General features: G+C 65.5%; 108 protein-coding genes and 3 pseudogenes (2 of these 111 running past the window's edge). 65 read left to right on the forward strand and 46 right to left on the reverse strand.

Translation table 11 applies throughout. The features are described 5' to 3' along the window. The 6 genes from MF609_RS11535 to MF609_RS11560 form a co-directional block, all read right to left on the reverse strand. Window positions 1-427 carry the start of a DNA polymerase Y family protein gene (locus tag MF609_RS11535; RefSeq protein ID WP_242416459.1) on the reverse strand. It extends 1,364 nt beyond the left edge of the window, so only the first 427 of its 1,791 coding nucleotides appear in the window; it begins with the start codon at window positions 425-427; its stop codon lies off the left edge, out of view. Beyond that, window positions 342-1,022, reverse strand: a complete 681-nt coding sequence (locus tag MF609_RS11540; protein ID WP_242416598.1) for an ImuA family protein — start codon at window positions 1,020-1,022, stop codon at window positions 342-344. Before MF609_RS11540 ends, MF609_RS11535 begins: the two co-directional genes overlap by 86 nt. A 543-nt stretch (window positions 1,023-1,565) precedes the next feature. Further along, window positions 1,566-1,796 carry a hypothetical protein gene (locus MF609_RS11545; RefSeq protein WP_242416460.1) on the reverse strand — a complete coding sequence of 77 codons (231 nt, stop codon included), beginning with the start codon at window positions 1,794-1,796 and terminating at the stop codon, window positions 1,566-1,568. Next, on the reverse strand, window positions 1,793-3,553 hold the full coding sequence (locus MF609_RS11550) for an exodeoxyribonuclease VII large subunit (RefSeq protein ID WP_242416461.1): 1,761 nt from the start codon (window positions 3,551-3,553) through the stop codon (window positions 1,793-1,795). The genes MF609_RS11545 and MF609_RS11550 overlap by 4 nt, the downstream gene beginning before the upstream one ends. A 254-nt stretch (window positions 3,554-3,807) precedes the next feature. After that, window positions 3,808-4,419, reverse strand: a complete 612-nt coding sequence (locus tag MF609_RS11555; RefSeq protein WP_242416462.1) for a hypothetical protein — start codon at window positions 4,417-4,419, stop codon at window positions 3,808-3,810. Window positions 4,420-4,465: 46 nt separating this feature from the next. Continuing rightward, window positions 4,466-4,696: a hypothetical protein gene (locus MF609_RS11560; RefSeq protein WP_242416463.1), complete on the reverse strand. Its 231-nt coding sequence runs from the start codon at window positions 4,694-4,696 to the stop codon at window positions 4,466-4,468. Between the two features lie 1,038 nt (window positions 4,697-5,734). Between MF609_RS11560 and MF609_RS11565 the strand changes: the two genes are divergently transcribed. The 3 genes from MF609_RS11565 (at window position 5,735) to MF609_RS11575 (ending at window position 9,605) form a co-directional block, all read left to right on the forward strand. Continuing rightward, entirely contained in the window at window positions 5,735-7,444 is a 1,710-nt protein-coding gene (locus tag MF609_RS11565) for a histidine kinase famiy protein (protein WP_242416464.1), read from the forward strand. Between the two features lie 247 nt (window positions 7,445-7,691). After that, entirely contained in the window at window positions 7,692-9,152 is a 1,461-nt protein-coding gene (locus MF609_RS11570; RefSeq protein WP_242416465.1) for an HWE histidine kinase domain-containing protein, read from the forward strand. 105 nt (window positions 9,153-9,257) lie between these two features. Then, entirely contained in the window at window positions 9,258-9,605 is a 348-nt protein-coding gene (locus MF609_RS11575) for a response regulator (RefSeq protein WP_242416466.1), read from the forward strand. Window positions 9,606-10,217: 612 nt separating this feature from the next. On the opposite strand, the gene MF609_RS11580 is transcribed toward MF609_RS11575, so the two are convergent. Then, a complete protein-coding gene (locus MF609_RS11580; RefSeq protein ID WP_242416467.1) occupies window positions 10,218-10,679 on the reverse strand; it encodes a hypothetical protein in 462 nt (153 codons plus the stop codon). Between the two features lie 433 nt (window positions 10,680-11,112). On the opposite strand from MF609_RS11580, the gene MF609_RS11585 reads away from it, so the two are divergent. Then, window positions 11,113-12,189, forward strand: coding sequence for a phospholipase D family protein (locus MF609_RS11585; protein ID WP_242416468.1), 1,077 nt, complete (start codon window positions 11,113-11,115; stop codon window positions 12,187-12,189). A gap of 565 nt (window positions 12,190-12,754) precedes the next feature. Beyond that, window positions 12,755-13,321 (forward strand): thermonuclease family protein, encoded by a 567-nt coding sequence (locus MF609_RS11590; RefSeq protein ID WP_242416469.1) that lies wholly within the window; start codon window positions 12,755-12,757, stop codon window positions 13,319-13,321. A 281-nt stretch (window positions 13,322-13,602) separates the two neighbouring features. On the opposite strand, the gene MF609_RS11595 is transcribed toward MF609_RS11590, so the two are convergent. From MF609_RS11595 to MF609_RS11625, 7 genes are all read right to left on the reverse strand, one after another. After that, window positions 13,603-16,362 (reverse strand): DEAD/DEAH box helicase, encoded by a 2,760-nt coding sequence (locus tag MF609_RS11595; protein WP_242416470.1) that lies wholly within the window; start codon window positions 16,360-16,362, stop codon window positions 13,603-13,605. 71 nt (window positions 16,363-16,433) lie between these two features. Next, complete coding sequence (locus tag MF609_RS11600; protein ID WP_242416471.1) at window positions 16,434-17,603, reverse strand: hypothetical protein; 1,170 nt, start codon at window positions 17,601-17,603, stop codon at window positions 16,434-16,436. Window positions 17,604-18,152: 549 nt separating this feature from the next. Continuing rightward, the gene (locus MF609_RS11605) at window positions 18,153-18,629 is read right to left on the reverse strand and encodes a hypothetical protein (RefSeq protein ID WP_242416472.1); all 477 of its coding nucleotides are present in this window, start codon (window positions 18,627-18,629) and stop codon (window positions 18,153-18,155) included. A 2-nt stretch (window positions 18,630-18,631) separates the two neighbouring features. Then, complete coding sequence (locus MF609_RS11610) at window positions 18,632-19,309, reverse strand: hypothetical protein (protein WP_242416473.1); 678 nt, start codon at window positions 19,307-19,309, stop codon at window positions 18,632-18,634. Window positions 19,310-19,391: 82 nt separating this feature from the next. Continuing rightward, window positions 19,392-20,057 carry a hypothetical protein gene (locus tag MF609_RS11615; RefSeq protein WP_242416474.1) on the reverse strand — a complete coding sequence of 222 codons (666 nt, stop codon included), beginning with the start codon at window positions 20,055-20,057 and terminating at the stop codon, window positions 19,392-19,394. Window positions 20,058-20,077: 20 nt separating this feature from the next. Further along, window positions 20,078-20,290, reverse strand: a complete 213-nt coding sequence (locus MF609_RS11620; RefSeq protein WP_242416475.1) for a hypothetical protein — start codon at window positions 20,288-20,290, stop codon at window positions 20,078-20,080. 1,444 nt (window positions 20,291-21,734) lie between these two features. Then, complete coding sequence (locus MF609_RS11625) at window positions 21,735-22,601, reverse strand: LysR family transcriptional regulator (RefSeq protein ID WP_242416476.1); 867 nt, start codon at window positions 22,599-22,601, stop codon at window positions 21,735-21,737. Window positions 22,602-22,661: 60 nt separating this feature from the next. On the opposite strand from MF609_RS11625, the gene MF609_RS11630 reads away from it, so the two are divergent. The 5 genes from MF609_RS11630 (at window position 22,662) to MF609_RS11650 (ending at window position 26,141) form a co-directional block, all read left to right on the forward strand. Further along, window positions 22,662-23,933, forward strand: coding sequence for an amidohydrolase family protein (locus MF609_RS11630; protein ID WP_242416477.1), 1,272 nt, complete (start codon window positions 22,662-22,664; stop codon window positions 23,931-23,933). Further along, window positions 23,930-24,322 (forward strand): hydroxyisourate hydrolase, encoded by a 393-nt coding sequence (uraH, locus tag MF609_RS11635; RefSeq protein ID WP_242416478.1) that lies wholly within the window; start codon window positions 23,930-23,932, stop codon window positions 24,320-24,322. Before MF609_RS11630 ends, uraH begins: the two co-directional genes overlap by 4 nt. Then, window positions 24,322-24,726: an MAPEG family protein gene (locus MF609_RS11640; RefSeq protein ID WP_242416479.1), complete on the forward strand. Its 405-nt coding sequence runs from the start codon at window positions 24,322-24,324 to the stop codon at window positions 24,724-24,726. Before uraH ends, MF609_RS11640 begins: the two co-directional genes overlap by 1 nt. A 114-nt stretch (window positions 24,727-24,840) precedes the next feature. After that, window positions 24,841-25,254 (forward strand): GlcG/HbpS family heme-binding protein, encoded by a 414-nt coding sequence (locus tag MF609_RS11645; protein WP_242416480.1) that lies wholly within the window; start codon window positions 24,841-24,843, stop codon window positions 25,252-25,254. Further along, window positions 25,251-26,141 carry a polysaccharide deacetylase family protein gene (locus tag MF609_RS11650; protein WP_242416481.1) on the forward strand — a complete coding sequence of 297 codons (891 nt, stop codon included), beginning with the start codon at window positions 25,251-25,253 and terminating at the stop codon, window positions 26,139-26,141. Before MF609_RS11645 ends, MF609_RS11650 begins: the two co-directional genes overlap by 4 nt. 346 nt (window positions 26,142-26,487) lie before the next feature. Here MF609_RS11650 and MF609_RS11655 read toward each other — a convergent pair whose 3' ends face one another. The 3 genes from MF609_RS11655 to MF609_RS11665 form a co-directional block, all read right to left on the reverse strand. Further along, a complete protein-coding gene (locus tag MF609_RS11655; protein ID WP_242416482.1) occupies window positions 26,488-27,333 on the reverse strand; it encodes a uroporphyrinogen-III synthase in 846 nt (281 codons plus the stop codon). A 2-nt stretch (window positions 27,334-27,335) separates the two neighbouring features. Beyond that, window positions 27,336-27,632 (reverse strand): hypothetical protein, encoded by a 297-nt coding sequence (locus tag MF609_RS11660; protein WP_242416483.1) that lies wholly within the window; start codon window positions 27,630-27,632, stop codon window positions 27,336-27,338. Between the two features lie 567 nt (window positions 27,633-28,199). Further along, entirely contained in the window at window positions 28,200-28,682 is a 483-nt protein-coding gene (locus MF609_RS11665; protein WP_242416484.1) for an Lrp/AsnC family transcriptional regulator, read from the reverse strand. A gap of 122 nt (window positions 28,683-28,804) precedes the next feature. Between MF609_RS11665 and MF609_RS11670 the strand changes: the two genes are divergently transcribed. Together MF609_RS11670 and MF609_RS11675 are read left to right on the forward strand one after the other, a co-directional pair. Next, the gene (locus MF609_RS11670) at window positions 28,805-29,722 is read left to right on the forward strand and encodes a DMT family transporter (RefSeq protein WP_242416485.1); all 918 of its coding nucleotides are present in this window, start codon (window positions 28,805-28,807) and stop codon (window positions 29,720-29,722) included. Window positions 29,723-29,967: 245 nt separating this feature from the next. Continuing rightward, complete coding sequence (locus MF609_RS11675; protein WP_242416486.1) at window positions 29,968-30,225, forward strand: PepSY domain-containing protein; 258 nt, start codon at window positions 29,968-29,970, stop codon at window positions 30,223-30,225. A gap of 140 nt (window positions 30,226-30,365) precedes the next feature. Here the strand turns inward: MF609_RS11675 and MF609_RS11680 are convergent, their stop codons facing one another. Then, on the reverse strand, window positions 30,366-30,668 hold the full coding sequence (locus MF609_RS11680; protein ID WP_242416487.1) for a hypothetical protein: 303 nt from the start codon (window positions 30,666-30,668) through the stop codon (window positions 30,366-30,368). Window positions 30,669-31,239: 571 nt separating this feature from the next. On the opposite strand from MF609_RS11680, the gene MF609_RS11685 reads away from it, so the two are divergent. The 5 genes from MF609_RS11685 (at window position 31,240) to MF609_RS11705 (ending at window position 38,140) form a co-directional block, all read left to right on the forward strand. Further along, complete coding sequence (locus tag MF609_RS11685; protein WP_242416488.1) at window positions 31,240-31,380, forward strand: hypothetical protein; 141 nt, start codon at window positions 31,240-31,242, stop codon at window positions 31,378-31,380. A 560-nt stretch (window positions 31,381-31,940) separates the two neighbouring features. Beyond that, window positions 31,941-32,087 carry a hypothetical protein gene (locus tag MF609_RS11690; protein ID WP_242416489.1) on the forward strand — a complete coding sequence of 49 codons (147 nt, stop codon included), beginning with the start codon at window positions 31,941-31,943 and terminating at the stop codon, window positions 32,085-32,087. Between the two features lies 1 nt (window position 32,088). After that, window positions 32,089-34,476: a helicase-related protein gene (locus tag MF609_RS11695; protein WP_242416490.1), complete on the forward strand. Its 2,388-nt coding sequence runs from the start codon at window positions 32,089-32,091 to the stop codon at window positions 34,474-34,476. Between the two features lie 70 nt (window positions 34,477-34,546). Continuing rightward, complete coding sequence (locus MF609_RS11700) at window positions 34,547-36,409, forward strand: AAA family ATPase (RefSeq protein WP_277991196.1); 1,863 nt, start codon at window positions 34,547-34,549, stop codon at window positions 36,407-36,409. A 99-nt stretch (window positions 36,410-36,508) separates the two neighbouring features. Further along, window positions 36,509-38,140: a DNA-directed RNA polymerase subunit alpha C-terminal domain-containing protein gene (locus MF609_RS11705; protein ID WP_242416492.1), complete on the forward strand. Its 1,632-nt coding sequence runs from the start codon at window positions 36,509-36,511 to the stop codon at window positions 38,138-38,140. A 109-nt stretch (window positions 38,141-38,249) separates the two neighbouring features. Here MF609_RS11705 and MF609_RS11710 read toward each other — a convergent pair whose 3' ends face one another. From MF609_RS11710 to MF609_RS11730, 5 genes are all read right to left on the reverse strand, one after another. Then, window positions 38,250-38,996, reverse strand: a complete 747-nt coding sequence (locus MF609_RS11710; protein ID WP_242416493.1) for a hypothetical protein — start codon at window positions 38,994-38,996, stop codon at window positions 38,250-38,252. Window positions 38,997-39,082: 86 nt separating this feature from the next. After that, window positions 39,083-39,415, reverse strand: a complete 333-nt coding sequence (locus tag MF609_RS11715; protein WP_242416494.1) for a hypothetical protein — start codon at window positions 39,413-39,415, stop codon at window positions 39,083-39,085. Between the two features lie 248 nt (window positions 39,416-39,663). Continuing rightward, window positions 39,664-40,341 carry a hypothetical protein gene (locus tag MF609_RS11720; protein WP_242416495.1) on the reverse strand — a complete coding sequence of 226 codons (678 nt, stop codon included), beginning with the start codon at window positions 40,339-40,341 and terminating at the stop codon, window positions 39,664-39,666. Between the two features lie 81 nt (window positions 40,342-40,422). After that, complete coding sequence (locus MF609_RS11725; RefSeq protein ID WP_242416496.1) at window positions 40,423-41,088, reverse strand: hypothetical protein; 666 nt, start codon at window positions 41,086-41,088, stop codon at window positions 40,423-40,425. A gap of 19 nt (window positions 41,089-41,107) precedes the next feature. Then, entirely contained in the window at window positions 41,108-43,549 is a 2,442-nt protein-coding gene (locus tag MF609_RS11730; protein WP_277991197.1) for a S8 family serine peptidase, read from the reverse strand. A 165-nt stretch (window positions 43,550-43,714) separates the two neighbouring features. Between MF609_RS11730 and MF609_RS11735 the strand changes: the two genes are divergently transcribed. The 4 genes and pseudogenes from MF609_RS11735 to MF609_RS11750 all read left to right on the forward strand — a co-directional run. Further along, window positions 43,715-44,005: a hypothetical protein gene (locus MF609_RS11735; RefSeq protein WP_242416497.1), complete on the forward strand. Its 291-nt coding sequence runs from the start codon at window positions 43,715-43,717 to the stop codon at window positions 44,003-44,005. Window positions 44,006-44,317: 312 nt separating this feature from the next. Beyond that, window positions 44,318-44,560, forward strand: a complete 243-nt coding sequence (locus MF609_RS11740) for a hypothetical protein (RefSeq protein ID WP_242416498.1) — start codon at window positions 44,318-44,320, stop codon at window positions 44,558-44,560. Window positions 44,561-45,202: 642 nt separating this feature from the next. Further along, window positions 45,203-49,315 carry an RHS repeat domain-containing protein gene (locus tag MF609_RS19985; protein WP_242416499.1) on the forward strand — a complete coding sequence of 1,371 codons (4,113 nt, stop codon included), beginning with the start codon at window positions 45,203-45,205 and terminating at the stop codon, window positions 49,313-49,315. A 1,171-nt stretch (window positions 49,316-50,486) separates the two neighbouring features. Continuing rightward, window positions 50,487-51,230 (forward strand): annotated as a pseudogene (locus MF609_RS11750) (RHS repeat-associated core domain-containing protein); the annotation flags it as partial. Window positions 51,231-51,618: 388 nt separating this feature from the next. Here the strand turns inward: MF609_RS11750 and MF609_RS20060 are convergent. Then, window positions 51,619-51,789 carry an integrase core domain-containing protein gene (locus tag MF609_RS20060; RefSeq protein WP_419723099.1) on the reverse strand — a complete coding sequence of 57 codons (171 nt, stop codon included), beginning with the start codon at window positions 51,787-51,789 and terminating at the stop codon, window positions 51,619-51,621. A gap of 124 nt (window positions 51,790-51,913) precedes the next feature. On the opposite strand from MF609_RS20060, the gene MF609_RS11755 reads away from it, so the two are divergent. Genes MF609_RS11755 through virB11 form a run of 8 tightly spaced genes read left to right on the forward strand, consistent with a single transcriptional unit; the run spans window position 51,914 to window position 59,573 of the window. Next, window positions 51,914-52,231, forward strand: a complete 318-nt coding sequence (locus MF609_RS11755) for a TrbC/VirB2 family protein (protein ID WP_242416501.1) — start codon at window positions 51,914-51,916, stop codon at window positions 52,229-52,231. Window positions 52,232-52,235: 4 nt separating this feature from the next. Continuing rightward, window positions 52,236-52,520, forward strand: coding sequence for a VirB3 family type IV secretion system protein (locus MF609_RS11760; protein ID WP_242416502.1), 285 nt, complete (start codon window positions 52,236-52,238; stop codon window positions 52,518-52,520). Next, window positions 52,499-54,865, forward strand: coding sequence for a VirB4 family type IV secretion/conjugal transfer ATPase (locus MF609_RS11765; RefSeq protein WP_242416503.1), 2,367 nt, complete (start codon window positions 52,499-52,501; stop codon window positions 54,863-54,865). The genes MF609_RS11760 and MF609_RS11765 overlap by 22 nt, the downstream gene beginning before the upstream one ends. Continuing rightward, window positions 54,865-56,073, forward strand: coding sequence for a TrbL/VirB6 family protein (locus MF609_RS11770; RefSeq protein WP_242416504.1), 1,209 nt, complete (start codon window positions 54,865-54,867; stop codon window positions 56,071-56,073). The genes MF609_RS11765 and MF609_RS11770 overlap by 1 nt, the downstream gene beginning before the upstream one ends. Continuing rightward, a complete protein-coding gene (locus tag MF609_RS11775) occupies window positions 56,070-56,813 on the forward strand; it encodes a VirB8 family type IV secretion system protein (RefSeq protein WP_242416505.1) in 744 nt (247 codons plus the stop codon). Before MF609_RS11770 ends, MF609_RS11775 begins: the two co-directional genes overlap by 4 nt. Next, complete coding sequence (locus MF609_RS11780; RefSeq protein WP_242416506.1) at window positions 56,810-57,505, forward strand: TrbG/VirB9 family P-type conjugative transfer protein; 696 nt, start codon at window positions 56,810-56,812, stop codon at window positions 57,503-57,505. Before MF609_RS11775 ends, MF609_RS11780 begins: the two co-directional genes overlap by 4 nt. After that, window positions 57,502-58,599 (forward strand): TrbI/VirB10 family protein, encoded by a 1,098-nt coding sequence (locus MF609_RS11785; protein WP_242416507.1) that lies wholly within the window; start codon window positions 57,502-57,504, stop codon window positions 58,597-58,599. The genes MF609_RS11780 and MF609_RS11785 overlap by 4 nt, the downstream gene beginning before the upstream one ends. After that, window positions 58,596-59,573, forward strand: a complete 978-nt coding sequence (virB11, locus tag MF609_RS11790) for a P-type DNA transfer ATPase VirB11 (protein ID WP_242416508.1) — start codon at window positions 58,596-58,598, stop codon at window positions 59,571-59,573. Before MF609_RS11785 ends, virB11 begins: the two co-directional genes overlap by 4 nt. Here the strand turns inward: virB11 and MF609_RS20160 are convergent. Further along, the gene (locus MF609_RS20160) at window positions 59,551-59,697 is read right to left on the reverse strand and encodes a hypothetical protein (RefSeq protein WP_242416509.1); all 147 of its coding nucleotides are present in this window, start codon (window positions 59,695-59,697) and stop codon (window positions 59,551-59,553) included. The genes virB11 and MF609_RS20160 overlap by 23 nt on opposite strands. On the opposite strand from MF609_RS20160, the gene MF609_RS20065 reads away from it, so the two are divergent. Further along, window positions 59,639-59,935, forward strand: a complete 297-nt coding sequence (locus MF609_RS20065; RefSeq protein WP_473829129.1) for a TrbC/VirB2 family protein — start codon at window positions 59,639-59,641, stop codon at window positions 59,933-59,935. The genes MF609_RS20160 and MF609_RS20065 overlap by 59 nt on opposite strands. A 311-nt stretch (window positions 59,936-60,246) precedes the next feature. Here the strand turns inward: MF609_RS20065 and MF609_RS11800 are convergent. After that, window positions 60,247-61,020, reverse strand: a pseudogene (locus MF609_RS11800) (IS3 family transposase); the annotation flags it as partial. Between the two features lie 31 nt (window positions 61,021-61,051). After that, the gene (locus MF609_RS11805; protein ID WP_242416510.1) at window positions 61,052-61,411 is read right to left on the reverse strand and encodes a hypothetical protein; all 360 of its coding nucleotides are present in this window, start codon (window positions 61,409-61,411) and stop codon (window positions 61,052-61,054) included. 44 nt (window positions 61,412-61,455) lie between these two features. Between MF609_RS11805 and MF609_RS11810 the strand changes: the two genes are divergently transcribed. Beyond that, window positions 61,456-62,442, forward strand: coding sequence for a DNA cytosine methyltransferase (locus MF609_RS11810; protein ID WP_242416511.1), 987 nt, complete (start codon window positions 61,456-61,458; stop codon window positions 62,440-62,442). 15 nt (window positions 62,443-62,457) lie between these two features. On the opposite strand, the gene MF609_RS11815 is transcribed toward MF609_RS11810, so the two are convergent. Further along, entirely contained in the window at window positions 62,458-64,842 is a 2,385-nt protein-coding gene (locus tag MF609_RS11815) for an ATP-binding protein (protein ID WP_242416512.1), read from the reverse strand. A 93-nt stretch (window positions 64,843-64,935) separates the two neighbouring features. On the opposite strand from MF609_RS11815, the gene MF609_RS11820 reads away from it, so the two are divergent. Continuing rightward, complete coding sequence (locus MF609_RS11820) at window positions 64,936-65,073, forward strand: hypothetical protein (protein ID WP_242416513.1); 138 nt, start codon at window positions 64,936-64,938, stop codon at window positions 65,071-65,073. Between the two features lie 313 nt (window positions 65,074-65,386). On the opposite strand, the gene MF609_RS11825 is transcribed toward MF609_RS11820, so the two are convergent. Continuing rightward, the gene (locus MF609_RS11825) at window positions 65,387-65,815 is read right to left on the reverse strand and encodes an META domain-containing protein (RefSeq protein WP_242416514.1); all 429 of its coding nucleotides are present in this window, start codon (window positions 65,813-65,815) and stop codon (window positions 65,387-65,389) included. Window positions 65,816-66,551: 736 nt separating this feature from the next. On the opposite strand from MF609_RS11825, the gene MF609_RS11830 reads away from it, so the two are divergent. Next, window positions 66,552-68,150: an FMN-binding glutamate synthase family protein gene (locus MF609_RS11830; RefSeq protein ID WP_242416515.1), complete on the forward strand. Its 1,599-nt coding sequence runs from the start codon at window positions 66,552-66,554 to the stop codon at window positions 68,148-68,150. A 91-nt stretch (window positions 68,151-68,241) separates the two neighbouring features. Here the strand turns inward: MF609_RS11830 and MF609_RS11835 are convergent, their stop codons facing one another. Further along, the gene (locus MF609_RS11835; protein ID WP_242416516.1) at window positions 68,242-68,595 is read right to left on the reverse strand and encodes a hypothetical protein; all 354 of its coding nucleotides are present in this window, start codon (window positions 68,593-68,595) and stop codon (window positions 68,242-68,244) included. Window positions 68,596-68,639: 44 nt separating this feature from the next. Between MF609_RS11835 and MF609_RS11840 the strand changes: the two genes are divergently transcribed. The 5 genes from MF609_RS11840 to MF609_RS11860 all read left to right on the forward strand — a co-directional run bounded on the left by MF609_RS11840 (window position 68,640) and on the right by MF609_RS11860 (window position 72,376). Further along, window positions 68,640-68,969 carry a hypothetical protein gene (locus tag MF609_RS11840; protein WP_242416517.1) on the forward strand — a complete coding sequence of 110 codons (330 nt, stop codon included), beginning with the start codon at window positions 68,640-68,642 and terminating at the stop codon, window positions 68,967-68,969. After that, window positions 68,966-69,919 (forward strand): cation diffusion facilitator family transporter, encoded by a 954-nt coding sequence (locus tag MF609_RS11845; protein WP_242416518.1) that lies wholly within the window; start codon window positions 68,966-68,968, stop codon window positions 69,917-69,919. The genes MF609_RS11840 and MF609_RS11845 overlap by 4 nt, the downstream gene beginning before the upstream one ends. Before the next feature lie 706 nt (window positions 69,920-70,625). Further along, window positions 70,626-70,799, forward strand: a complete 174-nt coding sequence (locus tag MF609_RS11850; protein ID WP_242416519.1) for a hypothetical protein — start codon at window positions 70,626-70,628, stop codon at window positions 70,797-70,799. Between the two features lie 62 nt (window positions 70,800-70,861). Beyond that, a complete protein-coding gene (locus tag MF609_RS11855; RefSeq protein ID WP_242416520.1) occupies window positions 70,862-71,305 on the forward strand; it encodes a hypothetical protein in 444 nt (147 codons plus the stop codon). A gap of 93 nt (window positions 71,306-71,398) precedes the next feature. Further along, window positions 71,399-72,376: a TerC family protein gene (locus MF609_RS11860; RefSeq protein WP_242416521.1), complete on the forward strand. Its 978-nt coding sequence runs from the start codon at window positions 71,399-71,401 to the stop codon at window positions 72,374-72,376. A gap of 74 nt (window positions 72,377-72,450) precedes the next feature. On the opposite strand, the gene MF609_RS11865 is transcribed toward MF609_RS11860, so the two are convergent. From MF609_RS11865 to MF609_RS11890, 6 genes are all read right to left on the reverse strand, one after another. Then, a complete protein-coding gene (locus MF609_RS11865; protein WP_242416522.1) occupies window positions 72,451-72,936 on the reverse strand; it encodes a hypothetical protein in 486 nt (161 codons plus the stop codon). A gap of 292 nt (window positions 72,937-73,228) precedes the next feature. Beyond that, window positions 73,229-73,639 (reverse strand): nucleoside diphosphate kinase regulator, encoded by a 411-nt coding sequence (gene rnk / locus MF609_RS11870; protein ID WP_277991199.1) that lies wholly within the window; start codon window positions 73,637-73,639, stop codon window positions 73,229-73,231. Window positions 73,640-73,911: 272 nt separating this feature from the next. After that, window positions 73,912-74,625, reverse strand: a complete 714-nt coding sequence (locus tag MF609_RS11875) for a hypothetical protein (RefSeq protein WP_242416524.1) — start codon at window positions 74,623-74,625, stop codon at window positions 73,912-73,914. 33 nt (window positions 74,626-74,658) lie between these two features. After that, on the reverse strand, window positions 74,659-75,552 hold the full coding sequence (locus MF609_RS11880) for a DNA polymerase III subunit epsilon (protein ID WP_242416525.1): 894 nt from the start codon (window positions 75,550-75,552) through the stop codon (window positions 74,659-74,661). After that, window positions 75,549-76,304, reverse strand: coding sequence for a hypothetical protein (locus tag MF609_RS11885; RefSeq protein ID WP_242416526.1), 756 nt, complete (start codon window positions 76,302-76,304; stop codon window positions 75,549-75,551). Before MF609_RS11885 ends, MF609_RS11880 begins: the two co-directional genes overlap by 4 nt. Window positions 76,305-76,511: 207 nt before the next feature. Continuing rightward, a complete protein-coding gene (locus MF609_RS11890; RefSeq protein ID WP_242416527.1) occupies window positions 76,512-76,781 on the reverse strand; it encodes a hypothetical protein in 270 nt (89 codons plus the stop codon). 629 nt (window positions 76,782-77,410) lie between these two features. Between MF609_RS11890 and MF609_RS11895 the strand changes: the two genes are divergently transcribed. The 3 genes from MF609_RS11895 (at window position 77,411) to MF609_RS11905 (ending at window position 80,040) form a co-directional block, all read left to right on the forward strand. Beyond that, the gene (locus MF609_RS11895) at window positions 77,411-77,722 is read left to right on the forward strand and encodes an ArsR/SmtB family transcription factor (RefSeq protein WP_242416528.1); all 312 of its coding nucleotides are present in this window, start codon (window positions 77,411-77,413) and stop codon (window positions 77,720-77,722) included. Between the two features lie 196 nt (window positions 77,723-77,918). Continuing rightward, window positions 77,919-79,715: an SLC13 family permease gene (locus MF609_RS11900; protein ID WP_242416529.1), complete on the forward strand. Its 1,797-nt coding sequence runs from the start codon at window positions 77,919-77,921 to the stop codon at window positions 79,713-79,715. 139 nt (window positions 79,716-79,854) lie between these two features. Then, the gene (locus MF609_RS11905; RefSeq protein ID WP_242416530.1) at window positions 79,855-80,040 is read left to right on the forward strand and encodes a ComEA family DNA-binding protein; all 186 of its coding nucleotides are present in this window, start codon (window positions 79,855-79,857) and stop codon (window positions 80,038-80,040) included. A 308-nt stretch (window positions 80,041-80,348) separates the two neighbouring features. Here MF609_RS11905 and MF609_RS20165 read toward each other — a convergent pair. Together MF609_RS20165 and MF609_RS11915 are read right to left on the reverse strand one after the other, a co-directional pair. After that, a pseudogene (locus MF609_RS20165) lies at window positions 80,349-80,822 on the reverse strand (membrane-bound PQQ-dependent dehydrogenase, glucose/quinate/shikimate family); the annotation flags it as partial. A 326-nt stretch (window positions 80,823-81,148) separates the two neighbouring features. Then, complete coding sequence (locus MF609_RS11915; protein WP_242416600.1) at window positions 81,149-82,090, reverse strand: LysR family transcriptional regulator; 942 nt, start codon at window positions 82,088-82,090, stop codon at window positions 81,149-81,151. A gap of 109 nt (window positions 82,091-82,199) precedes the next feature. Between MF609_RS11915 and MF609_RS11920 the strand changes: the two genes are divergently transcribed. From MF609_RS11920 to MF609_RS11945, 6 genes are all read left to right on the forward strand, one after another. Then, window positions 82,200-83,291: a YeiH family protein gene (locus tag MF609_RS11920; protein WP_242416532.1), complete on the forward strand. Its 1,092-nt coding sequence runs from the start codon at window positions 82,200-82,202 to the stop codon at window positions 83,289-83,291. A gap of 366 nt (window positions 83,292-83,657) precedes the next feature. After that, window positions 83,658-84,434: a hypothetical protein gene (locus MF609_RS11925; protein WP_242416533.1), complete on the forward strand. Its 777-nt coding sequence runs from the start codon at window positions 83,658-83,660 to the stop codon at window positions 84,432-84,434. Beyond that, complete coding sequence (locus tag MF609_RS11930) at window positions 84,431-85,300, forward strand: AAA family ATPase (protein ID WP_242416534.1); 870 nt, start codon at window positions 84,431-84,433, stop codon at window positions 85,298-85,300. Before MF609_RS11925 ends, MF609_RS11930 begins: the two co-directional genes overlap by 4 nt. 88 nt (window positions 85,301-85,388) lie before the next feature. Beyond that, a complete protein-coding gene (locus MF609_RS11935) occupies window positions 85,389-85,706 on the forward strand; it encodes a multiubiquitin domain-containing protein (protein WP_242416535.1) in 318 nt (105 codons plus the stop codon). Further along, on the forward strand, window positions 85,681-86,904 hold the full coding sequence (locus MF609_RS11940) for a ThiF family adenylyltransferase (RefSeq protein ID WP_242416536.1): 1,224 nt from the start codon (window positions 85,681-85,683) through the stop codon (window positions 86,902-86,904). Before MF609_RS11935 ends, MF609_RS11940 begins: the two co-directional genes overlap by 26 nt. Before the next feature lie 173 nt (window positions 86,905-87,077). Beyond that, window positions 87,078-87,890, forward strand: coding sequence for a hypothetical protein (locus MF609_RS11945; protein WP_242416537.1), 813 nt, complete (start codon window positions 87,078-87,080; stop codon window positions 87,888-87,890). A 33-nt stretch (window positions 87,891-87,923) separates the two neighbouring features. Here the strand turns inward: MF609_RS11945 and MF609_RS11950 are convergent, their stop codons facing one another. Continuing rightward, window positions 87,924-89,186 carry a hypothetical protein gene (locus MF609_RS11950; protein ID WP_242416538.1) on the reverse strand — a complete coding sequence of 421 codons (1,263 nt, stop codon included), beginning with the start codon at window positions 89,184-89,186 and terminating at the stop codon, window positions 87,924-87,926. A 151-nt stretch (window positions 89,187-89,337) separates the two neighbouring features. Here MF609_RS11950 and MF609_RS11955 point away from each other — a divergent pair, with 151 nt between their 5' ends. The 11 genes from MF609_RS11955 (at window position 89,338) to MF609_RS12000 (ending at window position 99,071) form a co-directional block, all read left to right on the forward strand. Next, on the forward strand, window positions 89,338-89,529 hold the full coding sequence (locus MF609_RS11955; protein ID WP_242416539.1) for a hypothetical protein: 192 nt from the start codon (window positions 89,338-89,340) through the stop codon (window positions 89,527-89,529). Window positions 89,530-89,636: 107 nt separating this feature from the next. Continuing rightward, the gene (locus tag MF609_RS11960; RefSeq protein WP_242416540.1) at window positions 89,637-89,888 is read left to right on the forward strand and encodes a hypothetical protein; all 252 of its coding nucleotides are present in this window, start codon (window positions 89,637-89,639) and stop codon (window positions 89,886-89,888) included. Further along, the gene (locus MF609_RS11965) at window positions 89,885-90,307 is read left to right on the forward strand and encodes a hypothetical protein (protein ID WP_242416541.1); all 423 of its coding nucleotides are present in this window, start codon (window positions 89,885-89,887) and stop codon (window positions 90,305-90,307) included. Before MF609_RS11960 ends, MF609_RS11965 begins: the two co-directional genes overlap by 4 nt. A gap of 136 nt (window positions 90,308-90,443) precedes the next feature. Continuing rightward, complete coding sequence (locus MF609_RS11970; protein ID WP_242416542.1) at window positions 90,444-90,599, forward strand: hypothetical protein; 156 nt, start codon at window positions 90,444-90,446, stop codon at window positions 90,597-90,599. A 26-nt stretch (window positions 90,600-90,625) separates the two neighbouring features. Continuing rightward, entirely contained in the window at window positions 90,626-90,757 is a 132-nt protein-coding gene (locus MF609_RS19905; RefSeq protein WP_277991200.1) for a hypothetical protein, read from the forward strand. Between the two features lie 231 nt (window positions 90,758-90,988). Next, window positions 90,989-91,948: a hypothetical protein gene (locus MF609_RS11975; protein WP_242416543.1), complete on the forward strand. Its 960-nt coding sequence runs from the start codon at window positions 90,989-90,991 to the stop codon at window positions 91,946-91,948. A 3-nt stretch (window positions 91,949-91,951) separates the two neighbouring features. Continuing rightward, window positions 91,952-94,303 carry a hypothetical protein gene (locus MF609_RS11980; protein ID WP_242416544.1) on the forward strand — a complete coding sequence of 784 codons (2,352 nt, stop codon included), beginning with the start codon at window positions 91,952-91,954 and terminating at the stop codon, window positions 94,301-94,303. Continuing rightward, window positions 94,300-95,340, forward strand: a complete 1,041-nt coding sequence (locus MF609_RS11985; RefSeq protein ID WP_242416545.1) for a TniB family NTP-binding protein — start codon at window positions 94,300-94,302, stop codon at window positions 95,338-95,340. Before MF609_RS11980 ends, MF609_RS11985 begins: the two co-directional genes overlap by 4 nt. After that, complete coding sequence (locus MF609_RS11990) at window positions 95,337-97,136, forward strand: hypothetical protein (RefSeq protein ID WP_242416546.1); 1,800 nt, start codon at window positions 95,337-95,339, stop codon at window positions 97,134-97,136. Before MF609_RS11985 ends, MF609_RS11990 begins: the two co-directional genes overlap by 4 nt. 487 nt (window positions 97,137-97,623) lie before the next feature. Next, a complete protein-coding gene (locus MF609_RS11995) occupies window positions 97,624-98,133 on the forward strand; it encodes a hypothetical protein (protein WP_242416547.1) in 510 nt (169 codons plus the stop codon). Between the two features lie 20 nt (window positions 98,134-98,153). Further along, on the forward strand, window positions 98,154-99,071 hold the full coding sequence (locus tag MF609_RS12000) for a hypothetical protein (protein WP_242416548.1): 918 nt from the start codon (window positions 98,154-98,156) through the stop codon (window positions 99,069-99,071). Between the two features lie 147 nt (window positions 99,072-99,218). On the opposite strand, the gene MF609_RS12005 is transcribed toward MF609_RS12000, so the two are convergent. The 5 genes from MF609_RS12005 to MF609_RS12025 form a co-directional block, all read right to left on the reverse strand. Further along, window positions 99,219-99,932, reverse strand: coding sequence for a DUF7146 domain-containing protein (locus MF609_RS12005; RefSeq protein WP_242416549.1), 714 nt, complete (start codon window positions 99,930-99,932; stop codon window positions 99,219-99,221). Between the two features lie 702 nt (window positions 99,933-100,634). Then, a complete protein-coding gene (locus MF609_RS12010) occupies window positions 100,635-102,230 on the reverse strand; it encodes an isocitrate lyase (protein WP_242416550.1) in 1,596 nt (531 codons plus the stop codon). A 185-nt stretch (window positions 102,231-102,415) separates the two neighbouring features. Further along, the gene (locus MF609_RS12015; protein ID WP_242416551.1) at window positions 102,416-102,571 is read right to left on the reverse strand and encodes a hypothetical protein; all 156 of its coding nucleotides are present in this window, start codon (window positions 102,569-102,571) and stop codon (window positions 102,416-102,418) included. 157 nt (window positions 102,572-102,728) lie between these two features. Beyond that, on the reverse strand, window positions 102,729-103,919 hold the full coding sequence (locus tag MF609_RS12020; RefSeq protein WP_242416552.1) for a zinc-dependent alcohol dehydrogenase: 1,191 nt from the start codon (window positions 103,917-103,919) through the stop codon (window positions 102,729-102,731). 14 nt (window positions 103,920-103,933) lie between these two features. Beyond that, window positions 103,934-104,512, reverse strand: a complete 579-nt coding sequence (locus MF609_RS12025; protein WP_242416553.1) for an SRPBCC family protein — start codon at window positions 104,510-104,512, stop codon at window positions 103,934-103,936. Window positions 104,513-104,696: 184 nt separating this feature from the next. On the opposite strand from MF609_RS12025, the gene cysS reads away from it, so the two are divergent. From cysS to MF609_RS12040, 3 genes are all read left to right on the forward strand, one after another. Beyond that, the gene (gene cysS / locus MF609_RS12030; protein ID WP_242416554.1) at window positions 104,697-106,136 is read left to right on the forward strand and encodes a cysteine--tRNA ligase; all 1,440 of its coding nucleotides are present in this window, start codon (window positions 104,697-104,699) and stop codon (window positions 106,134-106,136) included. 129 nt (window positions 106,137-106,265) lie between these two features. Further along, window positions 106,266-106,706 (forward strand): TM2 domain-containing protein, encoded by a 441-nt coding sequence (locus MF609_RS12035; protein ID WP_242416555.1) that lies wholly within the window; start codon window positions 106,266-106,268, stop codon window positions 106,704-106,706. A 98-nt stretch (window positions 106,707-106,804) separates the two neighbouring features. Further along, window positions 106,805-108,178: a class II 3-deoxy-7-phosphoheptulonate synthase gene (locus tag MF609_RS12040; RefSeq protein WP_242416556.1), complete on the forward strand. Its 1,374-nt coding sequence runs from the start codon at window positions 106,805-106,807 to the stop codon at window positions 108,176-108,178. A 114-nt stretch (window positions 108,179-108,292) separates the two neighbouring features. Here the strand turns inward: MF609_RS12040 and MF609_RS12045 are convergent, their stop codons facing one another. Together MF609_RS12045 and mutL are read right to left on the reverse strand one after the other, a co-directional pair. After that, on the reverse strand, window positions 108,293-110,470 hold the full coding sequence (locus MF609_RS12045) for a xanthine dehydrogenase family protein molybdopterin-binding subunit (protein WP_242416557.1): 2,178 nt from the start codon (window positions 110,468-110,470) through the stop codon (window positions 108,293-108,295). A gap of 12 nt (window positions 110,471-110,482) precedes the next feature. Then, a complete protein-coding gene (mutL, locus tag MF609_RS12050) occupies window positions 110,483-112,258 on the reverse strand; it encodes a DNA mismatch repair endonuclease MutL (protein WP_242416558.1) in 1,776 nt (591 codons plus the stop codon). 140 nt (window positions 112,259-112,398) lie between these two features. Between mutL and MF609_RS12055 the strand changes: the two genes are divergently transcribed. The 4 genes in view from MF609_RS12055 to mrdA are tightly spaced (at most 26 nt apart) and all read left to right on the forward strand, a layout consistent with a single transcriptional unit that may run on beyond the window. Continuing rightward, a complete protein-coding gene (locus MF609_RS12055) occupies window positions 112,399-113,439 on the forward strand; it encodes a rod shape-determining protein (RefSeq protein ID WP_055756338.1) in 1,041 nt (346 codons plus the stop codon). Window positions 113,440-113,465: 26 nt separating this feature from the next. Beyond that, a complete protein-coding gene (locus MF609_RS12060; RefSeq protein WP_242416559.1) occupies window positions 113,466-114,365 on the forward strand; it encodes a rod shape-determining protein MreC in 900 nt (299 codons plus the stop codon). Next, window positions 114,362-114,862, forward strand: a complete 501-nt coding sequence (gene mreD, locus MF609_RS12065; protein ID WP_242416560.1) for a rod shape-determining protein MreD — start codon at window positions 114,362-114,364, stop codon at window positions 114,860-114,862. Before MF609_RS12060 ends, mreD begins: the two co-directional genes overlap by 4 nt. After that, on the forward strand, window positions 114,859-115,343 hold the start of the coding sequence (mrdA, locus tag MF609_RS12070) for a penicillin-binding protein 2 (RefSeq protein ID WP_242416561.1). The gene runs 1,552 nt beyond the window's last position; the window shows 485 of its 2,037 coding nt (coding positions 1-485); its start codon is at window positions 114,859-114,861; its stop codon lies beyond the right edge, outside the window. The genes mreD and mrdA overlap by 4 nt, the downstream gene beginning before the upstream one ends.

Consider the following 115,343-nt stretch of genomic DNA (forward strand, 5'->3'; position numbering starts at 1 on the left):
ACCGGGCGGCGCGGCAGGCCGCGATCACCTCCTCGCGGTGCCCGACGCGTCCGAACAGCGCGAGGGGCGTCTCTCCCGGCGACGCGTCGCGCTGTCCGCTCGTCGGCATCGTCGATGGCGTCGTCCTGTACGGATGCGGCGCCGCTTCGGAACGCCGCCCGAGTTCCCGCATCGGTGGTCTGGCGTGCGTCGGAAGTCTCGCGACGTCGGCGTCCACGTCGGCGCGGGAGCGCGACGGCGCTTCCCGGCGGGCCCACCTGGCGCCGGGGCGCCAGCCACCGCCACGAGGAACCGAGCACGGGCCCGGGTCCTCGTCGACCGGCAGCACGAGGACCGCCGGTTCAGGCGGCCGCGGAGCGGACCGTTCCAGCCGTCTCAGCCGCTCGACGGCCAGATCCGGCAGGAACAGCGAGACGACCCGTCGCATCGCTACCCTCCACGATGAGCGAGAACGGATCCCCGCCGCGCTGCCTCGCGCATTCGATCGACCAGCGCGGTCGACCTACACCCGGAACGTCCAGCGGTAGGGACGGCACCGCGCCTATCCGCCAGCGCGTCCATGCCGCCGACGGTTCGGCGAGCGGGTCCTGATCCAGACCACGCGGTCTTCGCAGCAGCAGCACCGGGACGTCAGCGTCGGCCGCCGCGAGCTGCAGGCGGCGCGTGGCCACCATCGACGCGCGACCGGCCTCCGCGACCACCAGGGAGGGCGTGCCGTCGCGAATCGCGTCCTCGACGACCGCCAGGAGAAGCGCCTCGTCGCGCGGCTGCGCATGGATCACGTCGGCCGATCGCAGACCCGCCTGCGCCAGTGCCGGAGCGTACAGGTCAATTCGACAGCTGACCCACAGCACGATGCCGCCGCGTCGTCCGACCTCCGCTGCGGCGATGCCGGCCAGGAAGAGCGTCGTGGCGGCATCGTCCGCCAGCGACGGGCGGAGCGCGCTGGCCTCGTGGAGCGCCCCCGCCCGAAGTCCCTTCGCCCCGAGCCGGCCGTCGATGGACTCGACACCGAACGGCATCACCCGGAAGTCGGTCGAGGGGACCAGCGCCTTCCGAAGGCGCTCGACGTCTGACGGGGTTGGTTCGGGAACGGCAATCATGAAGACGGGACTCGGCTGTTCCCCTTCTGTTCCCCAATCGCACGGCGCTGGTCAAGTCCCGTTCCGGCCGTCTCGCAGTTTCGCGCCCGCGTCCGGGCCGGCCCCTCGCATCGCAGGCTCTCCACCCGGTCGCTCGGACGTCCGGAACGTCCTCGACGGCAGAGGAGGACGTCCCGCATCGAAGGTTCGGTCCACCCGGTCGCTCCGCCTTCGTCGATCGCCATTCGGGCTTCCGGGCGCATGCTCCCTAGACGTCGTCCGAGCATGTCTGATCCGTTGTTCTGTTAAGGGTGACGCACGCGTCACCCCGGGACGACACGTACGTCACCCTTGCGCGCACCACGGAGGGATCAGACTCGCGGATGAGGCGACGGCCTTCAGCAAAGCCCTTCCACCGCGATGCGGCACCTGCCGCGAGGTCGTACTCGGTCCGACACGTGGCGAGCGACGTTCCGCCCGACCTCAGCCCTCCTGCTGTTCGCCGATGAGCCTGCGCACCGCATCGATGCGTTCCTGACAGTGCGCGGCGAGCACGTTCGCCCGCCGCACGAGCGGCTCGATCGCGTCGACGTCGGGAATGCGGCCGGGCTCCGGCTTGAGCTTCGCGGCGATGGCCTGCAGTTCCGCGTACGAGTCCGCGAACCTGGTGGGCACCGGCTCGTCCGGCCCCTTGATCGTGACGACGTCGTTCATTCGATTCTGTCTCCTTCGTGATCCTCGTCGCTCCGCAGGCGCGTCGTGCCGTCGCGCATCTCGGCCATGACGATCCGCCGTCCACCGACGACCGAGGCGGACGTCAGCGGCCCGCCGTTCTCGTCGCGCAGTATCGCGTAGCCGGCGGCCAGCACGTTCCCGGGATGCAGCGCATCGGCGCGCACCCGGATTCCACCGATAGCCGAAGCGCATTCGTCCAGGGCGCGTCCGGCATCCTCCACCATCCGACGACGGCATGCCGTCACGTCCTGGTCCAGCAGACGGACGCTCGTTCCCACGTCGTTCCCCAACCGACGCAGCAGCTCTTCGACGGCGTCGGACGCCGCCTGCGGCACCGATTCCGAACGCGCCCGGATCTCGCTCGTCGCCCGACCGATCCCGACGTCGAACGAACGGACGCAGCCCTCCACGGCGGACGCCACGGATCGTCGGACGTTGCGAACCCCCTGCGCCGCCAGTTCAGTGCTGCGCCTCGGCCCCGCCCGCGTCTCGTCCGCCGACGCGACGATCGCGTCCCTCACCTCGTCGAGGCGCGCCCTCGCATCGGGTTCGAGTGCGGTGGCGGTCGTCCGGACGGTCGATTCCGCCGTCCTGACGACCTGCCATGCGTTCCGTTCGACCGCCAGCAGCGCGGCCGCGACGGTCGAGCGCGAAGCGTCGAGCATGGTGCGCGACCGGGGTTCGATCTCTCCGGCCGTCCGACGCGCGGCCGCCTCCGCGAGCCGGACGCCTTCGGTCGCGTCGCGGCCGGCCGCCGCGTTCAGCACGCCAACGTCCGCCTCCCGACGCTCGACGGTCCGCAGCGCGTCCGAACGGATCGTCTCTATCGCCCTTCCCGCTTCCGACGCCGCCCGCACGACGACGGACCGGACGAGCTCGACGACCTTGGACGGCGTGTCGCACGCGATGCACGCCACCTCGTCCAGCAGGTTCCTATCCTGCTCGTGTCCGATCCCGGTGATCACCGGCACGTTCATTCGACAGACCGCCTCCACCAGCTTGTCGTCCACCAGCCACGCGAGGTCGGCGGAGGCGCCGCCGCCTCTGATGATCGCGACCGCGGATGGGCGCGTACCTTCGTCGGCGGAGGATCGGTACACGAGACGAAGCGCCTCCACTATCCGGGCCGGAGCCTCGCGGGTCTGGAAGGGCACCTCGTGATAGACGAACTCGACGAGGCCGGCCGCGTCGAGGCGGTCGGCGGTCGAACGGAAGTCGCCGAGGCCGGCCGCCCCCGCGGGAGCGATGACTGCGACGCGGACGAAGTCGTCCGGCCGCGGAAGCGATCGGTTCCGATCCCAGATGCCGGCCTCCGTCAGCCTCGTGCGGATCGCCTGCATCCGGGCGTTCAGATCGCCGAGCGCGAACGTCAGGTCGACGTCCTCGACGACGACCTGGAAGCCGAACGTCGGATTGAGGCGGGCCTGCAGCTTCACCAGCACCTGGGACCCGGCCTCCAGCGCGAGCCCGGCGCCGTGGAACTCGTGCTCGATCCACCGCCACGTCGCGGGCCAGCAGCCTCCTTGGACCTTGGCGACCTGCCTGCCCTCGGAATCGAGCTCGATGAACTCCATCCGCGTGAACCTTCCACCGACTCTCAATGCGTGAAGCTCGCACCGCACCCATACCGGGGGCATCCGACTGACCACGGCGCCGATGTCGTCGAGATAGGCCTTGAGACCGACCGTGGCGTTGCGAACGGTCGCATCGGTCGTCGGCGGCGCGGCTTCTGGCATGGAGGTCCGGACGTTCGAGGGGCCGGCCGGTATGGGCGGGTCGCGCCGTGCCTGCAATCCCGCGTACCGACCCTTGGTGCGGCAGGCGTCCGTGCCCGCCCCGCCACGCGGTCCGGCCCCGGAAGGGAGGCGGACGCTCGGCGCCGTCGCGGCCCGAGCCGTCCGCGTGCCGTCATCCGTTACCGGGTCTTCGTCGTCGCGTGGTCCATCGTGGTCGCATACGCCATGATCGTTCGAACGCTCCCGCCGCGGCGTCATGCCTCGCCCTCCGCACGCGGAGGACGCCAATCGCGCAGAGGCCGTTCGGGATCACTGACCGGACCGGCCTCGATGAACGATCGCTCCTGTTCGATCATCGAATCCAGAATGATCCGGACGAGCGCCAAGGCTCCCCGGTCCCGTTCGAGGTCGACCCAGCCGCGGTAGGCATCCTCCTGCCAGCGGACCCAGTCCCAGATCCTCCGGACGCCCGACTCCGTCCTCGCACCGAGCAACAGGAAGGTCCGTCCCTCGAACGTACCGATCACCCTGGGAACCTCTCCGTCCAGCGCCAGACGCACGATGGGACCGCCGTACGCACCGCGCGAAGTGTCCACAGCGCCCGACGACACGCTCGAAGGCGGCGACGCCATGGCGTCCGCCAGGACGGGCGATCCGAGTTCGGTGTCGATGACGCCATCGAGGAAGCGCGGCCCTAGCAGTTCGGCCATCCGCCCCCACGCCTCGAAACGCGTCGTCCTTGCGCGCAGCAGCTCGAACAACGCCTGCCCGGCCTCCCGGTTCGCGAACCCGTGCGACCAGACGTCCCGGTATCCGTCCGGTCCGTCGGCGGTACGCAGCACCTTCACGATCGCGACTTCCGCCATGCCGTCGCCCTCCCTGAACTCGAGCAGGAACGCGGGGCCTCTGCGCTCAGATGGCCGCATCGCGTTTCCTCCCGTCGTCGTCTCGACGGTTCGCGTCCCGCAGGCCGCGGCGATCGTCCGCCAGCGACAGCTCTTCGCGTCCGCTCGAACGCAGGAGCGGTGGTTCGATCCTCAGCGTCGCGTTGGAGGCGTCCGACGCTACGCAACCGAACGCCATCGGCCATCGCGCTTCGAGCGCGAGGCCCACCGCTTCGATCAGGACCGCCGATCGTCCCACAGCTGAGAGCTTCCCGAGCGCGCCTTCGTGCTCAGGAACTTCGGCGGCATCTCGTTCTCGCGACGAACGACTCCCCGCCGCAGCCTTCGCACCCCGATGTTCGCACCGAACTCGAACCAGTTTCGAACCGGCCGTCCGACGGTTCTGAACGATCAGAACCTCCCGACGAAGCTCCGGAAGTGTGCAAAGCCCGGTCGCATTGGCAGCGAGAGCTGTCGATACGGTAGCCTCGGTTCCCACTGTCGACCTCCTGACCCGACGTCCACGCCATGCGATCGACGGCCTCTTCGGACCATGCCAATGTGGGAACGGCCATACAAAATACAATATTTATTGGATCATTTATTTGTGAACCGAACGAGTGGAGGGCCGCTCTTGATCGTATCGCACATCTCTATGCCGATCCTCGGACGTTCGTCGTCCGGAGCACGGTAACACCGAGTACGCACGCCTCCGCCGACGACGGCGGGCTGAAACCGCACCGAGTGGGGAATGGGCTGCCGCGGCCCGACCCCTCCAACCTCCACGAGCGCATCACCGTCCTTCCACTCGATATCGATTCACGTCATAGGACGAGGTAACCGATGGGTGACGTCGATCTGCCGACACGGTCCTGGAACATGTGCGAGCAACCTTCGCAAGCAGAACGACCAGCGCCATCGAGGATGCGAAGCGCGACCGCACTCCGATCCTTGGTCCGGCAGTTCCACGCCAGCTGCCGTTCCGAATAAGGATCCGCAACGACCATTAGGTCGCCGACCGCGACGACCGGGGTTCGCGGGGATACGACCCGTGGCCGCTGCACAGCGGAGCGGAGGCGATCAGCATGCGTTCCGAGCCGATCGGCGGAACGCCGGACGGTCCGACGCGGTAGGCTGGACGATCCGAACGCCCCATCGATTCCACGAGCGCGAGAATCGCCGTGGTCGTCCGCGACGATCTCCGGGCCCCTGTTCCGGGCGCGTCGGGACCTCCCTACGGTCCATTCCACCGCCAACGGCACGAAGCCTCCCCCCGCCACCCTCAGCGCAACCAACGGTGATCGAGAACGTTGATGACGCCATGGCCGGCGCTTCGGGGCAAGCCCCCCTCCAATGCCGGGCGAAGATGGCTGACGAAACCCCCGAGAAGCTGCCCAGCGCCCCACCGCCGCATCTTGCCGGCGGTGCGAACCACGACATGACCGATGATAGCAACAGCATCTTCTTCGCCGCGGTGAAGACGACGCGAATGCCCATGATCGTTACCGATCCCAACCAGCACGACAACCCGATCGTCTTCGCCAACCCGGCTTTCCAAAACATGACGGGGTATGCTTGGAATGAGTTGGTCGGCATCAACTGCCGGATCCTGCAGGGGCCAGATACCGATCGCGACACGGTGGCCGAGATCCGCAGGGCGATCGCGCAACGGCGGGAGATTTCCGTCGAGTTGCTGAATTACAAGAAGAACGGCGCTGCGTTCTGGAATGCGCTGTTCGTCTCCCCGGTTTTCGATGCCGATGGCAGGCTGATCTACTTCTTCGCTTCCCAACTCGACGTGACCCGCCGTCGCGACGCGGAAGAAGGCCTGCGACAGGCACAGAAGATGGAGGCGGTCGGGCAGCTCACCGGTGGTGTCGCGCATGACTTCAACAACCTACTGACCGTCATCCAGGGTTTCGGCGACGTACTGCGCAATCAAATCGAGACTGGCGGCGAGTTCGATCGCAAAAAGGCCGCACGCTCGATCAATGCCGTCATGCAGGCGGCCGAGCGTGGAGCGACGCTGACCCAGCAGCTTCTCGCCTTCTCGCGTCGACAGAAGCTGCAAGGCCGAGTGGTCAACCTCGTCGACCTCATCGATCAGCTGGAGCCGCTGATCGAACGCACGGCAGGTGGGATCATCGACGTCGAGATCGTTCACCAGGAGACTACCTGCAACGCACGCATCGATCCGACGCAGGCCGAGCTGGCGATCATCAACATCCTGCTCAATGCGCGGGATGCGATGCCGAACGGCGGCAAGATCGTGATCGAGGTGAGAAACCGTTCGATCGAGGCGGGCGACAAGGGCTTCGGCGAGCTGGAAGCGGGCAACTATGTTGCCGTCACGATCTGCGATGAGGGCACCGGCATGTCGCCCGAGGTTCTGACCCGCGTCACCGAACCATTCTTCACCACCAAGGACCAAGGCAAGGGCACCGGGCTCGGACTGTCGATGGTCTACGGCTTCATGAAGCAGTCGGGTGGATCGCTGCGCATCCAATCGGAGGAAGGCCGCGGCACGACGATCAGCATGTTGTTCCCGTGCGAGAACGCCAAGGCCGATCCGGTTGGCGCCACATCGTCACGGTCCCTCTCCGACAAGCGCGGCAACGAGACCGTGCTGGTGGTCGAAGATCAGGTCGACGTCGGCGACTATGCCGAGACCGTGCTTGCAGAGTTTGGCTATACCGTGCTGCGTGCGGAAAATGCCAACGAGGCACTGAACCTGCTCGATGGCGCCGGTCACATAGATCTGCTGTTCAGCGATCTCATCATGCCGGGCGGTATGAACGGTGTCATGCTGGCGCGCGAGATCAAACGGCGTCGACCGCGCATGCGGGTGCTGCTCACGACCGGCTACGCGGAGTCTTCGATCGAACGGGTCGATGCACGGGGTGCCGAATTCGAGCTGATACAGAAGCCGTACAAAAGAAGCGAACTCGCAACCAAGGTTCGTCAGGTGATCGAAGGGCCGACGGGCATCGGTACGCATGGAGGGTGATGGTGGAAAGCTACTATCGGGATCAGGCATCGCTATGCGCTGAACAGGCTGCAGCTACGACATTGCCGAACGTCGTCGCGCGATTTCTTCGTTCGGAGGCGGCTTGGCTGGCTATGGCCGACCGTGCTGCTCGACGCACTCAGACAACGCGGGCGGTAGGGACATGACCGGACCGAGGGTTGTAGTCGCAACGATGCTCCGCTAGGCCGTTCCCGTTTTGGACCGAATGCCGATCTCACCTTTTCCCATGCGTTCATTCAAGCCGTCACCCGAGGTGCAAGCGGCGATCGATAGTTATGCGAAAGGGTTGAACGTCTGCGATCCCATGCAGGTCGGCTTCAACATGACGCCGATCGCCATGGTCGTCAGCGATCCCACGCTCCCTGACTGCCCGCTGATCTACGTGAACAAGGCGTTCGAGAAGCTGACCGGCTTTCCGGCAGCGGAAATCCTCGGACGCAACTGCCGGTTCATGCAACGGCCGCTGACCGACCCGGCCGATGTCGCTCGCCTCAAGGAGGCGATCGCCAAGCGCGAGCCGATCGAGCTCGATCTTCTGAACCACCGCCGGGACGGAACACCGTTCTGGAACCGGCTGATGGTGGCCCCGGTCTTCTGCGACGACGGATCGTTGCGCTATTTCGTCGCTTCGCAGATCGACGTCACCGTCGAGCGGCATCGTGTGATACAGTTGGAACAGGATCGAGAGGCGCTGACCGCTGAAGTGGCGCAACGGGATGCCGACCTGGCCGCGCATAACGCGCGCCTTCGCCTCGCTCTGAAGGCGGGGGCCTTGGGTACATGGACGCTGGATCTGCCAGAACATGAACTAACGGCGTCATCGGGGTGTAAGCGGATATTCGGACGTCCGCTTGGCGAGCCCTTCACCTACGATGAGCTACTCGCCGCAATCCATCCCGAAGATCTGCCTGTCATGCAGGCTGCGGTTCGCCGGACGATCGAACATGGTGATCCGTACCATGTCGAGTATCGCATCCTCACCCCTGCGCGCGAGCAGCGTTGGGTTTCCATACAGAGCGACCTCCAACATCGTGCCGATGGTTCGCCGTTGGCGATGACCGGCTTTTCCACCGACATCTCGCAGCGCAAGTTCGCCGAGGAGCATCGGGCGGTGCTTGCCCGTGAACTGACGCACAGGGTCAAGAACACGCTGGCCACCGTCAACGCGGTCGTCAGTCAGACGCTGCGCGACGCACCGTCCTTGAATGAGGCTGCCACAGCAGTGTCGGGGCGCATCGCCAGTCTGGGCTCAGCGCACGAGCTCCTGATCCAGGACGAGGTAGAAGGGGCCGCGATCGGCGACATCGTCGATCGTGCGCTGCTGCCCTTCACGGATCGAGACGGGACTCGCTTCTCGACCAACGGACCCATCATCCGCGTGTCGCCCGAGATAACGTTGGCGCTCGCCATGGCACTTCACGAACTTGCGACCAATGCGATAAAATACGGAGCGCTCTCGGTACCGGATGGGCGTGTGGTGGTCGAATGGTCGATTAAGCGGGAAGACGGCGAGCGTCGCCTGTTCTTCTGCTGGGCCGAGCATGATGGTCCGCCGGTGACACAACCCACGCGTACCGGGTTCGGCACGCGCATGATCGAACGGGTGCTGCGTCGACACGTGCGTGGCGAGGCCGCGATCCGCTACCCGGAGAGCGGCGTGAGGTTCGAGATCGAGGCCATCGTTTGACAGAAGCACGAGCGGTATGCGCTTTATCTGTCACAATCTGCTGCAAAGCGACGAGATTGGCGAACCCTTGGCGATGTGAAGCATTGAGGTGCGACCATGTGCCATGTGCTAATCATCGAGGACGACTGGCTGATCGCCGATCATATCGCCCAGTTGGTCGAAGCCGCTGGGGCGTCATCGATCGACATGGCGGATAGCGAGGATGACGCCATCGCCAGAGCATCGCGACATGCGCCGGCCGTCATCATTTCCGATGTCAGTCTCGGTGCAGGAGGGCATGGCCCCACCGCGGTACAGAAGATCATCACGATGATAGGAGAACGACCGGTCCTCTTCGTCACCGGCGAACCCCGCGACTTCCAGCCTCCTTCGTCTTCGATGCGCGTATTGCACAAGCCGGTCGAGGATCGCGTACTGGTCGCGAACTTCCAGGACATCGCACCCCTACCGTAGCGAAAGATGTTGGCGGAACGGGAACGGCCCGCGCCCTCGGGTAGAGGGCTTGGTAGCCACCCTGAAGCGGATTGAGCAAGATGGCGGCGTCATCGCCGTCCGCCCCGCCGTCCAATGAATCTGCCAGTCCTCTTGCCTGAAGGCGGACGAGAACCCGAGCGGCTGATCGTAGCCCGGCAGGCCACGCCCGAGGCTCAGTCATGGTCGGGACGTCTGATCGTTCCGGTCGGCACATGACACCCTTCGTCCGGCTCGACCTTGCTCGACGCAGGCCGGGCACGTCATCGTCGCGGGACACGATCAGGACGCCTGGACTTGGATACCTTCGACGCAGCGCAGCCGCAGGCCGTACTCGCCGACGTCGATCGGTCAGCAAGGTATCGACGTGGTCGTGTCCGACCCTACCGAGCACCCCCGCCGATGATGCCGTCGGCTGCGCGAGCACGGCGTCAACCCGTGACGACCGACGCCGTTCTGGTCGAACCCGACCGGAAGATTCCATCTTCGGCTCCTGGAGCTCGGAAGACGGACTGACCCCGAAGCACCGGCAGTTGCAGAGGATGACACCAGCCGAGTTCCGCGACGGCTGCTCGTGGTCGGATGGTACCCGGATCAGCGCAGCGCGACCGCCCCGATGCCACAGACGAACAGGGCTCCCGATACCCAGCCCAGGAACGGAGCGAGCCAGGCACGGCGATACCGACGCCTCCTGGAGGCCTTGAACCGGGCTTCCGCCCATCGGAGCCGACGCCCGGTCACCATCACGCGGCTCCAGTAGAGATCCTGCCGCCGAAGCAGGTCGGCGAGGTTCCCGTACGTCTCCTGGACGATCATCGCACCGAACATCGCGAACACCACGCCGGCACCGAAGAGACTAAGGGGAACCAGACGCGAACCGCCCGCGGCATTCGCGTTCATGAAGGCGGCCGCTCCCCCGCCGTTTAGAGCGAAGAGCGATGCCGTGAGCCACCGCGATATCGTGCCGTATTCCGTCGAGACGAACGCCGCCTGCTTGTCGATCCGTTCCACGGCGCGCTTGGCCGAAAGCCGGGCGTTCTCGTCGGAAGTCGTCAATGTGGCGATGATCCTGTCTAGAGGTCGGCTGCGAAGGCGAACTACGGCGGCCCTCCGCGTCGCCGACCCTTGCATGGGACATAGCGCTGGTTCGTCGATCCATCCAGCGTCCTCGACTCGTGATCGTCGTTGGACGAGATCGGGGGCAACATCGTCCCGTGCCCACCGAACTTCCTCATCGTGTCCTCGCAACCTTCCGTTCAGGCGACGGACCTCCGGCGATCGGGCGGTCGTCTCCGAGCGAGGGTTCGCTGCGAGCATTTGGGCGACGTCGTCCCTGGAGGCACATCGTAAAGACCTCTGTCGAGTAGATTGCGGAAAGAGACGCATTCCCGCTCGGCCGAGAAACCGCACGCCACCGGCGCCGTGGCGGCATCAATGGCGTGGGTCGTGGAGTCTTGCCCCTCCGTCGTGCTAACCAGGTAATGCACCCATGAAGGACGATGAGATGGCGCGGTTCCTGGAAGGCGAACACCTTGGCGCGGCGATACGGGAGGTGCTGGCAGGCGACGACGTCCGCTGCGCGGTGGCCTTCTGGGGGCGCGGCGCCTGCGACGAACTGTTCGGCACGCCCGAGCGGGCACGCGCGGCCCGCATCCTCTGCGACATCGGCATGGGTGGAACGAATCCGGACGAACTCGTCAGACTGGGCGCGCCCGCGAACGACGGCCTGCGTCACGTTCCCGGACTGCACGCAAAGGCCTACATGTCGGACCGGGGCCTCGTCGTGACGTCCGCGAACGCCTCGGACAACGGGATCGGCTTCGGGCGGAAGCCGACCCTCGTCGAATGCGGCACCCGCCACCCGGCGACATCGTCGACCTACCGCGACGCGGCGTCCTGGTTCGAAGACCTTTGGTCGGAGAAGGCCGAGGTGATCGACACCGAAGCACTGGAGGCGGCGACCGAGGCCTGGAAAGCGGGGCGCAGGAACCACCGCGACCTCCCGTCGATGGCCGATCGACCTTCCACGCTGCTCCGGCGCATCGCCGCCGACCCCTTGACGTTCCGTGGCGTCGGGATCGTGTTCACGACCGGAGAATCGGACGCTGACGACGTGGCGATCGCCAGCCTGAGCGCGGTCGAGGCCGACGACGCCCTCCCCACCCCCGCGCTGTCCGACCGCGATCGAGCGCTTCTCGCACGGTGGAAGCCCGGCGATCTCTTCACGAACTGGTCGGACGCGGAAGCAAATGCCTGGCCTCGCCTCTTCCTCTGCGCGCATCGCGGGCACCGAGGCGCCGTCAGCTACTGGTGGTACGAGAACTTCGCGTCGGCAAGGATCGGACCCGACGACTGGTCCGTGTTCGCCAAGCCCTCGAATGCCGTCCGGACGCTGCTCGGCCTCGGCGTCCGTCATCGCGAGGCCGCCAGACCCGAGGATAACCTTCTCGCCTCGATATTCCGCGTTCTCGAACTCGACGCCGCCCACGATGACGCGACGCCACACATGCTGTGTGAAAGTCCCATTCATCTCGGTCGCCTGCTCAAACGGATCGACGACGACTGAGGAAACGTGTTTCCGGTCAGAAAAGTCGACTACTGACCTGGAACCCAACCACTTCCCTAGCCGTCAATGCATCATAAGCGAGTGAAAGCGATGACCGGCGCCTCGTCAACGTACCCCCCCGAATAGCGCAACTCTCTCAGGTGTAGTATCTGGATTCTGACGTAACCCCGTCTTTCATCCGACTGCAACCAGAGACCGACCGGTGTTGTCGCGCATGAGCGCAGATGAAGCAACCGCCGCCTTCACCTCGTCCGTACGGCACATCCCAACGACGAGCCCCGATCCGCTCGGGCCATTCGTCGCCTGAAGCCAGTTCTGCACCATGCACCCGTTCGCTCCGGTCAGGCGCGCGATGTGTTCACGAGCGCCGGGGCGTCTCCGAAGTCCGTACGCACCGCATCGGCGATCAGCGCGCCGAAAGCGGCTTCGACATCCGCTCCCGGATCCATCGGAAAGCCAACCATCTTCCGGACCGACCGGCGCAACCGTGTCCAGCGATCGCCCCCTGGTCCCAGGAGTAGTCCACGCTAACCGATTCTTCACGGATGCCAGCGAACATCCGCACATGTCGTTCATCGTACTCGCCTGCGTCCTCGTCGCCATCGACGGAGACACCCTCCGCTGTGGCGAGGAAACCATCCGTCTTCTCGGGATCGACGCACCTGAACTGCCCGGACACTGCCGCGAAGGCCGGGACTGCGCACCAGGCGACCCCTTCGCAGCCAGGACCGCCCTCAAGATCGCGGCGAGGGGAGAAGCGACGGTCGAGCGGATCGGGAAGGACGTCTACTCGCGCACGCTCGCGCGTGTCCGCGTCAACGGGATTGACCTGTCCTGCTCGCAGATGGCTGGAGGGCATGCGGTCTACAAACCCGATTGGGACCAGTTCCAGCTCGTGGCGACGGGATGCAACACCGCTTCCGGCGTCAAACCCAAAAGGCATTCATCGCCAAACGGCCACAGCAGAACCACCGACCGTCGTTCAGCGTCCGCCTCGACCGGATGGAGCTATCGCAACTGCGCCGAAGCGAGACGGGCTGGAGCCGCACCACTGCGTCGCGGCGCTCCCGGCTACGGACCTCACATGGATGGAGACGGCGACGGCATCGCTTGCGAACCCGTCCGTCGCTAGCCGAAGGTTCCGGGACGGGTCAGCCCGAAGACGGCACCCGCCCTGAACTCGCCTCGTGGACGTCGATTCCGGCGTTCCGCTCTTGGGGGACCGGGCTCTCCGAACCTTGCACTTCGCCGGCATGACCGAAGCCGCGAATGGATGTCGCACGAACTTCTCTCCTGCGTCCCTACGCAGGCCTTCGCATTTGGCGGGACGACCACGGTCCGGCTTGAGGGGAAACCGCACCCACCGATCGAAGATCACCCTTCGAATGGACGGCGAAGGCGAAACTTCGACGATCATGTCACGTCGGCGGCCGCCAACAGGACCAGGTCGTTGAGCATCCGCTGGCGGGTCACCTGCAGTGCAGCCACCCTCTCGACCTGCGCCCGCATACCGTCCAGCGCCTGCCTGCGCGCTGCCGCGTCGTTCGCACGCGATGGCTCGACGCTGGCGACCGGTCCGGCGAGAAGCGCCGCCACCACGCCCTCGTCCGTCGAGGGCGGACCATCTGGCGGACAGTGGACGAGATGAAGCTCCTCCCCCAGGGTCTCGCCCTGTTCGGACTGCCACCGCCCCAGGAACGCCGCCACCCGACCCGCCCGTCCGGCGAGCGCGAGCGAGGCGTACCCGCCGCCGAACTCGGGCGAGCCGGAGACGGCGATGAGCTCGCGGAGGAACGAGGATCCGAAGTCCAGCAGCGTCAGCGAACGGCTCGCGGCCGCCGCCGCGCGGTTCGTCGTCGCCTCGATCACGGTCCGGGCCCCGAATTCGGAGTGCCGTCCGCGCAGTCGATCGTTCAGCCGCAGCGTCAACCGCTCCCGGCGTTCGTCGACGCCGGAGACCTCGTATCCGTAGTACGGCGCCATCCGCAGCACGAACCGCATGACGTCCCCGGTACCGAACCGGCCCCGACGAGCCAGCGCGGCGGGATCGAACCCGTTCGCCCGGCTGAGAATCTCGTCCTGCAGATCGCGCGCGCGTCTGGCACGGGCCACCGCCTCGGCGATCCGCTCATCGGTCCGCTGGACGACGCCGGCCGCCGCGTCCGCGAGAAGGGTCGAGAGATCCAGCTGATCGAGGAGCTCGCCGAGGATCTCGGACGCGTAGCGGCCGTCGAACTCCCCGCTCACCGACGCCATCTCGCGCGACAGGGCGTCCACTCGGTTGAGCGCGGTGGACAGGATGTCGGCGTCTATGGTGTCGCGCGACAGGAAGTTCAGGACCACGACGTGCCGCTTCTGCCCGTAGCGGTAGACGCGGCCGATCCGCTGGACGATCCTGGCCGGGTTCCACGGAAGATCGTAGTTCACCACGACGTGGCAGTTGCGCTGGAGGTTGAGGCCCTCCCCGCCCGCCTCGGTCGACACGAGGACCTGGACGTCGCCATCGAAGGCGTCGATCGCCGCGAGCTTGTCGGCGAGCTTCTGTCCACCGTTGATCTGCACCCCGTCGCGACCGGACAGCCGCCGGACCTCCTCGAGCAAACGGTCCTGCGTGGCCCGATATTCCGAGAACACGAGCATCTTCCGTCCGCCCTTGACGACCACCTCGTCGTAGACCCGCCGGAACTCCGCGATCTTGGCGTCCGCCGCAGCGGCAGACGCGCAGCGGGCCAGCACGCCCCGGATCATCGCCGCCTCGTCGGTGAAGAACTCGCCCGCCGGTCCACCGAGGTCGCGGTCGGCGGCATCGTCCGGCGCATCCTCGTCGTCCCAGCCCGCCAGATCGTCCGCCATGGGATCCATCGCGCCGGGCGCGAGACGATCGAGCCGCCGGCGGAGCGCACGCTCGATCGCCGCGACGCTCGACGAGGCGAGCTTGCGGTACGTCGTCATCACGAAGCCGATCGCGCGCCCGCCCGATCCCCCGAGACGCTCGCCGGCCCGGTACCCGGAACGGAGGTACGCCTGGAGGCTCCGATCCAGTTCGCGCATCTCGGGCGAAGGGTCGACCCGGACCTGCGTCACCGTATGACCCTGGAAGATGAACGCCCCCTCGGCGTCCGTCACGTCGATCTTTCGATTCCGCAGGACGACGTCGCCGACGACCTCGGGGTTCAGCTCCAGATCGTCGATGGCGTCGGCGAGATCGGGACGCACGAGCTTCAGCAGCGAACGGAACTTGCCGGTGTCCCCCTGATGCGGCGTTCCGGTGAGCAGGACCAGCGAAGGCGTGCGTGCGCGAAGCGCTCGGCCAAGGACGAAGCGGAGCGTCTGGCTGCCGTCGTCCGTGCGGCTGAGCCTGTGCCCCTCGTCGAAGATGACGAGGTCCCAGTCGCCCGCCATCATCAGCCGCCCGAAATGGGTGCTCGGATCGGTACCGTCGTCCTCGCGATCGCGGGGCTTCACCAGATCGAGCGAGGCGACGACCGCATCTTGCAGACGCCACTTCCAGTCCTGATCGATCTGGAAGTCCGATCCGTAGATCATGAACTCCCGGTCGAACTTGACGCGCATCTCGTCCTGCCACTGTCGGGTCAGACCGGCCGGACAGACGACGAGGATGCGACGGAGCGCCCGCGAGCGCTGCAGGGCCGCGAGCAGCAGACCGACCTCGATGGTCTTTCCGAGGCCGACGTCGTCGGCGATGATCCAGTTCGTGTTGCCCGACGTAACGATGCGGTGGACCAGCTGGATCTGGTGGGGCAGAGGATCCACGTCCAGGCGGTCGAGGGCACCCGTCGCCTCGTTCCAGGACCGGAGCGCATGACCGACGACGCACAGGGCGAACCGCTCGCCCGCGTCCTCGTGCGCCGGCCTGGAGCGGACGAAGGCCAGCTCCGCATCCATCAGTCTGCGCAGCCCGAGGCTCGCCACCCATATCGAGCGGCCGTCGGACTGCCACTGCACCAGCGCCTGATCGACCCCGGCCAGACGTCGCACGGTGCGGATGCGCCCAACGCCGAGACCACGCCGACCCACGGAGGCCGGCACGTCCTGCACCGCGAACCCCGGCTGCATGCCGCTCTCCACCGCCGAGAGAGGTTCTCGCGACTCTCCATCGGCCCATTCGATCGTAAGCGCCACGCCCCGTTCGTCGTCGCTGACGGCGAGCACCCGCCCGATCCTCGTTTCACCACGAAGGCGGACCCACGTCCCTACCACCGGTCTCAGCATCGTCCTGGTGTTCACTCGACCTCCCGCATACGCATCTCCTCCGGCGTGGGCGCCCGCCGCTCCGTCCGGGCCGTACCCGCACGCGCACCCGCGGCCGGTCGGAGATGATCGTTCCTGAAGGGGAACGTAGCGACGTTCCCGTCCACCACCGGCGCCGTATCGCGCCCGCTAGACGCACCCGTCCTGCCCAGGCCCAGCCGTTCGCACAGATCCTGGAGATGGAGCGCGCGGCGACCGCGACCGGTCGCCGCGAGCAGGCCCAGCGAATGGATCTCCGCCTCGTCGCCACGACACATCACCTCGAGCCATTCGGCGAGGCTCCAGAAGCCCGGGCACGGCTCCCTCAATTCCTCCCAGTCGGCGACCAGATCGTCGTCGAGGATGCGCCACGCGGGTTCGTGCGTCCTCGCCTCCGCCATCGCTAGGGCGCGCCGCCATCCGAACTGGTTCCGGGCACCCTCGTGCTGTCGTGTCGGGCGCCCAGGCGCATCCCTGAACCGCCAAAGGTGGGGGCTGTCGTCCCAGTGCTCCTTGAGCTCCACCGCCAGCGCGATCGTATGCGGACACTCGAGCGTCGGAGCCAGACGGAGCCAGCTACGGAAGAATTCGGGCCAGCGTCCCTCGTTCAGCGCGGTCTCGAATACCCGCGCCGCCCGTTCACGACCCCGTCGATCGGGGATCGCGGTCGCCAGCGCGAGGATGCCCGCCTTCGTACCGACGCGCCAGACGTGCCGTCCCGCGAATACGTCGGCGACGACCGGAGCGGCGCTCGCACCCGGATCGAAGAACGGCAGATCCGGATCGACATGGTCGTGCCGGTCGGCGGCACTCTCCATCCATTCGACCGGGTCGAGGAAGTCGTCGAAGGCGGGATCGTCGCCGAACGACCATTCGCGCGCTCGATGATCGGTCGGAACATCCGCGGCCGCTACGAGGACGACGCCGTCGGACTCGCCCCAAGCGTCCGGCTTGTCGGCGACCGCGGACTCCGCCACCTCTTCAAGCCGGGGAACGTCGACGTTCGGGAACTCGGCGCCGCCATCCGATCGCGACACGTCCGCGATCGCGGCCCCGCCCTCGTGCCTACGGGTCGTGGAAGCAGGATCCGACCAGTGGTCCTGGACGTCGGCGACCGTCTCGTTCGGTCCCAGATAGTCCTCGGAACTCCAGAGGGCACTCATCGCAGATGCGCCCGGGTTCGCAGGCGGAGGGACGACGTCAAGCCTGGCGTCGTTCCCGTCGCAAGGTCGGCGGCGTCTGCCGAATCCCCTCATCCGCTCCAATATGCCCATCATCCCCCCGAGCGCGATGGTTCCGCAACGCCGAGCGGGCGTCAAGCCGCGGAATTCGCGAACGTTCCCGAGACTTCGATGTACGCCCGATCATTCGTGTTCGCAGCGACGGATGGGGCCGATCTGGCTGGGATCCGGACGCGCAGCGCTCGTGGACGGCGCTTCCGCATCGGCGAGGGAACGAGCGATCGCGCTGGGGTTCGTTCGCGACGGAGCGCTGATGGCCGGTCGGCATCGACTTAGAACGGAGGGATCCTGCATCGGTCCCGTCGCGATCACGAGACGACCTTCCATAGGTCGGCTTCACCCGCTTACCCCTTCTCGGTGGCGCATTCCCTTCGCCCAACCGATGCCAAGCCGCGATGGTGCAAGCAAAGCAAACGCGGGTGCGTGCCGGCGCCGACGTCCGGACGCGGGGAAAGGTGCGGGGTGCCGACCTCAGGATCCGCAGTTCAGGCGTCCCCGCCAGCTTCGCTTCCTTCCGGCCTGCACGAGTTCCAGCCGTGCCTCGGTCTCCACGAATTCCGCTCCACGCTCGCGCACCTTCGACGTGTCGTGGATCACGATTCTCATGCCGGGCCCGGTCCAGTCGAGGAAGACGGACGGAAACGTCTCGAGCGCGCCCGCCGCCGGGGCGAGCCGGACGATCCGTCCGTTGGACCTGACCAGGGCTCGATCGTTCGCCATGAACACGCGCCGCCGACCGTGCTCGTCGAGCCAGACGCAACCCGTTCCGGCCGCGCCGACCCGTTCGGCCTCATCGAAGGTCACCGCCTCCAACGGGATCGGCGATGCCCTTCGTACGACCGGCGCGGCATGGGCGCCGGTCATCGACGCGACCGCGAGTCCGATCGAAACGGCGGAACCGAGTACGGGGCGGTCGGAACCACGATGGCGCGCGCTCGCGATGATCATCGTCAGAACGCCCCGCGCTTCGCGGCCGGAGCCGCCTTCGCGGCAGCCTCCGTCACCGCCGCCCCGTCCGCCAACCTGGCCTCCCGCCCACGGCTGCCCATGATCTTGAACGACGAGGCATCCGACCGGACGGTGATCCTGGGCTTGGGCTCCATGGTGAGATCGAAGCCGCACCGCGTCACGCACCACGACCCGTTCGCCGCGGTGCCCTCCGTCGGCCTCCCGTACTTCCGCTCCACCTGGCGCACCAGTTCTGTCGGATCGACCCGGTCCGTCCGGATGAACAGATCGATGCGATCGACGACCGTGCCGCCGGCGGTCTGGGCCATGAACAGGCGCATGTATTCGCCGGACGGCCCCGTGCAGGCCAGTTCGTCGATCGCCGCGCCCTCCGGACCGAAGAACCGCCTCCCGCCGCGCCGCCGTTCGATCTCGCCATCGACGAGCTGCCGGAAGGATGCGGTCCGGGAGGGCCGCTCGCAGCGATACGTCCCGGCCAGGGCCGCCTGCGCGTCGGCAACCGGCATGCCGAGCCGGACGCCCGCCACGTCCATCGACGATGGGCCCGCGCGCGCCGGAGCCGACCGCTGGGCTCCGGTGGCCCCCTGCCCCACCGCGGGACCGGTTGGAGCAATCGTCGCGACCAAGGCGACTCCTACGGCGTTCAGTGACGTCTTCATGTCGGAATTCCTCGTTGGAGCGGCGGCCGACGCCGAGGGCGGGTCGGCTTGCCGTCGTGAAACCTTGCCTCTTGAGCGAAGGTCAGCGGTTGATCGGACGCCACGTGCCGCCGTCGAAGCCGAAGGCGGTGGTGCCCTCCCTGGTGCGCGCGACCTCCTCGCGTTCCGACGCCGGGAGGAACGGCGCCGGATCCGCGCCACGGTACCTGTAGGTCACGCGCGACACGGTGGATCCGGGCACGTCGACCGGGTCGGTCCAGCGGACGACTTCGACGACCTCGCCCTTGGCCAGGCAGAACGATGGAACCTGGACCTTCTCCCTCGTCGCCTGGTGTTCGATCGTGCGGAGGTACGCGGCCCCCTTCTCCGTCGGGGCGTACGAGAGCAGCGGCTGGCGTACGAACGGAGCGCCTTCCGCCCCCTTCCACCGGGCGGGCCTCTCGGACTCGGTGCGGGTCGCGAGACCGGCCTGCGCCAACGCGTCGAGCATCGCGACCGATCGACCGTCCGACCCGGGTCCCGCCATGCCCCGCTTCGGCGACGTGACGACCGGGAAGGACGCGTCGCCTCCCTCTCCCTCGATCTCGTAGGGCATCACGTCGACCGCCGCGCAGTAGTGGTCGCGGATCAGCGTCTCCAGGGCTGGACGGAACGCGTCCGCGCTCGGCTCCTTCGGATCAGTGCAGCCGACGAGCGTTCCCGACGTCGCGAGCAGTACGAGGGCGACTGCGGATCGGTGGAATGACATGGTGTTCTCCCCTTGCGGATTCAGCGGATGACGAGGTCTGGGAAGGCGGCTTCCCGTGCGCAGCTGGCGTGGCAAGCATCGCGAAAGCGATCCGCGTCGGGCGCATGCGAGGTGCCGAGCGGCACTTTCGAGAGGGCAGTGAACGCGATCGCACGGTCGAACTCGACGACCGGTTCCCCTTCCCGGCACGCGAGATCGAACGTGCGGCGATCTTCCGAAACTTGGTTGGTCATCCGAACATGCCAAGCGGACAGGGGGTCCAGCGCACCGCAGGGACGGGAGACAGCTTCCGCGGTCGATGGTCGCGACGGTCGTTCTCGTGCACTTCGGTCCGCGATCGTGGGCGCGGGCAGCGTCGGCGGCGCAGGCCGCGTCGACGGCCCCGGCGGTCGCGCGGGCCGCGGTGGCCACGGTGCAAGCGATGCGGGCGGGCGATGGAGAAGGCGCGGACGTGGCCGGCGGTGTCGGTCCGGGGCCATCGATCGGCGGCGCCGCGTTCCCGCCGGAGCTCACATGCCCGCCCCCGCTCGTTGTCAGCAGCTTCGCGCACGAAGCCGCCAGCGAATCCCAGAAGGTCCGCGACCGCCTGTCGCGGTCCTCGTCCGATGCACCCACGCGCGACTCCCCGTTCGCGGCGATGCCGGCGTGCTGCTCACAGCCGACGGCACCGCCCCTTTCGACGGGGCGGTGCCGGCCCGAGAGCCGGAAGTTGAGAACCCGCGATTAGACGAGCGCGGATGCCTTTGGGCCGAAGCCTTGGACATGCGCATCCGCCTCCCGGCCGAAACTGGTTCGGGCCGGGCGTTCGGCTGTTAATCGCGGGGTTCTCACGCCCCGGTCCGCCTGCGGACGGACAACCGGTCAATAGCTCCAAAGCGCCGGCGCGATCAATCGTCGAAACGACGGCGGCGGACGTTTCGCCGCTGCAGCCACATCGAAGGGTAGCCAGCGTTCCATGCACCATTTCGCGGTAGGGACGGCTCGAACAAACGCGGGATGGTTCACGAGAAGGAACGCCGCGCGGCGAACGGTCGCTCAAGCCATCGATCATCGACGACGATTGGAACGCGTCGGCGTCCTCGGCGATCGATGCGAAGCGTCATTCTTGGTCGGACGACGACGTCTGCCACATCGTCTGTTCCGTTGGTCTGTTATGGATGACACGGGCGTCATCCCGGGACGACGCAGGCGACACCCTCCGACGGGAAGGTGAAGACGGGCATGAACCGCGCCGCCAATCCCCCGGGACTTCCCATCTGATCGGCGTCGCGAGCTACCGGCACGCAAGTCGGTTCTGTCCGATCGCCCGTCGACGGATGGGCAGCGACGATCCATCGCGCCGCGAAGGCATCGTCGGGGTCGCGGACCACGACCGATCTGGACGGTCAATGACTACGAAGTACGAGCCGTACAACCAATCGGCCTGCGTGCTCGCGGCTGCGGATGGCTAGACGATGGACCGCGCGAAGTTCGATCATGACGATTCCATCGGACGGGCCGGCCCCATTCGATGGACAGGGTTCGGAAAACCATCGCCTTCGGTAGCAGCTCCGGTGTCGTCCTACCGTCAAGGCGGCTAGCGACCCTTCCTTCCGGCGATCCGCGGCGAACCCCGTTTCGAGGCCCAGTGGTCCTACGACGAGCGGATCGCTTTCCCGTGGACGAAGCGCTTCAAGCTCACCTGTTCCGGACGACGGTCCCGCTCGTGACCGCCCGCTCTGCCGCGACGGTCGTCATCTCCTGCAGGAGGATCCCGGTCGGACCGCCCGTCTCCCATGCGTACACGGAGAGCGACAGCACGTCCTCGGACGAGAAGATCGTGCTGGCGCGGACGGCATGCGCCTTCGTCGTACTGATCGGCAGCACCGACACGCCCAGACCCGCCTCGACCGCCGACAGCACGCTCCCCAGACTGTTGCCGGTGAAGGCGATGTACCATCGCCGGCGTTCCCGCTCGATCCGATCGATCATGACGTCCCGGTACAGTCCGCCCGGCGGGAAGGTGACGAGCGGAATGGGGTCCCGCCAGACCTCGCCGCGTTCCGCCTCGAACCAGGCCAGCGGTTCCGGAAAACCGGCGCGGGCGTCCCCGTCGGTCACCGCCTCCTTGACCATGACGATGTCGAACTCGCCCTCCCGGAACCGCTTCTTCAGATCCCGGCTGAGCCCGGTCGTCACGTCCAGCCGGATCTCGCGGTGCCGCTCGGCGAACCGGGCGAAGCACGAACTCATCGCCGCCGTCACCATGTCGTCCGGGACACCGATGCGGATCGTGCGAGTCCCGGCCGAATCCGCGAGCAGTACCTGCGCCTCGTTCTCCAGCGCCAGTAGCCGTCGCGCGTAGCCGAGCAGGCGCTCGCCGGCGGGCGACGGGCCGATCGGCCGCGACGAGCGGTCGATCAGCGGCTGTCCGACCGCCGCCTCGAGCCGCCCGAGCTGCTGGCTCACGGTGGACTGCGTCGAATGCAGCCGGTCGGCGGCCTCGGTGAAGCTCGCCGCATCTGCGATGGCGACGAATGTGCGAAGCAGTCTGAGATCTAACATCGCGACATTCTATTCCCGAATGACAATCATTCAAACATTTCATTCGCAAATGCGGAAGGGATGACCATTTTCTTCGTTCTGATGATGACGACGACGAGGTGCCCGGTGTCCGAAGCTTCTCCCCCCCGTCTGTTCCACAACGTCCTGTGCAGGGACGGCGCGACGCGTGATCTGGCGGTCCGCGCCGGACGGTTCGTCGATGCGAACGAAGTCGGCGCGGACGCGGAGGTCGTCGACCTGAACGGGCTGCTGGCGCTCCCCCCGTTCGTCGAAGGCCACATCCACCTCGACAAGAGCTTCGTCGGCGACGACTGGCGTCCGCACCGCCCCGCGGACGATCTGCGGGAACGACTGGCCATCGAGAAGCGTCTGCTGGCGGGAGCCCGGCCGGTCCGGGAAAGAGCCGACGCGCTGCTGGCGCAGGCACATCGCTTCGGAACCGTCGCGATGCGCAGCCACGTCGACATCGACGCCGCGCTCGGCCTCGACCATCTCCACTCCGTCATGGCGGCCTGCGAACCTTGGCGCGGCAGAGTGGACGTCGAACTCGTTGCGTTCCCGCAAGCGGGCATCCTCGCCTCCCCGGGTACGGCCGATCTCCTCGACGCGGCGATCCGGGAGGGCGCCGGCGTCGTGGGCGGCCTCGATCCATCGGCGTTCGATGGCGACGCCGATGCCCACCTCGACGTGGTGTTCGGCGTCGCCGAACGTCACGGCGTCAAGATCGACATCCATCTCCACGAACCGGGCCCGCAAGGGATCGAGCAGCTTCGTCGCATCGCCTCCCGCACGAAGGCGGCCGCCATGCGGGGGGCGGTCGCGGTCAGCCACGCCTATGCGCTCGGCGACGTGGATCGCGACAATGCCGCTCGCACGGCCGATCTGCTCGCCGATGCCGGCGTGGCGATCATGACCAACGCTCCCGGCAACCGGGCCTTTCCGCCGATCAAGCTGCTTCGAGACGCCGGGGTCCGCGTGTTCGCCGGCAACGACAACATACGCGACGCCTGGTGGCCGTACGGCGATGCCGACATGCTCGGCCGTGCGGCGATGATCGGCTACCGGTCGGGCTTCTTCACCGATGCCGATCTCGCAGTGGCCCTCGACATGGCGACCACGGAAGCCGCAGCCGTCCTCGGCCGCGAACGCTACGGCATGGGACCGGGAGACGAGGCGACGTTCGTCCTCGTCGATGCCGACAACGCGTCGGCCGCCGTCGCCGCTCCGCCTCGCGATCGTCGCCTCGTCCAACGCGGCGAAATCGTCTCGACGCCGCCATCCAGGTTGCAGACCACCCTCGCCCCCTTCGACAGATCAGGAGACCGTTCATGAAGACCATCGCACTCGCACTGCTGCTCGGCTCCATAGCGACGCCCGCAGCCGCCGCCGAAATCTCCACCCACGTCCTCGATCTCGCACGCGGGGTCGGCGGCAGGTCCGTGCCCGTCGTCCTGTCCAAGCGCGGCGCAGACGGCGGTTGGCAGAGGGTCGGAACCGCGACGACGGACGCCAACGGGCGCGTTCGCAGCTTCGGGGAGGGAAGGTCCTTCGATGCCGGCATCTACCGCCTCCAGTTCGACATGTCGCGGTACCCCGACGCATCGGCCTCGCCCTTCTTTCCCGAGATCACGCTGACGTTCCGCGTCACGGACAAGTCCGGTCACTACCACGTGCCGGTCGTCGTCAGCCCCTACGGCTACTCGACCTACCGCGGGAACTGATGGCGATGGTCGCGATGCTACCCGTCACGCTGGGCTCCGCCGCGGCCCTCGGCGCGATCAACCTCTGGCTGGCGCTGCGGATCGTCCGCATGCGCCTGAAGGGCGACGTCCTGATCGGCGATGGCGGCGACGACCTGCTGGCCGGTCGCATGCGCGCACACGCCAACCTGGTCGAATACGCGCCGTTCGTGCTGGTGCTGCTCGCGCTGATCGAACTCGCGCGCGGAAGCGGTACGACGTTGGCCGTGGTCGCCTCGGTCTTCGTGCTCGCGCGGATCGCCCATCCGATGGGAATGGACCTCCGGCGTTCCAATCCGGCGCGGGCTGGCGGTGCCGTGTGCACATGGCTGGTCCTCGCCTTCCTCGTCGGCTGGGCCGCCCTGATCGCCGTCGGCGTCGCGTGAGGCGTCGCCCCGAAGACCGCATCTGAAGGATATCGCATCATGATGAGCATTCTCGCCCTCCTTCCAGCGGCGATGGCGGCTTCCGCTCCGGCGGTTCCGCTCGAACGGAAAACAGTGTCGCTCGAACTCGCCAATCGACTGGTGAGCACTGCGATCGCTTCCTGCCGTGCGATCGGCAAGGAGTCCGTCGTCGCCGTGGTCGACCGCGGCGGCAATCTCGTCGCGATCCAGCGTGGCGACGACATCGGTCCGCACAACACGATCGCCGCGCAGCGCAAGGCGTTCACCGCCCTTTCGACCAAGTCGAGCACATCGGTCCTCGCACGGCGCGCCGCGGACGATCCGACCTCCAGCAACCTGACGACGGTGCCCGAACTTCTTCTGCTCGGCGGGGGCATGCCCCTCTCGGTCGATGGCGACGTGATCGGCGGCATCGGCGTCGCCGGCTCGGGCGGGGCGGCGAACGACGAGCGCTGCGCGACGCAGGCCATTCAGCAGGTCCTCGATCAGGGAGGCGCACGGCGATGAGCGAACTGCCGCATCATGGACGCTACGACTACCGGCCGATCGTCGGGCGTCCCGACTACTCCTGGCCCGAGGACCGGCGACTGGCGATCTATCTCGGCGTCAATCACGAGGTGTTCGCCTTCGGCGACGGCATGGGCGCCGAGCTGGCGCCCGCCAAGACCGAACCGGACGTCATGAACTTCGCCTGGCGAGACTACGGCAACCGCGTCGGCGCCTGGCGCTTCATGGAGCTGTTCGACCGGCTCGAACTCCAGACGACCGCACTGGTCAACAGCGCCATCATGACGCGATGCCCCGGCCTTGCCGAGGCGTGCCGTGACCGAGGCGACGAGATCGCCGCGCACGGACGCACCAATGCGCAGGCCGAGGGGGAGCAGAGCGAGGACGATGAACGCGCGATGATCGCACGCACGCTCGACGAGTTCGCCGCCATCGGCGTCCGGCCACGCGGCTGGCTGGGACCGTGGATCTCCGAGAGCCATCGCACCCCGGATCTGCTCCAGGAGGCGGGATTCGACTACGTCCTCGATTGGGCCCACGACGATCAGCCGACGAGGCTGCGGACGCGCAACGGTCAGGGCATCCTCGCGATCCCGTATTCGCAGGAGGTCAACGACATCCCCTCGGTGATCGCCCGCAACCAGGAGGCGGCGACCTTCGCGAGCCTGATCGAGGACACCGTCGAACAGCTGCTCGGCGAATGCGATCGTCGTCCATCCGTCCTCGGCATCGCGCTACATCCCTACATCATGGGGCAGCCGCACCGGGCCCTTCACCTCGACCGGGTCCTGACGCGCCTCCGCGAAGCCGACGACCCGCGCATCTGGTGGACCACCGCCGGCGCGATCGCTGACCACGTCGCCGCGATCGGGGGGGCGGAGGCATGAGAGCCGTCCGGAGAGCATGCCGCGCGGAAGCGTCCCTGGTAGCGTAAGCCGCCCGGACCGGCGCCGCTCCGCCGAGGGCTTCGCCGGTCTCGGACGGCATCGTCCGATACGCCGTCGTGATCGTCGTCGACCGGAACCGGCCGGGTTCGGACGATGGCTTCGGCGATTTCGGATGGAACGGGTGCGGCGAGATGCTTCGTTCGATGCGGCAAGCGGTCGTGGACCGTTTTGACTCGCGTAGATCCCTAGGTCGCGACGACGCATCCGGCCGAAGGATCGACCGGACTTCCGCCATGGCATCGGCACGCTCGTCTCGAACTGTCCGGTCCCGGACGGCCGTCAGCGATCATGCGGCTGTCGGATCCGGATCGTCCTCCGGGCATGCCGGCGAAGCCGCGTTGTCGTTGCTACCGACGGACCGGTCCGATGCGGGTCGCGCGGGTGCCGACATCCTCCACGTCTCCAGATCCACCGCGGAAGTTCGCGAATGCGAGGACAGTCCGGTCGGGGCCGCATCGGCGATCATCGTCATGAGCGATCGTTCGGTCGGTCGCGCGGCTCGGCACACGGTCGCTCCTGGCAGATCGTCGCACGCGCTCGCCGTTCGTCTGGAGATGCACCATAGCGCGCCACGCCAATGAGCACGGGCTAGCAGCGGAAGAATGCGCTGAGCGCAGACGTGCGAATGCAGGACGATCCCGGCGATACGATCCAGGGAAGCCATCGCGACGGCCAGCGATCCGTCGTCGACCGGAGCGATCTCGTAGACGACCTGCCGCCAGACCCGGAGTCCGAAACCCTCCAGCCTGTCCTGCAACGACGTGGAGGTCCGATCCGCGCAGACGATCAGGACCCTGGCGCCCGCCGGCAGGGAATGTCCCATGAGCCGCGCCAGCATGTCGTCGTCGTCGGCCGTGCTGGTGACCGATGCGTAGCCGAGCGAAGCCGCGGCGTTAGCGACCACGCCGGACGCCGCGAATACGGGCAGCGCGAGCGTGCCGTCCCGACCGGCGAAGTGGTGGAGCGCGTGAAGGCTGGTGAATACTATCGCATCGGGCAGGACCGCCAACGACGCCTGATGGCGTCGGACGGTGGCCAGGACCGGTACGATCAGCGGCTTCCGACCCAGCGAACGCAAGCCGCGCGCGGTGCGCAGATTGTCGGGAGCGGATCGCGTGACCCAGACCGCCACGGCTATCCGTCCTCCATGGGGTATCCGAAGCCGCCGCGCCGCGTCGCGATCGTCACGGCGGGAGCGCAGGTGCATCGCTTCCGATCGTGCGCGAGCAGTTCGCCCGTCGCTACGACCTCGAACGTGTCGGGATCTATGTAGCGCACAGGCTCGCCGTCCAGCAGCGTCGCCCACGCGGCACCCCGATGCTCCCGGGTCCTGTCGCCCTGTTGCGACGTGAAGACGTGACGATGCTCCACCACCAGCACCGGCGTGCCGTCATCCCCGAAGCATCGGTGGCGGGCCATCTCCTCGATCACGTTCGGTGGACCTCGACGAGGGCGGCGCACGAATCGCGCAACGCGCTGACGGGTCCGGGACGGCTCCGCCCCTCCTTCTGCGCCGACGAGGACCGGTGACGCAAATGCACGAGCGTCGTAGGCCGCCCTGATCCGGTACGGGCTTCCGAAAGGCGCGAAAGGTCCGCCCGATGGTGATGGATCGAAGGATGATGTCGTTTCGTCAATTCAGCGTTCCGCTGTCCGAGGTCGGAGGCGCACGCTCGCGTCTCCCGGGTTTCCGCATCGAATGAGGCCCGAACTCCGGTGGCGACGCCGTCCGATGTCCGGGCTACCGGCGCGCGGCGAGTTGGCCGGCGTGGTGGCGGAAACGCTCGAATGTCGCGGGAGCTGACATCGGACGAACGTGACCACGAACTCCGGTCGCGTCAACCCTCCGACGCACCGTGGGGGGATCGACACACGAAGCCGAGCGCCACCGAACGAACGATCCGAGCATCGATCGACTGCAAAATCCGGCAGATCGTTCCCCACGGATACCGAACGTGCAAACGTCCGATACCTGCCCAGGAAACCAACGGGCGCAGGTCACAAGGGAACGCCTCCCCAGGCCTTGAGCACGCGCATGACCGCCGTCGTCTTGACGGTGATAACCCGCAGGTCGCCATCCGCCAGTTCGTCCGCCAGACGGGTCCACGTGTCCATGTCCGGCACCTGGAACCTGACGAGGAAGTCGTAGCTTCCGCTGACCTGGTAGGCCTCCACCGCTTCCGGCATCTCCTTCAGCGCGGCCTCCAAGCGCCTCGTGGTCGCGACGTCGTGCGCTCCGACGGTCAGCTCGGCGAACACGACGAGGCACGCCCCCAGCCGGGTCGCGTCGACCTGCGCCCTGTATCCGGTGATCACGCCGTCACGCTCCATCCTCCGCACGCGGGCGAGGCAGGCGCTGGGCGACAAGCCGACGCTCTGCGCGAGCGCCTGGTTGGTGATGCGCCCGTCCCGCTGGAGCATCTCGAGGATGCGACGATCGATGCGGTCGGAGCGCGGATTGTTCGACATGTGGATCGCCATGCCGCAGATCCTGCGGCATCGCCAGCGATCTTCCGCCACCCCCACGGCGCTTCTTCGCGTATTCCCCCCTTCTCGCCGCCGCACATCCTGCGGTGGGAACCAAACATCGTCGGGAGTCCTCCTTGTCCGCTCCAACGCCATCCCGTGCGTTCGTCGCGCAACTCGCCCTCGTGCTCGCCGCCGCGCTGTGGGGGGCGTCCTTCCTTGCGACGAAGGTCGGCATGGGCGACGCCGGGCCCTTAGGCTTCGTGGCGATGCGGTTCGCTGCCGCCACCCTGGTGCTTCTGCTGGTCGCGCCCGGAGCGATCCGGGCGCTGACACTGCGGGAACTCGCGATCGGCGCCCTCGTCGCCGTCCTCGCGATGGGTGGGTACGCTACGCAGGCGATCGCGCTCCAGACGGTTCCCAGCGCGCGCGTCGCCTTCCTCTCCGCACTATACGTCCCTCTGGTGCCGATCCTCCAGTACGCGCTGTTCCGCGAACGGGCGGCTCCGACGATCTGGCTCGGCATGACATGCGGAATGGTGGGCGTCGCCGTGATGTCCGGTCTCTCACCGTACTCCTTCGTCCTCGATGGCGCCGACGTGCTGATACTGACCAGCGCCCTCGCGATCGGACTCGAGGTGGTCGTGCTCGGGCGCCTGGTCGGGCGTGGCGATCCGATGCGGATCGCGCTCGTGACGGTCGCGACGACCGCATTGATCGCAACGTCCCTTGCCATGCTGTCGGGCGAACGCACGCCGATGCCATCGCCGCGCCTCGTGACGATCGTGATCGGCTTCGGCGCCGCGACCGCCTACATCCAGTTCGCGATGAGCTGGGGCCAGCGTCTGGTATCGTCATCGCGGGCAGCGATGATCTACTCCCTTGAACCCGTCTTCGGCGGACTGATCGGACACGCCGCCGGAGAGACGCTGCGCGTTCCCGATGTCGTCGGCGGCGCCCTGATAGTCGCCGGCGTGCTCATCGCGTCGCTCCCCCGACGCATGCTGGTCGAAGCGTTCGTCAGGCGGCGGCGGTGCACGGCGGAAGCGGTCTGATACCCGGCTCGGCGGACCGGCGCCGCAACCGCCCATCCGGAGCCGGAACGGGGCGAACGGGGCGATCTGCCGCTAGGCGCTGAAACGCGACGTCTCGGGGAACCTGCGGAACGGATCCGCCAGTCGTTCCTGAAAGACCCGGAGGGGCCGGGTCATGTCTACCGACGTCGAACGCCGGATGACCAGCGTCCCGCCCGGAACCGACCGCATGGCGGATCGCTTGTCGTCAATCGGAGGAAGAGATCATGTTCAGGAACGCACTCATAGCCGCCGTCGCGGTCACCGGACTCGCCGTACCCGCTCTCGCCGACGTGCCCGGCAAGGACTGGATCAGCGGCGCCAAGGTCAAGTCGATCCTCGCGAAGCGAGGGTATCAGGTCACCAAGCTCGAAGCCGACGACGGCCATTGGGAAGGCGATGCCACGAAGGCGGGCGTCAGGTACGAGTTCCACGTCGATCCCCGCTCGGGTGCGGTCACGAAGATGGAACGTGACCGCGACTGAACACGGATCGATCCTCAGGGCCGCTTCGGTCAAAGCGGAAGGCTCCGGAGCAAGTCGACCCGGAGGACGCGACCGGAAGGCGGACTACCTGATCGAGGCGGACGGCGGTTCGATTGCAGGTAATCGGACCGCCTCTCCCATCATTCTCGACGGCCGCGCCTAAAGATCGTGCGCAGAAACGCATCGGCTGCCGCAACGACGAGAAGCCAGAAGCTGAGCGTGCCGAGAAACGGGCCAGGACGAAAGAGATCCTCCGGACCGATCTCATGGGGCACCGACACGTCGACATCGTCGGCGAGGAACGGTGCTGGCCAGCCGGCGACCTTGCGCGGCAGCCAGTTCCCGTACGTCGGTCCCTCCGTCCCATACATCGCGCGCTCGTCCGTCGAGGGCTCGATCCAGATCGTGGCCAGCGAAATCGCCAGCGCCAGAAAGGTCGTCATCATCGATCTGAGAAACACACCGTTCTCCCCGCAATCGGACGCCGCCCTACCCGCCGCGTCGGTGCTCCCGTCGCAGCCCGCAGAACGCGTCATCCGTCAGCCTCATGTATAGAAGGCGTCCTGATCAACGTGGATTATCTTGCGGATGGGTAGAGGCTTATCCTGCTGGCTGCTCAATGGCTTAGCTCTCTGACGACTCTGACCACGACTGACCCAAAACGCTCCGGTTTCCTCCGTGGAGATTACCCGGCGATTGCCCCGAAGGCCAGCGAAGACTGAGAACAGGGAGCGAACACGCTATCGGTGCCATCATGCGATCGCTCCGACCACCAGCCGGACAGGTGGGTGCTGTTCCGGCGGCTGCAAGCCCGCCCCAGGTGCGTGGCAGTACCGGCTCACGGCGCTGGATGCCATGACGCCCGCCACATCCCAGCCGGTAAATGCTCATTCAGGAAGCAGAAGAAAGACTGGTTGCTGACCATACGTACAGCAACGAAAGGATGAAATCAAAATGGGACCAATCGGACCAGCCGCCATCGCAGCGGCCATCGTCGGCCTGAGCGGCCTAGTCATGACCCTCGCCGGTTGCCTCGGCTACCCTCGCCAGGGCAACATCGGAGGGAAGTCATGGACGAGGGAGGACATGGCGATCACCGGATTGGGAATGCAGCTCATCACCGGCCTGCTCGTCGCCTACGCCCTTATGCCCTGACGGAACAGGACCTTCGATTCCGACCCTACCGGAATCGAAGCTGCTCGGCATTGGTTGATCGAGGTACGTCGTAGATCCGTGGGTGTTTCCACCTACATCAGACCGATCATCCACCGCCTTGTCTGGTCGCCTTCCAGAGATGAAGATCGCAATCGCGATGAGGGCGCCTACTGGAGCAGAAATGATCGCTGCGACCGTGTTCAGAATTGCGACGTAGTCGGGTTCTAAGCGAAATAGCCATAAAAAGAACAGCATCCCTAGGGTGTAAAGACCAAAAATCCCTGTCAGCCACCATACCGCTGTCGGTACCGGCAAATTTTCTGTTCTTTTTCTACTCATCACATGATCCTAGAACACCTGCGAGGTGAACTATCGGAGCGACGTTACCCAATCGCTAACCGATTGATAGAACTTCATCTCCCCAAGTGCCCTCGGCAAATTGTTCCGGCACTGAAACGCGCCATTTTCAAACGATAGACTGATAGCGTGGGCCCCCATGGGGCGTGCCAGGTCTAGGCCGATGCGATCCTGTCTTCCGACCAATGGAAGGAGCATCGACCTTGCCGCGAGAACGCCGCACCCTCACCAAGGACACCATCAAGTCGATCCCACCGTCCGCGCCCGGCCGGAAGGATTTCGTCTGGGACGACCGCCTGCTGGGCTTCGGCGCGTACCGTCTGCAGAACGGCATCGTCGTGTTCGTCTAACGTGGCGCCCTTCCTGCATGGAAAGGCCGGCGTAATCACCAGCCCGGACGGGGCAATATCGTTCATGGGATCGATAAACGAAACCCGTGCGGCATGGGCACACAACTACGAACTGGTATGGGAGGATACCTCTCCAGAAGGCGTCGCATGGGTCCAGGCGGAATTCGACGAACTCTGGGCTCAGGGTAAGCCGCTTCCGGATGCCGTCGTGAAGGAAATAGGACGTCTCGCGAACAGGCGCGAGGTCGAGATCGTCGCCTTCCACGACGATCCCGTTGGCATAGCGCCTGCAGCCCTTGCGGAAACGCCGATCTACCGCGACGGCGAAGCGCTCCAGCCCTGGCAACGAGCATTCGTCGTCCAGTTCATGCGCCACCGCGAGACGTACGGCCGCGCCCGCATGCTGCTTGCCGACGAAGTCGGCGTCGGGAAGACCCTTTCGCTGGCCGCATCCGCTCTCGTCTCCGTGCTGTTGGGTGACGGACCGGTCCTCATACTCGTGCCGTCCACACTGCTCGAGCAGTGGCAGATCGAGCTCCTGGACCGTCTCGGCATGCCGGTCGCTCGTTGGCACAGCACGCGCAAGTGCTGGATCGATCCTTCCGGAAGAATGATCAAGAGCGGCGGGGTCCAGGACATCGCTCGCTGTCCGTACGCCGTCGGACTGGTATCCACCGGGCTAATCGTCCACGGCATCGACCGTCACGGGCAACCGAAGCATGGCACCGAGACCGAACATCTTCTTCGTCGTCGCTTCGGGATGGTGATCCTCGACGAGGCACACAAGGCGCGCGGATCCGAACCTATGGGATCGAACGAACGCACGCCGAACAATCTTCTCAAGTTCCTTCTCCGCATCGCGCCTCAGACCCGGCATCTGCTCTTGTCGATGGCGACACCGATCCAGACCAGCGAGAGCGATCTCTGGGATCTTCTACACGGGCTCAACCAAGACGCCGAGTTCGTCCTGGGCAACGCGTTCTCGCAATGGCAACGACCAGACCGCGTGCTGCCCTTCCTGAAGGGTGAACGAAAGGTCGCCGACCTGCGGGAAGGCTGGCAGCTTCTGACGAACCCCCTACCGCCCACGGGATCCGACGATCTGCTCGCCGATATCAGAGCGATGCTCGATATGGGTGAACGAGAATGGATCACCAATCGGTACCCGTCGGACATGGACAACCGCGTCGTGACGCTGAAGGCCGAGATGGAGCTCACCGCGGAGCGAGGCGGCCTTGGGTACTTTCAGCGGGACAACCCGCTTCTGCGACATGTCGTACTTCGGAAACGTCGTGACCTCGAGCGGTTGGGCCTGTTGCCGAGCCTGCCCGTGGACATACATCCCACCAATGACCTTCCCGGGCCGTCCCACCTGTTCGACGGTCTAAGCCTGTACACCTCATCCGGGTTCGATGCCGCGCTGGAAGCAGTCGACGCATTCACGAAGGCCTACGCGCGGCGCGACAAGCCGGCGGGCTTCATGAAGAACCTTCTTCTGCAAAGACTTTGCTCCAGTCAGGCTGCCGCCATCGCAACGGCGAAGGCCCTGATCGGCGATGAAGAACTCGACGACGACATCCAGGAGGCGTTGGAGGAGAGGACCTTCGATGCTCGTGCCGAGGAACGGCGTCACCTTCGAGCGGTCGTTGCGGCCCTCACCGACCGTCCAGACCCTAAGTTGCGGGCGGTCCAGTACTTCCTCGATGAGCATCGGAGCGGTCCACGCAGCTGGCGGAAGATGGGCTGCATCGTCTTCAGCCAGTACTACGAGACCGCTTCCTGGATCGCCCAGGCACTGAGTGCGGCAGCGTCCGATAAGGCCGTCGCACTATATGCAGGCGCTGGCCGATCCCGCCTCATCGTTGGCGGGGTGGCGACTAGCATCGAGCGCAACCAGATAAAGAAGCTGGTTGCCGAACGCGATATTCGCCTGGTCGTGGCGACCGATGCGGCTTGCGAGGGGCTCAATCTGCAGACGCTCGGCACGCTTATCAACGTTGATCTACCTTGGAACCCCGCCCGCCTGGAACAGCGCATAGGTCGAATCAAGCGCTTCGGACAGACGCGCGATCGGGTCGACATGGCGAACCTGACATATGCGGGTACCGTGGACGAGAAGGTGTATCGTGTGCTGAGCGAACGCCTGAGGAAGTCGAGTGACGTCTTCGGCACTCTGCCCGAGACCATAGACGCCGACTGGATCGACGACATCGAGACGCTCGAGGAACGGCTGCGCGCCTTCACCGTGCCACGGAGGCGTTTCGACGCCTTCGAGCTCAAGTACAGCACCGATCTCATCTCTCAGGACGACTGGGCAACCGCAAGCGAAGTCATCGCCCGCAGCGACATCGAGACGCTTCTTGGTACCGCTTGGACGACGCGACCCTGACCATCAAAACCCTTGCACAACATTCGTCCATTGGCGCTAAGGCAGTCGTCGAGGAGACGGCGATGTGAGGATGAGGCTCGACAGAATTGAGGTGACCGACTTCAAGCGCATCGCGACGCTCGGCATCGATCTCAAGCCGATCACCTCCTTGGTGGGCGGCAACACCAGCGGTAAGAGCAGCGCCCTTCAGGCAGCACAGCTCGGCGTATCGATCCTTCAGGCCGCGTTGCGCCGGATCCGCAAGAACGGATCGCCCGAGTTCGTCGTCACGGTCGCCAACGATGCCGTCCTGTACCGCCCGACGGAGCATCTGCTCGATCTCAAACGCGGCGAGACAGCGACGCAGAAGTCCGGCTTCGTCGTGACGTACATCGGCGAGGACATGGACAACGGCACGACGAAGACCGTCTCGATAGGAATCAAACGCGGGAAGAACGCCAACATCCTGATCACCCGGAGTGGGGACGATGATTTCGCCGCCGTCCTCGGAAATCGCGATCGACCATTCTCCATTCTGACGCCGGGTCTTTCGGGCATACCCATCCGAGAGGAATGGCGGACCAAGGGCGCCATGGACGCGGCGGTGATGCATGGCGACGCGAACCTGTACCTGCGATCGGTCCTGGATCACCTCTTCAACGGAGTAGAGGCCGAAGCCGACCGGATAGCTTGGCGGACGTTTCGCGAGATCAGCGCTCTTCCCGAAGGAAGCGGATGGCGCCTCTTCAGCGAACTCCTGGATCGGTGCTACGAAGGCGTCCGCATCGTCGTCGATCATAACCACCGCCGAGACCGGTTCGTCAAGGTCGAGGTCCACCGGGACCAGACGCGCGTTACCCTGGACATGGCCTCTACCGGAATGCTTCAGGTCATACAGATCCTGGCCTACGCCTGCTTCTATGCACCTCCGCTCCTCCTGCTCGACGAGCCGGACGCGCATCTCCATGCCGACAGTCAGGCCCGGCTCTACGAAGCGCTGAAGGGGATCGCTTCGGAGACCAGCACCCGAATCCTCTTCGCGAGCCACTCCCCGCAGTTGATCAAGCGGCTTCTGGGAGACACCGACGCCGGTCTGGTCTGGATGAACGAAGGCGCGCAGGTCGCGGTCGACGAGACACGCCGCCCGGCAATCCCGATGCTAATGACGCTGGGTGCGCTCTCGGCCGGAGCCGAGGCGTTCGATCCGGCCCGAAAGATCATACTCTTCACCGAGGACAAGAAGACCGGGCCCGCCACCACGCTTGCCAAGGCGAACGGCGCTCCCGACGATCTCGCCGTCCTTTCTTATAACGGATGCGGCAACCTTTCCGCCGCTCGCCTGCTCGCCGGCATCGTTTCGGAACTGCGACCGGACGCGAGGATCGTCATCCATCGCGATCGCGACTACCGGACCGATGCGGAGATGGCATACGAGATCATCGTCGCCGCCAAGGAACGGGCGCATCTTGGTGTAGAACGTGTCACCGAAGTCTTCACTCCGGCAAACGACGTAGAGCACAGCTTCGCCCAGCCAGATCACCTCAAGGCAGTATTCGGGGAGGCCATTTCCGCGGAAATCGTCGACGCCACGGTCCGCGATGCTGTGCAGCTGAAGCGGGACGCCATGGTGCTCGCCCTGCAGAAGGCCCGAAACACGATCGACGGCAACCTCTACGCGAGCGAACGGAAGAAGGGTAAGCAGGAATGGGCGGAGGCTGGCTTGCCGCAGAACGCGCCCAAGACGGAAGACTTCCTGCCAGCGGACGGCAACGCCGTCTTTCCGCTGAGCATCTGCCACGGAAAGAACCTGATGCCCTCCCTCAAGGACGCGCTGCACCGGCATATGCGCGGGTCGACCCAAGTAGTCGAAGCCAAGATCTTCTCTACGAGCGTGGAACTGATCAATCCCGCATGGCAGGCCGCGTTCGCAGAGCCTGACGACCCGGTGGCATGAGTTCGACAAGGAAGCCACGCCATCGACGTAGGACAGAACCCGTAAGACAATCGATCGCCTGTCTTTTGCGGCTCGGCTCACCGCGCTACCAGTAGCTGCATGAGCCGGACGCAGCAGATCATCGCCACGCACGACACGTTTCTCCCCGACGCATCACCGATGGAGGTCCTGAGGAGAGCAGTCAGCAAGGTGTCCGAAGGACTGCCGCCGATCTTCGTCTCCATAGATGCCCTACACCCGTACCCTATCCGGGATCTGAGTCCTCCGGATTGGCTGCTCGTGTCGGCGGACGGAGAGCGTTCGACATTCATGCATACGGACTGGCGAAAGGTCATCGAGGCGGCCCCGCAGGAGACGCTCGTCGTGCTGCTGTCCAAAGGACAACCATCCAACGTTCCCAGCGAAGTCGTGCGGCATGTAGACCTGACCGGGTGGCACGGAGATGCATCGGACCGTCGCATCGAGATGGTGGCCCTCCTCATCGCAAATGGGGCGTCGGCATGGCGGCACGACCATGACGGGGAGCACGAAGCGGTCCGAAGGGGCGCGCTCCTCCATGTCGGCGACGGCACCACCACGCTCAACCCCAAGCTACTATGGAAGACCGTCGACCTCAACGTGTCGAACGGAACGCTCCGTCTCCTCCAACAGCAGAACATGATCCACATCGGCGACCTCGTCCAGAAAACGGAGGCGGAAGTCCTCAGGATACCGTCGCTGGGCCGGAAACGATTGGACGAGATCAAGATTGCTTTAGGCGTGTTCGGCCTGATGCTTGGCACCACCATACCCGGGTGGCCGCCGGAGACCATGGAAGCAGCGCTCGCCGATGCGCATCCGACTGCTACGCTTTCGCGAACACCACAGGCTCCCGCGGGGGAAATGTTCACGAGCGCGGGGGACAGGCTCGCCATCGATCCCGCCATCGGTATCCTTTCCGACCGTGAAGCTGGTGCATCGCCCATGTCGGTACAGCTTCAGGCATCGATAAGGCGGAAGTTGCAAACCCTTTCGCCAATCGCTTCGCGGCTGGGAAATCAGCAGGGTTGGCAGGATCTTGCGCCTCTATGCGACAGACTGACGCAACTCCTCGAAAGACCTGGACTCGAAATCCCGGACGTGCTCGGCTCTCTCTACGGCGCTGCCCTTGAGCTCGGCTCATACGTCGAGATGGACGCCGCCGCACGAAACGATCCGCAGTCCGCAGTCGATGCGCTCGATCCTTCCGCCGCGCGTCCCCTCCAGGACGTCTTGACCGGAATGGCCCCATGGCTGCGACGCTTCCCGACGATTCGAGAACTCGACGACGAGGCCGGCAGGTTCCTCGTCGCGCAGTCATCGGCCAAGGCATCGCGCGAAGCGTTCGCTGCCGCTGCCGAAACCAACCTAATAAGGGAAGCCGATGCGGACTTGCTACGCAGGCTCTTGGACGCAGGCGATCGCGGCGACTTCGTAGGCTCGAAGGCGAGCCGACGAGGCGTCATCTCCGCGAAGAACCTGATCCTCACCGCCGCACTGTTCGTGGGCGGCGGGGTGTGGGACGGCGCGGTAAGCGAATATGCCGCGCATTCCGTCGTCGCGCGTCGCGCAGGCGCTATGCTGGTCAAGGCCGAAAACGCCATCCTCGAAATAGTCGCGGAGATGCCTGCGGATGTACGATCCGCCATTCGGCACGTCATGACTCGCACACGCGCGGCTGACGGTCCAACCACCAAGAATATGCCGACGTAGGACGATTCCCCTAACATACCGGTCATCCTCGCAAGAACTGACGCCTCCGGGGCATCAACGCTTCATGACCGCAGACCCGCAAGAACCAGCCTTCCACCAAGCCGACTATTCAGGCGTAGCTAGCTTCGATCCTAATCTCGTACTGCGAGAGCCATGCCGCATCGATCCCCGCCTGCTTCGCCGCCTTTGCGGAAATGCCGAAGTCGAACGATCGCAGCTGAGATGCTTCGAAGGAGCCGTTACGTGCTGCTCGGGCTGCAGCGACCACATCGGGATACTGATCGACGAACACGCTTCTTGCAGAGCCTTCCGGCACCGATGGCGTTTCGGTCGACCATGCCAATGCGGTTTCTCGACTACTCCCTGCAAATCCTGCAATCTCGCTTTCGCCACGCAACATGCCACCGACGAACACCTTTCCGCCGTTCGCCTGACGGACGTAGGCTTTGAACGAGGTCAGGTGGAGTTCCCCGCGCAGATAGGTCAGAAGTTCCGCCAGTTCACGACGGACCATGACGCTCTGCAGACGGTCCGCCTCGACCACCAGGTCGAGCGCCCGTACGACGGCATACGGAACGTTCAACTTCAGTTTCTGCCCCGCCATCTCCTCCAGATCAGCTCGACCTTCGGGCGGCAGGACATCGACCTCGTCGACACCATCCCACCAGGACTTCGCGTATCCACCCAACGCGGTCGCTGCCGTCACGAGTCCCGCGACACCGACGATAGCGGGACCGGCCAGCATCACCGGCGCGGCCAGAAGGCTTTTGCCGGGATTGTCCATGACCCAGCGAAACGGAGCCGAGGCCCAGTGCTTCTCTTCCGGCTTTTCGAACCGGATCAGTTCAACCTGCATTCATGCCCCCTTCCGAAGCGGGGCGCTCCCCGTCCATTGCAGGATTGCCCATCGATCAACGCGGGGCAAGCGCAACGACGCGACAGTCATGAACCACAGTTCAGCCACCCCTCGAACGAGCGCTTCCGCCCGTTCTCCTCGAAGTCGATCCACGCGATGGTTTCCGAGAACTCGTGTCCGCGTCGCACGACCCTGCCGGTATCACGGATGACGATGCGCAACGTTCCGACCGTCCAGCGATCGTACGTGAGGAAGAGCGGCTTCGCACCCGCCGCCGGCTTCATCCTGAGGATCACGCCATTCCGCCGTACCGCCGCCCTGTCGTCCGCCATCGCCAGCCGCCGGGATCCGTCACGTCCCCCGAGCCAGGTACAGCCGGTCCCGACGGCTCCAGCCCGCTCCGCCTCGCTGAACGTCATCGGTTCAAGGGGCAGGGTTCGCGCGCTCGCCGACGCACGTGGCTCACCAGCCGCAACCGGTACGCTGCATCCGACGGCTAGAAGCAGCAGCATCCCCCATGGTCGAACGTCACCGGCTCGACGGTCGTTCGCGCCACCAGTCCGCATGTGGCTCCGGTCGGTATCGACGGCGGCATGTCGTCGCACGGGACGGCCCGCAGGCAGAGGGGCGGATCCGACCCCGCAGCCGGAACATTCACCCACCATGCTCAGAACGCCCCCCTCTTCGCGGCCGGGGCATCGCGTGCGGCAGCGGCGGCGACCGCAGCCTCGTCCGCCAACCGCGCATTCCGTCCGCGACTGCCCAATATCTTGAAACGCCACGCATCGGACCGGACGGTGATCCGGGGTGACGGCTCCATCGTCAGGTCGAAACCGCAACGGCCGACGCACCACGATCCGTTCGCCGCCGTGCCCTCCGTCGGCCGTCCGTACTTCCGTTCCACCTGACGCACCAGTTCCTTCGGATCGACGCGCTCCGTCCCTATGGCGAGATCGATGCTGTCGACGACCGTACCGGTCGGCGTCTGGGCCATGAACAGGCGCAGGTACTCGCCCGACGGACCAGTGCAGGCCAGTTCGTGCACCGCGGCGCCTTCCGGGCCGAAGAAGCTCGAGCCGCCCCGGCGTCGCTCGACCTCGACGTTCACGAGCTGCTGGAAGGACCGCGTCCGCGACGGACGTTCGCAACGATAGGTTCCGGCCAGCGCCGCCTGCGCCTGCGCCACGGGCATGCCCAACCGCACCCCGGCCACGTCCATCGCCAGCGGCCCGGATTCGGGCGCAACCGGTCGGGACCTCGTTCCGGGTGTCTGCGCGTGCAGAGAACCCGGCACGGCGAGGGTCACGATCGTCATGACGGCGGTGGCATTCAGTATGTGCTTCATCTTGAGGTATCCTCATCCGTTCTGGAGACGATCACCGCCGGCAGGTCATCACGGCGCGGACGGTCGGGTTCGGTGCGGAACTCAGCGGGTCATCGGATGCCAGCCGTCGCTCTGCAGCTCGAAGTCGGCGACGGCCTCCTTCGGGCGCGCCATGACCTCGCGGTCCGATGCGCTCATGAACGACACGGGATCGAGACCGCGATACGCGTAGGTGACGCGCGACATCATGCGTCCCGGAACGCTGACCGGCTCGGTCCAGCGGACGACGTCGACCAGTTCGCCCTTCGCCACGCAGAACGACGGTACCGCGACCTTCTCCCTGGTTGCCTGATGTTCGATGGCGCGCAGATATGCCGCACCCTTCTCCGCCGGCGCATAGGACAGGAGGGGCTGACGGACGAACGGCCTGTCCGACGCCCCCTTCCACCGCGCCGGCTTCTCGAAGGCGGTACGCGTCGTGAGGCCGGCTTCGACGAACGCGTCGAGCATCGCGACCGACATGCCGTCCGATCCAGCCCCCGCCATCCCGCGGCTGGGCGACGTCACGATCGGAAAGGGCGCGTTCCCGCCCTCCCCTTCGATCTCGTACGGCATGACGTCGATGGCGGAGCAGAACCGGTCACGCACCCGTGCCTCGAGCGCAGGACGAAACGCCTCGGCGCTCGGCTCCTTCGGATCGGTGCAGCCGGAGAACGTGGCAGCCACTACGAGCGGCAGGGCGGCGGTGGGGAATCGTCGGAACGTCATGCTTCTCTCCTCTTCGGGTTCAGCGGATGGCGAGGTTGACGAAGGCGGCGGTGTCGGCCGCACCGCGGACGTGTCCGGCGTCGAAGGCGTGGGCCAGCCCCAAGCGCAACGTCGATCGGGGAGCGAGCGAGAAGGCCCAGCCGAGTTCGACGTCCAGCTCCCTGTCGTCAGGCGAGACATCGAACGTACGCCGACCTTCCGAAAGCACACCGGACATCAGGTCGTACGACACCGGCACGACCATCGAGGCCCGCGCCCGTTCGACCCGGAACGGCGACGACAGACCGAAGGACGCACGACCGCCAAACAGCGGACGCGCGCCTTCGAGCGAGAACGCGGTACCCGCTACGCGGCCTTCGAACCGGAACGCGTCGCTCCCGCCGTCGAGCACCCGCGTACTGCCCACCGTGGCGCGCATCCTCCATGCGATGCCCACGAGCTCACGCTGCAGCACGGCCGTCGCCAGCGTGGTCCTGCCGCCCATCAGCCCTACGACGCCTGCGCCACCGCTCATGCCGAGGATCCGGTTCCGTTCGACCAGCTCGGTCAGTTCCAGGCCCAGACCGAACGGCATCGACACCGAAGCCGTGCGCAGGTCCGACCGGTCATTCCGCGAGGCACCCGAAGAGAACGAGGCCGACCAGCCGCCCATCGCCAACGAGGTCCGCATCCCCACCGGCTGACCAACGACGCCGCGCAGGGGCGAACCGGAAAGGGAGACCGTGCCGCCACCGACGACCGAGTTCGCTTCGATCTTCATCGTCCTGCCGGAACCGAGGGAGAAGCTGGCCACGGCAGGGCGATCCGCAGCAACGCCCTGCCACGGACCGACGACGTCCTGTCCGAAGAAGCCGACGCGCTCCTCGGCCACCGACCAGCGCCGCGGCACGGACGCCCCGCCGGTCCCGAGCATGCTTCCGGCCAGCAGGCCCGAGGAGCGGGCACGGACGCCGGTAGCACCCGTCATCGTGAAGTCCCGACCGTACCGATCGAACACCATCATCCTGCCGGCGGAGGCCGCGATCCTCGCCGCGGTCGCGGCGCCACCGAACGGTGCCGACACCTCCACCGACGCGTAGCGGGCGAACACCGCCTGCGCGGCGACGAACGAGGCGGCCGGTGCCTGCGCCTGCATCGCCTTCTCGACGTTCAGCATGCCGACCCCGTAGACAGCATCGCCCCCCGGAGCGCCCATGTCGGTGGCGGTGTCGAGCAGTATGCGGGCGATCGCCCTGCCTCCCAGGTGCGACCAATGCTGCTTCAGGAGCGCGGCGGCACCTCCGACGGCGGGTGCCGCGAAGCTGTTGCCGGTGACGGTGACGATGCCACCATCCTTGTCGATCGCCTGAACGTTCGTTCCCACCGCCGCGATCATCCGATCGACCAGGATCCCGGCGTTGCCGTTGGCGGCGCGAGGGACGCCGCTTCCGTCGACGCCGATCGCGAAGAGGAACCAGTCCGCGTTGACGCGGTCGGCACCGACGAGGTTCTCGGCGAACTCCCCGGCGAATCCGTCCCGGCCCGCCTCGTTCGGGACGGACTGGACCAGCAGACGGTCGGCCGTGCGGATTTGATCCATCGCAGCGCGCTGGTCGCTCGCGATCGCACTTCCCGCGAACCCGGTCAACGACATGACCGTGACGAACGCACTCTTCGCGACCGCCTCCCGCAATGCCGGCGCGATCAGGGCGGCGTTCGGCTGCCCGCTCTCGCCGATCGGCGCCGTGCTGCCGGCGGTCACGCCTTCAAGGTCCGGTCCCGACACCTTGAGAGCGAGTATGGTCGCGTCCGGCGCCATGCCGTGCATGCCCTTCCCGTCCCGCGCAGCCGCCGCGACCGAGGCGACCTGGCTCCCATGGCCGTCGAGGTCCGCGATGGGGAATGCCGGGACCGTCTCCGGGGGACAGGTTCCGCACCGCGCGATGCGCTGGTCGAAGCCCGTGCTGCCCGACGAGATGCGACCGGCGAATTCCGGCGACGTGGGCGAGATGCCGCTGTCGACGATGGCGATCGTCACGCCCTTCCCCGTGATCCCGCGGTCGTAGGCGTAGGCCGCCTTGGCGGCCACGACCGCGGCGGACGCCTTGTACTCGACCGTGTCGGCTGCGGAGGGGGAAGGTGCCGGCACGGGGGCTGGCGTTGGCGGAGGCGTGGGCGTGGGCGTCGAACCACCCGTTGGCGGAGCACCGCTCCCGGCCGAGTTGGTCCCGCCGTCGCCGCACGCGGCCAGCAGAACCGCCGTCGACGCGGTCACGGAATTCCTGAAGATCGTCAGCCGCGTACTGCGGCGTTCGTCCGATGCACCCACGCGCGTGTCCCCGTTCGCGTCGGCACCGGCGGGCTGCTCCCAGCCGACGGCACCGCCCCTGTTGACGAGGCGGTGCCGGCCCGTGAGCCGGGGATTCAGAACCTGCAACGAGACAGGCGCGAGCGTCTTTAGGCGCCGAAACACCTTGGACATGCACGCCCGCTCCCCGGCCGAAACTGGTTCGGGCCGGGCATCGGCTGTCGTTGCGAGGTTCTGACGCCTCGGTCCGCCTGCTGGCGGACGGTTCAGCTCTAACCGGAAAGTGTTAACACGATCAATCCACGATCATCAGCCGGCGGCGATTAGGGCATCATCGAATTGAGCGATATCGAACTGCAGATCGGCTACAACGCCGAACGCGTCGGAGTTGACCAAACGACGACGAACAAAGGGATCGCATCCCTACAGCAGCCGAACCGGGCCGCCACTGCGCGCCGCTTGGACATACCTCGCGGCCCCGACGCTTCCACCGATCGTACAGCAATTATCAAGACCCGTGGGCATTGGGAGATTTGGAAACGCCGCAGAATGCGATCGACTGAAACGATGCCGCTGGACACTTGCCGAAGAACCAAGCCGCGCCACGGCGGGTTGATGATCGCCGGGTGATCTCACGCATCCTGCAAATGCGTACGTCGGCTGGCGCTGGACCGATTGTCCGGCCACGTACGGGCCGTCGACGACGTTCTGCAACCGGTTCAACCGCTGATCGCTCGTGTCTTCTAGCTCAAGCTGCTGGACGCGCTGGTGGACGCCGGTACGTTCACAAAGACTACCACGATTCACAGCACCTACGTGTGTGCGCAGCTGCCGCATCCGGCGCAGAAAGTGCCCTTTCGCCCAGGCGATCGCCCGCTCGCGCGATGACTGGGCGGCCCAGGGCCTGCGCTCGCCGACGTCATCGACCTCCCCCATGCGCTGATGCCGACGCTGGATGACGTCAGCGACGTGAAGGCCGCATCTACAGTTCTCGAACGAGACACGCGCATTCGTTACCTCCTCGGCGACAAGGGTTACGATGCCGATCGGCTGCGCGGCCTAGCCCGCGATGCCGGCGCCGTCCCGGCCATCCCAGGCCGCCGCGACCTCAAACGTACTATCCACTACGTCGAGACCGCTGCGCTGGCGCCACCCCGCCAGGAACGCCTTCTACCGCCTCAATGATTTCCGCAGCATCGCCACTCGCTACGAATAACTCGCCGCTGAGTCATATCAAAGCGTCGCGCTCACCACCCCCTGACGTTTTCAATGTGAATGGTGTGGGGCTCCCGCAACGATTTGGCAATGGGCCAAGGAGTGTTCGCAGACCTGACCCGTGACGAGAAAGATCCGATTTGGATCATCTTAATAGTGGTAAATGACCAACCATATCACGTCGCGCACTTCGAGTTTATACGGTTGCATCCCATCAAACTGTATGTTGAAGTGGCGGTCATACAAAAGTAGCATGCAGGTGGGCCATGAAGTATTTTGTTGCTGCCGTTGCGTTGACATCGATTGCATCGCTGGCTTCGGCCGAGACGACTACCGTTACCTACGACGCAAAAGGGCGGGTCGTTCAAGTGGTTCGGTCGAACGGGGTCGTGACGAGTTACACTTATGACAAAGCGGACAACCGTAAGCGCGTAGTTACTACCGGCGCGCCAAACCCCTGATACATGCGATCGGATCACATGCCCGCTTCAGCGAGGCAATCAGTTTCGTACAATTCGGTTTAACAATAACACATATAACAGAACTTCGCATTGCACGGAGTTCTGAGGGAGAGGTTCATTGTTAGGAAAAGTGGTTCGGCGAAACCTGCTCGTGACGACATCCGCCATCGCCTGCAGTCTTCTGCCCCAAGCGGCAAATGCAGAACCAGCCCCCCCGGCCAAATTCTTACGCGACAAGAACGGCGTCGACTTGGCGCGAGGGACCTATTCAGGACGGGAAGAGGTGTTGCGGATAGGCAATGGTAGATCCGCTCTCTCGTTCTCAATAGATCATTCCGAAGGCAAGCCCACATCATCGGAGTATGAATTGGGAATATTCGGCGATTCGACATACGTCGACGTCAGTATTCTGGAGGACGGTGGCCCAACGAGCATCACGTTCTTGAAGAGCGGGTCCGCGTGGGTACCGCGGTCGGACGACGGCCACGTGCTGACGCAGAACGGCAACATCTTCATATTGCGCCTAGCGGATGGAACTGAATATACATACAATTCAACGCTGACATCAATAAGCAGCAACAAAATTGCGCGCGTTACGCAGATCAAATACACCGGCGGTGAACGCCTCACGATGTCATACCTCCGGCAGGTAGGTTGCTCGAGCCAACAGCAGGCACAATGTGGCGGCGGGGTGGTGCCCTGGAAAGTAAGGCTGACGTCCGTAGCCAGCTCTTCGGGCTATCAGCTTCGGTTCGACTATTTCACCAGTATCGCCGGCGACTACAGATGGAACGACATAACAAAAGTAACGACGTTCAACATGGCTACGGAAGCCTGCGACCCTACCGCAAGCTACTGTAATCTCACAACGAGCTGGCCATCGATTACGCTCGGTGTCACGCAGGCGGATGGCAGTTGGTCAGCCACAGACAACGTCGGCAGGGTGACGACCTATTCCCCGTCGACGATAAGGAGACCCGGTTCGACCACGAACGATGTCGTGGTCGCGAAAAGCAATGGGTACAACGTGTCGTCCATCGTTTCCGGCGGACGGACTTGGCAGTACGCCTATTCCGGCGGAGCGGAATCAACGCTCGTGATCACGAATCCGGACGGAACGACTTCGACGATCGTCTCCGACCCGAACATCGGCTTGCCGAAGAGGATCACCGATGAAACGGGAGCGGTGACGATACTCGCCTACGATGGCGGCCGCCGACTCTCCAGCATGACCCTACCGAACGGGTCGCAGGAACGGTACGTGCGAGATGCACGCGGAAACGTGATCGAGCATCGAACGGTATCATCGACCCCAGGCACGCCGCCAGACCTGGTAACCACGACCGGCTATGACGCGACATGCGGCAACGGCGTCGTCTGCAACAAGCCCAATTGGATCAGAGACCCCAAAGGCGCTCAGACCGATTACCTCTATGATCCCGTCCACGGGGGCGTGACATCAATCAAGGCGCCACCGTCCGCGAACGGAGTACGCAGGGAGGTTCGATTCTCGTACACGGCATCGCAAGCCTACTACAAGAACGGTTCAGGCACGCTCGTCGCGTCAGGGTCACCGACCTACCTCCTCACGACGACCTCAACCTGCCGAACCATGGCCAGCTGCAGCGGCACGGCGGACGAGATGATCCGGACCACGGCCTACGGGGCGGCAGGTTCGCCGAACAATCTTCTTGCAACCTCCACCACCACGTCATCCGGCGATGGCGGCCTGCTCGCGTCCACGGCGACCACGTACACCAAGACCGGCGACGTAGCATCGATAGACGGCCCCATGCCGGGTTCGGCCGATCTGCAACGATTCGTCTATGATGATGCCAGACAATTGACGATAGAGATTGGGCCGGATCCCGATGGAGCCGGGCCGTTGCGCGGCGCGGCCACGAGTCACTCCTACGACGTTCGCGGACGAACGACCGGCTTGTCTCGTGGAACGGCCAACAGCGACGGGTCGGGCTTCTCAGCGGAGGACTCGGTCACGCTGGCGTACGATCAGGCCGATCGGGTGATCCAAACAACCGCTTCCGCAGGTGGTACGAACCTGGCAGTCACTCACTATTCCTTCGACAGCATGGATCGCCCGATCTGCACAGCGGTTCGCATGAACGCAGGCTCGTTGAACAGCCAATCCGACGCTTGCACGCTCGGCTCTGCCGGAACGGCGGGACCGGACCGCATCACTCGCATGTCGTACGATGTGGCGGCGCGAACGGTTTCGGAAACGAAAGCCTACGGCACCCCGGATGCCTCGACGGAAACCGTCAAGCGTACCGCGACCGGCAGGATCTCGAGCGTGACCGATGGGAATGGCAACGTCACGACCAGCGCCTACGATGGTTTCGATCGCTTGAATCGAGTTAGCTATCCGGACGGGAGTTCGGATCAATTCGCCTACGACGCCAATGGAAACATCGCGAGCCGTGTAACGCGCGATGGAAGGACCGTTGCATTCACCCATGACGCACTGAACCGGTTGACGTCCGCAGACCGGCCGAACATCGGCTATTGGGAGACGGATCAGACGTTCTCCTACGACCTGCTCGGCAATATGACTTCCGCCTCCGACAGCAACGGTAGAACGCTGTCCTTCGGGTACGACGCGTTCGGTCGCCGCACGTCACAAAGCGACAACTGGTATGCGGCCGGACATGCCTCGTATCAATACAACGAAGCCGGTCGGCGAACGCGCGTGACGTGGTGGGACGGAACCTGGGTAGGCTATGCGTACCGTGCAGACGGTCTCATGAACTCGATCACGGACAGTGCCGGTAACACCCTCATTGGCTTCGGCTACGATGGGCAGGGACGCCGGACGAGCATGACTCGAGCGAATGGCACCACGACGTCCTTCAGCTACGATTCAGCGTCACGGCTGGCCCAACTATCGCACGACTTGAGCGGCAGCGCCGGCGACCTGACCATAGGATTCTCGTACAATCCGAACGGCCAGATCACGTCGCGCAGTGCGTCAAACGATTCGTATGGTTGGTCGAGCAGCTACTCAGTCGACCGATCCTACGGCGTGAACGCACTGAACCAGCTGACTTCGGCCGGATCGACCGCTTTGTCATATGACGGGCGTGGCAATCTTACCTCGTCCGGTGGCGCCGCTTTCGGCTACACCAGCACCAATCAACTGGCGACAGCGCCGGGCGCTAACCTGGCGTATGATCCTCTGGGAAGATTGTTCAACATAACGGCAGACCAGAATGTCAACACGACGCTGACGTACGACGGGGCGAACGTTCTGACCGAACTCAACCAGAACACCGGCGGCGTGCTACGTCGCTATGTCTACGGAGACGGGAACGACGAACCGCTGATATGGTTCGAGGGCTCGGGCCTCTCCGACCGGCGCTGGCTTCATGCGGACGAGAGGGGGTCGATCATCGCCGTCAGCAATGACGCCGGCGCGCCGATCGCCATCAACACCTATGACGAGTTCGGAATACCCGGACCCAGCAACCTCGGACGATTCCAGTACACCGGGCAGAAGTGGCTACCGTCCGTCGGTTTGTACGACTACAAGGCACGCGTATATTCGCCGACGCTGGGCCGGTTCATGCAAACCGATCCTATTGGCTATGCGGACGGCCTGAACTGGTACAATTACGTGGGTTCGGATCCAATCAATTTGAAAGATCCAACGGGGCTGTCAGGCGGACCGGACATCGTTGTGACCGGTTCACGACCGGCCTTCGGTTCGTACAATGGCAGTTTCGACGGGGGATCAAGCGTAACCTACTTCATCCCGAGAACAGTTACAGCCACGGATATGCAACTGTTCCAAGATAGAGGACTAGTTCCAGCCAAAAAGGATACCCCACCAGGAAAGAAGCCGAAAAGGGTGACTCTCACCAAGAGCTGTGCTCGCAATCCAGTTGCGAATGATCCTGCGGTCCAGGCGCAGGCGCTTAGAATGTTGGGGCGATCGGTGTCCGGAAATCCGGCTGGAACAGGCGAGTGGGGATTTCATGTGGCACAGCCGTATGTGGGATCGGGCAACTGGATCGGACCGCTCTTCACCGAGGGGCGTAGAGCAGAGATAAGCGGCGATCGGATCAGCCGTGAGGCTCCGCTGGCAATTGCAAACCTTGCGACCGGCTATTATCCGACGACTACCTTCGTCCATGCTCATCCGAACAACACGCCACCTTCCGGTCTGAGTGAACCCGACCTTAACCTTGGCCAGCCCGTGATTGCAGTCGATAAAGCGGGAAATATGTTCTGCTCGGTGACGCAATGAAACGGGGGCTATCAATCTCAATCGGATTCGCGCTCCTGATCTTACTCGTTGGATTTCTCTGGTGGCAGCGCGCTGAAATCAACTCGAAGCGCAGCCAACCTCCCTATTATCGATCGGATCAGCGCTATGTGGTCCGCGCCGTCGACATATGGGCAGCTAAAGGTAGCGAAAGTCCGGCTGGAGCTATGGAGAACCGTTATCCTGTTACGGTACACCTGAAGAATGTAGTTTGTGTGGAATTGCGACTGAATGTTGGCTCCGTCGGTGGAAACCCTGCATACTGTTTTAAGCGGCAGACCGCTGAGCTAGTCTACAAGTTTGATGACGTTGAATAAGAAACCAACGCCGCAAAAGAAGAGGTGCCCTCAGGATGCGAACCCTTCTCAAAATTTCATGCACAAGACTACGAACAATGCGCTTGGTCGGTGCCCGGAGGCGGTCGTAGCGGCCCTCTTTCAACGGAGTTCGCCCGCGTAACTCAGCTTCCCGACTTTGGTTCTGGCGGCTGGTCAAGTGTAACAAGTTCTCACGCGGGGCAAGCCTTCGAGCAATCTCTTCCGGGAACAAATCTCTTTGTCAAAGTCTATATTGGTGACAAAAATTTCGGTGGCGCCAACACGGTCACCATAACTTCACCTACAAGTTCTTTTGAGCACTACGCAGAGTTCCCGCCGTATATCCTTGGGTATTCTGTAAACACAGGCAATGCCAACGAATACTGGAGAGACAAGCTAGGTTGTGAGTGAGGTTTTATGGCTACTCAGCATGTAAAGCAGTTAGCTGCTGTCGCATTCGTAGGAATACTCTCGGCCCTATGCACATTATTAATAGAGCATTTTAACTTCCACAGTCCTGTTAACGCGATTTGGATGATCATTGTGCCGGTATTGCTGGCATACACTATTGGTAATGGCTGGCGTAGTCGCTTAATATTAAGCATTTCGTTGATTGTATGCGCAGTCGGCTTATCGATAGTTTTCGTCCGGCTGTTCTGGGGAGGTATCTAAATGACGCTATTTGCCGATCACCACTGCTACGACCTTGATCGTAGCGGGAGTAATGATCGTCTTCCTCTTAACCGTTTTCACAGCCTGATCGATTACGCTGCCCTTGGTGCCGTCGCGGATGCCGGCGGCCTCGCTAGGGTCGGCGCGGCTGCTTACACGACTACGAGACGCGTATCTATTCGCCGACATTGGGCCGGTTCATGCAAACCGACCCTACTGGCTATGCGGGCGGCCTGAACTGGTACAACTACGTGGGTTCGGATCCAATCAATTCGAAAGATCCGACGGGGCTGTCCGACATCGTCGTGAATGGTACCCGGCCAGCATTCGGCACGTACAACGGCAGCTTTGATGGCGGATCCAGTGTAACCTACTTCATTCCAAGAACAGTTACAGCCACGGACATGCAACTGTTCCAGGACAGGGGCCTAGTTCCAGCCAAGAAGAATGCCGCACCAGGAAAGAAGCAGCCGAAGAAGAGATGCTCAGCCGCTGCTACGCTTGGGGCACAGGCGAGCAACGCTAACTCGGCACTTGAAGGTTCCGCTGCCGTTCTCGGACTCGGTGCGATCGCTGCGAGTCCGACTGGGGTCGGAGGCGGAGCCTTGGGAATGGGAGCGGCGGCCGCGGCAGTTGGGGCGAAAGTCACATCACTTGTGTCGATTGGGGCTTACGGCTATGATTACATCGCTACTGGAAGCCGGTCTTCCCTGCTAGGCGCTGGCGCGGGCGTTGTATCGCTCCTGACGTCAGGTGCAGCAACACGCATCACCAGCAACGTTATGAGAGGCGGCCGCATGTTTGGTGATCTGTCCGCCCCTCAAGCAGCGAGACTGAGCGCGGCAGAATCTGTTTATGGAAGCGCTGCCGGCATGGTAGAAAATCTTCTTGTCGACACGGGCCGCTGACATGTCTGTTGGCGCGATGATCTTGGCAGGAATGCTAATTGCAGCGGCTCTTGATTGGGCAATATACACCCATCTAAGTGCCTATTTTCGAGCTGGGTTCAGATTAGGTATCTGTTTACGTTTCAGAGATCTTATCAGAACGAATTTTCAGGTGGCACGTTTCTTTCTAGTACTGTTGGCGGGCTGCCTTGCTGGAATTTCGTTCGCGTTAAGTAAGCAGTATCTATGGCTTTTCTCGTTAGTCCTGTTTACTGTATCGCATGGGCTTCTCTATATATGGGTTTTCAGAAAAGGTCGAATGTGATACAGCCTTCACTTCTTCGGCCGCCAAACCCCAAAGGCCACCCCTCGTGACCTGCTACGCATTTCTGGAACACTTGGCTGTTGTTCATCCAGCATCTGCCGGCAGCGGCGGGCCATTTGCCGCTGACCGGTTCACCAGCGATATCGGCGTCTTGTCGCCGGTGGCGCTATGTGGTCGCAACTCGTTGTAATCCCTGCGCCAAGCCTCGCATTCGCGGACCGCGTTGTCGACGCTGATGAACCCGTGCTGGTTCAGGCACTTCCCTTGCCAATGGCATGATTCCCGGGGAACAGGTCGTGATTTTCGCCAATCCGAAGTGGCGCGTCGCGAAGTGGCAGCGTAGGATCAGTTCCAATGACACCCGGAGGTTTCTGACCAAGTGAAAGCGCGATTTTGGAGGCGGCTCACCCTCGCGTCGAGCCTATCCGTTCCCACAGCGTCATTTGCACAAGACAGATTGGCGGATCCGGCAGGCTCTGGCCCGATAGTCGGCGCAGTGACCTGGCTGCAGGGAACGCTGCTTGGAACAGTCGCAACGGTCATCGCGATTATCGCGATAGCGGTCGTCGGCTTCATGATGCTGACCGGCCGAATGAACTGGCGCTACGGTGCGACCGTGATCCTCGGCTGCTTCATCCTGTTCGGCGCGGCAAGCATCGTCGCCGGCATCCAGTCCACCGCACAGCTCGGCGGCTGATGAGTTGAGCGATCTCGACCGCGATCCGGTGTTCGTCGCGCTGACGCGACCGCAAATGTTCGCCGGCGTGACCTACAGCTACTTCACCGCCAATGCGGTGCTCGCGACCGAGCTTTTCCTGCTGTTCAAGTCGATCTGGGTCGTGCTGGCGGCGGTCGTCATCCATCTAGCCGGGGTGATGCTGTGCGTCCGCGAGCCGCGCTTCTTCGACCTCTGGCTGACCCGCGTCGGAAAATGTCCGCGCGTCAAGAACCATGCACTGTGGCAATGCAACTCCTACCGCCCCTGACCCGCGATCCGACGGTCGTTGCGCGGGAGAAGCCGGTGGGGGCTCACCTGCCCTATGCGCGGCATGTCGATGCGCACACGCTGGAAACGCAGGACGGCCTGTTATGCCAGGTCATCCACCTGCGCGGACTACTGTTCGAGACGGCGGACAGCGATGAGCTGAACTATCGCAAGCGGCTGCGCGACGCGATGTTGCAGGCAATCGGATCCTCCCACTTCGCGGTCTACCACCATGTCATCCGCCGCCGGGTTGAGGTCGAACTGGAGGCGGAGTTTCCCGATAGCTTCTCGCAGCGGCTCGATGCGGCGTGGAATGCACGGCTCGGGCGGCGACGACTGTACGTCAACGACCTGTATCTGACGCTGGTGCGGCGGCCGTTGCAGGGACGGATCGGCATACTCGACCGGTTGCGCGGACTGTTGTCCGGCGGATCGGGCGTCGCAGCGACGGCGCATGACCTGCGTGAACTGGACAATGCCCGCGACTCGCTGATCGCGGCGCTGGGCAGCTATGGTCCGCGCCTGCTCGGCACCTATGACACGCCCGATGGTCCCTGTTCGGAACCGCTCGAGTTCCTGTCCGACCTGCTGAACGGCGAGATGCGGCCGATCCGGCTACCGATGCAGGACATCGCCGGCTATCTGCCGTGGCGACGGATCAGCTTCGGGCAGGAGACGGTGGAACTCGGGTCAGCGGGTGCCCGGCCGCGCGACTTCGTCGGCATCGTGTCGATCAAGGACTATCCGGGACAGACCGGCCCCGGCATGTTCGACGAACTGTTGCGCCTGCCCCTCGAACTGGCGATCTCGCAATCCTTCGGCTTCGTCGACAGGTCGGCAGCGCTGGGGCGGATGAACCTCGCGCTCCGGCGGATGCGCTCGGCCGAGGACGAGGCGGTCAGCCTGCGCGGCCAGCTGGCGGACGCCAAGGACGACGTCGCGGCCGGCCGCGCGGCGTTCGGCGAGCATCACATGACGATCGCGGTGCGCGGTGAGAGTCCGCAGGCGGTCGATGCCGGGGTGGCCGAGGTGTTGGCGACGCTGGCCGAACTGGGTATCATCGCGGTGCGCGAGGACATCGCGCTCGAACCCGCCTTCTGGGCGCAGTTTCCGGGCAACTTCAACTATATCGCGCGGCGCGGGCTGATCTCGACCAGCAATTTCGCCGGCCTTGCCAGCGGGCATAATTTCGCGCTGGGTCAGGCCGAGGGCAACCACTGGGGCGACGCCATCTCGCTGCTCGAAACGACCGCCGCCGGTCCCTATTATTTCAACTTCCATGCCCGCGATCTCGGCAATTTCACGGTCATCGGTCCGTCGGGATCAGGCAAGACCGTGGTGCTGAACTTCCTGCTGGCGCAGGCGCGCAAGGTGGACCCGCGCATCGTGTTCTTCGACAAGGATCGTGGGGCCGAGCTGTTCCTGCGCGCGGTCGGCGGACGCTACGACGTGCTGCGTCCCGGCGAACCGTCCGGGCTCAATCCACTGCTGCTGCCCGACGACCCGGCCAACCGCCAGTTCCTGATCGACTGGCTGACCTTGCTGGCCGGTGCTGTCGATGGTGAGGAAGCGAACCGCATCAAACGGGCGGTCGACGCCAATTATGCCGCTCCCGTCAATTTCCGGCGGCTGCGTCATCTGGTCGAGCTGTTCCGCGGTGACCGGCGTCCGCAGACAGGTGATCTGTGGTCGCGCCTGCAACCCTGGTGGGGGACGGGCGAGCGGGCGTGGCTGTTCGACAACGAAGCGGATCGCACCGATCTGGCCGCCCGCGTCGTCGGCTTCGACATGACCCAGATCCTCGACGATCCGGTCGTGCGGTCACCCGCCATGCTGTACCTGTTCCACCGCGTCGAGGAACGACTGGACGGCAACCCCGCGATCATCGTCGTCGACGAAGGCTGGAAGGCGCTCGACGACGAGGTGTTCTTGCGCCGGATCAAAGATTGGGAAAAGACGATCCGCAAAAGGAACGGCATCGTCGGCTTCGCCACCCAAAGCGCGCAGGACGCGCTGCAAAGCCGGATCGCCAGCGCCATCATCGAACAAGCGGCGACCCAGATCTTCATGGCTAATCCAAAGGCGCAGGCGAGCGACTATGTCGACGGCTTCGGCCTGACGCAGCATGAGTACGACCTGGTGCGCTCGCTCCCCGACAGCGCGCATTGCTTCCTCATCAAGCATGGCAACGACAGTGTCGTGGCGCGCCTCGATCTGACCGGCGAGCGCGAAATCCTTACTGTCCTGTCGGGCCGCGAACGCACCGTGCGGATGCTCGACGACATCCGGGCCGAGGTCGGCGACGATCCCGACCGCTGGCTGCCATTGCTGTTGGAGCGCGTGTGATGGCGTGCGCCGTTCCGACCTCGCCCGACGCGTTCCCCTCCACGATGCTGGCATTCCTCGATTGCCAGGCGACGACGCTGGGGGCGGCCGGCTATCAGGCGCTGTCGGCTCCCGGGTCGACGGTGATGCTGTTCGTCACCGCGCTGCTGACGATCCTGATCGCGCTGTTCGGCTATCGCATGTTGCTGGGGGAAACGCCCTCCCTGCGTAGTGGTGTCCTGACCTTCGTCCGAATCGGGATCGTGTTGGCGCTGGCGACCAGTTGGTCGGCGTACCGGACGGTCGTGTACGACGTGACGCTGCGCGCGCCGGCGGAACTGGTCGCCAATGTCGGCGGTCCAGCACAGGTGCCGGGGGCGACCGGTGGCCTCGCCGCACGTCTCGACAATCTCGATCGTGCGTTTCGCGTTCTCGCCATCTACGGCACCGGCGTACCGACCCGCGATCAGGTCGAGCGGTCAGGTGGCGTTGCCCCGCCTGTGTTCGGCGGGTTTGACGGCTTCGCCGTCGGATCAGCGCGGATCGCATTTCTCGTCGGCGGCCTGGGGGCCTTCGCCCTGATCCGGTTGGGAGCGGGGCTGCTGCTGGCGTTTGGCCCATTGTTCCTTGCCTTCCTACTGTTCGACGGCACGCGTGGCTTGTTCGAAGGCTGGCTGCGCGGGTTGATCGCGATGGCGCTGGGCGGGGTTGCGACCGCGTTGACGCTGGGCATTGAACTGGCGCTGTTCGAGCCGTGGCTGAGCGATCTGGTGATGCGCCGCGCGGCCGGCGAAGCCATTCCGAATGCGTCAGCGGCCTTGTTCGCGGCGGCAGTCATCTTCGTCGGTGTGCTGCTCGCGATGCTGGTCCTCGTCGCCCGGATCGCCGCCGCGCTACGGCTGCCCCGTAACATCGAGACGCTATGGCCCGGTTCAGCAAGGGACACGGCCGAACCTCGGCAACCTGTACCCGCCAGCAGGGGAGTGAACGATTCGGCCGAACCGCCATCGCGTGCCGCGCGCATTGCGGATCAGATCGCCGCAGTACAACGACGTGAGGAACAGGGATTGGTCGGTACGCGCATGGTGACGATACAAGGTTCGCGAGGGGGGGATGGCGCGCCAGGGTTGCCAACGGCCAACGCCGGCACCGCGCTTGGCCAAAGCTTCCGGCGGCGGACGCGCGGTCGGGTATCGGCAAGTGCCACGACGCGGGATCGGACGGCATGACGCAGGAACCGACCGAGCAGCAGCGCTATTTCGCCGAAAGCGCCAGCTGGGCGAAGGACCGCAGCGACGCGCTGGTCGCGTCGCGTCGCGTCGCGTGGCGCGTCGCGACCGCCCTCGGAGTCATCGCCGTCTGCGAGGCGCTGGCGCTGATGCTGCTAACCCCGCTCAAGACCGTCGAGCCCTATACGCTGCTCGTCGATCGCCAGACCGGCTTCGTCCAGGCGCTCAAACCCGTCGACACGCAACTCGTCTCGGCCGACCGCGCGCTGACCCAGTCGTTCCTCGTCCAATATGTCATCGCTCGCGAAGGCTATGACCGCGACACGGTACAGGGCGACTATCGCAAGGTGGCGCTGTGGTCGGCGGGCCAGGCCCGCAGCGATTACGTCGCGGCGATGCAGGCGACCAACCCCGACAGCCCGCTCAATCGCTACGCGCTTGGTGCCATCGTCGATGTGACCGTCAAGAGCGTGACACCGGTCGGCACCAACAGCGCAATGGTCCGCTATGATACCCGCCGCCGTGATACGCGCGAGGGCTCGCAGATGGCGCAGTCGTGGGTCGCGGTGATCCGCTATCGCTATTCGGGCGAGCCGATGAGTGTCGCCGACCGCTTCATCAACCCCCTGGGGTTCCAAGTCGAACGCTATCGCCGCAGCATGGAAGTTCTGCCACCGGCCGAACCACAGGTTCCGGCCCCTACGCCCCGTTCGGTCCCGATGGCGGGCATGGTGCAATGAGGTTCGGCGGCATCCTGCTGGCGGCCTTGCTGGCGGCATCCCCGGTGGCGGCGCAAGTCATGCCGATGCTGGGTATGGGCGACCCGCGCCTGCAAAGCATGGACTTTCGCCCCGACCAGGTCATCCGGCTGACAGGCGCGGTCGGCTATCAGATCACGGTCGAGTTGGCGCCCGACGAAACCGTGCGCAGCATCGCGCTGGGCGACAGCAGCGCCTGGGCGGCCAGCACCGACCGCGGCGGCAACCGGCTGTTCCTGAAGGCATTGCTCGCCGATGTCGCGACCAACATGACAGTCATCACCGATGTACGGACCTATGCCTTCGATCTGCAAGGGACTGCCGACGCAGGCATGACCTCGCCCTATCTGGTGCGCTTCCGCTATCCATCGGTCGTGGCGAACACCTCGGGCGATCCAGTCATGGGCGAAATGACAGGGTCGTACCTGCTACGCGGCGATCGCGCCCTGCGGCCGGTCGCGATCAGCGACGATGGCATCCACACCTATATCGAGTGGCCCGCCGACGCCTTGCTGCCCGCGACCTATGTCGGGCAAGCCGATGGCAGCGAGACGCTGGCCAACGGCCAAATGCGCGGGCGCTATTATGTTCTCGACAGCGTCGATACGAACCTCATCTTCCGTTTGGACAAGCGGGTGGCCAAAGCCAAACGCCAGGTGATCCGTAGCAAATGACCGACACGCCGACCGAAACCGATATTCGCCCCATCATCCGCACTCCCCGCCGGGGGTTGTCGAACGCCGTGATCGTCGTGCTGGCGGTCATCGGTGGGGTGTTGCTGTTCGCCGTGCTGGAGGCTCGTCGGCAGGGGGCGAGCGCCCCGTCGACCACCGCGCGGTCTGCCGAGGTCGTTGCCGGCAGTTCGATCCCGCCGCTCTACCTTCCGCCCGAACCGGTCGCCCCGACGATGGTGCCGCAACCAGTCGCCCCTCTATCGTCCACCCCCGCTCCGGTAGCGCCGTCCGCTCCATTACCGATCACTCGATCGTTTATGGCCGAACCCTATGTTCCGTCGCCATCGCCTTATACCGCGGCTACGCCAGCAATTCCGCAGCGCCCGGCGCGTACGGCGGTTGGCCAGGCACTAGTACTGGACAATGGCTCCGCTGCAACCGCAGCCCCCGCAGCGTCGCCGCAGGCGGCGGAAGACAGCACACCGGCCCAGTCCGGCCAGCGCGGCCTGTCGACCGCGCGAGTAAGAGCCGCCGTCTTCGCCAATCGGGCGACCACCGTGCCACAAGGCACGATGATCCCCGCCGTTCTCGAAACCGCGTTCGACTCTACCCATGCCGGCTTCGCCCGCGCCTTGGTACAGCGTGATATTCGCGGCTTTGACGGCAGCCAGGTGCTGATCCCGCGCGGTAGTCGCCTGATCGGCGAATATGGCGAGGATACCGCGCAAGGCCAGCGGCGCGCGATCATTCTGTGGACCCGGCTGATCCGCCCCGATGGCGTGACCGTCGCGATCGGGTCGCCCGCCGTCGACACGCTCGGGCGCGGCGGGGTCAAGGCGCAGGTCGACACCCACTTCCTCGAACGCTTCAGCGGCGCAATCCTGCAATCCTCGCTCGATCTGGGGATAGGCCTTGCCGCGCGCTCTGCCCGATCGCCAGTGTTGATCGCGTTGCCGGGGTCGATTGGCGGGGCGGGACGCAGCACGACGCAGCCGACCGACATCAAGCCGACGCTTCGCGTGGCGGCCGGTCGCAGCGTCTCGATCTTCGTCGCGCGCGATCTTGACTTCACCGGCATGGACGCCGTCCCATGAAGACGCCGGAATGGCGCTACCTCCACCACTTTCTTGCACCGCTCGGTTTCCTGCTGGACCGAACCGATGTCACCGATCTCTACGTCAATCGTCCAGGCGAGATATGGGTCGAGACGCTCCGTGGCGGGATCGAGCGGCACGAACTGCCGGACCTGTCGGAAACCGTCCTGACCAGACTTGTCGAACAGGTTGCGGCTTGGTCGCATCAAGGGATCAACCGTGCGCAGCCTCTGCTGTCGGCGTCGCTGCCCGATGGCTCGCGAATCCAGGCGATCGCACCACCGGCGACGCGCGGCGCCATGGCGCTCGCGATTCGCAAGCATGTCGCGGCCGATCTGTCGCTCGACGACTATGCCGCCGGTGGCGCGTTCAACGGCGCGGTGGTCGGCAAGCGCACGGAGCAGCGTGCCGACACCGCACTGACGGAGTTGCGCGATCGTGGCGACCTTCCGGCGCTGTTGCGCATGGCGGTCCGCAGCCGACGCAACATCTTGGTCTCGGGAGGCACCTCGACCGGCAAGACCACCTTCCTGAACGCGCTCATCCGCGAAATCCCGGCTTCCGAACGCCTCGTCACCATCGAGGACACACCGGAACTGCGGATCGATCATCCCAATGCCATTGGCCTGCTGGCGGTACGCGGTGCCTTGGGCGAAGCGCAGGTCAGCGCCGACGACCTCGTCTCGGCATCGCTCCGGATGCGACCCGACCGCATCCTGCTGGGCGAACTGCGCGGACCGGAAGCCTATGCCTTTCTGCGCGCGATCAACACCGGGCATCCCGGATCGATGACGACGGTACATGCCGACAGCACAGAGGGCGCCATCGAGCAGATCGCGCTACTGATCCTGCAGACCGCCACGCGTCTCAGCCGAGAGGACGTGCAGGACTATGTGCGAGGATCGATTGGGCTGTTCGTGCAACTCGAACGGGTGAGCGGCAAACGGCGCATCAGCGAGGTCGTCTGTCCATGATGCCGCTCAGCGAGCCGACAGGCGCGCAGCCGCTGTTGAACGCGGCACGGTGGGTCGAGAGTGCGCTGCTCGGATCGACCGCCATCGCAATCGCCACGCTGGCGGTCGCTACATTGGGCTTCATGATGCTGAATGGTCGTGTGCCAGTCCGACGAGGGACGACCGTACTCGTCGGATGCTTCGTACTGTTGGGAGCTGCGACATTGGCCAATGGGATCATGGGTGTCGCCGGTGCGGGCCGTACTGGGGAGGTCTTCAGCGTTTCGAGAGATGCAGGCGTCCCTGTGTCAACAAGCCCTCCGCCGCCCGATCAACCTCAGGTCTACGATCCTTACGCTGGCGCAGCAGTCCCGGTTCGTTAAGCTGCTTGCCCGCCAGTAGGTTGCAGGTTCCGGTGGACCGCCGCCGAGCGGAGTGCGGCCTTGGCCGTCACCATCACCGAGCCGTGGCTCGCCCCCGCCGCGACCGGGTTCGAAGGCATCAAGGAAATGCTAGGTCGTGAACAAGCAGCCTATCGGTATGATGTCGACATGCCAAAGGAACCCGGTCTACGATGCCTAATAGCCAAACCTCCTGCCGTCGTGACACAAGCACCTACCGGATTAAAACAATCCTTCTCGGGGCGTCCAGAAGGATGGATGAGCAGCCCCCACCGGGTGGTCCGGGTTTGTCGTTAGTGCATTGTTGTCTCGGCCGCCATTGCCGGGCGTAGGTGGAGCGAAGCGGAACCGGAGGCCGGTAATGGCGGTGTTGCCGTTTGCGGGGCCGGCGGTCGGTAGCCCAGGCTGCTATGCGGCCGGACAGTGTTGTAGTGGCGCCGCCACGCCTCGATCAGCACCCTGGCCTCCGCGAGGCTGCAGAAGATCTCACCATTGAGCAGTTCGTCGCGAAGCGACCCGTTGAAGCTCTCGTTGTAGCCGTTTTCCCATGGCGAGCCTGGCGTGATGTAGAGCGTCGTCACGCCGATCTGCCCAAGCCATTTCTGGACGGCGGTGGCGATGAACTCGCTGCCGTTGTCCGATCTGATATGTGCAGGCGGACCCCGGTCAATGAACAGCTCGGCCAGGGCCGCCAGCACATCTTCGTGGCGGAGCTGCCGGGCGACCACCAGCGCCAGGCACTCGCGGCTGGCCTCGTCGATGATCGTGAGGATGCGGAACTTACGCCCGTCGTGCGTCCTCGCCTCGACAAAGTCATACGCCCAGACATGCCCAGGATACTCCGGTCGCAGCCGAATACACGAGCCATCGTTCAATTACAGCCGACCGCGTTTTGGCTGACGCTGGGGCACCTTCAGCCCTTCGCGCCGCCAGATCCGCTCCACCCGTTTGTGGTTCACCGACCAGCCGGCCGCATGCAGCAATGCCGTCACCCGGCGATAGCCGTAGCGCCCGTACTGCCTGGCCAGCGCGACGATGTCGTCCGTCAGCGCCTCCTCGTCATCTGCGTGTCGCCGTGACGGCTAGGGATCGTTGGCATCACTTGGTCGAAGACACTGCCCTCCGCAGAAGGGCCAACTGATCGAGCAGAAGGTTCGGATCTCCTCCGCCCGCAAGGAAGTCGCGACAGCGGTCCATGACTTCGCGGTCCACCGCAGCGCCGGCGTTGCGTCGGCCTCGCGTTCGGGTCGAAGGCGGATGCGGGAGCATCGCCACTCGCATAGTCACATATTCGTCCAGACGTTTCACCCGGTCGGTGTAACGGATCAGCTGCCCCTTGCGCGCGCGCGACACCAAGGGCTGATCCACGCGCGCACCTCTGCCGATCTCCACCTGAGAGGGAAGACCCGGGGTCTCCAGCCGCTTCGCGAGATCCTTCAACAGCGATTGATGGTCCATGACGCTTGCATATATCGCATATCCGCATTAAAAGCTATGTGATTATGCAGATCGCTTTTGCAGACATGTTCAGCGGCGCCGGGCTCTTCAGCGCAGGGGCCGTCCGCGCCGGAATGACCCCCGCCTTCGCGATCGATCTGTCGAAGGACGCTATCGCCAGCTACAATCGCAACGTCGCCCCGGTGGGCGTCGTGGGGTCGGTCGACGAGCCTCGCGATCTGCCCAAGATCGATGTGTTGCTGGCAGGCCCCCCCTGCCAGGGCTTCTCGACGCTAGGACGGCAGGATCCGTTGGACGAGCGGAACTCGCTGGCGCTCGCCGTTCCAGCATGGGCGGAGCGGACGGGAGCGTCCGTCGTGATCGTGGAGAACGTTCCGCCCTTCCTTCGCTCGACCAGATGGGCCGAACTGAAGACAGCTTTCGAACTGCAGGGCTATTCGGTCGATGCCTGGGAGCTGGAGGCCACCGATCATGGGGCTGCCCAGTTCCGTCGTCGCTCGTTCACGATCGCCAGCAGGATCGGCGCGATCTCGCGTCCCGAACCATCGGATGCGGTGCATCGTACCGCTGGCCAGGTGTTGGCGATGCCGATCGCCGAAGATGATTCGATGCACGTCTGGCCAACCGCGAAGGGCATCGCCGCAGACCGCATAGCGCTGGTGCCGCCGAAGGGCGACAAGCGCGACATCATGCGGAAGGCCCCGCACCTGTGTCCTCCGTCATGGATCAAGGTCGGGTGTCAGGCGACCGACGTCTGGGGGCGCATCGATCCCGACAAGCCGGCCAACACCCTTCGCTGCACGTTTCAGAACCCGTCGAAGGGCCGCTATCTGCATCCCACCGAGGACCGCACCCTGTCGTTGAGAGAGGGAGCCCGGCTGCAGGGCGTGCCGGACGATTGGAGCTTCGTCGGCAGGCCCTATCCGGTGGCGAGACAGATCGGCAACGGCGTTCCAGTCCCGCTTGCCGAAGCGGTATGCCGCGCCGTAGTCGAGGCGATACGCGCACAGGGCTTCCGCGCGGCTGCCTGATCCGGCGCGACCAGACTATTCGGCTGCGTCCTCGAGGCCGATGACGTCATCGTCATCGGCGTCATCCTCATCCTCCACCTCGGGGGGATTCGCCTTCTCGTGCTGGAGCAGGGCGCCTATCATCTCCTTGTGGATGGCTTCCGAGCGGCTGACGAGATCGCGAAGGCCTATCACCTCCCAGGCAGCCCCGGGTCCATCCTCCCTGATTCTGCTCAGAAGGTCCTTTGACCCCTCTGCGGTCGTATTCGTAGCGGGCATGGCCCCGATCAGCACGCCACGTACCCGAGGCTCGTATCCGCGCCCAGTGAACTCCATTCTCAGCCATTCATCCACCTTGCGCATATAGCGCCTGAGCTGTTCGAGGTGAGCGATATCCAGTGGGATGTCGGTGGATTTCAGTTCGACGATGAGGACGGTATCAGGCCGTGACCGTCCGTCCCCCAGAACGAACACGAGATCCGGGCGCGTCGCATCCCGTTCCTTTTCCTCGTCGGTCGCTGGTTTGGCACTAGCATCGATCCGCAGCTCAACGGACAGTGCCTTCAGTACCTTGTCGAAGTCGTCGTCGCTGTTGACGTAGCTCGACAGTTCGGGATGGATGATCCACGGATTGTCCTTGAGAAGCTGGTGGAGCCTCGCTTCATTGCGAGGACCGGAGCGCCAATTCTCCTCGCCTTCTCGCGTCAGCTTGTCGACGGCGACGATGCCGTTCCGGCGCCCCCTGTAGATCTTGAGCGCATCGCCCTCTTCGACCTTGCGGAGGGCTTGGAGCTCCCTGAGCACCTGTTCCATGTCCTTGGGACTGCGCGCGATCTCGACCAGGTTCACCAGCACCTCGCCCGCCCCCATCGACTCCATGACAAGCGGCGCCACCAGCTGGAACTCCTCGGATGGCCCACCGTACCTGGCGATCATCACCTTCATCACCTTGCGTCCGGCCGCACGCTGAGTAGCCGGAAGCTGCTTGAGCCTGCGCCTGATCTCCTCCATCTCGGGAGCGTTCTTGATGAACTCACCCGCCTTCTTCTCCTTCACACCGCCGTTGTCCTTGATGGCCTGCTCCATCAGTTCCGTTACGCGCTTGACGAAGGCGTCGACGAGCTCGTTGTCCCGCAGCAGATCACCACGATCGGTGCTGATGAGGTCGACGTTCTGGCGATCCAGTTCATCGGCCTCGATGATGCACTCCATGTACTGGTGCGCCATGAAGTTGTGCATGCCCGTCTTCATGTCGAGCAGGCTGGGGCCGAATGCGAGCCGATTGTTGCAGTAGATGCGCGCACCGCGTTTCGCGGCTTCGAGGCTCTTGCTCTTGAACTTGACGACGTAGCGGAACTTTAGCCGGCCGATGTCGTCGTCGCCGACCTCGTCCTCCGCCATCGGCTCGACGTCGTCGACACGCCCGGGCAGCACCACATCCGGCGATGGTTCCGTTGAGGGATCTCCGACAGCAGCTTCATCGTCATCGAACTCCGCGGCTTCGTCGGGACCATCCTCGGCCAGCGCGTTCAGGATCGGACCATCCTCCTTGCGTGCCAGATGTTCAGGCCAGACGTACACGACGTCACCCGTCCGCCTGGCGATCGGATCTCCGTTGATCCTGATCGCGAACTGGCTGGGCCGGACAGGGTAGAACGCGTTGGCCAGGGCGTCCTCCAGCTGCTCCTTCGAGAACTTCATGGAGTCGCACTTCAGGCCGCTCAGCGTGATCGTCGTACCGCTATCCTCAAGCGGCAGACCCTCCTCATACACCGCGTCGATCGGCACCTTGTTCAAGTCGGCGGCGTTCAGCAGATCGTCCTGACGAAGGTCGAACGTCGTCGCGAACGTCTCGCCCTTTCGTTTAGTCCGCACGGACATGTTGAGGGCAGCGCCAAAGCCGGACAGCTTGCCGATGCCCTTGCGTCCCATCACGTAGCGCTTGCCGGCTTCGGTACGCAGCCCGTTCGCGTTGTGATCGGATCGTCGGTCACGGTTGATCGGCAGAAACTTGTTCTGGACCTCGTCAGGAAGCATTCCGTGGCCGTTGTCCCGGATGACCACCGTCAGATCCGGCAGCGGATCCTCGACGAAGCTCATGACCGGCTTCTCCGCCTCCGGCGGCAGGACCGCCCCCGCCTCGGCTGCGATCCTCTCCTCTTCGGCACGACGCTCGGTCAATGCGCGCAGTTCGTCCGCATGATGTTTCTTCGCTGCCGCCCGGACCTCCTGCCGGGCGCGCTGGATGCCGTCGACGTCAAGGTCGATGTCCAGCGTGGTGGCGTCTCCGTCGTAGGCATTCGCTGCGAATTCGACCAGGCACTTCCCCAGCGAACCATACATGTTGATCCCGAGGTTGTTGAGCAGGCGTCCCATGATGACGACAGTGAACTGCGGCGGACGGGACGTGACGTTGGACATGGATGCTCCCTCTCGAAGCCGAGACTAACCGCATGGGTCACTCGCCGGAAGGGGGAGGTCGGGCTCATCGAAGAAAACGTCTCAGCGCTGCGTATGATGAATGAACCATTCTGGGTGGGATATCCCGACACGATCATGGACGTACTGCGCGCGGGCGCCGAGTTGGGTCGGCACGTGACGGAGCGGACCGAGGCGGAGGTGATGGAGGGTCTCGACCTGTCCAGACTGTAGGCGGCATAAAGCATCGGCATATCCGTTCCGAACGTGGACCGGAACGGGGTCCGTCGGAGGAGTGGGCGGCTCCGACGCGGCGAGGCGGCAGCTCGGATCCCGTCCCGGTTGATTCGGCCCGTCCCGATGGACCCGTCCCGCTTCCAAATCCCCGAAGGAAGCGAACGGCCGAGGCCGGGAACCCATGAACGAACATAAGACGCTCGAGGCGGTCTCGATCCATGCACCGGGAAGGCGCCCGTCACCAAATCTCTCGAACGGCTCCGTGCCGACCGCGTTCCCGGACTCGGTCGAAGGCGCTGCGGTCCTGTTCTCAGCGCGCGGTTATCGTGGCGCCGCTCGCGGAACGGAGGGTGAGCCCACCCGTATCGTCGATGGCATAGCTCTCCACCTTCCCGAGCAGATCGATCAGGCGGCCCTCCTGTTCCATCAGGGCGGGCGGGCACGCCATACGGGTGAGACCGATCGTGCCGATCGTCAGTCTCGATCCCTCGACACGATGGGTGCCGGTCATGCGATTGCACGTCGCGGATCCCGAAAAGCCGCCATCGGATGCGAACACCAGCGTCGCATGCGAGTCGTCGACGATCCCACTCCCCGCAATGTCCTCGACGACCCATTCGCGACCCGTCAGTCGGCTCGCGCCGCCGGTCGAAACCGGGGAGGTCGCCGCGGTCGTCGCACAGGCCGACGCGAGCAACGCGGTCGCACCTGCCGTCAGCAACTTCAGCTTCGTTGACATGATCTTCCTTCCTCGCAAACCCTACGGCAGTACCTCCCCGTTGCACTTCCGGACCTGTACAGATGCTTGATGGCGGTACGCCTTTTCGTCGGCGATCTTTCAGTCCGAAGCATCGATCGGCAGGTTCGCCTTGTTCGAGGTCCGGGCGTCGCCGCCTTAGCCTCCCCGATCGCGGATTGCGGATTGCGGATTGCGGATTGTGCCGACGAGCTCGATGGCGAGCCGATCGCAATCGGGAGCGATACGCTGCGCAAGAAGGAAAGGTCGCGGCCTTCCTGCCGCGAGGCTCAATATGCGAAGCGACCGTCCACGCCTTTCGCGACGTCGGCTTGCGGCCTGCGGCTTTGCGGCTTGCGGCTTTGCCCGCTGATGACGGTTCCGGAGGCCCTGCCCTGTCCCGCGACGCGGGGAACGAAGGCATGGCTGGTCGCGCATGGACCCTCCTTCGTCTCCGCTTCAAGAGGTGGGAACCCTTGAAAGTGATCGCGGATGCGCGCATCAAGTAATCCATGCACACGGGATCCTCTTCCCTGCCACCCTCCGTTCCCGCGGGGAGCAGCACCGCACGCCTGCACCTCTAGACCGTCCAGCGGTCTAGGGGCATCGGTCGCCGCGTCCGATGCCGAACTGCCTTTCCGGCAATCGCATCACTGCCATTCCGGCAATCGCATCACTGCCATTCCGGCAATCGCATCGACGCACCAGGAGTCCGTCGAGCCTCCATCGGAGCTCCCTCTTGTTCCTAACTCGCTTCACGGCGCTCGGGGCATGCCTCGTCGCCACCGTCGTGGCCGCGGTCTATCTGCCCGCTGCCTGGGCCATCCCCGTTTTCGTCGCCGGCTCGGCGCTCTCGCTCGCCGGGCTCTACGATCTCGCCCAGCCACTCCATTCCGTACGCCGAAACTACCCGATCATCGGTCGTCTTCGATGGGTCTTCGAGGAGATCCGACCGGAGATCCGCCAGTACCTGATCGAGGACGACAACGACAAGACGCCGTTCTCGCGTGCGCAACGCTCGCTCGTCTACGCACGTGCGAAGAACGAAAGCAGCGACAGGGCATTCGGCACCCTCGTCGACGTCTACCGCAACGGGTACGAGTTCATCGGACATTCGACCCGACCGGCGCCACTCGCCGATCCCGCCACCTTCCGCATCCCGATCGGCGGCCACGACGGTTCCCCGCCGTATCTCGCTTCCATCTTCAACATATCGGCGATGAGCTTCGGGTCGCTGAGCGCGAACGCCATCCGGGCCCTCAACAAGGGTGCGCGCATGGGCGGCTTCGCTCACGATACGGGAGAAGGCGGCATCAGCCCCTACCACCGGGAGCATGGCGGCGACCTCATCTGGGAGATCGGCAGCGGCTACTTCGGCTGCCGGACGGCGGAAGGAAGGTTCGATCCGGCTCGCTTCGCGGAACAGGCCGCCGATCCGCAGATCAAGATGATCGAAGTCAAGCTGAGCCAGGGCGCGAAGCCTGGGCACGGCGGCATCCTGCCCGGGGAGAAGGTCACGTCCGAGATCGCCGCGACACGCGGCGTTCCGGCGGGGCAGGACTGCATCTCGCCGGCCCGACACAGCGAGTTCTCGACGCCCATCGAGCTGATGCGCTTCGTCGCGGATCTGCGTCGTCTGGCGAAGGGCAAGCCCGTGGGTCTGAAACTCTGCATCGGCCAGCCGTGGGAGTTCATGGGCATGGTGAAGGCCATGCGGGAGACCGGGATCCTGCCCGACTTCATCGTCGTCGACGGTGCCGAGGGGGGAACCGGTGCCGCACCGGTCGAATTTGCCGACAATCTGGGCATGCCGATGCGCGAAAGTCTGCTCTTCGTCCACAACACCCTCGTGGGCGCCGGTCTCAGAAGTCGGATCAAGGTGGGAGCAGCGGGCAAGATCGTGAGCGCGTTCGACATCGCGGCCGTTCTCGCCCTCGGCGCGGACTGGACCAATGCGGGGCGTGGATACATGTTCGCGCTCGGCTGCATCCAGTCCCTCTCGTGCCACACGAACCGGTGTCCCGTCGGCGTCGCTACGCAGGATCCGATGCGTCAACGCGCCCTGGTCGTGCCCGACAAGGCGGAAAGGGTCTTCAACTTCCATCGCAACACCATGCGGGCGCTGGCCGAGATGACTGCCGCCGCCGGGCTGGATCACCCATCGCAGCTCGATGCCCATCACCTCGTGAGACGCGTGTCCCTTACCGAGATCCGATTGTTCTCGCAGCTCCACATGTTCCTTGAGGACGGAGAACTGCTCGACGCCTCCAACGACCGTGACTTCTACAGCACCGCATGGGCCCTCGCTCGCGCGGAAAGCTTCGATCTGGCGGCGTGATCACGCTAACCATCGGGAGATGCGGCCTCCGGGACGGGGCAATGCAAACCCTCCGGAGTCTCCACGGCTCCCAGTGTCATGACGGCCGCCGTCATCGTGATCTGGGACATATGGTGGAACACCCTCCTGCCCTCGCGGATGGTTCCGTCGCCGCCTCCGCATACAGATCGCGGTTCGTCCATCCCCCGATGTAGAGCACGACGACGCCGAATGGGCCCGATCGCGCCGACCGCGAAGGCCGGCTTGCGCTCGACGTCGAAGCTGCAGACGGACGGCTGCCCGACACGATGGTTCCCCACTTCTCGATCACCACGGTATTGGCGGCACCGAGAACGATCGCGATATCTGCCCACATGAGCGCGCCTTCGAACATCGATGCCTCGGTCTGATGATGCATGATGATGCGGAACACGGGCTGCAAACGTCGAGCGATGCGTTCGGTCATGCCGCGGAAGGTGGTTCAGGGTTTCGAAGGTGCTACGTGCGGGCGTGATCGCGTCCGACGATCAACGACCTGAGCCGCGACAACGCCGCTTCCTCGCCTCGATCGCCAGCGAAACGGACGGCAGGCCCCTCATCATGACGGGATCGGCCGAACTGCTTCTGCCGAAGCTGGAGAAGGGCGGACTCGACATCGTCGTCGGCCGCTTCGCGGCCGAGACCCCGTGGCAGAAGCGGGTGACGCTGCTTCCAGATTCCAGGAGGAGGAAGAACGACCGGGAGGCACTTCCATTGGCGGCGGCGGTACGGAACGGAGAGAACGGCTGGATCGCCCTCGTCCATCGCCATGCGCCCATTCTCGAAGGAGCGAACCGTTGAACCGCGATCCGCCGGAACACGTGCTGCGGCAGATCGCCACGGCCCGTCGTCTCGAATGGTGGACGATAGGCTGGATGACGAGCATCATCGCGATCATGTGGCTGGCGATGGGTTCCAGTCAGGCGATGAAGACGGCGCTCGTCGAGGACGTCCTGAGCCTCGTTCCCGCGGTGGCGTTCCTCGTCGCCCTACGCTTCGAAGGCCGTAGGCCGACCACGGCGTTTCCATTCGGCTTCGACCGGGTACAAAGCCTCTCGTCATTGATAGCGGCGGTCGCCCTCTGCGGCGTCGGTGCGGTCCTCATATCCGATTCCGCCGCTTCGCTCGCTTCTGGGGAGCACCCAACGATGCCGCCGGTCCGGATCATCGGGTTCGACGTCTGGCAGGGCTGGGTCATGATCGCCGGCCTGCTGTACTCGATCGTGCCTCCGGTGATACTCGGCAGGCTCAAGTTGCCGATCGCTCGCAGGCTGCAGGACGAGGTGCTCAACACGGACGCCATGATGCAGAAGGCGGACTGGATGACGGGCGTGACCGGGGTCGCCGGCGTGATGGGGGTGGGCTTGGGCTACTGGTGGACGGACGCGGCTGCCGGCGCACTGATCTCCGTCAGCATCCTGAAGGACGGCATCACGTCGGTGCGCGTCGCGACGGCCGAACTGGTCGACGGCACCCCGCGCCGCCTGGGACGGACCGAACTCGCAGAGGACGCGCGGCGGCTGCGCGAGGGACTGGCCGAACTGTGTCCCGGCTGCACCGTCCGCCTACGCGCCACCGGTCGCTACATCCATGCCGAAGTGATGGGTCCGATCCCGGACCGCGTCCCTTCCCGCGACGAGGCGTGGCGCGGCGACCCGGATCGAGCATGGAGATTGGCGCAGGTCAGCTTCGTCCCCGAAACCGGCCAGGGGGCGGAAGCCGTTCCGGTGCCGCACGTCCGAAGCACCTGAACGGCCGTCCGGGAACATGCCCATGGGAGCAACGGTCTCATGGCAAGGGGTCCGATGGAACCGGGTTCCAGGAGAAGACCCGCGTCGAGGACGGACGCTGGTCGAAGCGTCGTCCGTCCCGGCCGAACATCGCTCACCCGGAGGTGAGGATGCAGTACGAGAGCACCGGAACGCCGATAAGGAGGATCAGCGACGCCGTGGTGGGATCCACGACGCCGAAACCGTCCCTCCAACCCTTCCGAACTTCCCCTTCGTGATTATCGTCCGGCGACGCACGACGCCCCCCGTCCTGATGGTTCTGCATGATCGTTCCCGCTGGCATCCGCTGGCGAACACCCTCGGCGTCCGCTTCGACAAGTCGGCCTGTTCCCGAACCGGACGGACTCGGCCGTCGGGTCCGGGCTACGGACGTGCGGCGAGTTGGCCCGCGTGCAGGCGGAAGCGGCTGAAGGTCTCGCATCCGATCATGGGGCTGAATGTAGAGTATGGTCCCAGCCGGTCAATCGTCGATCGGGAATTTCGCCGAATGGATATTGAAGCGCCGTCCGAAACACCCTAGATCCGTCGTGCGGGCCGGGCCCCTCTGACGATCTCGTCTCACGAGATCGTGATGTCGGACCGCATCGGGTTGATCTCGATCGTGGCCTGGCCTCCTGCCTCCCGTCGTCTTCGACCCGATCTCCATGTTCTTCGACGGAGAGAGGCAGTGCATACCGACTTCTACAGGATGACCCGGCTCCACCAGCGGCTAAATGAACACATCCGTGCCGAAGCAGACCGGCGGGTTCCGGATCCGCTGGACCTGTTCCGGATGCGCCGGCTGCGCCAACGCGTGAAGAACCGTCTTCGCGGCCTCGTCATGACGCCCTCCCCGGCCTGACGTCGGCCGGCATGACGCCTCGCGTCGCTTCGACCATCCCCTGATACAGATCGGAAACCGCAATGCCGCTACTGGCTACCTTCGCGACCATCGTCGCCCTCGCGGCCGGAACCGCTCCGCAGCACGTCGTCACCATACGGCATGCCGCAGCAGGTTCGGCGCGCGTCGAATACCGTGCCACGCCTTCGATCCGCTACCGACAGCTGGGAGCGGTCGCACCCGGCGGACGCCCCTCGACCCTGCGTTGCTCCTGGTCGGCGGACCTGATCGTCGATCGGGTCGCTACGCTCGACGCAGGCACGATGCTTTCCCGCAGCTTCGTTCGGAGGGGCATCGTCGACGGAAGCCGACCCGGATGGTGCGGCAGCAGCCGCGCCGTCATCGAAGGGGAGGCGGGCAAGCGCATCGGATCGACCGACCGCCACGTACAGGCGGCGGCCGCTGCCGATCGACCCGTACTCATAGCCGAACTGGACCGGTCCGGCCCGCCCTCGCCCGCGCGGTAGCCGAATTCGACCTCGGACCGTCGTCGGCGAAGATCCGAGGTCGTTGCGACCCACCGCCCGACACTTTGCGAACCCGTCCTGGAAGGACGCTTCATGGAAATGCTCTCGGGACTGTTCCTGGGCACCCCGATATGGATGTGGCTGACGTTCCTCGGCGTCGTCGCGGCTCTGCTCGTCCTGGACCTCGGGGTCCTGCACCGCAAGCAACGCGAGATCGGCGTACGCGAAAGCCTCGTCCTGTCCGCGGGTTACATCACGCTGGGTCTGGCCTTCGGCGGCTGGATCTGGTGGTACGTCGGCCCGGCCGCCGGTCTGGACTACGTGACCGGCTTCGTGATCGAGAAGAGCCTGGCGATGGACAACGTGTTCGTCATCGCGATGATCTTCGGCTACTTCGCCATCCCGCGCATCCACCAGCATCGCGTGCTGTTCTGGGGCATCCTCGGCGTGATCGTGCTCCGCGCGTTCATGATCGGGTTCGGAACGGCGCTGGTCGACCGGTTCGAATGGGTCCTCTACGTCTTCGCGGCCTTCCTGATGTTCACCGGCGTCAAGATGTGGCGTTCGGCGGAAGGCGAAGAGGACGTCGCGAACTCGCACGTGCTCCGTTGGGTGCGAAGCCGCCTGCCCGTCACCGATCGGCTGCACGGCGATCGATTCTGGATCAAACGGCGGGATGCAGCGAGCGGCCGGATGCGGCGGGTGGCGACGCCGCTGCTGCTGGCGCTCGTCATGATCGAGTGCGCCGACGTGATCTTCGCCGTGGACTCCGTGCCGGCGATCTTCGCCATCACGACCGATCCGTTCGTCGTCTACACGTCGAACATCTTCGCCATCCTCGGCCTGCGTGCGCTCTACTTCGCTCTCGCGGCGATGGTCGATCGCTTCGCCTACCTCAAGTACGCTCTTGCGGCGCTGCTCGTCTTCATCGGATCGAAGGTCTTCGTTGCGGATCTGTTCGGCATGGAGAAGTTTCCCCCAGTCACCTCCCTCGGCATCACGGTGGCGATACTCGCCATCGGCGTGACGTGGTCCCTCTGGAGGACGCGGGAAGCCGGACGGATCCGGTGAACCGGTGACGATGACGACCGCACGGCGCATCGATGGCTGGCGGCAGGCATTCCGCCGAGTCCGCATGCCCGACATCAGTCCTCGATCGAAGCGGCGATCGTCCGTTCGCTACGAACGATCGCCGCCGACGCAGGAATCGAAGCGGGACGAAGAAGCGCTCGATCGGCAGTCCGTCGCGAGAACAAGAAGGTCCGCGATGCGTCGGCGTCTCGGACGAGCACCGACCGGACGGGAGCATCCTTGCGATCGAAGCGCATCTTCATGGCGTTCCGCGACGGATCGACGACGAGTCGCGTGCCGTCCGACACGCCGACGTAGAAGGATGGAACAGCGGCAAGCCCGCCGTTGTCGGTGGTGAGCCGGTAGGGCACCGATCGGCCGCCCATCACCAGTCGATCTGCTTCGAACGTGATGGAACCGCAGCATCGACTGACGTAGACGCCTTCGGCGAGCGCGGTCGGGGGGGGGGAATCGATGACGAAGAACGTCGATATCCCCATGCACGCAGCACCCAGCCCGGCGACGCAGATCATAGCCCAGCGCCGGGAGGTCTCGATCACGTCCCTGGTCAGCGCCCGCAGCCCTCCTGGTCGTGTTCTCGACGAAAGGCGCTCAACGACGTCCGCAGGCATCGGCAGACGTCGTCGGCACGTCGGCCCCGTCTCGCATCGCGGACTTGGCCGATCAGAACGGGACGGGATCGTTCAGGCGCGGTGTCGAGTTCGTCCATTGGCGAACCTCCGTCCGCATCGGATGCGCCGCGCCGGAGGGGAACGTGGACCGGCGACGCGCGCCGGTCCGGCGCGAGGTCGACGACGCCCACCCTGCTCGGTACGAAGCGGATCGTCCGGATCAGGCCGACTTCTGCCGTACCTTCACGATGACCAGTCGACGCTCGTTCCCCTCCCTGTCCGGCCAGAGGATGGACTGTCCCTCGCGCAGACCGATCAGGCCCGCGCCGACGGGCGTGAGGATGGAGATCCGACCGGCGGAGATGTCTGCTTCGGACGGGTAGACGAGCTTCACGGTCCGCTGCGCGCCGCTTCCCTCGTCCACGAATTCGACGAGCGCGTCCATGGTCACGACGTCCGAAGGGATGCTCGCGGCCGGGTGGAGCTTCGCTCGGGCGGTCTCGCGAAGCAGGAGCATGCTGACCTGGGGGGAGCGGTGCTCGTTCCCGAGCGCCAGGTCGGAGAGCTTGTCCGCCTCTTCCTCGATCATGTGTATCTGGGGCCGTGTGGCCGCCGCTCTCGTTGCATTCATGGTGATCTCCTGGGCATCCGCCTCCAAGGGCGGCGACGTTCATCGACGTATCGGGCCCCGAGCTCTTCGGGACATGCCGTAGGAGAGCCCGGGGCTAGTCGCCCGCGAGAAGTTGTCCCGCATGGAGACGGCGTCGGAGATGGCGCACGCGAGGCTGCATTCTTGGCATGATGTCTCTCGCGCGCCCGCGTGTCAAACGCATCGCGTCCCGCCCCTCCCGCCGACGTCCGGTGCTCCATCCGGCGGGGAACGGGCGTCGAATACGTGCCGCCTCATCCGGAGACCTCGTCCGGACCGTCTCCTGCCGGGCCGACGTCGTAGCGACCGTGCTCCGACCGCCAGAAGCGCAACGGTCGCATGGGGTCGGCCACCCGACCCGCTTCGTGCGCGGCTCGTTCGGCCGCCAGCACGCTCGCCATGATCCGGGTCGCGACTGCGAACGGTCCGTCCCGATCCACCAGTTCGGCCCAGCCGCGGTACTCGCGCTCCTGCCACCGAACCCAGTCCCAGATCCGGACCGCCTCCTCGACGGAACGCGCGCCGAGGACCATGAACCGCCGACCAGCCCGTCTGGCCTCGATGCGCCCCATTCCGTCCTTCACGACGAGCCGCATCCGTACGACGTCCGCTCCGGGAGGGCGCCTCGACGTTCCCGCGCGCCGCGGCGCGCTCGATCGCTCGGCCATACGGGGGCCGTCGGACGCCGCTAGGATCTCCGCGTCGAGTACGCCGTCTAGAAACCGCGCGCCGAGCAGATCCGCCATCCGCCCCCACCAACGAAGATGCCGCCGCCGCGAGAACAGTCTCCTGTAGACCGTTCTGGCGACCTCCCGATCGGTGAACGGATGGCTCCAGACGTCCTGCGTGGCGAAGCCCTCGTCGCAGCCGGCACGAACGCGCACGATCGCGACCTCGGCGGACTTTCGCATCGGGCGCAAGTGGAGAAGGTAGGCGGCGTCGTCGGACGGATCGGCATCCTCGATCACGGGGTTCTCCTCGCTGCGGTCGATGGCCCGCCGTCAGTCGGCGGCGTAGCGGCACGTCCAGTCCGTCCTGCGGAAATTCGGCCTGCCCCTTCCGGCGTAGACGTTGAGGGAGGCCCATTCGACCTCTTCGTCGAAGGCTTCCGTCGGCACCTCGGTCCACCATCGCCGCCGCGTCGCGTCCCAACGGTATCCGCGCGTCCTCAAGAGGTCCCCCGCCCCGAGCGGGGCATGGTGCGCCTCGACGATCCACCCGGGACTGGCCGCCGTGGCGATCGCCCGCGCGAGGACCGTCGGACCGGTCTCCGGGGCGTGATCCAGCAGACGCAGGAGCGCCGAGACGTCGGCGTCCGCGTTGGAAGTCCCGTAGAACCAGCCCATCTGCGCCAACAGGCCGCGGAGACCAGTCCCGTCGAAGCCGAACGCGCCCCAATCGACGTCGCGCATGCTGCAGATCCACGGTCGCCCGGCGGCGAGCGGCAGCCGCTTCTCGACGAAGGGACGATCGAAGCCGGCATCATGCGCCACGACGAAGTCGGCATCCAGGATCAGGCTCGTCGCCTCCGCTTCGCAGATCCGACGTCCGGCGACGGCGAACTCGTCATGACAGGTACGCTTTCCGATCCCAGGCACGTGCTCTCCGGTATCCCCGAGCCAGCTGAAGGCAGGACCCGCGTGGGTGATCCGGCCCGACGCGTCCGCCCGGAAGCACTGCATCGAGAGTTCGCTCAACGCATGTTGAAGATGATCGGAACCCGTGGTCCCGACGCGGACCGCGCAGCCGGAGACGCAACCCCCGTCGCGCGACGGCGAACCGCCGTAGCGCGAGATGGGACGCAGACGTCGCTGGACGCGGTAGTCCGGATGGCGCTCGAGAAGCATCGCCAGCGTCTCAGCCGACGTCGACCCGAACGCCGTGACCTTGCTCACTGTACGAACCGCTGCTGGATCGAGATCGACAGACCCTTGGCCAGCACCGAGGACGGATCGCGAGCCACCTGCTCGAGCATGTCGGTCAGCGCGGGCGATACGAGCGCCTCCACCAGCGGCCGGCAGGCATCGAACCCTTCCACGATCTCCACGTCCGCAGGAGCGAGGCGTCCGTGCCGGCGCCGGATCCGCGTCTCCGCTTCGCTCCTGTCCACGGCGACGATCGCGTCGAAGGCATGCAACGAGCTCGTTTCCGAACCGCTCACGACGTAGGAGGTCCACAGACGCGGCCGAGCGCCCGCGGAACCGGAGCCGCAGTCCCCCTGCCCCACGTCCGGCGCGCCACGATCGTCGTGAGGTGCGAGGACTTCGTCATTCTCGTCCATGTCATCCTCGTCCTCGGCCATGAGATCGTCCAGCGCTCCCGGGTCCGCGTCCGTACCCAGCGCCAGACCATGGAGCAGGACCGCGCGAAGGCAATCGTCGCGGTCCAGGCACGCCTCCAGCGGCGTCCTTCCGTCGAAGAGGCGTCTGGGGGCCAGCATCCATGCCACGGGATCACCGTCCACGCCGTCGCGGGCGAACCTGGAGGCGCTCTCCGCCGCGACCAGCGCCAGCCGTACGAGCGCACGCCTGGTCGTGTGCACGATCTCGTCGCTCGCGAGGTCGCGTTCGAGCGGATCCTCGTAGGGTCGCGGCGCCGTCACGCCGCATTCGGTCGAGCCGCACGTCCCGATGAAGTCCATCCGCATAGCATCTCTCCTGCCGCGCCGGTCCGTCGTCGCCCGGTCGGCGGCTGCACCGGACAAGCACCAACATAGACATGATTAACAATAGTGCAATGTATTTTGCATCATTTATTTTTGAATAGTAACTTCCGGTGACGCGCGGTGCGGCATGCATCCGCCGATCGGACGAAGCCTATGCGACGGGGGCGGTGTCCGCGCCGAGGCAGCCGGTCAGCCGGCCGGTGCTGTCGAGGTCGCGCGCAGGTGGCGGGCCGGCACGGCTTCGAGCGACCTCGCGAACCCCTCTCGGTCATCAGGACGCTGATGATCGCCCGCCTCGCGGTTCTCGCGAAGCCCGACGCGGTCGCGTCCCGGACGCACGGTCGCTTCGTTGCCCGCGTCATCGGGTCGGACACGGTCGGTGCGCCGACCAGCTTCGACGCCGGGTCGTGCCGCAGCCGGCGGCGCGCCGTTCGAACCCCTTGCGTCGAAGCGGTCCATGCTCCGCACCCGGAAGGGCGAGACCGAATCGTCGGCTGCACGTCGCGCCTCGAAGCGGAGGCGGCCTCCCACACGAGCGTCCGCGGAGAACACGGGATACGTTGTTCTGTTAAGGGTGACGTACGTGTCACCCCGGGGCGACATCGACGTCATCCGCGATCCCGACCGATCCGACGCCCCCCATCGGGCCAGCAGGCGATCACGGCGATCGAGCAGGACCCGTTGGTTGCACAGCATGAGGATGTCACCAGCACCCGGTCCCGGCCTCTCCCCCGCCTGGCGCCGCACCGATCGGTCGACGGCGCGGACACCGTAGCATTCCGCGCGCATCCCCTACGGCCTCGCCATTCGTCCCGCACCCCGAGCACCCCTTGGTCCATGAGGACCGACCTGGTCCGGGCACGGATCAGACCCCCCGTGGATCCCGCCGCGCGGTCGCGCGGGGGAAACTCCCTGGAGGTACCGTCAGCGACGGGGCCGCCTTGAAGAAGGCGATCCGGTGGGAGCCGAACCCGGAAGATCGCAGCGTACTCCAGACGTCCCGATCGACCGGCGGTTCAGAGCCAATTGGATCAACGGAATATGAATTATCGTTTGGCGTAGCCCGCAGGTCGTCCTACATGTGATGCATGAAGGAACCGGATGCCCTGAAGATGCTCTCCGCGCTGGGTCAGTCGATCCGACTGCGCGTTCTGACCACGTTGGCGCAGGCCGGTTCGGACGGCATGGCCTCCAGCGATCTCGCCGACCTCGTCGGCGTTCCGCGCAACCTCATGAGCGCGCATCTGGCGGTGCTGTCCAAGGCGACCCTCGTGACGTCCCGGAAGAGTGGCAGATCGGTGGTCTACGTCATCCACCGGAACGCCCTGATCGGTCTCGGGAACCACCTGACCGCTCTTGCCGCTCGCGGGAACGGGACGGGGAAAACCGGATCGACCTGATCCGGCAAGGCAGGACGTCGTCGAGGTCCGTTTCACGGGTCCGCCGGAGTTCATCCACTCCAGCCGCGATCGAACCCGGATCCTCGGAATGGAGGGGACGGGCTCCGGCGGACGTCTACGGCGGTCGATCGGATAATCGACACCTGTCCGTTCACCGCAGGACATCGATGGGCCTCTCGCGTGTTCTGGTGGAAGCATGACCACGCCCCAACTCCTCTCGATCGCCACGCTCGTCGGCATGATGGCGCTGTTCCTCTGGGGCCGCTTCCGCTACGACGTGACGGCGATCCTCGCTCTGCTGGCCGCCCTTGCGCTCGGCATTGTCCGTCCGGAGGACGCCTTCAAGGGCTTCTCCGACGACATCGTCGTCATCGTCGGCTCGGCGCTCGTCATATCGGCGGCGGTGCAGCGATCGGGCGTGATCGAGCGTGGCCTCCGGGTCGTAGGACGACGGGTCACGCGCGTACGATCGCAACTCGTCGTGCTCATCACGTCGGTCGGCATCGCCAGCGCGCTCGTTAAGAACATCGGGGCGCTCGCCATGCTGATGCCGGCGTCGTTCCAGATGGCGAGGAAGAACGACGCCAGTCCGTCCGTCTTCCTGATGCCGATGTCGTTCGCCGCCCTCCTCGGCGGTCTCATGACCCTGATCGGCACGTCTCCGAACATCATCGTCAGCCGCGTGCGCGAGGAGATGACCGGCGAGCCGTTCGGCATGTTCGACTATACGCCCGTCGGCGTCGGGCTGTTCGTCATGGGACTGATCTATCTGCGCTTCGCCTATCGCCTGATCCCGCGCGACCGACGCGCCGCGCCGACGATGGGCGAGGCGCTCGACATTCGCGGATACGTGACCGAGGTCGTCCTGCCGACCGGCTCCCCCGCGATCGGGGAGACGGTGCAGGCGTTCCTCGACCGGCATGAGAACGAGGTGACCATCACCCAGATGCTGCGCGGCGGCCTGCGCAGCGCACCGGTGGCGGAGACGGTGCTGCGCGAGGCCGACACGCTCATCCTCGGCGGCGAACCCGATGCGCTCGAACGCGTCATCGCCGGTGATCGTCTGGCGTACGAAGGGGAGGAGCGCGAGAAGGCGAAGGAGCGCCGCGAGAAGGAGAACGGTGGTACGACCGCCGAGGTCGGCGTGATCGAGGCGGTCGTCAACCTCGACTCCCGACTTGAGGGTCAGTCCGCTGGTCGACTGCGCCTACAGCACCGCTTCGGCGTCAACCTGGTCGCGATATCCCGACGCGGGGAGCGTCTCTCGCGGCGTCTGGCGAACACCACGCTCCGGGCCGGCGACGTGATCGTACTCCAGGGCGTTCTGGAAACGATGCCCGAGAAGCTGCGAGAGCTCGGCTGTCTTCCGCTGGCCGAACGCGAACTTCGCCTGGGGTCGAAACGGGCGACTTGGCTGCCGATCCCGATCCTCGCCGCCGCGATGCTGTCGACCGCGCTGGGATGGGTGCCCGTCGCGGTTGCCTTCTTCGCCGCGGCCGGTCTGGTCATGGCGACTGGTGCGATCAGTCCGCGCGAAGCCTACGACAACGTCGAATGGCCGATCCTGATCATGCTCGGCGCCCTGATCCCGGTGTCGGACACATTGCGGACGACCGGTGCATCCGATCTGATCGCGACGGCGCTGGCGCAGGTCGCCACCACGCTCCCCGCCTGGGGCGCGGTGGCCCTGATCCTCGCGGCTGCGATGGCGGTCACGCCGTTCCTCAACAATGCGGCGACCGTGCTGGTGATGGCGCCCATCGCCGCCCAGTTCGCCGGCGATCTCGGCCACCGCCCCGAAGCATTCCTGATGGCGACCGCCATCGGCGCCGGTTGCGACTTCCTGACGCCCATCGGACACCAGTGCAACACGCTGGTCCTCGGTCCAGGAGGCTATCGCTTCGGCGACTACGCCAGGCTCGGCGCACCGCTCTCCCTTCTCGTGCTCGCGGTGGGAACCCCTCTCATACTTCTGTTCTGGCCACTGCAGTGAGCGAGCCGCAGCGCCGCAACGCGCTCCCGACCCTCGATCCGGCCATCGGTGGTCCGACGGGCGCTACCGTCGGCCGTCGGGAGCGATCGGGGCACGGAACGACCCGACGTTGGTTCAGGCATTCTGAAAGGAGCATCGCATGATCGATCTCAACACCTCCACGGCCGCTGAACTGGACGAAGTGCCCCAGCTGGCCGGACATGGCTTCGAGATAGTGCGTTATCGGGAGGAACGGGGTCGCTTCGACGACGTACCGCAACTCGAAGAAGTGCCCGGCCTCGCCGGCAAGTGGGACGGAGCGGAGACGAGCGTCACGACCGGTTGATCGCTTGCGCGGGCTCGAACGATCCGTTCAGGTTCTCCGGCGGTGGCGGAGCATCCTCCGCCTTCCGTCATCCGGTACCTCGCGCCGCCGCCGTCCGATGGCAAGGGCCATCGGTTCGTGCTCAGCGTTTCGGCAGCGCGAAGGCAAGCGTATAGTCCCCGTATCGCGTGCCCAGCGCGCCATGCCCGCCCGCGGTGATCACGACGTACTGCCGCCCGTCGCGCCCGCGATAGGTCATCGACGTCGCCTGCGCCGGCGGGCAGCCGCGCCTTCCACACCACCTCGCCCATATCGAGGTCGTACGCGCGCAGATACTGATCGGTCGTCGCGCCGATGAACGCGAGGCCGCCGGCGGTGATGATCGACCCGCCGAGATTGGGAACGCCGGTCTTGATCGGCACGCCCAGATGCGATCCGAACAGCCCCGTATCGCGCGCGGTGCCCAGGACCTTCTTCCACAGGACGCGCCTGGTCTTCAGGTCGACCGCCGTCAGGTGGCCCCAGGGAGAAGCGACGCAGGGAGCACCGAAGATGCCGACCCATGCCTTCACCACCGCGACGAAGGGCGTGTTGTACTGGGTCTGGAGCTGCGCCTGCATCGCGTTCTCGCCGCCCTGCTTCCGCTTCATCATCGACGCCACGCGAGGATCGTCACGGCGCATCAACCACAACTTGAACGGCATCTCCATCGCGTTGACCGTCATGACGCCCCGTACCGGATCGACCGCCGCGCCACCCCAGTCGGTCACGCCGTCGAACGCGGGATGGCCTATGATCGGCACCTGCCGTCCTGATCAGGAAGGTGTAGCGGGATGGCCGCGGCAGGAATGGTCTTCCGATGGCTCCGGGACGGGCCGCTTTCCCGAAACCAGTTCCCGATCGCGTTCTCCCGAAATGGTCCGTCGGCGATAGAGAAACGGGACTGCTGCGAGTTGCCGAAACGTCCGATTTCGGGAACGTGCTGCTTCGAGCTGAACGTCAGGAACCACGTTGGAAGTCGACCGGTAGCTGCGGACCGCGAATGATCCAGAACCAGTCATTCGCCCAATCTTGATAGCTTCCAGACTTCAGACATCCATTCCTGTGGCAGCTCAGGAAGCACTAAGCCTCAGCTCTGCCCGCTGTCTCTTCTCCCGCCAGCGCTCGCAGCTCTCAACATGCAGCGGGAGCGTCGGTGCTCCCATGCCCCGATCACGTCCAGCAGCGCGTCCCCGGCCTTCGTGCGGTATCGTTCCTTGTGTCGCAGTCCGAAGAAGGGGCGAGGCTCGAAAGCTATTGGGGCGACATGCAGCGCGCCGGCCGTGATCGCCGGCTCGACCACCAGCGCCGACAGGACGGCGACGCCGGCCCCCGCCTCGACAGCCGTGCGGACGCTCTCGTTGGAGGGCATGGTTAGTGCCACGTCGAGCGTAGCCGGATCGACGCCCAGGCGACGCAGATGGCTGTCGAAGGTCGAGCGCGTGCCGGACCCCGGTTCGCGCAGCACCCAGCGCGCATTGCGCAGCCAGGCAGCGTCGATCGCCAACTTTCCGAACGGCCTGGCGCCCACCAGCAGCAGGAGATCCTCACCGATCGGCCAGTGTGCCAGCGCGGGATCGTCGATTTGCCCTTCGATGATCCCCAGGTCCGCCGCGCCGTCGTGCACGCGCGCGGCTGCGTGTTCGCTGTTGCCGATCGCCAGATCGATATCAATCGCGGGATGGCGCGCATGGAAGGCAGCGAGAAAAGGCGGCAGCCAATAGGCCGCGATCGTCTGGCTGGCGACGACGCGAAGCGTGCCCCGCGCCAGCCCGCCGAGATCGCGCAGCACCGTCTCGGCCGCTTCCGCCCGCGAGAGGACGCCGCGCGCCTCGGCCAGGAACAGCCGCCCGGCCTCGGTCAGCGCGATACCGCGCCCGACCCGATGGAACAGCTTGATCCCATGCCTCTCCTCCAGCGTGGCAATAGCCGCAGAAGCCGCCGACTGGGTGACGTTCAGAGCGCGCGCGGCCGCGGTCATATGCTCGCGCTCGGCCACGGCAACGAAGATGCGAAGCTGTTCCAGCGTCATGTCGACCTCGTACACAGATCGATCATGCTTGGCGATCGGAACAACAACAAAGGTGCGTTGGAACGATCGATGGTAGCACCATAGATGTTGCGGCGGAAGGAACATTGCCGTGACCATCGCTGCCCATCCCCGCACCGCCCCAACCACCGGCCCGTCCGGAAGAATGTTCGGCCTCATGCCGGGGATTGGCCTGTGCCTGGCGGTGACCGGTGCCGCATATGCTTTAGAGTCGGGCGAGCGCGCTTTGGCGGGCAAGGCATGGCTCGAGGCGCTGGTGCTCGCCATCCTGATCGGCACGGCGATCCGCAGCCTGTGGACGCCTGGCGACAAATGGCACGACGGCATCACGTTCAGCGCCAGATATCTGCTGGAAGTCGCGGTCGTCCTGCTCGGGGCTTCCGTCAGCGCCACCACCATTCTGGCCGCTGGTGTGCCATTACTCGTCGGGATCGCCGGCGTGGTGGCTAGCGCGATCCTGTTGAGCTTCGCCATCGGCCGCCTGCTCGGCCTGCCGACGCGGATGGCGCTGCTGGTCGCATGCGGCAACTCGATCTGTGGCAACTCGGCCATCGCCGCGGTCGCGCCGGTGATCGGAGCCGATAGCGATGACGTCGCCGCCTCCATCGCGTTTACCGCCGTGCTGGGGGTCTTCGTGGTGCTGGGGCTGCCGCTGCTCGGGATCGCGCTCGGCATGAGCGGCATCGCTTTCGGGGCGCTGGCCGGACTGACCGTATATGCGGTGCCGCAGGTGATCGCGGCCGCCTCGCCACTGGGAGTTGCGGCGGTGCAGATGGGAACGCTGGTCAAACTCGTCCGGGTGCTGATGCTGGGGCCGGTCTGCCTCGTCCTGTCGCTGATCGCGCCGCGCCTTGCACCGCAGGAGCCGCCCGCCGGAGAAATCACGGCAGGCACCGCTCCAGCGAAGAAGTTCGACCTCGCCCATCTGGTTCCGTGGTTCATCGTCGGCTTTATCGTGATGGTCGCATGTCGGTCGATGGGGCTGGTACCGAGCGCTGCGATCGCACCGATCGGCCGCGTCGCTACTCTGCTGACCGTGATATCGATGGCGGCGTTGGGACTGGGCGTGGATGTCCGCACCGTCGCCAAGGCGGGCGGTCGGGTCACGGCAGCCGTCATCCTGTCGCTGCTGGGCCTCGGCGGCGTCAGCCTGACCTTGCTGGCCATGTTGCACATCCCCTGAAGGTCGGTCCCGCGCAAAGCGGATGACCGAGTAAGGCATCTCCTACGTGGACGTCGACACGGGGCCGCAGCCACGGACCGGGGCAGCGCCGACGCCGTACGAACGACATCGGTCGCGCCGGACGAGGGCCACGGCACTCTCCGTCCCGACGTCCACCGATCCCGATGATCAGACCTCCGTCCGCGATCAAATGCATCCGACCCACAGCGACCTTCTCCGCAATCACGACCGCCACGTCTTGGCCCGATTGAGCCCGAATGCCCGGAATTGAGCCTCGACACGGGGTTCCCATCGAACGGCGCGAAGACCAGTTGATCTGGAACGCGACGGGACGACCTCGTCGCGATGAGCACGGGAGCTTGTCAGATGCGCGAAGGCTCGACGACCACGGCGCAAGACGATCCATCGGTCGATGTCCTCGTCGCACCACTTCTTGGCGAATGGTCGGCATGTGCGGCAGGGGACGTGAAGTCGTTCGCACGGGCGGTTATCATCGAAGAACCCAACCCAAGCCTCGTGCTGCTTCGCATCGTCGAGGTCGATGGACAGCCGGTCCTCGTCGATCCGGTCTGGAGCTCCACGTACGACGGCATCAGACGGGCTCGCCTGCGCTTCGAACTGCTCGACGCTTCCGACGGACTCTGCGCTGAGCTGGTGCGGCATGCCGTGGTGTTCGGCCCCGCGGAGATCTTCAACCAGATCGAAGAGGCCGCCGAAACCGAGCGCGTCCGGAGGGATGAGAACCAGAAGAGGATCGCCGCCGCAGCAGAGGCCGACGCCAAGCGGGCGCGCGATGCGGCGGAGAAGCAGGCGAGGGACGCGGAAGCCGCGAAGCGGATCGACAGCTACTTGGAAGATCGCAACGGACAGTTCGGCATCAACATGCGGCGGGCGAATTCGAACACGTCGTTCTGGGTGATACTCTTCCGCGAGCGCTGGGAACGAGAACGCTTCCGGGACTGGTTCCGCTGGAACCGCCATCGCTTCGCCGAATGGGCCGAATTCCTCGAAACGCACACGGCGATCGAGCTCGACCGCCTCCTCCTCGCAGAGATGCTGGAAGTCGAACGTCGCGTGAAGAAGGCCGGTGGCGGAGCTGGCGGACGACGCCCCCTCCGGTTCTGGCGCGGAGACGAGGCGTGAACGGGCCCGGACGCCACGCATCCGGCGGCGAATGCCTCGAAGGTCGCGTCCCGGTCGCGCGAATCGCCAGAAGCTGGAACGGAGTAGCACTTCCGCTCGGCCTCGACGAACAGTTCGAACTCAGGGGTGGAGACGCCCTACCGCCGCATCGACTGTTGGCGGAGGTAGGTCTCGACTGGGCGCCCGAGCTCGAACTGCTGGTCGGACAGGCCTGTCTGCGTCAGACCGTGACCGGACGGCACTGGTTCTCCATGCCGCCCACCGTGCTTCTCGGCGAACCCGGCGTCGGGCGTGCCCATGCCGCCCGTCGGATAGCGCAGGTCGCCGGCCTGCCCTTCACGACCCTCAGAGCTTCGACCCTCGCAGGCTCCCGGTTCGATCATAACCCCGCCGGAACGGACGTGCTGCTTCCTAGCGCACTGGTATTGATCATGGCGACTTCCGGATGCGCCAATCCCGTAGTTCTCGTGGATGGCATCGACGACGCGAACGATCAGGCGCTGGACGCTCTCCGGACCATGATAGATCCCGTGTCCGCCGAGAGATGGATGGAGCCGGCGTTGGCCGCGATGATCGACCTGCGACACGTCTCGTGGCTGCTGCCCTCATCCTGCGCACTCGGCGTTCCGCGACAAATGTCCCGCCTCCCCCGGGCCAGGATCGTCTGCGCGGACATGGACGGCAAACGGCTGCGCGCCATATCGCTGATCTGCGAGGCGATGCACGACCTGCGTGTGGACCGCACCGAGATCGAAGCACGCGGTCGTTCGATGGTGCACCAGATCGCGACTTCATCCTGCTCCACCGCTTCGGAGCTCGGGCTGCTGGCTGAACGCCTGCTCTCCACCGACGAGCAACGCCCCTGAGGACGTCGAACGATCCTCTCTCGTCAGAGGCCCGCCCCCCGCCCGGTCCGTCCGACCACGCACCCGAGAACCCGAAAGGACATCCATCATGTACGAGGACACCGACTCCCAACCCGATCTGCCGCAGCGGCCCGGGCTGCCGGCCTGCCTGCCCCGGCCCGCCCCGCCGCGCGAGATCGTGGTCAATGGTAGACGACACCTGCTGCGCGCCGACCACGTCGATCACGGTCAGCTGGTCGGTATGGCGTTTCCCGATGAACCATCGCCCGGCAGGAACGGCAATTCGCTGACCGTCAGCTATCGTGGCGGCCCCCATAACGCTCCTGACGGCATCCTCGCACCGAACGAGCGTACCCCTCTTGCCGACGGAGAGACCTTCGTTGTCACGCGAACCGACAAGTCGTAACCCGGACCTCGATCGGCTCCGCGACGAGGGATACGACCTGTCCCTCGTCGCGGGCTTGCTAATCGTCCGCGGCATCCCCTTCGTCGATGCCGACGCAAACATCCGGTCCGGAATGCTCGTCGTTCCGCTCGAGATGGCTGGCGACCGTACGGCTCCGCCGCGCCACCACAGCGCCTTCTGGGGTGGGGGCATGCCCTGCGATCACCTGGGCAGGCCTCTTCATCTCGTCGTCGAACGCTCGGACGGGAGGACGATCGCTCCCGAGATCACCGTGTCGCATCAGCTCTGCAACAAGCCCCGTGGTCGCGAATTCGTCGATCACCACGAGCTTGTCACTACCTACGTAGCACTCATCGCCTCTCACGCCGTGAGCCTCGATCCGTCGGTTACGGCGAAGTCGCGAAGGGACGTCGTTCCCATCGAGGATCCGCAGTCGCCGTTCCGGTACATGGATACCGCAAGTGCGCGTGCAGGGTCGGCTGTGCTCGGCGAGCGCTTTCCGAAGAGCGTCGCCCTAGTCGGATTGGGTGGAACCGGCGGCTACCTGCTCGACCTCGTCGCGAAGACCCCCGTCCGCACGATCCACCTCTTCGACGCCGACGCATTCCTCCAGCACAACGCCTTCAGGGCGCCGGGCGCCGCGTCCATCGAGGATCTGGAAGCGCGACGCACGAAGGTCGACCACTTCGCGAGCATATACTCCCGCGTGCATACGGGCATCGTTCCGCACCCGACGAGACTGGATCGACGCAACGTCGCGCTGCTCGACGCCATCGACTTCGCGTTCCTCTGTCTGGACGACGGCCCGGCCAAGCGGCCGATAGCCGAACGTCTCGAAAGGAACGGCACGTCGTTCATCGACGTCGGGATGGGGCTCGAGATGGGACCGGACGGCTTGTTCGGCACTCTGCGCGTCACGACGAGCACGCCGGACATGCGCGCCCACGTCCGTGACAAGGATCGAATCCCTTTCCTGAGCGGAGGAGTGCCCGATCCCTACGGAAGCAACATCCAGATCGCCGAACTGAACGCCTTGAACGCAGCGCTGGCGGTGGTCCGGTGGAAGCGGATGATCGGCTTCTACGCCGATGGCGGGCGCGAGCATCACTCCACGTACGATCTCGACGGCAACCACATGAACAACGCCGACCGATCCGCCAGTCGGTCGGTGTCAGGTCTTCGACGAGCCCCTGCCTAGGCGGCCGGCGGCGATGGCCGTGAAGATCGAGAAGCAAGTGCCCCGGCAAAGCCGATGGGATGGAAGGAGGTGCCTTCGGTCGAGGACGTTTGGAGGAACAGAAGGTGGACGACAGGGCAAGCGCCATCATCGCGGACATGCCGCCCTCGTCATGGGCGGAGGCGAGACGGCGAATGGCCATCGTCAGAAGGTACGTGAAGGGAAACGAGAGGACGGCGGACGAGGCCGGGCGGCTCGCCCTGGAGGCGGGGATCAGCCGTTCGCTCTTCTACAGGCTCGTCCGCATCTACGAGGAGAAGGCCACCGCACCGTCCACTGTACGCCGCGGCCGGGAGGTCCAGCGTTCCGGATCGGTAGCGGCCGCCACGACGGAGCATGCCATCTCGCTCGCGATCGAGCGGCTCGGCGGCAGCGCGACCCAGGCGACGGTTCTGAGGGTGGCGAAGTCGCTCTGCGAGGAATGGGGGGTTCCGCCGCCGACCCCCCGCATCGTCCGCCGGGCATTCGTAGGCGCGGGCGAACGCCTCGACGGCCGGCTCGGCGTCACTACCCGCTTCGCGCTGGACCGTACCATGCTGGGTCTTGCGGTAGACGACCCCGTCGGCGGTACGATCGCCCAGCTGACCTGTCTAATCGATCTGCATCAACGACGCGTCGTCACGCACGTGCTGAGCGCCGGTCCGCCATCGGCGATCGAGTGCGCGGCAGCGCTGACCTCGTACCCCGGCTCCATGGGCATCGCCGTATCGGACACGGACGAGATTCTTCTCGCCCACCTGTCGTCCCACCTGGCGTCGGTCGGACTTCCCCCCGCCCAGAACGCCCGTTGGCGGATGGGCACCGTGGTGAGAAGCGTGATCGGTCTGAAGCTCGGTCGCGTCCCGCTGCTGGAACGCAGGCCGAAGAGGATGGCCAAGGACGCGATGATCGACCTTCCGTCGGCGAGACGGGTCGTCGGCGCACTCATGCGCCGACGCGACTCCTGACCCCTCGCCATATTTCGCGACCGGAGTACCGCTTCAGTAGTCCTCCACCTCGTCGGACGACCCTCTCCAAACCGCTTGGACACTCGCGAACAGCGCCCTCATCGTCTCCGTCATCGACGCGATCGCGTCGTCCTGCCGACGCGCCCGCCGCCGCGGCCCGTCGTTCTCGTCCATCGACGCGATCATCGCGAGATTGCGCTGGACAGCGGCGAAGCCGAAGACCCTGTTCGCCATATCGAGGCCCTCGATCTCAAGGTCCGCAGTCCCGACGAAATCCTCCACGCATTCGGCGGCTCGAAGACTGCGGCGTGGCCTGAAGCGAAATTCGCCGAGCGACCGTCCGAGCATACGGTGTGCATCGAGGCCCGGCCGCCCAGACGCTCCATGGTCCGCATCGATTCGAACCGGCGGGTCCGATGCCTCCGCGACCCTGACGACCTGCCGGACGACGTCGAGCATTCCCCGCGGGATACGCCACCGGATCCTCTCGGGACGCGACGCGATCCGGATCCCGGCGTCAGCCAGCGACGGGATGCCGTCGCGGACCATGTGGCGGACGGCCTGCTCGATACCGTACTCCAGATCGATGTCCGCGAACAGGCCGGCTCCCAGCACGAACGACGTCGGGACGTCCACGATCACGACGGCGTTGGCCCGTCGCATTCGGCGTTCGCCCGATCGCGACGTCGACGTCAGGATCGCGTTCAGGGGGCAGTAGTCGATGATCATGGCCGCACCCGTCGACGCCTGGCCGATCGGCTTCCGAATTCCCGCAGCACGCAGGGCATGCACGCGACGCTGCACCGCGCTCGGCGGCGGGACGCGAAGGCGCGACCCGTCGGGTGCCGTCGCTGGAAGCGCCAAGACGCGCGACTCGATCATGCGCTGCACCTCCGCCATGCTCGCGTCCGGCCTCTCCCGCAGCCGTTCGTCGATCCATCCGTCGATCGGTTCCCCGAAACCGTCGCGCGCCGCGGATGGTCGCGGCGCGGCGCGCCGTCCGGGCACGAGTCCGCTCACCGGACCCAGGGTCTCGACGCGCTTGAGCAGTCGGTAGACGTTGCTGCGTTCGACGCCGATCCGCTTGGCCGCACGATCGACGTCCTCGACAGTGCGGGCGTTCGGAAGCTCGCTCAACGTTATCAGCCGCGCCGCGACCTCGCGTCTCCTCGGCATGGGAAGCGACAGGAAGAGCGCCGTTTCCTCCTCGATGACGCGCGCACGCAGCGATTCCTCGCGCCCTTCCGTCATCGCTACGATCGCTCGCCGTACGGCTTCGACATCCTCATCCGTCATCGGCCCATCGATACTCCCACGGCCCGGACGATGTAAACCGCTCCAGCTCACCACGCACCTACATATTCACTTATATGTGGAACATCCTTGACGGCAACAGGTTCTTGTTCCACATCTAAGTGAATAGCGACTGACATTTGGAGTGAGAATCATGGATCGACACTACGTACCGGACAGCGACCCGACGCTCGCGATCGATTATTGGATCGGTGTCGAAGCGAGCCGACCGGACGGTCTCGACTGGCTGCCGCGGGCCGGAACCCGAATCACGGTCGGCGACACGATCATCGAGCCGATGCAGTGTGCGATCGACCCGTTCTACGTCCTGCGTCGTGTCGCATGAGACCGGCGGAATCGGATCGGACGTCGTCCGAAGCCCCGGTCGGGAACGTCGTCCGCTCCGTCGGCCGCCGCCGTATCCCTAGGGAGGTCCGGCATCGGCTGGCTCCTTTGATCGAGCCCGGAGCGATCGACGATCCGCTGCCTCCGCCGGGCACGCCGATCCGTTTCGACGACAGCGACATGATCCTCCTCGGACGGTACCTGGACGGTCGCCTGGCACTCGTGCGCGCGAGCGATTTCGGGGCCTTCGGTCGCGGACCGACCATCGTCGCCGCCGCCGCTGGCATGGTGACGAGCCTACGGCCCGATGTCCGTGCCGGACCGAGCGCGACCCACGGTTCGACCGGTGCAGCCGCGTGAGCGCCCCCTCGATCATAGGGCATGTCGCGACGCTGCCGACCTCGGCATCCGCCGTCGTCGAAGTGCGCGTCAGCGCCGACGCCGCACGCCTGCTCACCAACGCCGGCGGACTGGTCATCGACATCCGTTCCCGGGAAGCAGCCCCGGGGGGCCAGACGCCGCATTCCGAGGACCTCGAGATCGAGCGCTTCCTGATCGATCACCCCCTCGCCGGTCAGGGTCCGTCGGATCCGATCGCCGCGACCCTCTTGCAGTGCGATCTCCTCGATCACCTCGGGGTTCCGATGGGAAACAAGGCGATCGGAATCTTCATGCATCGGCGCTGGTCAGAGGACCTCGCGCAGCGCTTCGGCGCCGCACGTACGCCGTCGACGCTCAGACGTTGGCGGACCAGCGGCCATCGCCCGACGGTCGCCTGATACGACCGTTTACCCGGGCGATCGGCACCGACACCGACCCAGGCGCTGCCGCCGACCCGAAGTCACGACCCGTTCGTCGGCAGCGCACGCTCGCGGCCGCGATCGCGATGAATGCCCACCGTTGGAGGAGAACGGGATGCTCAACGAACACGACGACGCGGACGACGACGCCTTCGATCTCACCCCCGAAGCCGAGCTGCTGCTGACCGCATGCAGCAGGATCTCGCTCTCGCGACTGCTGGGGGAGCCGCCGGTCGGGATCGGGAACCTCGTGACCGAACCGGACGGATGACACGTTCGAGGAATGAGCCACCGCCGATGACCATGATCGGCGACGGCAGCCTCGTCCGTGCGCTTTCGAACGTCCGGCTCGATGCCGCCGCGATGCCGCTGGTAGGGCGGCCGACCGGCGCCATGGTCGGGCCCGGTACGCTCTCCCATGGCTGGTGAGGCAGGCGGGTGCTTCCCAAGGGATCGATGGTCGTAACCGGCCTGGGTCGATACCCCTGAACTCATCGCCGGCGAGTGTCTTCCGGACCATCGCGATCGAATGCTTCAGCATCAAACCGTCCCGTTGGCTCGACGGACAGCCGTTCGAGCAACGACGCGCCGCCCCGATTACCGAGGACGCTCTTCGCGGAACCGCCTTCTCCACTTCCATCCCCAGACACGAGGGCAACGATGTCCTGCGAACCGAACCCCGAAGTTCCGATCGACGCGATCGACGATGCGCATGTTGTCCGCCGCCAGGCAGCGCGATCCAGTACCGCATCTGCGGTCGAGGCAACCGCTCCCGTCCGGGCCGACGAAAAGCGCATCGACCGCGGGCGGACGGCGCAAGTGCTTGGATCGGGCGATTTTCACGACGAGGACGAGCGGCCCGATGCCGCCCGGCTGCGTCGGGACTTCGAGCGCTGGGACGGCCTCGAGCGCGCGACCCGGCTGGGCGAGATCACGATGCTCCGGCACGGTGGTCGATCGCGCCCCGTCATACACCGGGGCAGCCGCCACCTCCGATCGCGCATTGTGAGCCGCAAGACCGGCAGGCTGCAGCTGACGGAGGGCAAGGGACTGAGATTCCTGTGCGTCCTGTGCGAGACGGGCGCCTGGTGTCTGGACTACCAGGCGCATCCCATGATCGTGCGCACGGTCGCGGACGGCGTGAGATGGAAGTGGTACCCGGATCTCGTCCGATCGGTGGTTGGCGGCCCGATCGAGCTGATCGAGGTCAAGCGCACGGTCCGCGACCTCGACGATCCGCTGCTCGAACGGAAGTACGAGATCATGGCGGAACTCGCACGGCGGGTCGGCTGGCGCTTCCGCATCCTGTACGATCGGGACATCTTCGGCGCCGAGGACGTCGCCCACGAGCGCGCCGTCAACGCGGGCGACGTCCACGGCGCCCGCTTCCTCCGCCTGAACCGCCGGGAGAAGAGTGCGATCGACGCGATCGTCGCGCGGGGAGGCGCGTCCTGGGCCGAGGCGCGCAGCCTCGTCGCCCCGACCGACCGGCTTCGCGGCGACGAGGTCCTGCTCTGCGCGGCGGCCCGCGGCAAGCTGCTCTTCGATTTCGACGAGGTCCGCACCGACCGCACCCGACTGTCGACGATCGTCGGATCGGCTCCCACCATCAGGATCTGACTGATGCTCGATCTGCCCTACGACTGGCGTCCGGGCGATGGTGCGACCATCGACGACCAGACCTATGTCCTCGATCGTCAGGATTCCGATGGACTCTATCGCATCCGGCGCAGCGGGACGGAGCGGCTCTTCCGGGTCCCCTGTCCGAAGACGGGGCTTCCGGTGCTTCCGGACGCCACCGCCCTTCTGGCACTCCAGGCGGAGGGACGCTTCGATCCTCTGCCCACGCCGCTCGACGATCCAAACGCCGCTCGCCGCCGCGCGATCGAACGGGACGTCCGCGACGCATCTGCGGCGGATCCTCGATGGATCATCCGTCACGCCTTCCTGACCGCGTACGACGCCGCGCCGTGCTCGCTTTCGATTCGCGAGCTGGCCGCGTCCTGGACCGCGCTGCTGAAGAGTGACGAGACGATCCGCTCCCTCGCCATGCGGCATCCTCGCGCTCGCCGACGGCACGGCCGCGCCGTGGCCCCCTGGATGCCCTCGGACAAGACGCTGCGCGACTGGATCGCCCACCGCGGCGCACCACTCGACAGGCGTGCCGGCGACTGCGTCAGCGACAGCGGTCGCGTCGAGAGGGTGCGCAAGCTCGATCACCCCGTGGAGATCGTCTCCCACTGGGTCGCGATCGCCCATTCGTCCAGGCAGAACGTCCGTGCGGTCTGGCGGCGGTACAGGGCCGAGCTGAAGCGCATCGATCGCGGCGAGCCGACCGGGCGGCTGGACGAGCAGGACCGGCCGATCCACTACCCCCGGCCGGCCAAATCGTGCGTGCCGCTGGGATACACCAGCTTCTGGCGTCGGGTCATGAAGACGCGCGGTCGCGACGCGGCCGAGGCTAAGCGCGGTCGGGAAGCGGCGGAGAAGGAGTACGGCGGGGGCGGGACGCTCGAGCGGGCGACCGGGGTCGCCCGGCTGGGCAAGATCGACGACAGCCCGGCACCCTCGCTGGCGAAGATCGAGATCGGCGGCTCGTGGTGGGTCGGACGTCCCACCGTTTCGCTGCTGCACTGCGCATACGGCAAGGGGTGGTGGGGTCTCGATCTGTCGTGGGAACCGGCGTCATCCTCGACGGTGCTGCGGACCATCGCGGACGCCAGCCGGCCGAAGAGGGTGCCACGGGACATGGCCGGGAAGCACGAGGATCTGTCGCTCTTCTGCGCGAGATTCGATCGACTGGCGATGGACAATCTATCGGCGCATCACGGCCGCCACGTGACCGACGCGCTCCGCGAGATTGGAACCGACACCGACCTGACCGGGGCAGGCCGTCCGCGGGACAAGGCCGATACCGAGAGCGAGATCGGAAAGCTCCTCAGGATGACCTTCTCCAATCTTCCGAACGCCGTCGACCCCATACCGCTCCGTCGTCACATCGGTTCCGATCCTCCGATCAGGGACATCCCCACCCTCGCCCAGATGCGCGTCGTCCTCCTGCGCGCGCTGGCTCTGCACAACGCCAGCCCGCACAAGGGTCTGGCGGACCGATCGCCCCTCTCGGTGCTCAGGCAGACGCTCGAGCAACGACGGCTGCCGATAATCCGACCGATGGCGCGCTTTCTCCGGTCCATCGGCATGGTGGACTACGACGTGACGCTGCGTGCGAGCGGCATCGAGCGCTTCCGCTGCCTCCGGTACGTGCAGAGACCCGGTACGCCGTCGCTCTACGAGCGGCTCCGGCATCTGGAAAGGCCTTCGAACCGGACGGTCACGGCATCGGTCAAGGTGAAGGTCAAGTACGATGCCGGCGACATCGGCACCATTCACGTGTGGGATCCGGTCTCACGCGAGTACGCCACCTTCCATTGCGACCGGCCCCGCTACGCCACGCGTCTTCCGCTGTACCTGCACGAGCAAATCCTCGCCTGCATCAAGGAGGATGAACTCTCGACCGTCTCCGAGGACGATCTGCTCGAATGGATGGCCAGACTCTTCGACGAACAGTCGGCCATCACCCAGGCCGCGTCCGAGGAAGAGAGGCGACGTGCAGCGCGGCTGTCGGAGACCGCGCCCTTCAAGAGGATGCGGGGCCAGCTGGTGCACGTCCGCGACGAGGACGACGGCTGCGACGATCCGCCGTCGATCGACGAGATGTCGCACCTCTCCGATCACGAACTCGCGTGCGAGACCTCGGTGGACTCGACCATCGACCCGCCGCGCGGCGGGAACGGCGGGCGTGGCGCCTCGTCGAAGCGTCGGGGTGGAAGCGTGTCCAGCGGCGGCGACGTCCCGCCGCCTCCGCCCAGACCAGCCCCGAAGAGGAGGACGCCCGCTCCGGATCCGTCGACATCCTCGGCACGGCGCATCCGTCCGAGATCCCCCAGCAACGACATAACATGGAGAAGCGAATGACCGATCCCGCCATACCGTCCGATGGGAGGCCGCGGTCCGGTTCCATCACGACCACGCCCGCCGCCCCGGGATCCGCACCCTGGCCGAGCAACGGGGGACCCGCCCTCTCGGGCCTCGCGTCGGCCTTCGGCCTCGGGGACCGCTCGCGCCGGGTCGGCCGTGCCGTCGCCGACGTGACCTCCATGCGCCTGCCGTACCCGCCCCAGCTCGCGGCCATGGGCGACTTCGCGGAGGCGATGCACACCGGCGATGCGCTGCGGGCGTCCGGCTGCGGCAGACACGTCGGCTGTCTGCTCCTGGACCCCACCGGATGCGGCAAGACCACGGCGGCACGGGCGTACGTCGAGCTGATGTCCGCAGACGCCGAACCGGGAACGATCCCTGCGGTATACGCGAGAGTGCCGCAGAACGGGACGGCGATCGGGCTATACACGAGCATCCTCTCGAGGCTCGGCGACCACCACGTGAACATTTCGCGGGAGAACAAGCTCTTCGAACACGTGGTAACCCGTCTGACGGAAGCGGGGACCAGGATCCTCTTCCTGGACGAGGCGGACAAGTCGCCCGGGACCAACCCGGCCGCCGGACGCATAGCGGGATCGACCGTGAGCGTCGCCCGCCTGCTGATGGACGAGGGCGTCGTCCCGGTGGTGCTGCTCGGAACCGAACTCGGCACCGGCTCGATCGCCGACGACAAGGAGCTCGCCGGACGACTTCTCGCCCCCACGTCCCTGTCGCCGCTCGTCTGGCACGACGACTACGACAGGGGGATATGGATCGATCTGCTGGCCGAGCTCGATCGACGGTTGACACAGGGCGTCTGCGACCGCCCGTATGGTCTAGGCGACGAGGAAGTCGCGGAGACGCTGATGACGGCGGCGAACGGCACCATCGGCCAGTTGATGGGCATCGTTCGGTCGGCCGTCCGGGAGATGGCGCGCGCCGACCGATCCCATCTTCTGAAGGAGGATCTCGTCTACGCGATCGACTCGTGGAGCGTCGGCTACGGATACATCATGGAGAATCCGCTGCGATGATCGCGATCGAACGACCCCGACCGCTGCGCGATCCCACCATCCCGGAACCGGACGAGTCGCTGCGCGGTCTCTTCGCCCGTGCGATCGTCGCCCATCACCTTCCGAACGCTTGGGCGATCCTCAAGGTCGTCGGCGGCGAGCACCGCAACAGGGTCAACCTGTCGGAGGACGAGCGCCTGGATCCGGCGGAGCTCGCTCGCATCCTGAGAACGCCGCTCGACGAACTCGAAGCGCGCCGGTACCCGAGGACGATCGCGAGGAACCGTTTATTTTTCGGCATGGAGATCTGCGAGTATCGCATCGAGAACCGATCCCGTCGCTTCTCTCCCAACGCCTTGGCCAAGGCGCCCTACGCCCGAGCGGTATGGGAACTGCGGGATCTGCCGTACTGCAAGGTCGGATGGGACATGCTGACCGACCGGTGCGTCGACTGCCGGGAGAGGACGAGACAGGGCTGGACCCGACCGAACGGCGTCGACCGCTGCGACTCGTGCGGCAGGCCCCTCGCCGCGATGAAGACCGCCCCCGTCGCGTTTGAACTGAGGGACGACCTTCGGCTGGCATCTGATTTGGCCGATCCCATCCCCGCTGTACGACAGGCAGCCCTCGCACGGCTTCACCCGATGATCGGGGTCGATGAGAAACGGGGCGAACTGTTCGCCACGACGATGCGGATCAGGAACATGATCTCCGCCGCGCCGGATCCCGCCCGGGACGTCGCGGCCCTCCACGCCGCCTGTCGGGCTCTGCTGAGGTGGCCCGAGGGCATCGACGATCTGGTACCGGCCCCTGCGGTCTCCGAAGGGCGCTGGTCCGCCGCGGCGGATGCCTACCTCGCGCTGAGCCGCGCACCCGCGGACGAAGCGTCCGGCGGGAACGTCGCCAAGATCGGCTGGGAGGCGCCTCTCCTGTCGGCGGCCTCGCCGCGCATCGCCATCGAGATGCGCAGGACCGGCGATCTGATCGGCATCAGGCAGGCCTACGAACTGGCGCGGACGTCCGACGACACCCTGCGGTACGGCATGGATTCCGGGCGCCTTCCGTTCGTCCTGTCCCGGCGGGGCGCGAAGGAGGTGCCGATGATGGTGCCGGCGGACGTCCTGGCGTTCGCCCGCGAGTGGCATCGTCGGCGATCGCCGGGACCCGTCGGCCGTCGGCTGGGCATCGGTCCGGCGGCGGTCGAGGCCATCGCCGGAGACGAGCTCCTGCCCGATCGGGGCATGCGGCGTCCGGGAGAGGCTCCTCACTTCCTGGACGACGACGTCGATCTGCTGATCGCGCGCCTCGAGAAGGCCGCCTCGCGGACCGGAGACGATCGCGACCTGCCGCTGCTCACCGCCGTCATGATCGTTCACGGACGGTTGAAGCCGTGGGCCTCCATCGTCCGCGCCATGCTGTGCGGCACGCTGCCGTTCCGGCTCGTCGACGGAGACGGCCCGGTCCTCGGCCGATCCATGATCGATCGCCGCCGACTGCACCTCATAGGCGCGATGCACGATCGGGAGCCGACGAGCGATCGGAAGGCGCCCCCGATGCTTCAGCAGCTTGAGGCGATGCACACGCTCAACACGACGAAGAGCTACGTCCTGGATGAGTTGACGCCGATCGGCAACAAGCCGCGGTGCTACGCGACGGCGGACGTGCTGGCGCTCGGAGCCGCCGGGATGACGGCGGGCGAATGGGCGCTTCGGCGGGGCATCGGCGTCCACGCCGCATGGCGGATCCTGTGCCACTCGGGCATTCCGCGGGTTGCCAAGGGGCTCTTCGCTCGCGTCGCGGCGGAGACGCTGCCGTGACGTCCGAGCGCCTCGTAGGGCCGCGTGCACGTCGTGAAGGGACGGGTCCCGCTTCGCTCGAAGACTTCGCGGCTGCACCAGCGATCCCGCTCGATCGACGTGACGGGCACATGGAAGGCGGGAACGAAGAAGCGAGGAACGGGATCAGAGCAGAAGGGTGGACGAGAGATACTCGGAAGGAAACGTCCAGATGATAAACCGCACCGGAACCCCGACGACGTCCTATCCGTACCTCGTCACGTTCGAAGGAAGGAACCCGACCTTCTGGCCGCTGAGGCTCGCGAACCGTGCCGGCCCCGCCCTGCGCGCCGACGACCCGCTCGCATTCGTAGCTCCTGGAACGCTCGATCGCGCAGGCGGGCTGACCGCCTCAGGACGGGAGCGCATCGATCGAGCCGTCTCCGATCGTGCCGTCAGATCGCGACTCGAACAGTGCGTGGTCTGGAACCCGCACTCCTGCACCTGGTACGACGACGAAGGACGTCGATTGGACGAAAGCCGTCCTCCGGCGGCCTTCGAGACCCATGCCGCCGACCTCTACGATCTGCTTCCCCTGCCGATGGAGGATTGTACGTCCGTCGAGCTTCCGGGAGGGTCCGGGCCGAGCCATCTCTGCATCCTGCGGATCGGACCGCATCATGTCGAGATCGCTCCGGGCGGACACCGGACGCTCGGCGTCCTCGACGAACCACCGATCGTCGGGCGAGCCGATCCGGCGGCGGCCTTCCTGGACGAGGGCGGTCGCCTGAGGCCGCCATCGATCTGGCGGGGGCAGCCGGTCACGTCGGTCGACGACGGCTGGACCGTCCTCGGTCCGATCCAGCCGATCGGCGACGGCGTCGTGCTGCGCAACCCTTCTCCGCAACGGCTGCGTCAGACGTGCGACCGGGTCGCCGGACGTCGCCTCCACGATGACGTTCACGCCGGAATCCGTCGAACCGTCCTCGATGGTCAGCCGAGGCCGATGACGGTATCGACGCCCGAAGCGGTGGAATGACACCTGGCGGAGAGGATTGCATGGAGGATCGAGATCTCGAATGGATGTCGGACCTCGACTGGTCCGCGCATGGCAGGGCGCGTTTCGAGGAGAGATCGACAGGAGCTTTCTACGCCCTGATGGCCGAGAGGCTCGCGGCCTTCGGTGTGACGCCGTGGCCCCTGGTCGACGACCTGCTCGCAAGGGCGTCCCTGCCGCCACGTGGCGACTGGCTCGATTCCGGTCTCGCCTTTGACACCAACGGCCGACCCGTCTCGTCGTTTCACCGGTCGTACGGAGACGAGGTCCGCAAGGTCGCAGCGAGGCATCTCGTCCCTCTCGCATCGTCCCGCAGGATCAGCCGTCCCGAATGGGAAGCCGTGGAGGACGCAGCCGATACCGACTGGGACTTGGGCGCAGGCGCCCGTCGCGTCGCCTGGCACCTGGCGCAAAGGCTGGCATCCCTTGCCTGGACCGGCGACATCGAGACGATGGCGGTCCCGAGCGAGGGCGGACCGCCGATCCCGATCGGCCGGGAGCGATGGTCGTGCGACCCGCGCGTAGCGGTCCAGCGATTGGCCAGTTGCAGATTGGACCTCGGTCGCGACGGTCGCCCTGCCACGAGCCATCGCATCTTCGTGATCGACCGCAATCTGGATCGCGTTCTGGAGGCGTGCGCGCACGCGCATTACATGACCCCCATGGTCTCGATCGACTTCCCCCTGCCCCGGCAGGTGGATCACCCCTCCGAGTCCGCCCAAGAACTGGTGATCGCGGACCATCTGGTGGAACGCATGACGCCGGAGCGGTCGCACTGGCGAAGGGACCAGTGGATGGACCACATCGCGGCGACGTTCCAACCCGTAAGCGACAGACGATACGACCGCATAAGAAGGGCGATCTTCAAGAAGCATCCCGAACTCGCGTCGCTCTATCGGCGTCCCGGCCCGAAGACTTGACGCACTGGCAGGCCCGCACAGGCTGACGGTTAGTGGCCGGAACTCGATGCCGGGGCCTTCTGACAGGGAACCAAGCTGCACGACTCCGTCGATGCGACCGGCCCGGCATCCGATCCACGATCGGTCTGCCGGGACAGTCATGTTTCGTCATGACAGACCGATCAACCATTCCGTCACGAAGCATTCGGCACCGCGTCGCGGCCTGCGCGTATCGATCGTCAGACCCCGAGGCCAACCGGCGATGGCCGCCGATTTAGCGAGATGGTCTTCGTTTCCGCCGATCGAGCACAGGATCGCCATCTTCGTACCGGCCGGAAGCGCAAGCGCTTCGACGTCGGACGCTTCGGCGATCATCAGAACGCACGCTTCCGGATGAAGCAGGCTCAGCGCCAACGCCTGATCGAGCTCTACGACGATCATCGCGGTCTCCGATGGTCCGGACAGTCGGGCAGCGCAACCGAACGTCGGTCCGATCGATCGCGACGCCCCCTCGATCCGACCACTTCCATCTAGAGGCAGAAGACGTACGGCTGCGGTATGGCCCGTCTCGTCCTCCAATCGAACGACGAGCGTCCCTGCCGACGAGACGTCCATTTGATCGGGGCCGGAATAGGGTTGCCGATGGAACCGCACGTTGTGGAACCTGCTCTGTCCCAGGCCGCGGTTGAGGATGAAGCGTTCGGCCGGCGTTCCGAGGATCGGTTCGGAAACATCCCAGACGAACTCAGCCGTGAGCCTGTCTGGGTGGGTGGCGTTCGCGCCGTGCCCGCAAACACGGAGGACATGATCTGCGGAACCCTCGCAAGCGGGCGCATCTCGGTCGTAGGTGTCGGTCAGGATCGGCGTGGATACATCGTACATGTCGTGCCCTTCATTCGGTAACCGTCTGCGGTCGCCATTCACAAAAGGGCTGGCATCACGATCTTCAATCGCCGGCCGAAACGTACCTGACGGACATCTCGTCGAGATCTCCCTCATACCCGTCGACAACCCGTCAACGTCTTTCTGCCGCGCATATTACAGCTCGTCGCACGTCGGAGCTTCGATGTCTTGAAGTCATGATCGATGCGCATCATCGGACCCGACGTTCGCCATCCGAAACACTGACGCGGCTTCCGAAGGCCTGTCGCAAAGGAGCAGTCGATTTCCGAAGGTAGTCTCTGAAGAACGACCAATGCGGACGTCGGGGCTGAGCGGAACTGCCGAACGGGACGGAGATGGTCATAGCCGCCCGATTGCCGCCAGAGCATGTCGCCTCATCACCTCTTGATGTTCCCCAGGAGGCGCGGGATTACTTGAAGCGTCTTCCTTATCGGCACCGTCCAAAACCTGATGGGGCCAAGAACCCGACCTGCGAGGTTCTTGATGCAATAATCGCGGTTTTACGCATTTTGATGGTTAAACTTCGCAAATGTGGTACCATGCAATTTGTGTGCGTTCGCAACGACTTATGGCGGAAACCCTTAACGAAACCGTCACGGTGGTAGGTCTTCCGACATAACCGGACGTGAGAACGGGGCCACGGCATCGCCGCAGCCCCGCACTCAGACGCTTACTTCCCGATCAGGCGGCGAACTGGTTCATCGTATTGTGCGCGCCACCGGCCTTCAGCGCCGCGTCGCCCGCGAAATATTCCTTGTGGTCGTCGCCGATGTCCGACCCGCTCATATTCTGATGCTTCACACAGGCGATCCCCTGGCGGATTTCCTGCCGCTGCACCCCCTTCACATAGCCGAGCATCGCCGCATCGCCGAAATATTCGCGCGCCAGATTGTCGGTACTGAGCGCAGCGGTGTGATAGGTCGGCAGCGTGATGAGGTGGTGGAAGATACCCGCGCGCGCGCTCGCATCGCGTTGGAACGTGCGGATCTTCTCATCGGCCTCCAGCGCCAGTTCGGTCGTGTCGTAATCGACGCCCATCAGCTTCGCCCGGTCATAGGCGGACACGTCGCGCCCTTCCTCGACCCAGCGATCATAGACCTGCTGGCGGAAATTGAGCGTCCAGTTGAAGCTGGGCGAGTTGTTATAGACCAGCTTGGCGTCGGGCACGACCGCCCGGATGCGATCGACCATCGACGCGATCTGTTCGATATGCGGCTTCTCGGTCTCGATCCATAGCAGGTCGGCACCGTTCTGCAGCGAGGTGATGCAGTCCAGCACGCAGCGGTCCGCCCCGGTGCCTTCGCGGAACTGGAACAGGTTGGATGCCAACCGCCTCGGCCGCACCAGCTGCCCGTCGCGCTCGATCACGACGTCACCGCGCAGGGAGGTCACATCCTCCACCGGCTCGCAATCGAGGAACGCATTATACTGGTCGCCCAGATCGCCCTTGGCCGTCGAATAGGCGATCTGCTTGGTCAGCCCTGCCCCCAGCGAATCGGTCCGCGTGACGATGATCCCGTCATCGACCCCCAGTTCGAGGAACGCGTAGCGACAGGCACGAACCTTCGCGAGGAAGTCCTCGTGCGGCACCGTCACCTTGCCGTCCTGATGCCCGCACTGTTTCTCGTCGCTGACCTGATTCTCGATCTGCAGTGCGCACGCCCCCGCCTCGATCATCTTCTTTGCCAGCAGATAGGTTGCCTCGGCATTGCCGAAGCCTGCGTCGATATCGGCGATGATCGGCACGACATGGGTTTCATATTGGTCGATCGCATTGCTCAACCGCTGCGCCTCCAGCGCGTTGCCGCTTTCGCGCGCCGCGTCGAGGTCGCGGAACAGCATCCCCAGTTCGCGCGCATCGGCCTGCTTCAGGAAGGTATAGAGTTCGGCGATCAGCGCCGGCACGCTGGTCTTCTCGTGCATCGACTGGTCGGGCAGCGGGCCGAACTCGCTGCGCAGCGCCGCCACCATCCAGCCGGACAGGTAGAGATACCGCCCCTTGGTCGTACCGAAATGCTTCTTGATCGAGATGATCTTCTGCTGGCCGATGAAGCCGTGCCAGCAGCCCAGCGACTGGGTGTAGGCCGCCGGGTCGGCGTCATAGGCCGCCATGTCGCGCCGCATGACCGCGGCGGTATGGCGGGCGATGTCGATGCCGGTCAGGAAGCGGTTCTGTAACCGCATCCGCGCGACCGCTTCCGCATCAATGCCGTCCCAGGTGCCGCGATGCTGCTGGATCAGGGATGCGGCGCGGGCCGCCTGTTCTTGATAGGTCATGGTCGGTCCTTCGAATGCGGATGCCGTGCGGACGGCAGGGGGCGATCGCCGACGCGGTCGGGTCGCGCCGGCGATGGGCCGTTGTCAGGAAGAGGTGGCGCGGGCCTATTCCCCGCGCGCGAGGTCAGCCGCGACACGTCGAAGGCCAGCGAGGGCGCGGCGGGGCCTATTCCCCGCGCGCGAGGTCAGCCGAGCCGGCCGAGACGGTGGTAGAGGCTCGAGAATTTCGACGAACGCGGCTCTTGCGCGATCTGCCGGACATAGGCGCCGACAGCTTCCTTCAGCAGGCCGAAATCCTCGGTCGAGAAAACGGCGCGGCTGCGTGGCGGCTCGTTGGTCATGCTTCACACCCTTTCGCTTGTGGCGAACCATTCGCCACCGATGACCGGTAATGAACATGACAAGACCGCCGCCGTAAACGCGTCAAGGGCCCGGAACAGTGTCGCGACGTGGTCGCAAACCGTCCCGGGCGCTGTCAGTCTGTCATTAATTTACAACCTATGTCGCGCTGCGCTCCCAATCGGGCTTCAGCACGACCTTGGTGCAGCTGTTCTGCTCGTCGTGGAACTTGCGATACCCCTCGGGCGCATCCTCCAGCGCCATACGGTCGGAGATCATGAAGGTTGTGTCGATCTTGTCCTCCATGATTGCACTGAGCAGCCCAGGCAGGTAGCGCTGGACATGGGTCTGCCCGGTCTTGAGCGTCAGCCCCTTCTCCATGATCGAGCCGAATGGGAATTTGTCGATCAGCCCACCATAGACGCCGGGCACCGACACCCGGCCGCCTTTCCGGCACGCAACGATCGCCTGCCGCAGCGCGTGCGGCCGATCGGTGCCGAGGAAGGTCGACGCCTTGATCTGGTCGACGATATTGTCGACGAACATGCCATGGCTTTCGAGGCCGACGCTATCGATGACCGCATCGGGGCCGATCCCGCCGGTCATCGTCATCAGCGCGTCGTAGATATCGGTTTCCTCGAAGTTCAGCACTTCCGCGCCCAGACCCTTGGCCAGCGCCAGCCGGTGCGGGAAATGATCGATCGCGATGACCCGGTGCGCGCCCATCAGCAGCGCCGACTGGATCGCGAACAGCCCGACCGGGCCACAGCCCCAGACCGCAACGATATCGCCATCCTCGATATCGGCATTCTCCGCCGCCATCCATCCGGTCGGCAGGATGTCGGACAGGAACAGGACCTTCTCGTCGTCGACACCATCAGGTATTACGATCGGCCCGACGTCGCTGAACGGCACGCGGACATATTCCGCCTGTCCGCCGGGATAGCCGCCGGTCATGTGGCTGTAGCCGAAAAGGGCCGACCCGACCTGTCCCCATAATTCCTGCGCGATATCCTGATTGTCGGCCGGGTTGCCATTGTCGCAACCCGAATATTGCTGCTTCGAACAATGGTAGCAGCTGCCGCAGGCGATCACGAAGGGCACGACGACGCGCTGCCCCTTCTTCAAGGTCGATTTGGGGCCGGTTTCCACCACCTCGCCCATGAACTCATGGCCGAGAATATCTCCTGCTTTCATCGTCGGGATATAGCCGTCGTACAGGTGCAGGTCCGACCCGCAGATTGCGGTCGACGTGATCTTGATGATCGCATCGCGGGGGTTGATGATCTCGGGATCGGGAACGGTATCGACGCGGACGTCGTGCTTGCCGTGCCAGGTAAGTGCGCGCATCGCCGGCTCCTTCTTTAAGACTTGGGTTCGCGGTTGGGCGGCGTGGTCGTCGCGATCTCGCCGGTTTCCATCAGCTGCTTGAAACGACGCAGGTCGCGTCGCGCCTGGATCGCCGGTTCCTGCTGCGTCACCTTGGCGACCAGCTTCCCGACGATGCCGGCGGGCGGCGAATAGGCGATCATCGCCGTGACCACCGTCCCGCGCGCCGGTCCGGCGTCGGTGAAGGACACCCAGCCGCTATTCGGTACATCGGCCTGTTCCGCGCGCCAGCCGATACGCTGGTCGGGCACGTCCTCGGTCACTACGGCATCCCATTCATAGGTGCCGTTGGGTCCGGCGACGCGCCAGTGCGACCGCTCGCGATCGACGACATCAATCCCCTCGACGTTCAGCATGAAGCTGGCGAGGTTTCCGAAGTCGCGCCAATAGGCATAGAGTTCAGACGCCGGACGGTTGATCGTCACCGCGACGCCCGATACCGACGATTCGCCCTGGGGCGCGGCGTCTGCACGTTCCTGTCGGTCCTTCGCGGTGAAGGCGGGTCCGTCGTCCCGTGCGATATCGCCGGGCAGTTCGGCTTGGGCCATGGCCATGCTCTCCCGTCCGCCGGACCCGCGGCCCGGCTGATTGATCCATGATAAACTATTGATCGGACGATATTTTTCGTTCGATACGGCCCCAACAACCGGGACTGCGGGCCGTTCCATCCCGGTGCCCGCTTTTCCCGGTGAACGCCCCGGATTTGCAGACGGACCGCATCGCGCTACACGCGCGGCCATGCACGGTGCCCCGCTCACGCTCCACAATTCGCTGACGCGCAGCCTTCAGCGTTTCGAACCGCTCGATCCAGCAAAGGGCGTCCGCGTCTATTCCTGCGGACCGACGGTCTATAATTACGCCCATATCGGCAATCTTCGTGCCTATGTGTTCACCGACACGTTGAGCCGCGTGCTGCGGTGGAAGGGCTATCCGCTCACCCATGTCATCAACATCACCGATGTCGGCCATCTGACGTCCGATGCCGATGCGGGCGACGACAAGATGGAAGCGGCGGCAAAGGCCCGCGCCCAGTCCATCTGGGACATCGCGGCGCATTATACGGCCGCGTTCAAAGGCAATCTCAGCGACCTGAACATCGACGAACCGACCCGCTGGTCGGTCGCGACCGACCATATCGCCGAGATGATCGCTTTCGCCGAAAAGATCGCCCCCGATCATTGTTACGAAATCGACAGCGGCCTGTATTTCGACAGCTCGACCGTGCCGCATTACGGCGCGCTGGCCGGCGGGCAGGACGATGCCGGCGAGGGCCGCATCGATCCGGTCGCGGGCAAGCGCCATCCGCAGGACTTCGCGATCTGGCGTAAGACCCCTGCCGGCGAGAGCCGCCAGATGGAATGGGATTCGCCCTGGGGCAAGGGCGCACCAGGTTGGCATCTCGAATGCTCGGTGATGAGCATCAAATATCTGGGTGCGCCCTTCGACATCCATACCGGCGGGATCGACCACCGCGAGATCCACCATCCCAACGAGATCGCCCAGAACCAAGCCTATTGCGGTTGCGCCGACAGCGGTGCCGCCTTCTGGATGCACAACAACTTCCTGGTCGAACGATCGGGCAAGATGTCCAAGTCGAAGGGCGAGTTCACCACGCTGCAGACGCTGATCGACGGCGGCGTGCATCCCCTCGCCTATCGCCTGATGTGCCTGTCGGCGCAGTATCGTTCGGAACTGGAATTTTCGGCGGACAATCTGCTCGCGGCGCTGACCCGGCTCAAGCGACTGGTGATGACCGTCGCCGCGCTCCGCGCCCGCGCGTCGGGTGAAGGCGATGCGGCCAAGGCAGCGGCCTATCGCGAGCGGCTGGACGCGGCGGTATCGGACGATCTCAACACGCCGCGCGCGCTACCGGTGCTGGACGAATTGCTGGCCGACAAGAAACTGACGCCCGCCGACCGTATCGCCGCGCTGGGCGATTTCGACGCGGTGCTGGGCCTCCGCCTTGCTACGCTCGACCGCGCCGACCTGCGCGTCCGCCCCGCCGACGCGACGATCGACGCGGAGACGATCGAAGCCCGCCTGACGGCCCGCCGCGAGGCCCGCGCCGCCAAGGACTTCGCGACGAGCGACACGATCCGCGACGAACTGACTGCCGCCGGGGTCGAGGTCATGGACGGCGATCCCCTTGGCTGGGACTGGCGCCCGACGCTGGCGTAACCGCACCATCATGGTCACCCCGGCCTTCATCCGGGGTGACGTGCCGGTGCGTGGGACCGACACAGCTAACCCCTTGCTCCCGCCCCCGCTTCCCCTTCATACCCTCCCCGCGAATCATCGGGGGTCGATATGCGGGGACAGGTGCTGGGCGTTGATCGGGACGGACGCGAGGGGCGGATCGCCGGCGACGACGGGCAGCGTTACTGGTTCGAACCCGATGACTGGTCCGACCGGATCGGCCCCGCCGTGGGCGCGCAGGTCGATTTCGAAGTGTCCAACGGCCGTGCACTGCGCATCTATCACGTCCCCGGCACCGTCGCACCGCGCGCCGTTGCCGAACCGGCCCGTCGGCGTCCGCGCAAGGACAAGGTCGCGGCGATATTGTTCGCCTTCTTCCTCGGCACGCTCGGCATTCACCGCTTCTATCTGGGCCGTACCGGGTCGGGCCTGATCATGCTGTTGCTTAGCTGCACGCTGATCGGGCTGTTCGTCACCGGCCCCTGGGCGCTGATCGATGCGATCCGGTATCTCGTCATGGACAATGACGATTTCCATCATCGCTATGGTTGATCGAAGCCGTCGATCGGGTCGATGAACCTTTCCTTCATTGCGCGAACGGCCCGTTTCGCGCATGGGAATTGCCCGAACCGACTTGGATGGAATGAGACATGGCCGCAATCTGGGCCCCCGACAGCTGGAAATCCGCCGAAGCGCGCCAGCTTCCGACCTATCCCGACGCGCAGGCGCTCGACGCCACGACCGCGCAGCTCGCCGGCTATCCGCCGCTCGTCTTCGCCGGCGAAGCGCGCAACCTGACCGCCGAACTGGCGCAGGTGGCGGAGGGTAAGGCGTTCCTGCTGCAGGGCGGCGATTGTGCCGAAAGCTTTGCGGAATTCCATCCCAACTATATTCGCGACACCTTCCGCGTCATCCTGCAGATGGCGGTGGTGCTTACTTTCGCGTCGAAGCTGCCGACGGTGAAGGTCGGCCGCATGGCGGGCCAATTCGCCAAGCCGCGCTCGGCCGATACCGAGACGGTCGATGGCGTCGAACTCCCCAGCTATCGCGGCGACAATATCAACGACATCGCCTTCACCGCCGAAGGACGCGTGCCCGATCCGCAGCGGATGGTCCGCGCCTATTCGCAGGCGGCGGCCACGCTCAACCTGCTGCGCGCCTTCGCGACCGGCGGCTATGCGAACCTGCATCAGGTCCATCGCTGGACGCACGACTTCATGGGCCGGTCCCCATGGGCAAAGAAATACGCCGACGTGGCCGATCGCATCGGCGAGGCGCTCGACTTCATGGCGGCCTGCGGCATCGACGCCGACAGCGTGCCACAGCTGAAGGCGACCAGCTTCTACACGAGCCACGAAGCGCTGCTGCTCCCCTACGAACAGGCGCTGACCCGGCAGGATTCGCTGACGGGCGACTGGTACGACACCTCGGCCCATTTCCTGTGGATCGGCGACCGCACCCGCTTCGACGGGTCGGCGCATGTCGAATTCCTGCGCGGCATCGGCAACCCGATCGGCATCAAATGCGGCCCGACGCTGGAACCGGACGCGCTGCTGCGGATGCTCGACACGCTGAACCCGAACCGCATTGCCGGACGCATGACACTGATCACGCGCTACGGCCATGACAAGATCGAGGCGGGCCTGCCAAAGCTGATCCGCGCGGTCCAGCGCGAGGGGCATCCGGTGGTGTGGTCGTGCGACCCGATGCACGGCAACACCGTGAAAGCGACGACCGGCTACAAGACGCGGCCGTTCGACCGTATCCTTGCCGAAGTGCGCGGCTTCTTCGCCGTGCATCGGGCCGAGGGCAGCCATGCCGGCGGCATCCACGCCGAAATGACCGGGCAGAACGTCACCGAATGCACCGGCGGCGCGATCGCGGTCACCGAACAGTCGCTGGCGGATCGCTATCACACGCATTGCGACCCGCGCCTCAACGCCGGGCAGAGTCTCGAACTGGCGTTTCTGCTGGCCGAAATGCTCAACGACGAAATGGCGGAGCGTCGCAAGGACGCGGCGTAGCGCTCTTCGTCATCCCGGCGAAGGCCGGGATCCATGGATACGGAGCAATCGGCAAGAGCCGGAACGGCACCGTTCCATGGATTCCGGCTTTCGCCGGAATGACGGGCGTTGGGTTTAGCCCATCCCTGCCAACAACTTGTCGACGGTGATCGGATACTCCCGCACGCGCGTGCCACACGCATTGTACACCGCATTGGCGATCGCGGCACCTACACCGCAAATCCCCAGTTCCCCGACACCCTTCGCCTTCATCGGCGACGAATAGGGGTCCTCCTCGTCGAGGAACACGACCTCCTGATGCGGAATGTCGGCATGGGTCGGCAGGTGATATTCCGCCAGATCATGGTTGATGAACCCGCCCAGTCGCGCATCGACCACCAGTTCCTCGGTCAGCGCCGCTCCGACACCCATCGTCATCGCACCCAATATCTGGTTCCGCGCGGCCTTCGGGTTCAGGATGCGGCCGGCGGCGAACACGCCCAACATCCGCCGAACGCGGACCTCGGCCGTATCGGCATCGACGCCGACCTCGACGAAATGCGCGCCGAAGGTCGCCTGCACGAATTTCTTCGTCAGGTCGCCGAACTCGATACGATCCTCGACCTCGATGCCCGCGCCGCCCGCCGCCTCGCCCAGCGCCACGGACTTGTTGCCCGACCACACCCGGCCATCGGCGAACCGCGCCGTCGCGGGCTCGAACCCGACCGCCTCGGCGATACGGTCACGCAGCCCGACGCACGCCGCATAGACCCCGGCGGTCGAACTGTTCGCACCGAACTGCCCCCCCGACCCGGCGGATACCGGAAAGCCCGACTCGCCCAGCCGGACCGTCACCTGTTCCAGCTCGACGCCCAGCATTTCCGCAGCGGTCTGCGCCAGGATCGTATAGCTGCCGGTGCCGATATCGGTCATGTCGGTCGTCACCTTCACCCGGCCATCGCCGGCAATGCCGACCCGCGCCGCCGACTTCAGCACCATGTTGCCGCGATACGCCGCCGCCATGCCCATCCCGACCAGCCAGCGTCCTTCGCGCCGCTGCGCCGGCACAGGGGTCCGCGCGTTCCACCCGAAACGCTCCGCCCCCTCGCGCAGGCAACCGATCAGGTCGCGGTGCGAAAAGCGCCGCTCGGGCTTTTCGGGATCGACCTGCGTATCGTTCAGCACCCGCAACTCGACCGGATCGAGGTTCAGCTTCTCGGCCAACTCATCCATCGCCGCCTCGACCGCCATCATGCCGACCGCCTCGCCCGGCGCACGCATCGCGCTGGATTCGGGCAGGTTCAACTCGGCCAGCCATTCCGTTACCCGCCGATGCGGCGCGGCGTAGAGTTGCCGGGTCTGGGCCCCCGCCCCCTCCGGGCTGCCACCGGGCAGATCGCCCGACCAGCTTTCATGCGCGATCGCCTGCAACCGGCCATCGCTCGACGCGCCCAGCCGCAACCGTTGGATCGTCGACGACCGATGCGTCGTGTTGTTGAAGATTTGCGCCCGGCTCAGCACGACCTTCACAGGTCGCCCGATCTGCCGCGCGGCGACTGCGGCGAGAACCGCATCGGCCCGCACCCACAATTTGCCACCAAAGCCGCCGCCGACATGGTGCGCCACGATCCGCACCTTGTCCTTCGGCATCTTCAGGATTTTCGCCATGTCGCGCGCCGCCCAGTCGACCATCTGGTTCGCGGTCCACAGCGTCAGCGCATCTCCTTCCCACGCAGCGATCGATGCATAGGGTTCCATCATCGCATGGGCATGGTCGGGCGTGGTATAGGTCGCATCAACCTGCACCGGCGCATCGGCGAAGGCGCGATCGAAATCACCATGCGCGTTCGAGCGGAACGGCTTGTCCGCGCCCGCCTTCGCCGCGTCGGCTAGGTCGAATGCACCATCGGCTGCGTCATACTCGATCCGCACCAGCCGCGAGGCGGAACGGGCCGCCTCAAAGCTCTCCGCCACGACGAACGCCGCCGCCTGCCCCAACTGGTCGACTTGCGGCCCGGCGAGCATCGGCACCTTGTGATCGTCGCCGATTCCCAGCGGGCCGGCATTCTCGTGCGTGACTATGGCCAGCACCCCCGGCGCGGCCAGTGCCTCTGCTGCGTCGATCGACAATATGCGTCCGGTGGCGATGCTGGTGCCGACCACGACGCCATATACCTGACCCGGCACGGCGAACTCGGCAGCATAGGTCGCCTGCCCGGTGACCTTCAGCGGCCCTTCGATCCGGTCGGTGGGGCGGCCCAGCACCCGCATCGCGTCGGTTGGATTGGCGCCGGCCGCTTCGGTAAACTTCATGGCGTTACTTCCTCACTTCCGACCGAACAGCTTTTCGATATCGCCATGCGCCAGCTTGATCCAGGTCGGGCGACCATGGTTGCACTGGCCCGAATGCGGCGTCACTTCCATTTCACGCAGCAGGGCGTTCATCTCGACCACCGACAACACCCGGCCGGCGCGAACCGATCCATGGCAGGCCATCGTGGCGGCGACATGGTCGATCCGTTCCTTGAGCGACAGCGCAGCGTCATGCGCGCGGATTTCGTCGGCGAGATCGGTGACCAGACCGATGACGTCCCCCTGCCCCAGCATCGCCGGCGTTGCACGCACCAGCATGGCGCGCGGGCCGAACCGCTCCAGTTCCAGCCCGAATTCGGCCAGTTCCCCCGCCTTGTCCTCCAGCGCATCGCACGCGACTTCGTCCAGTTCGACCACTTCCGGGATCAGCAGCGCCTGTCGCGCCACCCCGCCGGTCGACATGGCGGCGCGCATCCGTTCCAGCACCAGCCGTTCGTGGGCCGCATGCTGGTCGACCAGCACCAGCCCATCCTCCGCCTCGGCGACGATATAGGTCCGCGCGACCTGCCCCCTTGCCGCGCCCAACGGGAATTGCGTCAAGGCGGGCGGCGCCTCGACGGCGACCTCGGCCCGCGCCTGTGGCGGGGGGGCGAAGAAGGTGGGGCGGCGCTCGTGAAAGGCAAAGCCCGGCGACGCGCTCGTTTCCGCAAGCGGTGGCAACGGCGTCGCAGGACCGGCCACGGGCGCGACCGGCTCGGTGGTCCATGCCGCCATGGCATCGGCCGCCGGGCGCTGCACCGCGCGGAATCCGGCCTCGTCGAGCGCGCGGCGCAACCCGCCGACGATCAGCCCGCGTGCTGCCGCCGGATCGCGAAACCGCACCTCGGTCTTGGCGGGATGGACGTTGACGTCGATCAGGTCGGGATCGACGTCGAGGAACAGGGCGACCACGGCATGGCGATCGCGCGCCAGCATTTCGGCATAGGCACCACGCACCGCTCCCGACAGCAGCCGGTCCTTTACCGGCCGACCGTTGACGAACAGATATTGGTGGTCCGCCACGCCGCGATGAAAGGTCGGCAGCCCGGCAACCCCGCCCAGCCGCATTCCCTCGCGTTCCCAATCAAGTCCGACCGAGTTCATCGCCAGCGCCCGATCGGTCAGCGCCGCAACCCGTTCCGGCCGCGACTCGCCCGCCTGCACGCCCAGCACCCGCCGGCCGTCATGTTCGAGGGTGAAGGCGATGTCCGGCCGCGCCATGGCAAGACGCCGCACCTGATCGACACAGGCGGCGAATTCCGATCGGGCCGATCGCAGGAACTTGCGCCGCGCCGGCACGCGCGCGAACAGCCCTTCGACGCGGATGCGCGTGCCCGGCGGCACGGCGGCAGGGCGATCCTCGACCACTTCGCCATTATCGACCGTGCGCAGCCAGCCCTCCGCGTTTGCCGGCCGGCTCTCGATCGACAGGCGTGCGACGCTGGCGATCGACGGCAACGCCTCGCCACGAAAGCCAAGAGTCGTAACGGCTTCGATGCGGTCGTCGGGCAGCTTCGAGGTCGCGTGCCGTTCCAGCGCCAACGCCATGTCGGCCGGCCCCATACCGCAGCCATCGTCGCTGACCTCGATCAGATCGATGCCGCCCCCGGCCAGGCGAACCAGTATACGCCCGGCACCGGCGTCGATGGCGTTCTCGACAAGTTCTTTCAGCGCGGAAGCGGGGCGTTCCACCACTTCTCCCGCTGCAATGCGGTTGACTAGATGCTCGGGCAGACGGCGTATTGACATGGGGGTCGCTCTAGCCCAAGCGGCGCCATCCCGCGACCCGCTTCCGCCATCTGGCAACCGACTGGAACCCCGGTCGGACGGGTCGAGGTACAAGCTGCGAACCGCCGCGTCGGGACACGCGGATAAGGACGGAAGTATCGATGGCCTTCTCGCGTTTCTTCAAGTTCATGTCGCATGATATGGCGATCGACCTCGGCACCGCCAATACGGTGGTGTATCTGCGCGGTCGCGGTGTCGTGCTGAACGAACCGTCGGTCGTGGCGGTCGAGACGCTGAACGGCGTGAAGCGGGTGAAGGCGGTCGGCGACGACGCCAAGCTGATGATGGGCAAGACCCCCGGCTCGATCGAGGCGATTCGCCCGATGCGCGACGGCGTGATCGCCGACCTCGACGTCGCCGAACAGATGATCAAGCACTTCATCCAGAAGGTGCATGGCCAGCGCCGCTTCATCCGCTGGCCGCAGATCGTCATCTGCGTGCCGTCGGGCTCGACCAGCGTCGAACGCCGCGCGATTCGCGACGCCGCGTCGAACGCCGGTGCGTCGCAGGTGTGGCTGATCGAGGAGCCGATGGCTGCCGCGATCGGTGCCGACATGCCGGTCACCGAACCGATCGGGTCGATGGTCGTCGACATCGGAGGCGGCACGACGGAAGTCGCTGTCCTTTCGCTACGTGGCCTCGCCTATTCGACCTCGGTCCGGGTCGGCGGCGACAAGATGGACGAGGCGATCGTCAGCTATGTCCGCCGCAACCACAACCTCCTGATCGGCGAAGCGACTGCCGAGCGCATCAAGCAGGAAGTCGGCACCGCCAAGCCGCCGGCCGACGGCATCGGTACGCTGATCTACGTCAAGGGTCGCGACCTGGTGAACGGCGTGCCCAAGGAAATCCAGATCAACCAGGGCCAGATCGCCGAAGCCCTGTCCGAGCCCGTCGCCGCAATCGTCGAGGGCGTGCGCATCGCGCTCGAAAACACAGCCCCCGAACTGGCCGCCGACATCGTCGACCAGGGTATCGTATTGACCGGCGGCGGCGCGCTGCTGCAGGGCATCGACGAAGTACTGCGTGATGAAACCGGCCTGCCGGTGACCGTTGCCGAAGACCCTCTGACCTGCGTCGCGCTCGGCACCGGTCGCGCGCTGGAGGATCCGATCTACAAGGGCGTCCTGCTCGCCGTCTGACACGTTTGACATAGGGGTCCGGGGGCATGGCGCCGCCACGCAACCACCGTCCGGGTTTTTCCCGGCGGGCGCAATATACGGTGTTCGCCGGCTATGTGCTGGCGGCAAGCGGCGCGCTCGTCGGGGCGATCCTGCTGTTGATATCGATCATCGATCCCCGCGCCTTCGCCGCCCTGCGCGGCGCGGTGCGAGAGGCGACTACGCCGATTTCCTCGGGCCTGGACTGGGTCGGCGACGGCGTTGCATCGGTACCGGCGGGGATCGGCGACTATTTCGGTGCGGTGTCGGAGAACCGGGAACTGCGCGCGCGTGAAGAAGCGACGCGGCGCTACCTGATGCAGGCGCGGCTGCTGAACCGCGAAAACGCCCGGCTGCGCACCCTCCTCAACCTGCGTGACCGTTCCGCCGCGCCCGTCGTGACCGCACGGCTGGTCAACAGCTCGGCCAGCAGCACGCGGCGCTATGCAACGCTGAACGCCGGATCGAGCCAGAGCGTGCTGCGCGGACAGCCGGTGCGCGGGCCCAACGGCCTGATCGGGCGGGTGATCGAAACCAGCCCCAACACCGCCAGCATCCTGCTCATCATCGACCCCGAAAGCATCGTACCGGTCCGCCGCACCCGGGACGGGCTGTCGGCGATCATCGTCGGGCTGGGCAACGGCATGGTCGAGGTGCGTGCGGCCGGCGTCGCCAACGCCCCGCTGCTGGCGGGCGACGTCTTCGTCACGTCAGGGACCGGCGGCATCTATCCACCGGGCGTGCCGGTCGCCCGCGTCGCCCGCAGCCAGCGCGACGTCGCCCCGGCGCGCGTCTTCGCCGAACCGGACGGGCTGGACTTCGCGCTGGTCGAACGCGCCTTCCTGCCGCCGCCGGTCCCCCGCCCGACCCCCAGCGCGACGCCGACGCCCAAGCCTGCCGCCGAATGAAACTGCTCGGCCCCGACGACGACCGGTCCGAGCGCATCCTGACGCGCAAGGCGGTCGGAAGCATTCTTGCCGGGTCGCTGGTCACGCTGCTGCCGGTCGTGGCGACGGTGCCGTTCCTGCCACCGTTCGGGCTGCTGATGTTCCTCGGCTGGCGGTTGCTGCGTCCCGGCGCACTGCCTGTCTGGGCTGCGGCACCGCTCGGCCTGTTCGACGACCTCGTCAGCGGGCAGCCACTGGGCAGCGCGGTGCTGATGTGGCAGCTTTGCTCGTTGATGCTCGATTTGGTCGACACTCGCCTCGTCACCCGCGATTTCTGGCAGGACTGGTTGCTGGCCGGCGGGTCGATAGCCGTCTGCCTGATCGCCGGCCGTGCCTTTGCCACCAGCCTGTCGGCGCATGTCGATACCGCGCTGTTGTTCCAGATCGTCGTATCGGTAGCATTGTTCCCGGCCGCCACACGGCTATGTACGGCGCTTGGTGGTAGCGAGGATGAATGAGCAGGATCGTCACCGAAGCGGCGCAGGCGTTCAGCTTCTCCCGGCGCGCGATGGTGTTGGGCGGGGCGCAGGTGGCGGTCGGCGTCGTGCTTGCCGGGCGGATGGCGTGGCTCTCGGTCGCCGAGAACGAGCGCTATAACCTTCTTGCGGAGAGCAACCGCGTCAACCTGACCATGATCCCGCCGCGCCGCGGCTGGATCATCGACCGGCACGGCGCGCCGATCGCCAACAACCGCACCGATTTCCGCGTCGACCTGATCCCCGACCGGATGGAAGATGGCGACCGCGTGCTGGGCGAGTTGCGCCAACTGCTCGCGCTGACCGCCGAGGATATGGCCCGCATCCAGACCGATCTGAAGCGCGCCGGCAAGTTTACGCCGGTGCAGGTCGCGGAAAATCTCGACTGGGAACGCTTCGCGGCGGTCAGCGTCCGCCTGCCCGAACTGCCCGGCGTTCAGCCCACGCGCGGCTTTTCGCGCAG

Origin of the sequence: Sphingomonas panni, from assembly GCF_022664435.1 — a bacterium.
Taxonomy (GTDB): domain Bacteria; phylum Pseudomonadota; class Alphaproteobacteria; order Sphingomonadales; family Sphingomonadaceae; genus Sphingomonas; species Sphingomonas panni.

Excerpts from the sequence above, each read along its gene's own strand:
- MF609_RS11540 (WP_242416598.1), bottom strand. The coding sequence starts at position 1,022 with ATGCCGTTCGGTGTCGAGTCCATCGACGGCCGGCTCGGGGCGAAGGGA.
- MF609_RS11545 (WP_242416460.1), bottom strand. The coding sequence starts at position 1,796 with ATGAACGACGTCGTCACGATCAAGGGGCCGGACGAGCCGGTGCCCACC.
- MF609_RS11550 (WP_242416461.1), bottom strand. The coding sequence starts at position 3,553 with ATGCCAGAAGCCGCGCCGCCGACGACCGATGCGACCGTTCGCAACGCC.
- MF609_RS11555 (WP_242416462.1), bottom strand. The coding sequence starts at position 4,419 with ATGGCGGAAGTCGCGATCGTGAAGGTGCTGCGTACCGCCGACGGACCG.
- MF609_RS11570 (WP_242416465.1), top strand. The coding sequence starts at position 7,692 with ATGCGTTCATTCAAGCCGTCACCCGAGGTGCAAGCGGCGATCGATAGT.
- MF609_RS11585 (WP_242416468.1), top strand. The coding sequence starts at position 11,113 with ATGAAGGACGATGAGATGGCGCGGTTCCTGGAAGGCGAACACCTTGGC.
- MF609_RS11590 (WP_242416469.1), top strand. The coding sequence starts at position 12,755 with ATGTCGTTCATCGTACTCGCCTGCGTCCTCGTCGCCATCGACGGAGAC.
- MF609_RS11600 (WP_242416471.1), bottom strand. The coding sequence starts at position 17,603 with ATGAGTGCCCTCTGGAGTTCCGAGGACTATCTGGGACCGAACGAGACG.
- MF609_RS11605 (WP_242416472.1), bottom strand. The coding sequence starts at position 18,629 with ATGATCATCGCGAGCGCGCGCCATCGTGGTTCCGACCGCCCCGTACTC.
- MF609_RS11610 (WP_242416473.1), bottom strand. The coding sequence starts at position 19,309 with ATGAAGACGTCACTGAACGCCGTAGGAGTCGCCTTGGTCGCGACGATT.
- MF609_RS11615 (WP_242416474.1), bottom strand. The coding sequence starts at position 20,057 with ATGTCATTCCACCGATCCGCAGTCGCCCTCGTACTGCTCGCGACGTCG.
- MF609_RS11620 (WP_242416475.1), bottom strand. The coding sequence starts at position 20,290 with ATGACCAACCAAGTTTCGGAAGATCGCCGCACGTTCGATCTCGCGTGC.
- MF609_RS11625 (WP_242416476.1), bottom strand. The coding sequence starts at position 22,601 with ATGTTAGATCTCAGACTGCTTCGCACATTCGTCGCCATCGCAGATGCG.
- MF609_RS11630 (WP_242416477.1), top strand. The coding sequence starts at position 22,662 with ATGACCATTTTCTTCGTTCTGATGATGACGACGACGAGGTGCCCGGTG.
- uraH (WP_242416478.1), top strand. The coding sequence starts at position 23,930 with ATGAAGACCATCGCACTCGCACTGCTGCTCGGCTCCATAGCGACGCCC.
- MF609_RS11640 (WP_242416479.1), top strand. The coding sequence starts at position 24,322 with ATGGCGATGGTCGCGATGCTACCCGTCACGCTGGGCTCCGCCGCGGCC.
- MF609_RS11650 (WP_242416481.1), top strand. The coding sequence starts at position 25,251 with ATGAGCGAACTGCCGCATCATGGACGCTACGACTACCGGCCGATCGTC.
- MF609_RS11665 (WP_242416484.1), bottom strand. The coding sequence starts at position 28,682 with ATGGCGATCCACATGTCGAACAATCCGCGCTCCGACCGCATCGATCGT.
- MF609_RS11675 (WP_242416486.1), top strand. The coding sequence starts at position 29,968 with ATGTTCAGGAACGCACTCATAGCCGCCGTCGCGGTCACCGGACTCGCC.
- MF609_RS11680 (WP_242416487.1), bottom strand. The coding sequence starts at position 30,668 with ATGACGACCTTTCTGGCGCTGGCGATTTCGCTGGCCACGATCTGGATC.
- MF609_RS11685 (WP_242416488.1), top strand. The coding sequence starts at position 31,240 with ATGACCCTCGCCGGTTGCCTCGGCTACCCTCGCCAGGGCAACATCGGA.
- MF609_RS11700 (WP_277991196.1), top strand. The coding sequence starts at position 34,547 with ATGAGGCTCGACAGAATTGAGGTGACCGACTTCAAGCGCATCGCGACG.
- MF609_RS11705 (WP_242416492.1), top strand. The coding sequence starts at position 36,509 with ATGAGCCGGACGCAGCAGATCATCGCCACGCACGACACGTTTCTCCCC.
- MF609_RS11710 (WP_242416493.1), bottom strand. The coding sequence starts at position 38,996 with ATGCAGGTTGAACTGATCCGGTTCGAAAAGCCGGAAGAGAAGCACTGG.
- MF609_RS11715 (WP_242416494.1), bottom strand. The coding sequence starts at position 39,415 with ATGACGTTCAGCGAGGCGGAGCGGGCTGGAGCCGTCGGGACCGGCTGT.
- MF609_RS11720 (WP_242416495.1), bottom strand. The coding sequence starts at position 40,341 with ATGAAGCACATACTGAATGCCACCGCCGTCATGACGATCGTGACCCTC.
- MF609_RS11725 (WP_242416496.1), bottom strand. The coding sequence starts at position 41,088 with ATGACGTTCCGACGATTCCCCACCGCCGCCCTGCCGCTCGTAGTGGCT.
- MF609_RS11730 (WP_277991197.1), bottom strand. The coding sequence starts at position 43,549 with ATGTCCAAGGTGTTTCGGCGCCTAAAGACGCTCGCGCCTGTCTCGTTG.
- MF609_RS11740 (WP_242416498.1), top strand. The coding sequence starts at position 44,318 with ATGCCGACGCTGGATGACGTCAGCGACGTGAAGGCCGCATCTACAGTT.
- MF609_RS11765 (WP_242416503.1), top strand. The coding sequence starts at position 52,499 with ATGCAACTCCTACCGCCCCTGACCCGCGATCCGACGGTCGTTGCGCGG.
- MF609_RS11770 (WP_242416504.1), top strand. The coding sequence starts at position 54,865 with ATGGCGTGCGCCGTTCCGACCTCGCCCGACGCGTTCCCCTCCACGATG.
- MF609_RS11775 (WP_242416505.1), top strand. The coding sequence starts at position 56,070 with ATGACGCAGGAACCGACCGAGCAGCAGCGCTATTTCGCCGAAAGCGCC.
- MF609_RS11780 (WP_242416506.1), top strand. The coding sequence starts at position 56,810 with ATGAGGTTCGGCGGCATCCTGCTGGCGGCCTTGCTGGCGGCATCCCCG.
- MF609_RS11785 (WP_242416507.1), top strand. The coding sequence starts at position 57,502 with ATGACCGACACGCCGACCGAAACCGATATTCGCCCCATCATCCGCACT.
- virB11 (WP_242416508.1), top strand. The coding sequence starts at position 58,596 with ATGAAGACGCCGGAATGGCGCTACCTCCACCACTTTCTTGCACCGCTC.
- MF609_RS20160 (WP_242416509.1), bottom strand. The coding sequence starts at position 59,697 with ATGAAGCCCAATGTAGCGACCGCCAGCGTGGCGATTGCGATGGCGGTC.
- MF609_RS11805 (WP_242416510.1), bottom strand. The coding sequence starts at position 61,411 with ATGGACCATCAATCGCTGTTGAAGGATCTCGCGAAGCGGCTGGAGACC.
- MF609_RS11810 (WP_242416511.1), top strand. The coding sequence starts at position 61,456 with ATGCAGATCGCTTTTGCAGACATGTTCAGCGGCGCCGGGCTCTTCAGC.
- MF609_RS11815 (WP_242416512.1), bottom strand. The coding sequence starts at position 64,842 with ATGTCCAACGTCACGTCCCGTCCGCCGCAGTTCACTGTCGTCATCATG.
- MF609_RS11820 (WP_242416513.1), top strand. The coding sequence starts at position 64,936 with ATGATGAATGAACCATTCTGGGTGGGATATCCCGACACGATCATGGAC.
- MF609_RS11825 (WP_242416514.1), bottom strand. The coding sequence starts at position 65,815 with ATGTCAACGAAGCTGAAGTTGCTGACGGCAGGTGCGACCGCGTTGCTC.
- MF609_RS11835 (WP_242416516.1), bottom strand. The coding sequence starts at position 68,595 with ATGACCGAACGCATCGCTCGACGTTTGCAGCCCGTGTTCCGCATCATC.
- MF609_RS11855 (WP_242416520.1), top strand. The coding sequence starts at position 70,862 with ATGCCGCTACTGGCTACCTTCGCGACCATCGTCGCCCTCGCGGCCGGA.
- MF609_RS11860 (WP_242416521.1), top strand. The coding sequence starts at position 71,399 with ATGGAAATGCTCTCGGGACTGTTCCTGGGCACCCCGATATGGATGTGG.
- rnk (WP_277991199.1), bottom strand. The coding sequence starts at position 73,639 with ATGAATGCAACGAGAGCGGCGGCCACACGGCCCCAGATACACATGATC.
- MF609_RS11885 (WP_242416526.1), bottom strand. The coding sequence starts at position 76,304 with ATGCGGATGGACTTCATCGGGACGTGCGGCTCGACCGAATGCGGCGTG.
- MF609_RS11890 (WP_242416527.1), bottom strand. The coding sequence starts at position 76,781 with ATGGACCGCTTCGACGCAAGGGGTTCGAACGGCGCGCCGCCGGCTGCG.
- MF609_RS11895 (WP_242416528.1), top strand. The coding sequence starts at position 77,411 with ATGAAGGAACCGGATGCCCTGAAGATGCTCTCCGCGCTGGGTCAGTCG.
- MF609_RS11900 (WP_242416529.1), top strand. The coding sequence starts at position 77,919 with ATGACCACGCCCCAACTCCTCTCGATCGCCACGCTCGTCGGCATGATG.
- MF609_RS11905 (WP_242416530.1), top strand. The coding sequence starts at position 79,855 with ATGATCGATCTCAACACCTCCACGGCCGCTGAACTGGACGAAGTGCCC.
- MF609_RS11915 (WP_242416600.1), bottom strand. The coding sequence starts at position 82,090 with ATGACGCTGGAACAGCTTCGCATCTTCGTTGCCGTGGCCGAGCGCGAG.
- MF609_RS11925 (WP_242416533.1), top strand. The coding sequence starts at position 83,658 with ATGCGCGAAGGCTCGACGACCACGGCGCAAGACGATCCATCGGTCGAT.
- MF609_RS11935 (WP_242416535.1), top strand. The coding sequence starts at position 85,389 with ATGTACGAGGACACCGACTCCCAACCCGATCTGCCGCAGCGGCCCGGG.
- MF609_RS11945 (WP_242416537.1), top strand. The coding sequence starts at position 87,078 with ATGGCCATCGTCAGAAGGTACGTGAAGGGAAACGAGAGGACGGCGGAC.
- MF609_RS11950 (WP_242416538.1), bottom strand. The coding sequence starts at position 89,186 with ATGACGGATGAGGATGTCGAAGCCGTACGGCGAGCGATCGTAGCGATG.
- MF609_RS11955 (WP_242416539.1), top strand. The coding sequence starts at position 89,338 with ATGGATCGACACTACGTACCGGACAGCGACCCGACGCTCGCGATCGAT.
- MF609_RS11970 (WP_242416542.1), top strand. The coding sequence starts at position 90,444 with ATGCTCAACGAACACGACGACGCGGACGACGACGCCTTCGATCTCACC.
- MF609_RS19905 (WP_277991200.1), top strand. The coding sequence starts at position 90,626 with ATGACCATGATCGGCGACGGCAGCCTCGTCCGTGCGCTTTCGAACGTC.
- MF609_RS11975 (WP_242416543.1), top strand. The coding sequence starts at position 90,989 with ATGTCCTGCGAACCGAACCCCGAAGTTCCGATCGACGCGATCGACGAT.
- MF609_RS11980 (WP_242416544.1), top strand. The coding sequence starts at position 91,952 with ATGCTCGATCTGCCCTACGACTGGCGTCCGGGCGATGGTGCGACCATC.
- MF609_RS11985 (WP_242416545.1), top strand. The coding sequence starts at position 94,300 with ATGACCGATCCCGCCATACCGTCCGATGGGAGGCCGCGGTCCGGTTCC.
- MF609_RS11990 (WP_242416546.1), top strand. The coding sequence starts at position 95,337 with ATGATCGCGATCGAACGACCCCGACCGCTGCGCGATCCCACCATCCCG.
- MF609_RS12000 (WP_242416548.1), top strand. The coding sequence starts at position 98,154 with ATGGAGGATCGAGATCTCGAATGGATGTCGGACCTCGACTGGTCCGCG.
- MF609_RS12005 (WP_242416549.1), bottom strand. The coding sequence starts at position 99,932 with ATGTACGATGTATCCACGCCGATCCTGACCGACACCTACGACCGAGAT.
- MF609_RS12010 (WP_242416550.1), bottom strand. The coding sequence starts at position 102,230 with ATGACCTATCAAGAACAGGCGGCCCGCGCCGCATCCCTGATCCAGCAG.
- MF609_RS12015 (WP_242416551.1), bottom strand. The coding sequence starts at position 102,571 with ATGACCAACGAGCCGCCACGCAGCCGCGCCGTTTTCTCGACCGAGGAT.
- MF609_RS12020 (WP_242416552.1), bottom strand. The coding sequence starts at position 103,919 with ATGCGCGCACTTACCTGGCACGGCAAGCACGACGTCCGCGTCGATACC.
- MF609_RS12025 (WP_242416553.1), bottom strand. The coding sequence starts at position 104,512 with ATGGCCATGGCCCAAGCCGAACTGCCCGGCGATATCGCACGGGACGAC.
- cysS (WP_242416554.1), top strand. The coding sequence starts at position 104,697 with ATGCACGGTGCCCCGCTCACGCTCCACAATTCGCTGACGCGCAGCCTT.
- MF609_RS12035 (WP_242416555.1), top strand. The coding sequence starts at position 106,266 with ATGCGGGGACAGGTGCTGGGCGTTGATCGGGACGGACGCGAGGGGCGG.
- MF609_RS12040 (WP_242416556.1), top strand. The coding sequence starts at position 106,805 with ATGGCCGCAATCTGGGCCCCCGACAGCTGGAAATCCGCCGAAGCGCGC.
- MF609_RS12045 (WP_242416557.1), bottom strand. The coding sequence starts at position 110,470 with ATGAAGTTTACCGAAGCGGCCGGCGCCAATCCAACCGACGCGATGCGG.
- mutL (WP_242416558.1), bottom strand. The coding sequence starts at position 112,258 with ATGTCAATACGCCGTCTGCCCGAGCATCTAGTCAACCGCATTGCAGCG.
- MF609_RS12055 (WP_055756338.1), top strand. The coding sequence starts at position 112,399 with ATGGCCTTCTCGCGTTTCTTCAAGTTCATGTCGCATGATATGGCGATC.
- MF609_RS12060 (WP_242416559.1), top strand. The coding sequence starts at position 113,466 with ATGGCGCCGCCACGCAACCACCGTCCGGGTTTTTCCCGGCGGGCGCAA.
- mreD (WP_242416560.1), top strand. The coding sequence starts at position 114,362 with ATGAAACTGCTCGGCCCCGACGACGACCGGTCCGAGCGCATCCTGACG.